The organism is Fructilactobacillus ixorae (assembly GCF_024029915.1).
GTDB lineage: Bacteria > Bacillota > Bacilli > Lactobacillales > Lactobacillaceae > Fructilactobacillus > Fructilactobacillus ixorae.
The window spans coordinates 288,357-403,699 of record NZ_CP097478.1 but is presented as its reverse complement, the minus strand read 5'-3'; the positions used below and the strand labels follow the sequence as shown (position 1 = coordinate 403,699).

The window sequence follows — 115,343 nt, the reverse complement described above, 5'->3', positions numbered from 1 at the left end:
GTCATTCTCCATCTCCGTTTTATTAATTTAGGTTTTTAATTCTGAAATTTCAGTTAAATAAGCAGCTTCCTTATCTTTAGATAACGATTGATCCTTCGGCTTCTTTTTCATTGATTTTCTCCCTAGTCTTTTTGCTAGTAATCCTTCGTCACCATAATGATTGAATTTATAAACCCAATTCCTTACTTGGCTAGGATTAAGTTTAAATTCTAAAGCGACGAGATTAATACTGGTTTCATAAGTTTGATAGTAGTTTACCACGTTTAATTTAAAGACTTGGAAATAAGTTTAATAGGTCTGCTTAACTTTCAAACCTAACGGACTTTCTGATTTATAAATGCTAATCCAACGAGAGAGATGATCGGCAGAATTAATTTCAAATTTTTGTGCGGTTTTCCTAACGGAAAACCGAAGGATTCAAATAAAATTCAACTGCTTCAATTTTTTCTTTTGTACTGTGCTTAACCATAAAAAATACCCCATAAAAATTAGATTTTTGTCTAACTTTTATGGGGCAGTACAGTTTTCAGCCCATCTTTTATATTGTTTAAATATAGGCTCTACAATTTTTGGTACTGACCACATTCACTAAGTGAATGTGGTCAGTACTTTTTTATAATTAGTGAAAATAAAAAAGAACATATCGGTCGACCCCCGATATGTTTCCAACCCCAAAAGGAGTTAATTGTTATGAATGAAATAACAATCAAAGAGATATTAGGCCTCACAGACCCTAATATCATTGTTGATGATACCACGAAATCCAGAACAATTGTTAAAGAAGATGGAGTCACTAAAAATTATTGGCGCTTTATTTTAACTTATAAATTAAGGTGCAAAAATTGTGGACATTACTTGAATAAGAATGGCTTTAAAACGGTTCAACACTTGGCACCCGCAGGGCTTTGGGGTTTAAATTTTCTTATCATCAAGAAGCAAAAATACATTTGTAAATACTGTCATCATAAGGAATTAGCTAAATTGAAAGACATTAATCCTAACGATCATATTCTCAGAAATTTAAAGATTAAAGAAGCACTACAATTAAGCTCTAATATCACTATCAAACAAATCACTGAAAATTTTGGTATCTCAACGAATACCGTGATGAGACAAGCCTAAGGCTTAGCTAAATATCATAAAACTGGTTATCGATATTTACCCGAACACATTGCCTTTGATGATTTTAAATCAGGGAAAATGTCGCCAAGTGGAATGAGCATCGCACTGATGAACTCAGACACCCACCAACTAATTGATATCATTCCAAGCAGAAATGGTAGATTATTGGAGGATTATTTTTTAAGATATTCAGCTTTAGCTAGAGCCGCGGTTAAAACGGTAACCGTAGATTTATTCTCTCCCTATCGAGGTATAATCGAACGAGTATTTCCTTAAGCTCAAATCATAGCGGACCGCTTCCATGTTGTTAACCAGGCCTACACAGCCTTAAATAAGGAACGAATTAAGGTCATGAAAGCATATGGCAGTAATACTCCTGAATAACACCAATTAAAAGGTTTATACAAGTTGCTTTTTAAAAAGGTTAAAAAATTATCAGGTTTTCAAACGAAGAAGAAACTATCAATATGCTTGTTTGACTGATACGGAGGTTGTCGAAAGATTACTATCTTTATCACCATCACTTCGTGATGCTTATGATTTCTATCAAGATATGACTCAGATCGTAACCAAAACGCATAATAAGCAGGAGTTAGCCAATCTGCTTAATTCAGCTAAGCATAAAGATAAATATCAAAATCTTCCTGAAGCAATGAAAAAATCCAGACGTACATTAAAACGCCATCAAGCAGAAATTGAAAATAGCTTTACTTATTCCTTCAGTAATGGGCCTTTAGAAGGGATTAATAATAAAATTAAAGTCATTAATAGAACTGATTATGGTCATCTTAGTTTCAAAAATTTTATAATTAGAATCTTAATCTCATTTTCGAACAACCATTTCTAAAAAAGTTATAAACAAAAGGCGACAGAATCAGTTAAGGATTCCATCGCATAGGGTCAGACTCATTTATTAAATTATTTACTCATCAGTACCATTTGAAAAAGAGCCAAAAAAGATAATATATAGAAGTATATTATCTCAATAATGATTTTATAATAATCCAATATTCTTATTATTACTATGATCAATTTTTCTTATAATCAATTTATCAATAAACTTCCTAGTTGTCCCAGTATTGTCATAAAAATCATGCAATTCTTTTTTATTAAAAGAATTTAAAATTGCATATAGCTTCCCTGGTATATACATAGGCAAAGCATCATCTAATGGCTCATATTTTTTATATCCACGTTTGTTCATTTTTCCCCAAAAATAACCTGCTTGTTTAGGAGTCATGAGCTTAAGATTAAATGCTCTCATTTCAAGGGCAGCAATAGATACATTGTAGTACTTTTTAAGATATAAATACTGATTAGGTTCAGTTGGATCAGTTATATTACTTTTAAATTTATCAATGAATGAATTTTTTTCTAGCAATAATGAAGACGCAAACGAATTAGCTTCATTTTCTAAATGAATTACTGATGAACTATTATAATAATCAAATTCTAAATTATGATGCAATAAAATATGACCAAATTCATGAGCTAAGTCAAATTGTCTTCTGGAAGCTGATTTATTGGTTCCCAATACAATGTACGGGCGACTATTATCTGTCCAAGTACTATACGCATCAACCTTATTATTTATGTCTATATTTCTTTCAATAATAAAAACTCCAGATTTTTCAATCATAGCCATTAACCTGTTGTTTCTATCACCAAGATTAAAGAATTTTCTGATATATATAGAAATATCATCAAAATCATAACCATTATCTTTCTTTTTAATTATTTGTTCGCTTAATCTACTTACTGTCTCTTCAGGAATAGATACATTTTTAAGCATTTCATCAATATAGTTATCAATTAAGCTTACATATGTCGTTTCTCTGTCAGTATTCCTTATTGACCTTTTCAAATCTGAACGATAAGCAATGTATTTTGAGTCAGAAACCTTTGGTATTGATAAATTGGATGTGAAAAAAGATAACGTAACTCCAAATTCTCTATTTAATTTAGACAGTATCTGAAATGATGGTGTACTTATACCAGTCTCAATTTTCCAAATATCTTGTTCAGAAATATCTAAAATATTCGCCAAATCAATTCTAGACATATTGAATGATTCTCTTATATCGCGGAGACGTAAACCATTAAATTTCATATTTAACACTCTCCCTTATAATTAATTATATATAAAAGAAAGTCTAATTGTCATTTTTTTTGTCTGTACTTTTACTTTTTTTATTTCTAACATAAAAAGTAGAATATTCTGCAAACTGATTATTTTTATCATTAGCCACTGCTTCTCTTTGTTCATCACTAAGTTGACTAGCGTCTTCAATGAATGGTGTTAAATCTTGTACCTCAATAGATTCTAGTGTATTTGGATTAGGCATTTGTAGACTTAACTTTCCAATTTCAGATTTGCTATCTAGTGTATATGTCAAAATATAAAATCTTTCAAACTCGTGTTCTTCAATTTTATTATCTATTGTTTCATTATCTTGATCAGTTGCGTTAAAGATATCTAATTGTTGCTGAAATTCATAAACATTATCAGATGGTAATGAATAATTAATTTTCGTTAATTTGGCAATAGATCCTTGTTTCATATGTTTTTTATCAATCCCACTACCATATTTATAAGGTCTAAATTGTCCCGGTTTTACAATTATTAATACTTTTTTATTATTACCTACTTCGGTATTAAATTGAATGTAATCCCAAAAATATCCAGCAGTACTAATATTTGTTTCGATTGAAGAATTTTCATCCCCTTTAATATGCCTATAAATTGAATCATCAATATGATTGGATCGAGTCCATGAATATCCAGAAGATACAATCATCTTTTTCTTTTTTTCTAACCGTTCTTCTGCATACTCTTTATTACCGTCAACAATTCCTTTGGCAAAAATACGTGCATCTTCATCTGATAATTTATAGTATTCATTTTCCATAATAAGATCTCCAAAAATAAAGATAGACTTACTGAGTAACTACATTATACATGAATGTTATAGACATTCAATTTAATTAAAAAATTGAAGCTCTTTGTTTGACCTTGATTGACCATCATTGTAAGATGAACTTACGAATTAAAAAATTCCACTTAAACTTAAATAAGAAAGAGAGGATTCAACTATGCCATTAGTTCCAACTGTCGTTGAAAACTCACCTCAAGGTGAACGCGCATATGACATCTACTCACGATTACTAAAAGATCGCATTATCATGCTTTCTGGAGAAATTGAAGACAACATGGCTAACGCCGTGATTGCTCAACTCCTCTTTTTGGATGCCCAAGATTCTGATAAGGATATTTACCTTTACATTAACTCCCCTGGTGGGGTGATTACCGCTGGGATGGCCATCTACGATACCATGAACTTCATCAAAGCTGACGTGCAAACGATCGTTATGGGGATGGCAGCTTCCATGGCTAGTGTCCTAGCCACGGCTGGGACCAAGGGGAAACGATTTGCTCTCCCCCACTCCCAAATCATGATTCACCAGCCATCTGGTGGTGCCCAAGGACAACAAACTGAAATTGAAATTGCTGCCAAGGAAATTTTGCGCGCGCGGAAAATGATTAACAAGCTCTTAGCAGAACACTCCGGTCAACCGCTAGAAAAAATCGATCGCGATACGGAACGGGATAACTACCTGACCGCTTCCGAAGCCGTTGACTACGGTTTAATTGATGGCATCATGAAAAACAGTGCTGACAAAAAATAACACAAACCAAAAACCACGAGCCTTTAGTGCTCGTGGTTTTTTTATGTTTCCGTGCGTAATTTTTCTGCCACCTCGTTTAACTTATGTAACCGGTGGTTAATCCCTGATTTGGAAATCGGACCATTCGCCACGAGGTTCCCGAGTTCCTTCAGACTGACCTCCTGGTGTTTTAAGCGGGTTTCTGCCACATCACGCAGCTTGGGCGGTAAGGATTCTAAACCTACCCGATCCTGAATCAAATGGATGTTTTCGATTTGCTGGGTCGAAGCATTGGCGACCTTATTCATATTGGCATTCTCACAGTTAACCAACCGATTGACCGAGTTCCGCATGTCGCGCACGATTCGGATGTCCTCAAACTTCAACATGGCATTCGTGGCTCCGATTAGCTGGAGGAAATCAGCAATCTTTTCGGCTTCCTTCAAATACACAATGTAGCCACTGCGTCGCTTCGTTTGCTTGGCCCCCAAGTGATACTGATTCATCATCTCGGTCAACATCTCACTGTGATCGGCATAGACCGAGTAAATTTCCAGGTGATAGCGCGACGTTTGTGGATTATTCACGGAACCGCCGGCTAAAAACGCGCCCCGGAGGTACGAACGTACCTGTAAATCATCCGCTAACAGTTCAACCGGTACCCGTTCTCGGATTTGGTAGTGATCAAGAATCCCCAGGTCGTCCAGTAACTGCTCCACCTGGTGGCGAACCCGGACGACGTAGAGGTTGTTTTTTTTGAGCTTCATTTTCTTGCGCACCACCACGTTCGCCCGAATGTGGTAAAACTGCATCAGTAAGCGGTAAATCCGTTGCGCAATCGCCGAGTTTTCCGATTGCACTTCCAGGGATAACTGCTTATTGGAGAGCTTCAGATTCCCGTTCATGCGAATCAGGGCCATCAGTTCTGCTTTGGCGTTGTTGCGATGAACTTCCAGGCGGGTTAACTCTTTTTTAACGTCACTTGCATACGACATTCGCTTTTCTCCTAGTGGTTAAATTTCGGTTGCCCGAGGAGCCGAATTAGTTCGTCAGAAACTAATTGCCCGTTGTGAAAGGCTCCGTGATGCTTTAGTTCCAAGAAATCAGACGAGATCACCCGACAGCCTAGCTCCTTAAGCCCCTGGTAGTCATGACGCACCGGTTGGGATTCATCCCCCCAGCGTTGGTGATCAATGTAGCTCGCGGGAACCGGTTGGTTATTGACTAACACGGTGTCGACAAACTGCTGGCCTAACTGGCGGTCTAACACCCGGACGTGGTCGGCATCCGTAAAGTGATCCGTTTCGCCCTTTTGGGTCATGATGTTACAAATATAAACGACCTCCGCAGGCGTCGCCATGACCGCCTTGCCGACGTTACTAACCATTAAATTGGGCAGGATACTGGTGTACAAACTCCCGGGCCCTAAGACAATTTGATCGGCCTTCATAATGGCATCAATCACCGCAGAAACAGCCTGTGGGGTGTGGTCATTGGTCGATGCTTCGACCCACACCCGTTTAATCAGCTTTTTGGCCGCCGTAATCTCGGCTTCCCCGGCTAACGTACTACCATCGCTAAACTCGGCGTGCAACACGAGTTCCTCATCACACACCGGATAGACATGGCCGTCAACCCGCATCATCTGGGTTAGCACTTGAACGGCCTCAAAGAAGCCTCCTTCCATTTCTGAAAGCGCGGTAATAATTAAGTTTCCAATCGCGTGCCCCGATAAAAACTTATCGGAGGATTTAAACCGGTACTGAAAGATCTCTAATTCCAGTTGCGGTAACGTCGATAGCGCCACCAACACGTTCCGGATGTCTCCCGGTGGTAACACGTTAATGTAATTCCGTAAAATCCCAGAGGACCCTCCATCATCGGCCACCGTTACCACGGCGGTAATGTCAACGTCCCGCTTCTTTAAGTTGCGCAAAATGACGGGCAAACCGGTTCCCCCACCGATTACAACCATTCGGGGTCGATCAATTCGTTTTGCCACCTTATCTACCATTACGATGCTCCTTTATGCCGTTGAATGTCTCGATGCGTTACGTTCACAACGTAGCCGAGCTTCCGTAACTGGTGAGCTAGGCGTTCGGTCATGGCCACCGAGCGGTGTTGTCCCCCGGTACATCCAATCGCGATTGTTTCACTTGCCTTTGAACTTTGTCTAATCTGGGGTAACTCAAACTCCAGCAACGACAAGACCTGGTTAAAGTATTCGTCGGCACTGGGTTGTTGCATCACGTAGTCATAAACCGCCCGATCCTGTCCCGTTTGCTCGCGTAATTCCGGCAGATAATAAGGATTCGTGAGGAAGCGGACGTCAAAGACCATGTCAGCATCCAGTGGTAAGCCGTGCTTAAATCCAAATGACATTAATTCAACGTGAAATTGTTCAAACTGGTGGTGTTCAAAACGCTGGATAATCTGCGCCCGTAAATCCTGGGGCTTGAGGTTCGTAGTATCAATCACCCAGTTTGCGTGCTTGCGCACCCCCGCTAACAGTTGCCGTTCCTTTTCAATCCCATCCACAACCCGGCCGTTTCGGGCTAGGGGATGGTCCCGGCGACTTTCTTCGTAACGGGACACTAATTTTTCGGTCGCTGCATCTAAAAAGAGCACCGTCTCGTGGTCATTTTGACTTTGCGCCATCTTTAATAACGTCTGGACCACTTCTTGACTGGTCTGAGCCGAACGGAGGTCCAACACCACAGCGACCTGATTAATTTCACTGGACGTCCGCAGTAATTCCGTAAATTTACTCATCAACACCGTTGGCAGGTTGTCCACGCAAAAATACCCCAAATCTTCAAAGGTTTGTAGTGCTTTGGTCTTCCCGGCCCCACTCATTCCAGTTATGACAACTAACTGATCATCTTTTCGCATCGTCCTGGCCTCCAAACTTTGCTTCAGTATAACATACCGGGTGTTTCATCCCTAATTAAAAAGAACCGTCACTGACGATTCTTAGTAAGTTATTTTGCTTGTGTCTGCGTCCGTTTCGTATCACGCGCTAAAATCGGTTTTAAGTATTGCCCCGTATAGCTGGCAACAACCTGCACCAGTTCCTCTGGCGTGCCCGTGGCCACAACTTGCCCGCCGGCGGCGCCCCCTTCTGGACCGAGGTCAATCACGTGGTCAGCCTGCTTAATCACATCCATGTTATGTTCAATGATCAACACCGTATTGCCTTCGTCAACCAGTGCCTGCAAGACTTGAAGGAGCCGCTTGACGTCGTCGGTATGCAAACCGGTCGTCGGTTCATCCAGGATGTAGAAGTTCTTTCCCGAGGAACGCTTGTGCAGTTCTGAGGCTAACTTCATCCGCTGGGCTTCTCCCCCGGAGAGGGTCGTTGCCGCTTGACCAAGTTTAACGTAGCCTAAGCCCACGTCCGCAATCGTTTGCAATTTCCGCGTAATCTTAGGAATTGCGGTAAAGAAATCTAGAGCTTCTTGCACCGTTAAATCAAGCACTTCAGCAATGTTTTTGCCTTTGTACTCAACTTGTAACGTTTCAGCGTTATACCGTTTCCCATGACAAACTTCACAGGGAACGTACACATCCGGTAGGAAATCCATACCAATCTTAAGGATTCCATCCCCCCGACAGGTTTCACACCGGCCCCCCTTGATGTTAAAGCTGAACCGGCCCTTCTGGTAGCCCCGGAGTTGGGCTTCATTCGTTTTGGCGAACAGGTCGCGAATGTCATCAAACACGCCCGTATAGGTCGCCGGGTTACTGCGCGGGGTTCGCCCAATCGGACTTTGATCGATACTAACTAACTTTTCAATCTGTTGGTAACCAGTAATTGCTTTGTACCGTCCCGGTTTGGCCGCATTGTGGTTTAATTTCTGTGCCAACGCCCGTTTTAAAATGTCGTTTACGAGTGTCGATTTTCCGGAACCAGACACCCCTGTCACCACGTTGAACTCCCCGAGTGGAAATTGGACCGTAATGTTTTTAAGGTTATTGGCCCGCGCGCCCTTAATCGTAACCGCTTTCCCGGCCCCCGACCGCCGACTAAGTGGCACCGGGATAAACTTCTGGCCGGATAAATACTGCCCGGTTAACGAGTGGGGATTCTGCGCAACTTCCGCCGGCGTCCCGGTCGCCATGATGCGACCCCCGGTTTCTCCGGCCCCGGGACCAACGTCAACTAAATAATCCGCAGCCAGCATCGTTTCGTGATCGTGTTCCACCACCACGAGAGTGTTGCCAAGGTCTCGCATCTGTTTTAGTGATTTAATTAACCGGTCGTTATCGCGCTGGTGCAACCCAATCGAAGGTTCATCCAGAACGTATAAAATTCCTGATAAATTCGAGCCAATCTGAGTGGCCAGCCGAATTCGTTGCGCTTCACCCCCCGACAGCGTCCGCGCGGCCCGGGAAAGCGTCAAATAACTCAAGCCCACGTTTAACAAGAATTCCAACCGGTCGCTAATTTCCTTAATCACCGGCTTCGCAATCGTGGTGGCTTGTTCTCCGAGGGTCACTTGCTGGAAGAAGTTAAATTCATCCGTCAGGTTTTGCTCACAAACTTCCGCAATGCTAAGTCCATCAACTTTTACTGCCAGCGCCTTCGGATTTAACCGTAGGCCGTGACAGGCCTGACAAGTCAGTTCCCGCATGTACTTGCGCATTTGATCGCGGGTAAAGTCACTACTAGTTTCGCGGTATCGGCGGGCAATGTTGGTCATGACCCCTTCAAACGGAACGTCGGCATCCCGAACACCCCCAAAATCATTTTCATAATGAAAGTGGAACTGTTTGCCGTTGGAACCATGCAATAACAACTCGCGTTGGGCAGCGGGTAACTTGGCAAACGGGGTATCCAGATCAATCTTAAAGGCGGCCGCCGCTTGTTCTAACAGCGTCGGGTAGTATTTCGAACTAATCGGATTCCACGGTTCAATCACCCCTTCGCGCAGGGTTTTCGTTGGTTCTGGAATCACCAGCTCCTCATCAACTTCGAGTTTGACCCCGAGACCATCACACTCTGGGCAAGCCCCTAACGGCGAATTAAAGGAAAAGAGTCGCGGTTCTAACTGCCCGACCGTAAAGCCACAGAGCGGACACGAATAGTGCTCGGAAAATAGCATTGGCTCCCGTTGGCCCAAAAAGTCGAGGGTTGCATACCCATCACTTAACCGCAGGGCCGTTTCTAATGAATCAGATAACCGGGCGTTGATCCCCGATTTTACCACAATCCGGTCAATCACAATGCTAATATCGTGACGCTGATTTTTGCTTAATTCCAATTCGTCATTCACATCGTGTAGTTCCCCGTCCACAATGATCCGGACAAACCCTTCCTTTTTAATGCGTTGCAACACCTTTTTGTGCTGGCCCCGTTTTGACCGTACAATCGGGGATAAAATCTGAAGCTTGGTGCGTTCCGGCAACTCCATAATGCGATCAATCATCTGATCGACCGACTGACTTTGAATCACCGTCCCATCGTTCGGACAAACCGGCGTGCCAACTCGTGCCCACAGAAGTCGTAAATAATCATTAATTTCGGTAACGGTTCCCACCGTCGAGCGGGGGTTTTTCGAAGTCGTCTTTTGGTCAATCGAAATTGCCGGACTCAAGCCGGTAATGGAATCCACGTCTGGTTTGTTCATCTGGCCTAAAAATTGACGTGCGTAGGAAGACAAACTTTCCACGTAGCGCCGTTGGCCTTCCGCATACAACGTATCAAAGGCTAACGAACTCTTCCCCGAACCAGAAAGTCCCGTCATCACGACGAGTTTTTCCTTAGGAATATCAACGTTAACGTCCTTGAGATTATGTTCCCGTGCGCCCCGAATTTTGATCACATCATTAGCCATGGCAGGCACCTCACTTCTTTTTTAATCCAGTTCTTTTTTCAGTTTTTTAATGGTATCTCGCAGGTTAGCGGCTTGTTCAAAGTCCAACTGGCGCGCCGCGGTTTCCATCTCATCACTTAGATTGTGCAAGACCGCCCGTTGTTCCTTGGTGGTCATTTGCTCAAAGTCGGATTCCACAAACGGCTTTTCCTTATTATAGTGATCAGCTTCCGTTTGCTTATAAGCAGAAATCACCGTTTCAATTGGCTTAATGATGGTGTGGGGCGTCTGGTGGTGCTCCTGATTGTACGCAATCTGCTTCGTCCGGCGCCGTTTGGTCTCATCCATCGCCGCCTGCATCGAGTCGGTGATGTGATCGGCGTACATAATTACGTGTCCGTCTTCGTTCCGGGCAGCCCGACCAATCGTTTGAATTAAAGACCGTTCGTTCCGCAAGAAGCCCTCTTTATCGGCATCCAGGATTGCAACCAGCGAAACCTCTGGAACGTCAATTCCCTCTCGTAACAGGTTAATCCCAATTAAAACGTCAAACTTTCCTAACCGTAAGTCCCGTAAAATTCGGGTCCGTTCGAGGGTTTTAATGTCACTATGCAGGTATTTAACCTTGACCCCCAAATCCTTCAAATAATCGGTCAGGTCTTCCGCCATTTTCTTGGTCAAGGTCGTCACAAAGGTTCGTTGGTTCTTTTTCACCCGGGCGTTAATCTCCCCAAGTAAATCATCCATTTGGTCCTTCGTCGGTCGCACTTCCACCGTCGGATCCAGCAAGCCGGTTGGTCGAATGATCTGTTCCACGACCTGGGTACTGTGTTCTAATTCATAGTCACCTGGAGTGGCTGACATGTAGATCACCTGGTGAATGTGCCGTTCAAACTCATCAAAGTTCAACGGTCGGTTGTCATAGGCACTCGGGAGCCGGAACCCGTAATCAATGAGTTGCTTTTTGCGGGCCCGGTCCCCCTTAAGCATCCCCCGGATTTGTGGCACCGTTTGGTGGGATTCATCAATAAACATCAAGAAATCCTTGGGAAAGAAATCCAAGAGCGTATACGGAGGCTCCCCGGGTTTCCGGCGATCCATGTAACGCGAGTAATTTTCAATCCCGGACGTATAGCCCATTTCGCGCATCATTTCTAAGTCATAGGTAGTCCGTTGTTTCAGCCGTTGGGCTTCCAGTAACTTCCCGCTTTGTTCAAGTTTCTTAACCTGGGTTTCCATGTCGTCTTTGATCTCTGGAAGGGCCACTTGCATAATTTCATCATTCGTTAAAAAGTGGGTCGCCGGGAACAGCGTCACGGTTTCTGGCTCCCCAATCACTGCTCCCGTCAGGGTATTAACTTCGGTAATCTTATCAATTTCGTCACCAAAGAATTCGATTCGGTAGGCATTCTGGGTTCCGGAGGCCGGGAAAACCTCTACCGTATCCCCATGCACCCGAAACCGGCCCCGGTCAAAATCAATGTCGTTGCGTTGAAACTGGATGTTAACCAACTTGCGCAACAAAACATCGCGCTCCATTTCGTCGCCAACCCGCAAGGAAACGGTGTGATTTTGGTATTCTTCTGGATTCCCTAGTCCAAAAATGGAAGAGACGGACGCCACCACAATCACGTCATTTCGTGACAACAGCGCACTCGTGGCCGCGTGGCGTAACTGATCAATCTCGTCATTAATGGAAGCATCCTTTTCAATGTACGTGTCACTCGACGGCACGTATGCTTCCGGTTGATAAAAATCATAGTAACTAACAAAGTATTCAACCGCGTTATGCGGGAAAAATTTTTTCAACTCGTTATAGAGCTGCCCCGCTAACGTTTTGTTGTGCGCCAACACGAGCGTGGGCTTGTTTTGATCCCGAATGATGTTCGCCATGGTGAACGTTTTCCCGGTTCCCGTGGCCCCTAATAGGGTTTGTTCCTTATCACCAGCCGCCACGCCGGCATCAATTTTTTTAATGGCCGTCGGTTGGTCTCCAGTTGGTTGGTAACTGGAGACCAAGTCAAATTGTTTCTGTGTTTTTGTAACCATGTTTGTCCTCTTTTACCTGGTTTTAATTCAGATGGAAAGCGTCCCCAGCGAGCGCAAATAGCAGGTGACAGCACGCTTCAGTCTGTTCCATCTTAGCACACGAACATACTTTCGCCAAATAAAAAAAGAAGCACCGCACAGTCCTTCTTTTCTTCGATTATTTACTTTTAACGGATTCCACGTAGTCAAAGACCGCTTGCCCAGCGACCCCGCCATCACCAACGGCGGTGGTAATCTGGCGCAGGTGCTTTTTCCGAACGTCTCCGACCGCGAAGATTCCAGGGACGGAAGTTTTCATCTGATCGTCGGTCACAATCCAACCCTGCTCATCCGTAATTCCAAGGTGGCTAAAGGCCCCGGTAATCGGTAAAATCCCGACATAGATAAAGATCCCAGCCGTTTGGAATTCACTGGTTGCCCCAGTTTGGTTATTCTTGAGAGCCACGCCGGAAACCTTTTGGTCGTTCCCCAGAATCTCAGTCACATTCGTATTCCAAATAAAGTCAATGTTATCGCGCGCAAAGGCCCGTTCTTGGAGGATTTTTTGGGCCCGGAGCGTGTCCCGGCGGTGAATTACCGTCACTTTTTGGGCTAGGTTAGCCAAGTACGTCGCTTCTTCAATGGCAGAATCACCACCACCGACAACAACAACGGCTTCGTTCTTAAAGAAGGCCCCGTCACAGACGGCACAGTAAGAAACCCCCCGACCGCCGTACTGCTCTTCACCGGGAACTCCTAGCTTCCGGTATTCGGAACCAGAGCCAATGATGACCGCCGGAGCTTCAAACTCATCATCGGCGGTTTTAACCAGTTTCCGGTCTCCATCCACCTGTACGTCTTGAACTTCACCATAGGCATACTCCACCCCAAATTGAGTGCTACTTTCGTACATTTTTTCCGACAGATCCGGACCTAGGATTGATTTAAACCCGGGGTAGTTTTCAATTTCGGCCGTATTATTCATCTGGCCACCGTAGACGCCTCGGTCAAGCATCAGAACTGATAGTTCCGCCCGAGAAGCGTAGAGGGCCGCTGTCATCCCGGCTGGACCGGCCCCAATTACAATTACATCATATTTTTTGGTCATTTTTCCCACCTCGTTTATGGTTCATCATTTGCTAAGCTTAGCATAACATACTTACTTAAAGTTAGTAATAATTTTGCTCATGGACCAATTAGCCGTTTTCAGCCTGTCCTTCGCGTGTCATGAGGTGGTGAATGGCGGTTTCCACCGTTTCTTCTTGGGCTAACACCGCATGAATTGCTTCGGTAATCGGCATCGAAATTCCAGTGGTTTGTGCTAACTCATAGGCCGACTGACTGGTGGCAATCCCTTCTATCACCATGCCCATGTTCGCAACCACGTCCGCGAGCGGCACTCCTTGGCCCAGTTGGTAGCCGGCCCGATAGTTCCGCGAATTCGTACTGGTGGCCGTAACAATCACGTCCCCCATCCCAGATAATCCCGCAAAGGTCAGGGGATTGGCTCCAAAACTAACTCCCAATCGGGAGATTTCAGCCACGCCCCGGGTCATTAACGCTGCCCGGGCGTTGTCACCATAACCAAGGCCAGCTAAGGCTCCAGAAGCGAGCGCAATGATGTTCTTCAAAGCACCCCCGAACTCAACCCCAATCACATCGGAATTAGTATAGACCCGGAAGTAGTCATTCATAAAAAGGTGTTGAAACCGTTGCGCCGCATCAAAATCATCGCTAGCAACCGTGACCAACGTCGGATCGTGCTTGACCACCCCTTCGGCATGGCTTGGACCCGAAATAACCGAGATGCTAGTGCGGTGCTCGGGACTAATCGTCTCCGCCAAAATTTGGGAGACCCGCAGATGCGTTGTGGTTTCTAGCCCCTTGCTCCCGTGAATCAGAGCTGGCTGCTGACCTAGCTTGGCTAAAAGCCGGTCAACTTCCGTAGCCACGGCTCGTGTAGCCTGGGCAGGGACGATGAACAGGAGCTCAGTGGCCCCCGTTAGAACGGTCTCTAAATCAGTCGAAGCGCGAAGGGTTTCTGGAAAGGTGTAATTTTGAATGTAGGCGCAATTCGTGTGCTTTTGATTTAACTCAGCAGCTTGGGTTGCACTGCGCGTCCATAGTTGCACTTCGTGGCCATTTTCATTCAAAATCGCCGCTAACATGCTTCCCCATGAACCGGCACCTAAGACGGCAATTTTTTCTGTCATTTAACTATCTCCTTTAGCGTTAACTACGTCGTACCATGGTAAGTGGGCATCATGGCGCCGCCGATAAATAATCGTGAGCACGGCCCCCACGCAGAGCAGGACTGACAGAACCTGGGAAATCCGCCAGGGACCTAACATCAGACTGTCCGTCCGCATCCCTTCGGTGAAAAATCGACCGTAGGAATACCACATTACGTAGGTTAGAAAAAGCTCGCCCCGCTTAAAGCAATGCGGAGCGTGGCGCATGGTCATTAGTAAGGCAAAGCCCACTAAATCCCACACGGATTCATACAAAAAAGTGGGTTGCCGGTACGCGCCCCCAATCAACATCTGTTGCATCATCCAGGGGGGCAGATGCAGTTGTGCCAGGAAGTGGTGCGTGGTTACCGCTCCATATGCTTCCTGATTCATAAAGTTCCCCCACCGCCCAATTCCTTGGGCCATGATCACCGTGGGGGCAGCAATATCAAAGACCTGCCAGAGGGATAACCGGTGGCGCCGGCAGAACCACCAAATAAAGAGGCCCGCTCCTAACAAGGCGCCGTAGATGGCAATCCCACCATCCCAAATTGCGATGATTTCGTCTGGATGCTTGGCGTAGTAGTCCCAGCGGAAAATGACGTAATACAGCCGGGCCGACATAATGGCTACTGGAATGGCTCCTAAGATGAGATTATAAACGATGTCTTCATTGAGCCTCTGGCGGCGAACCTCCCGCATCGCCAGTCCGACTGCAATTAACACCGCACTAGCGATGATGAGCCCATACCAGCGAACGGTAACCGGTCCGAACTGGAGGGCGACGGGGTTTAAAGCGCCAATTACAAACATGCTGCTTCGTCCTCCCTACTGACCTTCGTCGTGTTGTTGTGGTGACTGGGGCTGGCTGTGATCTTTAATCAAACCATTCAGTTCGTCATCAAACATTTTGGTGGCGTTATACCCCATGGAATTGGCCCGGAAGTTCATGGCGGCGGTTTCAATAATGATTGCCAAGTTCCGACCCGGCTTAACTGGAATGTCTAACTGTTTAACTTCCACATCAAAAATTTGTTGGTGGGCATTTCCCGTTCCTAAGCGATCATACTTCTTGCCCTTTTCCCACACATCAAGGTGAATGATGAGATCAATCCGGGTTTCCGACCGGACTGCTCCCGTTCCAAAGAGGGTCATCACATCAATGATTCCAATGCCCCGAATCTCTAGGAGATGACTTAGAATTTGGGGGGCTTGCCCGATTAATTCCTGTTCGTCTTGTTGGTGCACTTCGACCCGGTCATCGGCAATCAACCGGTGTCCGCGTTTGACCAGTTCGAGTGCCGTTTCGCTCTTCCCGATGCCTGAGTCTCCGGTGATTAACACTCCCACCCCGTAGACCTCCACCAGCACCCCGTGAATTGATTGCCGGGGCGCGAGTTTTTCTTCGAGATAGTCGGTCATGTTACTTAAGACCCGCGAGGTGTTGAGCTTGGACTCCAAAATCGGAATGTGGGTAGCCTTCGCTGCCTTCACCAGTTCAATTGGGGGTTCAATGTCAGTGGAAACGACGAAGGCCGGCGTATCCGGTTGGCACATCTTCGTCATGTACTCCTGCAATTCTGCCTCCTCGAGGTGCTTAGCAAAGGAGGTTTCCGTAATTCCCAGTAATTGAATTCGTTCCGACGGATAGTACGCAAAGTACCCGGTTAGTTCCAACCCCGGTCGTGAAATGTCACTCGTGGTAATCGGCCGATCTAAATCAGTTGCCCCCGAAAATACACTTAAATGCGTGTTATCAACTAGTTCTTTGACACTCACACTTCTCATGGAAATCCTCCTCGGCTACACGTTTGGCGTAATAAAGTAGTTACAAATTGACATTAACAACGAAATGACCACCACCATTCCAAATGACGAAAAGCTCATCATTGGTCCAACTAAAAAGGCGGTTAGTTCCAAGATTAACGCATTTAAAACCAGGTTAAATAACCCGAAGGTCAAAATGTTAATCGGTAAAAATAACAGCGACAATACCGGCTTAATTAAAACCTGTAACAACGTTAAAACCGCAGCGGCCCCGAGGGCAACTTCCCAGCTACTAATGTAAAAAGAAGCCGAAAAAATGGTTGAAAACGCCACTAATAAAATGAAGTTGATGAGCCAACGACTAAGGACTCTCATTAATTTCCTCCTGTTTCTGAACTGGGAAAGGTCACAATCCCAATTTCGTGGGGCGTGCCCGCGTAAATGGCCGAATCCGTGAGTTCTAACTGCCCATCCTGATGCTTTACCTTCAGATGGCAAAACGTGGGACTACTTTGCAGGGCTTGATACAGTTGCGTTTCGTTGCGAACCGGCTGTCCATTAACTTCCAAAATCAAATCCCCAGCTTGCAGCTGCATTTTGCTAGCGGGGGTGTTGGGTTTCACAGCTAGAATGCGAATCCCATCGACCGCTTGTTCAACTTGCTGGTTGGAAGCGCGCTTGTCGACCCGGTGGTAGTGATACAGCACTAATCCGTAAGCCAAGAGAATTACAACAATCGCTACGACTTCAAACCAGAGGTTCTTCCATAAGAAAGCATCGATGGTCAACCCTAAACTTAACCAGGCTAACCAGCCCGTGGCATTCGCCATTCGTTTTAAGATGGTCGCCGACATGTCACTGCTGAATTTAAACCGGTAGCCGATTAAAAAAGGCACCACTAGGATTGTTACCTTGCTCCCAAATAACCGAAAGACCGGCCAGAAGGGACTATTAGCAACAAATAATTGTCCGGGAACCAAAAAGACTAGGGGAAACACGGTAAACTTACTAAACAGATACGAGGCAACCCGATTTCCCCGGATGTTTTTCTTTAGAATCGGCGACGTCACCGAGTTCCGGTTAAACTTCAAGAAGAGATACTGGAGCACCAGCATCACCGTTAACAGCTCCAAGAAGTTCATTCCAACCGGCATGGTGTTCTGCAGGGTTAACCGAAAGTCCCCGTCTAACACGTGCAGATAAAAATTGTTCCCAAAGAGCAGGATCAATAACATCGAAACGCCCATTCCGGCAAAGGGAATCATGAAACCAGGAATAATCAGCATGAGCGCAATCAAAACTTCGTATACAAAGATCCAGGCGTAGGAAACTTCAATTCCAAAGGCAAATGAGAGTAAGGAACCCACGATTCCCAGCCCTAGGGTTGCCACCAAAAACGTCTGGAACTCACTGTGTTTGGGGTTAATGGCGGTGTCATACAAGCTGCGTTCCCGTTTGACCCGCACGTGGTGATCAATCAGCGTTCGCACAATTCCCAGCCAAAAGGCCGGCATGATGAAGAAAAATAAAATGTTAAATTCTAACTGTTGCATAATTGCCATCCTTATTCGTTATTCTGTTGCAACTTCCACTGCAAGTAATCACTAATAAATGGATTCAAATCACCATCCATTACGGCCTTCCCGTTTGCGGTTTCGTGGCCCGTCCGGTGATCCTTAACCATTGTATACGGATGAAAAACGTAAGAGCGAATTTGCGAGCCCCAGCCAATCTCTAACTGGGTGCCTGCCAGTTTAGCTTTTTCTTCCGCCTTCTTTTGTTCTTCGCGTTCGTACAACTTTGATTTTAACATATTCAACGCCGTAACTCGGTTCTGAAGTTGAGATCGTTGTGCCTGACTGGCCGTGACAATTCCAGTTGGCAAGTGGGTGATTCGAACCGCGGAGGACGTTTTATTAATGTGCTGTCCCCCGGCTCCACTGGAACGAAAGACATCAACCCGGAGGTCATCCGGATTAATGTTAACCTCCACGCTGTCATCGAGTTCCGGCATCACGTCCACCGAAGCAAACGACGTGTGGCGCCGTCCAGCCGAATCAAACGGTGATAACCGGACTAGCCGGTGAATCCCCTTTTCTGCTTGTAAGTAACCGTAGGCATTTTCTCCGCGCACGGTCAACGTCACACTACTGAGTCCAGCTACTTCACCCGGTTGATAATCATCCACCTCCACTTGAAAGTGGTTTTGTTCCGCCCAGCGGGTATACATCCGCAGGAGCATCTCCGCCCAGTCCTCGGCTTCGGTGCCCCCGGCTCCGGGATGAATTTCCACAAGCGCGTTGTTGTGATCGTATTTCCCGTTCAAAAGCAGGTTTAACTGGTAGTTTGCGAGGTCTTGTTCCGTCTGGGCCAGGTCCTGTTCAAAGGCTTGGTGTAACTCCGGATCATCTGCCTCCGTCAACAACTCGAGACTAACCGCTAGATTCTCCGCTGCTTCCTGTAAGTCGCAAAAGCGATCGTACTTTTGTTTCAAGTGGTTGGTCGTTTCAATCACCGCTTTAGCCGCCGATTGGTCATCCCAAAAACCCGGTTGAGCCATTTTTGCCTCGTTAATACTAATGTCTTCGTTCAACTGATCGAGGTCAAAGAGACCTCCCAAAGTTACTAATGGCGTCGTTGATGTTCGCCACTTTGGCTTTTGCTACACTTAATTCCATCTAAATCTACTCCTTGCTTGCATCGGCTTTGATTCGAAAAAACGAAGAACCGCAGTCCTTCGCTTTTAGTTATCTTTGAATGTTTTGTCGAATTTCTGCTTTCATAAAGAGTCGGGTAACGTCATAGTCAATGTCCGCAACCATTTCTTCAAACATCCGGAACCCTTCCCGTTGGTATTCAACGAGGGGGTTTAATTGACCGTAACCACGAAGCCCAATCGCTTCTCGTAGTTGGTCCATAGCATCAATGTGATTTGTCCAGTGGTCATCGACCACCCGTAAAATAACCACCTTTTCAAATTCCAGTAACTGACTCGGATCTGGAAATTGTTGAGCTTTTTCGTCGTAGGCATTGCGGGCCAACTGGGTCAAGTAATCCTTGATTTCCGTTGCGCTCTTCCCTTCTAAGTCGTCAATACTAATTTCATTGGGACTTACCAGACAACTAGCGGCAAAATCAACAATCGTATCCAAATGCCAATCCTTGGGGTCCCCTTGGGTATGCAGGGAAACAATCCGGTCAATCGTGCGTTCGACCATTGGCATAATCACCCACCGCAGGGACTGATCTTCTTCAATTACCCGGTTGCGTTCGCCGTAAATCACGTCTCGTTGTTCTGACATCACGTTGTCATACTTCAACACGTTTTTTCGCGAATCGTAGTTATTTCCTTCAACCCGCTTTTGGGCAGATTCGACCTGTTTGGTAATCATCCGACTTCTGATGACGGCATCGTCGTCTTCCACTTTGAGGGTGTTTAGGACGTTCTTGATTCGTTCCGAACCAAACCGCCGCATCAAATCATCTTCCAGTGACAGATAGAACTGGGAGTAACCTGGGTCTCCTTGCCGGCCGGCCCGGCCCCGCAGTTGATTATCAATGCGCCGCGATTCATGCCGTTCGGTCCCGATGACGGCAAGTCCACCAACGCCAACGACCCCAGGTCCAAGTTTAATATCGGTTCCCCGGCCGGCCATGTTAGTGGCAATCGTAACGGCGCCTTTTTGCCCGGCATTCGCCACAATGTCTGCTTCCTTAGCGTGGTTTTTGGCATTCAAGACCACGTGGGGAACGTGTTCTTGGTCTAAGCGGTTGGAGAGGTATTCAGAAGTTTCCACTGCCACGGTTCCCAATAGGATCGGTTGTCCCCGTTTGTGGAGCGCTTTAACCTTCGCAATCACCGCATCAAACTTAGATTGGAGGGTGGGATATAACACATCTGATTCGTCAACCCGGACCACCGGCTTGTTGGTCGGAATGCTAACCACGTTCATGTTATAAATTTCCCGGAATTCTTCTTGTTCGGTCTTGGCCGTTCCCGTCATCCCGGCTAACTTACTATACCGCCGGAAAAGGTTTTGGTAAGTGATGTTGGCCATCGTCTTACTTTCCTCTTGGATGGTCACGCCTTCCTTCGCTTCTAGGGCTTGGTGTAGTCCATCCGAGAACCGCCGACCTTCCATAATCCGCCCGGTAAAGGAGTCCACGATGAGCACTTCGTCGTCCTTCACCACGTAATCCTTATCCCGTTCCATGACGTAGTTAGCCCGTAAGGCCTGGTCAATGTGGTGGGTCAAGGCCGTGTTATCAGTGTCATAAATGTTCTTTAAGTTGAAGAATTGATCGGCCTTTTGGATCCCCAGTTCGGTTAACGAAACCGTCTTGGTTTCCAAATCAACCTTGAAATCATCCTTTGCCGTCAGAGTTTTGGCAAAGCGATCGGCCTGGCGATACAGTTCGTTGGCCCCCTGGGCTTGTCCAGAAATAATCAACGGCGTCCGCGCCTCATCAATTAGAATTGAATCTACTTCATCAACTAACGCAAAGTTTAAGGGGCGTTGCACCCGGTCTTCTTTGTAAACCACCATGTTATCGCGCAGATAGTCAAAGCCAATTTCACTGTTAGTGGAGTACGTAATGTCAGCGTTATAGGCAGCCCGTTTTTCCTCTGGATTCTTTTCAGCGGTATTCACCCCGACCGAGAGTCCTAACCAGTTATATAATTCTCCCATCTGTTCTGCATCCCGGGCCGACAGATACTCGTTAACCGTCACCACGTGGACCCCTTTGCCTGATAAAGCATTCAGGTAAACCGGCATCGTAGCCGTCAGGGTTTTTCCTTCCCCGGTTTTCATTTCAGCAATGTTTCCTTCATGGAGCACAATCCCCCCCATGATTTGTACCCGGAACGGGGTCATACCTAAGACCCGGCGGGCCCCCTCCCGGACGACTGCAAAGGCTTCGGGCAGTAAATCATCTAAACTAGCCCCTTGTTGGTAGCGTTCCTTGAATTCGGGGGTTTTGGCCTGTAAGTCGGCATCACTCAGGTTGCGATATTCTTCTGAATAAGCGCTCACTTGGTCGGCAAGCTGGCCCAGTTGTTTGATGCGCCGCTTATCGCTTTCGACCCATTTTTTTAATACGTTCGTTGCCATGCTTTAAATCTCCTCATTGTTTCCATTTGAATTTCTTGTCACCGGTTGTCTACATACTTTTAATTTTAACATTTTCCCACTTTAATTAAAATCAGTTTAATTATGCTTAGAAAAGAAAAGCTCCCAAAAATAAGTTTTTGAGAGCTCTTCGATTACCAAACATTAACTTTCCGTTGTAATCTGACCGTAGTGACCATCGTTACGCCGGTAAATGATGTTAATCGTTTCATTATTAATGTCTTTGTATACGTAAAAATCATGATTCAGTAAGTTCATTTGTAAAATCGCAGTTTCTGAATCCAGCTGCTTTAACGGGATTCGTTTTTTCCGAACCACATCAAGGGTGACCGCCGGCGTCTCCTCCGGCTTAAATAGCGGCGTGTGACCCACTTGTTCGGCATGGTGGTTAACGTTCGTACGGTAGCGCTTGATTTGTGCCATGATTTGCTCAACCGCATTTGCAACGCTCGTCTTGAGCTGGTTGCTAGTTGCCTCTCCGCGAAGTAATAAAAACGGAAAGATAATCGTAATTTCAGCCTTAATCAGTTGATCCGGATATCCAACTAAATTAACGTGTGCTACCGCATCGACACCCTCTGCTAGTTCCGCATTAAGCTGTTCGACCTGCTGCTCAATTGTTTGCCGTACCTCAGGGGTAACATCGACGTCATCGCCACGAACATTAAATGATAACATAATCCGGATCTCCTTTTTGCTTGCCACTATTTCACACTCAACCTTTATTATAGTTAATATTCACTCAAATAACAATTAATTACCGGGCCAATGTCACACTGCGAACTCCCTGCACCCCTGCTGCCAAAAGCAACCGCTGGGCTTGGTGTAGAGTTTGTCCCGTTGTATACACGTCATCGACCAAGCAAACTCGGGTCCCCGGGAGTTGTGCTGCGGTGCTCGGATTAAGCGCAAATGGTTGCCAGCCCACTAATCGTTGTTGGCGAGTTTGTTGATGTTGGCTCACCAATTTCGGCTTTGCCATGAGCGCGGAGACGAACGCAACGTCCGTTAACCATCCAGTTACCTGATTAAACTTCCGCACCGCTAGCTGCGTGGGAGCTAGTGGAATCGGAACGATTAATTCCTGTTCCCTTTGACATACCTGTACAACCGCGGCCTTCACCAAGGAACGCAGCGCATAATCGCCCTGAAATTTATACCGCTCCAGGTAGGTTTGCATTAAGCCGTGATACGGATACAACGCCTGGTTTACTAACGGCACTGCCATCCTTTGGTTCCACCACTGACATTCCGAGCACCGACTCGTCGTGGCTTGAAACCGACCACATTGCGGACACTGGGGCCCAGTTGGTCGTGCAAACAGGCGAACACACTTCGCACATAAATCCGGAACTTGATATGGTCTAAAACTAAGCAAAAACGCAATTGGTAACTGCTGCTGTAGTGGTTGCGCACACCACAAACACTGCTCACGCATGGGATTGCGCTCGCCGATTCATCTGGGCAATTTGGTGCCTAGCTTGAATGACATTGGTGGTGTAGGCCGCCACAATGCAATCCACGGTCCCCGTTGGACGAGTAGCTTTCCGCCCAACTCGGCCTGCCATTTGCACGAGTGAGGGCACCGAAAAGACTCGGTCATCGCCTCCTAAAATAATCACGTCAATCCCAGGAAAGGTCACGCCCCGTTCCAAAATGGTCGTAGTCACTAAAAACAAAACCTCCCGTTGCCGCATTTTATTCACCTTAGCAAGCCGCGCTTCATCGCCTGCGTACACGGTTTCCCACTGTCCTCGGTCTTGAAACCGCTTCGTGAGGTAGGCATCGATCACCGCCAGATCGCGAATCCGGGGCACAAACAGCAAAAAGGGTTGCTGGGCCTGCATCTTCTGTTGCACCAGCCGCTTTAAGACCCCCGGTAAGCAGCCCCGTTCCAGCTGGTGGCGCCAGCGGTAAGCCAATCGCCACCGCAGTTGGGGTAACGGGAAGCCGTGGAACCGACGCGGTAAGTAGGCAATGCGGCCCCGATACTCCCGTTGTAACCGGCGACTGGGCGTTGCCGTCATTAATAGTAACGCGCCCTGTGATTTCACCGCACGCTGGGTGGCCATCGCCAAGGTCGGATTACCGGCATAGGGAAACGCATCCACTTCGTCCAAGATTAACACATCGAACGCGGCCTGAAAGCGCAGTAACTGGTGGGTCGTACAGATGGTTAGTTGCTGATACGAGTATGGTGTTTGCTGTTGCCCATGCAAGAGCACCATGGAAATGGTGGGAAATGCCGCCTGGTAGCGCGGAAAGAGTTCTAAACAAACGTCAACCCGGGGCGATGCAATTGCAACCCGTAGTCCCTGCTCCAGTGCCCAGGCAAGCCCGACAAACGAAATCTCGGTTTTACCAGCCCCCGTCACCGCCCACAATAACTGGGATTGGTGGGTTTGAAAGCCCTGCTGAATCTGGGCTGCACAGCTTTGTTGGCCGGGGGTTAACTTGCCAGCCCAGGCTAACACCGGGGGCTTTTCAACTTGAAACGCATTTGGTTCCGCCCTAGTCGCTAGCGCCATGGAACTGTCGAGCCGACCGAGGTTAATACAGTTCCGACAGTAATAGTCCCCGGTCGGCAACCGACTGACTGACTTTTCACAATCATTGTGGCATCGGTTACAATGAATAACAGTGGATAATACCTGCAACGCGGGAGTTAGTTTAATCCTAGCCTCACTGGCCCATTCCCGCTGTTGCTCGGCAGTCACGGGTACTAATCGACCCGCCAAATCAAGCTCATTCATAACTTCACCTCTACCAGAGATACGGAAAGGAGCCTTCTTATGACACAACCATTTTTAACCATCACCCACGCAGGCACCCATACCCTAGAAATTAAAAAATCTAAGTTTATTGCTAACGTTGCCCGCGTTCAGAGCGAGGCAGCAGCCGCGCACTTTCTAACCCGCATCCAAACGGAGCACAAAAAAGCCACCCACAATTGCTTTGCTTACCTCCTTGGGGCAGACGACCACGTGCAACGGGAAAGTGATAACGGTGAACCCCGCGGAACGGCAGGAGTTCCCATTTTAGAGGTCCTTAAGCAGGAACACCTCCATGACGTTGCCGTCGTCGTGACCCGTTACTTTGGGGGCATTAAGCTTGGCGCTGGGGGGCTGATTCGGGCTTACAGTAACGCCACGTCCCAAGTCATTGCGGCCGTCGGAATCGTCGCCATCGTCCAGCACGAATGCTTGCAAATTAGCGTGAGTTACAAAAACTATGATCAATTAACCTATTTTTTAAATACCCATCACCTTGAAATTCAAAACGTGGATTTTCAAACGGAGGTGACCGTCACCACTTCGGTCGCCCAGGATCAATTGGAACCCCTCCAAACAGCTTTAACTAACTACCTGGCAGGCAATGTCACCATCCACAGCGCGGGACCGCAATTCGTCGAACAACCCGTGAAACGACCGCAAGCCTAATTGCGTTTCACGGGGGCTTTGGTATAATGGTAGTGAAACAAATCACAATTGAAGGGAGTTTTTTCATGTCATCTAAAGATGCACAACCAGCGGCCACCATTTTAGTGCAAATGGGGATTTATGCCGTGATTTTATTTGTTTCCTACTTAATTTCGGCCCTGTTTCCCGCAAATTTCCCGGTTCCAGCACCGGTCATCGGGTTAATCCTACTGTATCTCCTCCTTACTTTCCGCCTGATCAAACCTGTTCACGTGGAAAAGGTCGGTAACTTCTTGATTAGCATCTTGGCCTTTCTCTTTGTTCCCTCTGGGATTCAACTGGCAGCCGACCTGAACATCATGAGGCATTCGGGACTCCAAATGATCGTCATGATTATCATCTCAACGGTCGTCATGCTAGTTTCGGTGGCCCTCGTAGCCACAGCCCTCATCTGGCTGCGCCAGCGCCTCTTTCCCGGAAAGGAGTAGTTACATATGCAAGCTGAATTATTAAAATTCTTGGGGACGCCGATGTTTGGAATCGCTCTCTCGCTCGTCGTCTATCTAATCGGAACGGTGCTGTTTAAAAAGACCAAGGGCTTTTTCCTCTTCCAACCGCTCTTTGTCAGCATGGTGCTAGGCGTGTTCTTGCTCTGGTTACTGGCCAAGGTAACTAATCTCGACGTCGTCTGGGTTTACAAAAACCTTTACAAGCCAGGTGGTGACATCATCTTCTGGTTCTTGTATCCCGCTACGATTGCCTTTGCCATCCCCCTGTTCAAACGCAATGACATTGTGAAGAAGTACTGGATAGAAATCATCCTGGCCTTGGTGATTGGGCTGACCATTTCAGTCGTCATCATGTACTTTGTCTCAAAGCTCCTCGGGCTTAACAACGCTGGGATTGCTTCCATGCTCCCGCAGGCGGCTACCACGGCCGTGGCGATGCCAATTGCCGCTGGGATTCACGGCATTCCTGCCGTAACCGCGATGTCCTGCATTTTGAACGCCGTCATCATTTACGCCATTGGGGACTGGTTAATTAAAATTTTCCACCTCAAAAATCCAATCGGTGTGGGGCTAGGCCTGGGAACAGCCGGGCACACGTTAGGATCGGCGAAGGCTCTCCAACTGGGTGAAGTGCAGGGTTCCATGGCTGCCATTTCGGTAGTCATTATCTCAATCGTGGTGGACATTGTTGTGCCCCTCTTTGCTAACCTGGTTCACCTATAAATTAATCATATAAAAAACCGTTCGGCGAACCGAACGGTTTTTTTGTGGGGCTTTTTAATTACTTAAGTGATAGTTATAGGTTGAGACAATGATGTTTTGCCGCGAATTAAGCGCTGCTCGAAGCCGCAGTCCCGTTTGGTTATGCAGGACTTGTTGCCAATGGTGCCGAGGCACAAATTGCGGGACAAGCACCGTTGTAGAGTAGTTAATCTCATCATCCTTACGGGCAATTACGTCACAGAACCGGAGCACCGGATCGTTGAGGGAACGGTATGAAGTGTGAATGTTAACAAACCGAATGTCTGGATATTCATGCTTAAACTGGTCCTCAATTTTCTTTTCACTCTCCGGATCAGAATTAAAGGAGACGTGGACGGCAACCACCTGGTTCGCAATCGAAGTGGCATAGCTAATCGCCTGACGGGTAACTTGCGTCACGTTTCCTACCAACACAATCACCGTTGAGCCATCGTACTTGCGAATCTGGGCCGCAGCATCCTTGTTATCAATCCGCAACTGACGGGCCACTTGTTGATAGTGGTTGTGAATCCGATAAAACATGTACAAAATCAACGGCATGATGATCAGGTACGGCCAAACGTCCCTAAAGCGGAGGGCAAACAGGATGACTACCAGCATCAAGGACATCCCAGCTCCAATTAGGTTAATGAACATCTTACCCGGCCAGAAACCTTCTTTATGATGGAACCAGTGCACAATCATCCCTGACTGTGACAGGGTGAATGGAACAAACACCCCGACGGCATATAGTGGAATCAACAGATTGGTCTTCCCGTTGAAAATCAAAATCAACGTGATGGCTCCAATCGCCAATGAAATAATCCCGTTAGAATAACCGAGCCGATCCCCTTTATCCAGGTAGGCGTGCGGTAAATACTTATCCTTCGCCATGTTGTAGGCCAGGATTGGAAAGGCCGAGAATCCCGTGTTAGCAGCAACCGCTAGAATTAGAGCCGTCGCAAGTTGCAACATATAATAGAAGAACCCGTGGCCAAAGACACCGCTCCCGATTTGGGACAACACGGTATCCTTAACGTTGGGAATAATGCCCATGTAGTAACTTAAGCAGGTGATGGAACCAAAGAAAATCGCCAAAATAATGGCCATCAATGCCAACGTATTCGCCGCATTTTTCCGACTAGGCTGCTTAAAATTAGGAACGGCGTTACTGATGGCTTCCACTCCAGTCAAGGATGCTGATCCGGCTGAAAGGGCTTTAAAGAAGAGCAGCAATGTCATGCCCTTCACCGAAGCATTCAGCGGAGCAGCCGCGTGGTACGCAATTTTGCCGGTCAGAATGTTATAGCCACCGATGATGATCATCAAAATAATCATTAGGATAAAGAAGTACACCGGGATGACCAGAAACGCGGCTGAATCACGCATTCCCCGTAGGTTCAAAACCATGATAAATAGAACGATTAGCACCGCAATCGGCACCTGATAGTGATAGAGACTCGGGATGGCAGAGGTAATGGCTTCCGTTCCAGAGGTGGTCGAAACCGCCACGGTTAACATGTAGTCAACCAGCAGAGAGCCTCCGGCAACTAGACCAGCGCCTTCCCCCCAGTTAGTGCGTGCAACCACGTACGCCCCCCCACCAGAGGGATAAGCATAGATGATTTGACGATACGACAGGGTAATAGCTGCTAGTAACACTAACACTAGCAACGCAACCCACATTTGATACATGAGGGCGGCGGTCGATAACGTAATCAAGACTACCGTAATTTGTTCCGTCCCGTAGGCCACTGAGGATAAGGCATCTGACGACAAGAGCGCCAAGCCCTTAAATTTCGTCAGGGATTGCCCGGCTTCATCAGTACTTTTCAGTGGTCGGCCAATAATTAAACGCTTTAAATATCGCCACATGAAACTTTACTCCTATATCTTGAATTTGCTTCCTAGCATTTTAATACACCTGCTACTATACTCCGACTCCCAGCTCGCGACAACAGCAAAAGGGAAGTTTACTTACGTAAACTTCCCTTTTAATTTGGTAATTTAAATTACATCATTCCAGGCATTCCTTGCGGCATTCCTGGGTTGTCGTTACTGTCTTCTTTTTGTTCTTCAGCAACTACGGCTTCCGTCGTAAGTAACAATGAAGAAACTGAAGCAGCGTTTTGTAAGGCTGACCGGCTAACCTTGGTTGGGTCCACAACTCCGGCGGCAATCATGTCTTCATACTTGCCATCAGCAGCGTTGTAACCAACTCCTGGTTTTTCTTGTTTCAAGTGGTCAACGATTACAGCGCCATCCACTCCGGCGTTTTCAGCAATTTGCTTAACTGGAGCTTCCAGAGCCCGACGCACAATGTCAACTCCCGTTTGTTCGTCGCCATCGGCATCAACGGCAGCGACATCAGCTAGAATGTTGATGAAGGAAGTGCCTCCACCAGGAACGAACCCTTCTTCAACAGCAGCCCGGGTAGCATTCAAAGCGTCTTCAATCCGGTACTTGCGTTCTTTTAATTCCGTTTCGGTTGCAGCTCCAACTTTGATAACGGCTACTCCACCAGCTAACTTAGCTAACCGTTCTTGTAACTTATCCTTATCAAATTCAGAGTTAGTCGTTGAAATTTGACCCTTAATTTCAGCAACTCGCTTAGCAATGGCTTCTTTGTCACCCTTGCCTTCTACGATGGTTGTCTTATCCTTCGTAACGTTTACTTTATTAGCTTGACCAAGTTGATCAACGGTCGTATCTTTCAAGTCAAAGCCTAAGTCATCACTAATGACAGTTGCGCCCGTCAACGTGGCGATGTCTTGTAATTGGGCTTTCCGCCGGTCACCAAAGCCAGGGGCTTTCACGGCAACCACGTTAAACGTTCCTCGCATCTTGTTCAAGACCAAGGTTGGCAATACTTCACCACCAATGTCATCGGCGATGATTAACAGTGCTCGACCTTGTTCAACGACTGATTGTAAGAGGGGCATGATGTCTTGCATGTTGCTAATCTTTTTGTCAGTAATTAAGATGTATGGATTATCGAGATCGGCTTCCATCTTTTCTTGATCAGTAACCATGTATTGGGACATGTAACCACGATCAAATTCCATTCCTTCAACCACGTCCAAGCTGGTTTCCACTCCCTTGGAGTCTTCGATGGTAATTACCCCATCGTTACCAACCTTTTCCATGGCTTCCGCAATCAAACTTCCAACTTCTTTACTAGCGGAAGAAATGGAGGCAATTTGAGCAATGTCGTCTTTGTTTTCAACCTTGTGACTCATCTTCCGTAAACTGTCCACAGCGGCGTGAGTTGCTTTTTCAATTCCCCGCCGTACACCAACCGGGTTAGCACCGGCCGTGACGTTCTTCATGCCTTCTTTGACAATTGCTTGGGTCAAAACAGTTGCAGTAGTGGTTCCGTCCCCAGCAACATCGTTCGTCTTAGAAGCTACTTCAGAAACTAACTTAGCTCCCATGTTTTCAAAGTGGTCTGGTAAACTAATTGCCTTGGCAATCGTTACCCCATCGTTAGTAATGGTTGGATCGCCAGCCGTTTCTTCTAAAACCACGTTACGACCCTTGGGCCCCATTGTCGTTTTAACTGTATCAGCTAATTTATCAACACCTTTGAGCATTGCGCTCCGTGCGTCATCTGAAAATTTAAGCTCTTTAGCCATTTTAATCACCTCATGTTGATTTTATTTGTGTTCCGTTGTTACGCTTATTTTACGATTGCTAAGAGGTCATTTTCGTGCATGACCAAGTACTCTTGACCTGCATAGTTAACCTTGGTGCCGGCGTATTTATCAAACATCACGTTGTCGCCTTCCTGAACTACTGGAGCGACCCGTTCGCCACTGTCAAGCACCCGTCCGGCTCCAACAGCAATGACCTTGCCTTGGGTTGGTTTTTCCTTCGCGTTGTCTGCGAGGACAATCCCCCCCACTGTTTCTTCTGGTTGATCTTCTACTTCGATAATAACCCGATCTCCAATTGGTTGTAACATCTTAATCCCTCCAATAAAGTAACTTTTTAGCACTCAAACTCATCAAGTGCTAATTACATTATTAATATAATCCCCCTGCTATAAAAATGCAAGAATTTAGTTTCAAAAAAAGAGTTACTGCATCAGTAACTCCTATTCCTCGGTTGTGTCATCATAGTGATCAATAAAGTAAATGAGGGTTTGCAATTCGTTGGTCAAATCCACGTTGTGCACCCGAATGTCATCAGGAACATCCAAGCGCCGAGACGTAAAGTTTAAAATCCCCTTTACCCCGGCTTCCGAAACTTGATCAGCAACGTCTTGGGCCACCTTCGCCGGAACGGTTAGAATCGCCACACTGATTTGTTGATCCCGGAGCTGGTTAATCATTTGATCCATCGGGTAAATGGGTACACCCCCCTGAATCGTATTTACGTTCTTTGGATTCACATCGAACGCCGCGGAAATCCGAATGTTGCTATCCTGATGGAAATTAAAGTTCAACAGGGCGTGACCAAGATTCCCGACTCCCACTAGAGCTACGTTGGTCAGCCGGTCTTGGTGGAGGATGTTCTTGAAAAACTCTAATAGGTTGTCAACGTCATACCCGTAACCTCGTTTCCCAAGGGCCCCAAAGTAGGAAAAATCCCGACGAATGGTCGCTGAATCCACGTGAATGGCATCAGCTAGTTCAGTCGATGAGACCCGTGTTTTGCCCCCGTCATGTAAAATGTTTAAATAGCGATAATAGAGCGGCAGGCGCTTTGCAGTTGCACGGGGAATTTTCACTTCTGCCATTAGCTAGTTTCCTCCTTAAAATTAGTCGTACCTTCACTTTTACCATTCTACCACAAACTAAAAGTTTGTGAATTTTTTGGTTAGTACTAGCCAACTTCCGCGAACCACAAATCCGGGTTTTCCCCATTCCAGTCTACCCTACCGGTGCAAACTAGCCGGCCTAATCACGACTAAAAATATGATAAGATGACGACAGGAGGAATCACCATGATTATCTTACAGGCACAACACCTGACCAAACGATTTAATGGCGTGGCAATCTTTGAGGATCTTAATTTAACCCTTAATGACCACAGTCATCTCGGGTTAGTCGGCCAAAACGGCGCAGGAAAATCAACCCTGTTAAAAATGTTGGTTGAGCCCCAAACGATTAGCTCTGGGACCGTAACCACTAAGCAAAACTTATCGATTGGCTACCTACCCCAAAATACAGGGCTTCATTCCGACCGAACGATTCAAGCCGAGTTAGAGCTGCCGTTTCAAGGCTTACAGGAAATGGAAGCCAAGCTCCATCAACTCGAAGACCAGATGAGTCAGCCGGCCGTGAACCAGGATCCGGCCCAACTAGCCGCCGTTTCCAAAACTTACGACCAGTTGCAAGCCGACTTTACGCGAAACAACGGCTACGGCTACCACGCTGAGATTCGGACCATTATGAGTGCGTTTGGCTTTAGCCCCGCCGACCAAGCTCGCCCCATCAGTGAACTATCGGGTGGCCAGCAGACCCGCGTAGCATTAGCTAAACTGCTACTCGAAAAGCCCGACCTGCTCTTACTGGATGAACCGACCAATCACATTGATATGGAGACGACGGCCTGGTTAGAAAACTTTTTAAAGTCCTACGCCGGGGCGTTTCTAATTATTTCTCACGATCGTTATTTTCTCGATCAGACGGTAACGGGCATTTATGAATTAGACCACGGCCGGTTAACCGACTACGCCGGAAATTACAGTTTCTTTGTAACCGAAAAGGAACACCAGTTGGCTCTGGCTGCTAAGAAATACGAAAAACAGCAACACCAAATTAAAAAAGATGAGGAGTTTATCCAGAAAAACCTGGTGCGGGCCTCCACTACCAAACGGGCCCAGTCACGGCAAAAACAACTCGCCAAGCTCGACCGGGTGGAAAAACCCAGTCGGCAACGGGCCACCGCTCGCTTTCACTTTCAACCCGCTCGCAAAAGTGGGGAGGTCGTCTTAGACGTCGAAAACCTCGGGATTGGCTACCACCAAGAGCTGAGTTACCCAATTAACCTGCACTTAAAACGGCAACAACGTGTTGCCATCTTTGGTCCCAACGGGGTGGGAAAATCAACCTTACTAAAAACAATTGTGGGGGAGCTGCCCCCACTTCAGGGTACGATTCGCTTTGGAACCGGAGTCCAGATCGGCTATTACGACCAGCAACAGGCTCGCCTGCATCCCGAAAAGGACGTGCTCCACGAACTCTGGGATGATTACCCGACCACTCCCGAAGGTGACATCCGCTCCATCCTCGGGAGCTTTCTCTTCAGTGGTGCAGCAGTGGAAAAACGAGTTGCCAATCTTTCAGGGGGCGAACGGGCCCGCCTATTATTAACCAAATTATCTATGGAACAGGATAACTTTTTAGTCCTAGATGAACCAACTAACCATCTCGACGTCGATAGCATTAACGTCTTAGAAAAAGCCCTCCTGGACTTTCAGGGAACAATTCTGTTTGTTTCTCACGATCGGTATTTCATCAACAAGTTGGCTACCCACATCGTTGAACTGAGCGCCACGGGCTCAGCTACCTATATGGGTAACTACGATTATTACCGGGCTAAAAAAGCGGAGGAAGCAGAAATTGCGGCGCATGAACAGCCACAGCAACCCGTTTCCACTGTCCCTGTTTCCGACCAAAAGCAGCAATTTCAACGTCAAAAGGACATCCAACGACAGCAACGAAAGTTAGCCCGCACCATTCAGGATCTAGAAACCCAACTGGGTCACCTCGAAACGCAAATCCAAAGCGTCCAAACGGCCATGACCAAACCAGAAAATTATCAGGATGCTACAAAGAGCAGTGAACTGCAAACCCAGTTAAACGAACTGCAAGCTACCCAACAAACGGTTGAATCCCAGTGGGAAGCGGCAAGCTTAGACCTAGAAGCCTTAGATGAACCATAAAAAATCCCGTCCCAGCACGGTCATGTTGGGACGGGATTTTTAGTTACTACTAATTAAAAAAACTTGTTATCAGCGGCTAAATTGGCTTTCGATTAGTGCGGAGCAGCTGCTTCCCACTCAAATTCCAGCCCGGGCTCAGCATTCAAACTCATATCCGCGTGAGCACCATGGCGTTGCAACATGGCGCCGGCCGCTCCAATCATCGCGGCGTTATCGCCACACAGCTTGCGCGGAGCCATCACAAAGGGAACTCCCTTGGCAGTAACCGCTGCCTGGAGTGCCGCCCGCAACCCCTGGTTTGCAGCTACCCCACCGGCTAAGATAAATTCCTGGGCCGGATACTGTGCCAACGCTTCAGTGGTCTTTGTGACCAACACGTCGATTACCGCGGCTTGAAAACTAGCGGCCAAATCCTGTTTATTCAACGAGGTGCCAACCTGGTCCGCGTGGTGAACCGTATTAATAAACGCACTTTTTAACCCACTAAAACTAAAGTCAAGGTTATCTTCTTTGATCATGGCACGGGGAAACTGGAAGGTTTCGTGACCAGCGTGCGCCCACTGGTCCACGGTCGGCCCGGCGGGGTAATTAATCCCCAACACGCGCCCAATTTTATCATAAGTCTCTCCAGCGGCATCATCACGGGTTTCCCCAATGATTTTAAACTCACCCTCAGCCGGCATCCAAACCAATTCCGTATGCCCGCCAGACACAACCAGCGCTAGCGCGGGGAAGTGCACCGGCTGCACAAAGTTAGTCGCGTAAATGTGACCCGCAAGGTGATTCACCGGAATGAGGGGGAGTTGGTGCGCCCAGGCAACAGCCTTTGCTGCCGTAATGCCGACTAATAATGAACCAACCAGCCCGGGTCCGGATGTAATTGCTACTCCGGTTAGGTCCGTGTACGTGACGTGAGCTTCATCCAGGGCTTGTTGCAAACAAATCGTAATTTGTTCAATGTGATGCCGACTGGCCACTTCGGGAACGACCCCACCAAACCGTTGGTGACTCTTAATCTGGGTTGCCACCACGTTACTTAAAATCTCGTTACCATCCTTAATAACTGCCACACTAGTTTCGTCACAACTAGTTTCAAAGGCGAGGATTAAACTCGGTTGTGCTTCCATGTTTTCACCGCTTCTGTCGTTCTAATTTAACGTCCAAAATTGTTGGCCGCTAAGTAGTTTCGTTTATCTAAATGCAACCGGTAGTCAACGGCGGCTTCGCCATCGTCAAAGTAATCCGGTTTCTCATCCACCTTGACAAACCCCAGGTCCTGAACCAAGCTCTGGGATTTTTCGTTACTTTTTCGGCACGTAAAAATCACACAGTGCAGGCCCATTTCTCGCGCTCGTTCAATGATGGTCGTCGTCAAAAAGTAGCCTAATCCCCGCTTTTGAAACTGCGGTAAAATGGCCAGGTTTTCAATGTGACAGCAGGTTTGCTGGCGCGAAATCATAATGCAGATGAAGCCAACTAACTCATCGTCATGCCGCAAAATCAGATAAAACCGATTATCACGGTTCTTCAACCCCGCCTGAAACCGTTTGGGACTCCACTTCACCTGCTTCCCGTAAGCTTCCCGGTCAACCTTAATTAGGTCCGGCAAGTCGGTCATTGACCCCTTCCCGAGAAAATACTTCATCCCACAAATTTCCACAATCCGATTTTTAAAATCAAGGGCCTCGTCAATCCGATTCGCTTGTTTGTCATTAATGTTTTTACGATACCACTCTTTAAACTTGTTCAACATAGCCTGTCGATCCCTCTCCTGGGTGCTTGCGCTGCCATTCTGCCTCTGCCTGGGTCATCCGTAGGTAGTTCGGAACCACCTGGTCGACGGCTGAAACGGGCGTTTGTCGTTCCCCGAACATGGCCAATTGACTTGCCTGAGGCAAATTGTTAATGCCCGCTACCGTTCGTACTGGGACGTTCAGTTGCTCCTGAAACTGGGTCAAAAACTTTGGAACGTCTGAACCCACTAGGGTCAGCGGTTCAGTAAACTGCTGGAGTTGTTGTAGCCAATCAGCTAACGCTACGTGTTGCTCTGGCACAACCAGTTTTGGCCCCGTCGGACTCGTCCGGTAGACGGCCGTGAACAAAATCTCGTTCCGGGCATCAAACAGGGGTACGACCAGGTGCTGTTCCGCCGTGACGTTGAGCACCAAGGTTTGTAGGCTAGACACGGTCACCAATTCAATGCCGAGGGTGGTCGCAAGCACCTTCCCAATCGTCACGGCTACCCGTAACCCCGTATAGGATCCTGGTCCATTGGCAATCACAACCCGCTCTAAATTCGCCGGAGTTAACTTAGCTAGTTTAACCAAGCGCTCCACAATTTCCATTGCATAGGCCGCGTGTTTTCGTTGAGTTGTAATGGTCGTGGTCGCAAGCACCCGATCACCGTCAACGACCGCGACGGTTAACGGTTGATTCGAAGTGTCAATTGCTAAAGTCTTCATTCCTCCGCCTTCTTTGGTGTAATCTTTGTCCATTTAATCTGCGCGGTAGCACGAATCTGGTCGCCCACGGTAATCTGGTGGATGGTAACCGGAGTTCGGTCCGCCGTTAACAATTGGGCTTGACTCGTAACCTGATCGCCGTACCGGACCTCATCGACATACTTAATGCTAAATTCAGTTGGCAGGTAGTCCCGCAAAAATTCAAAGGGTAACGTGTTCGTCATCCAGCCCACGTAGTGCGTGTTACTAACGTGACCGTTAAAATCAATGTCACTAAATAACACCGGATACGTCATTTCCCACTCTGCCGGACCAATCAGTCCAGGAATTTTGGTCAGACGCGGTAACCGTTTCACGTGTTCACTACCAAACGGTTTCGTCATGGCTTCGTTAATTTTAACCATTTTTCGGGTCTTCAAATCCATCATCACCCACAGGCTATTAACATCCACCAGTAAATGGTCCGCGTGGTCATAAATGCGGTACACCCGTTTCGCAAAGTAATTCGTGTGGGCCGTCGCCTGGGTTTCAATGCGGACCCGTTCGTTCGCCTTCGGTAAGCGGTTAATGTGTAGATCTTGTTGCACGACAATCCACGTCACCCCCGTCTCCTGAACGTCATCAATTCCAACGGACAGGCCGACAGATTCATCCTCTGAAACCTGAATAAAGCTATCAATTAAAAATTGCAACGTCACTTTCCCGTGAATTCCCGTTTGAAAGTTCGCAATCTTGTAGTTCTCTGAAAAAATGGAAGCTGACATGACCTTTTCTCCTATTTATCAAGCTGATGAAAGCGATTATAGACATCCTGGCGGACCAAATGATTGGTTTTCGCCACCTGTTTAATCGCTTGGTTGGGTTTCATTCCCGTCTGCACCAGTTGTTGCACCTGGGCTTCGATTGAGAGTGTTGGGGCAACCACTGGGGAAGCTGAAGTCGGCTCCGGATTCCCGGCCACTAAGATCACGAATTCCCCCCGCACGGGTTCCTCCGTGGCCCACTTCACTAATTCACTCAGGGTTCCGCGGACGTATTCTTCATGCTTCTTAGTGAGTTCCCGCCCTAAGGCTGCTGACCGATTCCCCAGCACCTCGGCTAGGTTGGTTAACGTCTTCTTTAACCGGTGGGGAGCCTCGTAGAAAATTAACGTGGCGGTCTCATTCTGTAAACCTTGGAGTTCGCGTCGCTGTTCTGCTGGTTTCCGTTGCAAAAAACCGTAAAACAAAAACGGCTGCGGACTTAGCCCCGATGCAATCAAACTAGTTAAGCCAGCGGTCGACCCAGGTAAACTGACCACGGGGAGCTGGTGCTTAATGCAGGCTTGCACTAACTCATGACCAGGATCACTCACGGAGGGCATCCCGGCATCGCTCACCTGGGCAATTGTTGCCCCGGCCTCAAGGCGGTCAATTAGCTCCGGAATCCGCCGGGCGGTATTATGCTCGTGAAAACTAATTTGCTTGGTGTTGATTTCAAAGTGATTGAGCAACTTTTGCGTGTTCCGGGTGTCTTCGGCGGCAATCACATCAACCGTCCGTAACGTATTGAGAGCTCGCAACGTGATATCGTCCAAGTTGCCAATCGGCGTGGGCACTAGGTATAAAGTTCCTGTTGCCCGGGGAGCAAAGCTACTCTGCGCATAGATGGTCATGGTTAACGTTCTCCGTAAATAATGTCAGTACAAAAAATACAGCTTTCGTTTTCCGCCCGCCGCTTTCCATAGTACTGATTACAAATGTGATAGCCTTCGTTGTACAGTTTTTCGAGGTTCTTTTTGGACTGGGACAATTCCCGGACGCCGTGATGTTGTTTTTCAGCAGACCCCAATAAATCCCGCAGGTGTTCATTTTCAATTCGCAATTCCGAATTCTCTTCTAAAATTACGGCAACCTTGGTCCGTAACGTTGTAATTTTGGTTAGCATTTGTTCGAACTGGGCGGACAGATCATCCATGCCCTCGTCCACATTTTTTGCCAAGCACCATCATCCCTCTCGTTTGCTAATTTATGGTGGCTAAACACTGCAGGGTAATGACCTCTAAAATACTCTGAAAGCCAACGTTCACCTGCTGCTGTTGTGCGGTGGTCAATATGTCATTAATCATACTGACAATTTGCTCATCTGACAATTGATCCGCCGCGGATTTAAGTAAATCATAAGCATTTCCAAATGCTAACTTCGTAGCGGGCAACGCCCGAAATTTCACGTCAAAAAGATCCTGGAAGAGCAAACAAATCATCGTAATTGTCACGTTTTGACTAAAACGATCCTTTACAAGGGGTAAGACATTCGTTTGAATAAAGGGAAACGCCTGGGCGTCGCCCTGTTTAATCCACGTAAACCACGTTTCTAGCTGCTGTTTCATTTTACTTAGCCAGTGATCTGTTACCAACTGGTCGAGTTCATCGGTATCATTCGTGATTTTTAACGCGAGGGTCATGTCCGTCGCACTCACTTGCTGCGCCTGTAAATAGCGAATCAGTTCGGCTGCTTGGATGGGCGGAAATTCCACCAACTGGGTGCGGGACCGAATCGTAGGCAACATGTGATGATAATCTGTGGTTAGCAGAATGGCGGTCACCGTTGCCGTAGGTTCTTCGATGACCTTGAGCAAACTATTAGCTGCGGCCACCGTCATGGTATCCGCAGCATCGATAATAAAGACCTTCTGCTTGCCCTCGACCGCACTCTTGGAGAACTCCCCTTTTAACTGCCGCACTTGGTCGATTTTAATCGATTGACCATCGGGTTTTAGGGTTAAGACATCGGGATGTTCCCCGTTTGCAATCCGAACACATTCGTTACATTGCCCACAGGGTAAGCCCGCTGGGTCTGGATGCTCACAAAATAAACTCATTGCCACTAGTTGACTCACGACCAGCTTGCCTCGCCCCGTAGCCCCTGAAAACAAATACGCATGGCTTAACGCACCGGCCTGAACCACCGCACCAAAATGGCGCACCAGCTCTGGCTGTTTTTGTAGCGCGGTGGCAATAATCGTGGAGGCTGTCTTCGTTTTCATCCGTTAGAACCGGAAAAATGATTCAATCGGCAGTACCATGACCGTGGCCCCACCGACCTGAACTTCAACCGGATAGGCCGTATCGTTAATGCTCCCCACGAGGTTAATCGGTGGGGTCACATACTGGTCGCGAGCCTGGCAGGAGTGCTTAATAATGTCTAGGAGTTCGGGAACCCGTTCATCATCAATTCCAACCAGGTAGGTTACGTTTTTAGCCTTTAAAAAGCCCCCCTTGGTGGGTAACTGGGTCGCAATGATCTTGTGGTCATTAAGTTGTGCCTGTAACTGTGCGGCATCTTTTTCCTGAATAATTGCTAAAACTAATTTCACGATTCCGTCCCTCCTGCGCTCAAGTTCTGATGAAGGTGTTGCCCAATAATGGTTAACACCTGTTGCGTCACGGTCGCCACCGGTTGGGTAGCATCGATCCGGACAATGCGGTCTGGATGTTCCGTCGCTAACCGTTCGTAGGCATCGTGCACCCGCACGTAAAAATCACGGTGTTGCTGGTCAAGTCGGTTCGTGGCGGCTGCGGTCCGCTGCTGGATCCGTTGTAACCCTACGGAGACTGGGACAGCAAAGTAAATGGTCAGGTTGGGGAGCAGGCCCTCGGTCGCAAACTGATTCATCTGAAAGACGGCTGCTTCCCCCAGCTTCCGCCCGGCTCCCTGGTAGGCAATCGAACTGTCTACGTAGCGATCGCACAATACGATTTGGTGCTGGCGAAGCGCTGGTAGGACGGCTTGCACGAGGTGCTGGCGACGCGCCGCTGCAAACAACAGTGCTTCCGTGCGCGCATCCATGTCCTGGTTTGCTTCATTGACAATCACTGACCGTATCTGTTCGGCGATCGGATCGCCACCCGGTTCCCGGGTGACCACTAGTTGCGAACCCAGTTGGGGCTGCAACGCAGCAACAACCTGGTTGAGCACCGTCGTTTTCCCCGCTCCGTCATTGCCTTCAAACGTTATAAATTGACCACTCATCGGACACCATTCCCCTTATTTTCTCCCTCGATTGTACTGTAAATTGACTCACTTGTCTATTTGAGCACCGGCGCCGTTTACTTCGGCCCGCCTACTAAAAAAGACCGCTAACGCGGTCTTTTGGCTTATTCAGCACTTAAACTGACAATTGGATCAACCTTGGCGGCCTTTCGTGCCGGTAACAAGGCGGCCAGTAAACAAATAATGACAGAAATCGCTAAGCCAAAGATGGCGTTCCCCACAGAAATTTGCATAATGTGGTAGTGAATTCCGCTTTGCGATAATGAGTTTACGCCCCATTCCACGAGGTAGGCTAACACGATGGCAACCAGGGCCGAGAAAAAGCCGAGGAAGACAGCTTCAAAGATAAATAACTTCCGAATGTTCCCCTTGGAAAAGCCGAGGGCACGTAAAATTCCGATTTCCTTGGTCCGCTCGGAAACACTGATGTACAGCACCACGATAATCATGATGGCTGACACCAAGAGCGAGATGGCCGCGATGGAAGTCAAGACGGCTACGGCGAGGTTCACGTAGGTATTCAGAATGGAAACAATCGAACCGGCCCCCGTAATCTGGTAGGCCTGCTTGTGCTTGCTGTTTTCCAACGCCTTAATCTGCTTTTGAACCGGTTGGACGTTTTGGACTCCCCCTGTAATATCAACGGCCAGATAGTTAGGTCCAAACGGCACGTTAGCGGCTTGGTGCATGGCCTTTAGGGTGCCATAACTAACGGCATCCGGTAGGTTGTTGCTATCCGTCACTCCACTAATGGTAACTTCTTGTTGCAGCACTTGTGGTGCCTGCGTCTGATCGTTGGCAATGTTTAAGTACAAGGTCGCCTTCTGCCCCACCACTTGGTTAGGATGCTGCTTATTCAGTTGCTTAGCTTCCTTCTTACTAATCAGAATCTCATTCTGCTGGGGCGCGTGGCCGGCCTTAATGCTGGATTTTCGCAACGTGTTATCAAAGGTTTGCAGCAAGCTCAAGGTCACCGTTTGTTGACCACTCTTCAGCTGTCCCCCACCAGCGGCAAAGTAGCCGGGGGTCACGTGTTTTACCCCCGCAATGTTAGCCAAGCGTTTTTGATCGTGAGTCGTTAAGCGCATCTCCTTAGGAGTGGGGTTATCCGCATTGACGTTTTTAGCCACTTGAATGGTGTTGGGATTAATCTGTGAATAAATTTCGTGGTTAATGTAGCCCTTGGTTCCATTGCCTAACCCGAGCATCAAAATCACGCTAAAGATTCCGATGGCGGCTCCAAACATAATTAAGAGGTTGCGTTTTAAATTGTAGCGAAAATGGTGCCAGGCCATCGTGGCCATTGACCGGCTACTAGCCACTTTATCCCGAAATGGCTTGGGCGTGGTTTCCACTGGATAAGCCGGTTTTAACACCCGATCGTCATCGATTAACCCGTTCGCGAGGTGCACAATCCGCGTTCCGTAGTTAGCCACGACCTGCGAGTGGGTCACCGCGATGACCAGTTTGCCATCCTTAGCAATCTGATTTAGTAATTGCAAAATTTCATCGGTATTCTCGGCATCAAGCGCTCCAGTTGGTTCATCCGCAATGATGATGTCTGGATCAGATGCTAACGCCCGTGCGATCGAAACCCGTTGCTTCTGTCCCCCCGAAAGTTGGTTCGGGTACTTATTCTTGTGATCGGAAAGCCCAACTTGGTCTAACAAGTGGTCAGCCCGCTTTAGTTGCTCGTGGTGCGATAGGTTGGTCATTTCTAACGACACCAATACGTTATCCCGAATCGTCAGGTGACTAATTAGGTTAAAACTCTGAAAGACAAACCCAATCGTACTGCGGCGGTATTGATCCAGTTCCTTCGGGGTGTCCCGTTTCAACGATTTCCCGTTTAACAATACGTCTCCCGTGTAGTGGCTGTCCAGCCCCGCAATGATGTTCATCAGGGTGGTTTTCCCTCCACCAGATTCCCCGAGAATAGAAACAAACTCGCCGCGTTCAAAGGCCAAATTAATCCCGTTTAAAACGTGGAATTCCTGATGGTCAACTTGATACGACTTGTGGATATCTTGTAACTGTAAATAGGCCATTAAGTTCTCCTTTGGACTAATAATAATTATTAGTTAGTTTGGTTGATATTATACACTATATAGTATGAGTTGCAATCCCTAATCAGGCCTACCAATCAAAAAGCAGCGCTCAATCATCGTAAACGCTGCTTGTCATTATGAATCATACACACTCGATTGAATGTGATCATTTTTAATGTCCCGGAACCGGGCCTGCCGGTACATAAACTCAAACTTCTGCTTGGCGAGTTTGGTTTGCGCCTGGACCTGGGAATCAACGTCGGCTACCGCGGCTTCCGTCTGCTGCGCCTGATCCCAGTCTTCCTTTAATAGGTTCAAGGACTGCAGTAATGCTTCATCGTACCGCTTTTCAAAGTTTTTCTGCCACCAAAAATTAAACATCCTAACCTCACATTTCTGTTCGTCCTTCAACGGCCCGAAAGAGGGTCATTTCATCGGCATATTCAATGTCGCTTCCGACCGCTAAGCCCCGCGCGAGGCGTGTTACTTTCAACCCAGCGGGCTTAAGCAACCGGGCGAGGTACATGGCCGTTGCGTCTCCTTCTGGGGTTGCATTCGTCGCAATGATGACCTCTTTAATCTGTTCGTTTTGCTGTAACCGTTTAATCAGCGAGCTGATGTTGATATCATCGGGACCCTTGCCCTCCATTGGGGACAACACCCCATGGAGTACGTGGTACAAGCCGTGATAATCCTTCATTTTTTCCATCGTCGCGATGTCTTTTGGTTGTTCCACCACCAAGACCTGGGACTGGTCTCTCATTGGGTCGCTACAAATTTCACAGGGATCCGTTTCGGTAATATTGCCACAAATCGAGCAAACCGTAAGTTTGCCCTTAGTATCCAACAGTGCTTGGGCAAATTGTTGCACCTCATCCTTGGGCATATCAATGGTATAAAACGCTAACCGGGTGGCCGTTTTCTCCCCAATCCCAGGGAGGTGCATGTAACCATCAATCAGCTTTGCAACTGGTTCTGGGTATTGCATCTAAACCCCTTCTTTACAATTAAAGTCCTGGAATGTTCATTCCTTGGGTAAACTGCCCCATTTTACTCTTCGTTGTTTCATCAATTTGCCCGAGGGCATCGTTAACAGCGCTAATCACTAAGTCTGATAGCATGTCTGGATCATCCGGATCAATTGCTTCTGGTTTAATTTGAAGATCCTTCATTTGCCGCGCTCCCGTGAAGGTGGCCGTTACTAATCCGTCTGGGGCCGTTCCCGTAAATTCTTGCTTTTCAATCTCACTTTGTTGGGCACTCATCTTTCGTTGCATTTCCTGTGCTTGTTGCATCAATTTTCCCATGTTCATTCCGTTCATTGCCATTTTGCTAACTCCTTACTTTTTAATCATCTTGAACATCAACTAATTCATCACCAAACAGTTCCTTAGCCTTACGCACGTTACGCGGTTCCGCTTCCGTTGGTTGCGCCGGTTTAGTCGCTGGCGCCGCGGGTTCCGGTTTGCGGGAATGTTGTTGCAAGTATTCCTGCCGCAGGTTCGGCCATGATTCCTTTGGCACAAACAAAACCGTCGGCGTCTTTCCCAGTAATTGTTCAAGTCCCCGGTTTACGTCCGCCAGTAACTGGTCATCACTCCCCGCTTTTTGGTACAAGAACCCGTAGTCAAACGCGATTACAACCCCATTTTCACTAGCAGCGACAGGGCGCGCCACGTGCAAGACCGCCCGTTGGGTGACACTTAACAATTGTAACAAAGCATCCCACTGACTGCGATACTGTTCTAAGGCTGGTTTCGTGGCCGCATCAAGCACCGCAAAAATTCCCTGGACGTCAAGCTCGGGCGTTCCCTGCTGATTGGGCACCGTTCGTTTCGGTGCTGCCTGCGTTTGAGTAGCAGTTGTCGGTGCGGGACGGGCCACTGAACGTTGTTGTAACTCCTGGAGTTGCCGTTTCAACTCGGTGAGTTGCTGGTTTAACTGTTGGTACGCTGGATCGGTGGTGGCATCCGCCTGAGTGGTAGCTGGTTGCTCCGCCCCCGTTTCATCCGCTAACCGAACGGTTAAAATATCCAAGTACAGTTCGGGATGATAGGTAAACCGCACCTGTTGTTGCACCTCATTAATAATTTCGACGTACCGGTAAAGTCGGCGTTGTGGGACCGTGGTGGCAATCTTTGCAAAGTGATCGCCAAGCAACCCTAATTCATCCTCTGGGACGAGTGCTTGATCTTGTTGGTACAATAACAGGTTTTGACAATAATCAATCAAATCCTCCAGAAACTGACTGGAGTCCTTCCCGGCCGCAAGGAGTTCCGCCACCACTTTCAGCCCCGCCCCGACCTCACCGGCCAGGACTGCTTCAAAGTAACTTTGTAATTCATCTCGAGCCACGCTCCCCGTTACCTGGAGCGCACTCTCATACGTCAATTCGTCTGCATCGTATGAGAGCGCTTGGTCAAGGATACTTAGGGCATCCCGCATTCCCCCCTCGGCACTGCGCGCAATCATTTTCACCGCCCGGTCATCATATTTGACCTGCTTTTCCTGCAAAATCTTTTCCATTTGCATCCGAATGTCTGCGGCGTTAATCCGTTTAAAGTCGAACCGTTGTAACCGTGATAAGATGGTCGCCGGAATTTTATGAGGTTCCGTCGTCGCTAATATAAAGATTACGTGGCTGGGTGGTTCCTCTAAGGTTTTCAGCAGGGCATTAAAGGCTCCTGTTGACAGCATGTGAACTTCATCAATGATGTACACCTTATAGGTGGCCTCCGTGGGCGCATACTTGGCCTTATCCCGAATGTTACGGATTTCTTCAACCCCATTATTAGAGGCTGCATCAATCTCAATCACATCGTTTAGTGCGCCCTGATTAATGGCCACACAAGTCTCACATTCGTTACAAGGCTCGCCATCTTCTAAATGTTGACAGTTGACGGCCTTCGCTAAAATCTTAGCCGTTGACGTCTTCCCCGTTCCCCGGGGCCCACTAAATAGATAAGCATGGCTAATTTGATCGGTTAGCAAGGCGTTTTTTAACGTTTTTGTAATCACTGGTTGCCCGACGATTTCATCGAATCGTTGGGGCCGCCACACCCGATATAAAGCTTGATAGCTCATGCTCATCTTCCTTTCTTCGTCAGTCATTTCACCCTAATTATAGCGAGAACGAGTGGTGATTACCAACTTCCCAACTTCAAACTAACCACGGATTTATGCGCCCGTAAGATGGTAAAAAAAATCTCCTAGTCAACTTGACTAGGAGCTTATTTGCTAACAACAAGAAGCACAAGGCAAAAAATACTTAGTGCTGCTTCCTTCCGGACCTGACACGGTTCGTAAGTCCACCTTTGCTTCCAGGCCTTACGGCAGTTCCTATCATAGCGCAGCTGTCCTTAATTGTCCAGTGGTTACCGCAGTTTTTTCCGATGCTGTTTCCGTTTCGAACGAAAGAATTGTTGCATGATCTGGGCCGCTTCGCTGGCTCGACATCCCGTTTGTAACTCCACCTGATGATTCTGCCGTTCATCCGTTAGGACTTGGTATAAACTCTCGCCCGCACCCGCTTTCGGATTGGCAGCTCCATACACCACCCGGGGAATCCGGGCGTTCAGGATGGCTCCTGCACACATTAAACAGGGCTCAATCGTCACGTAGAGGGTACAGTCCGTTAGCCGCCAACTGTGCAGGGTTAAACAGGCTGCTTCAATCGCCATTAGCTCGGCATGTTGGGTCGTTAGTTGCGTGTGTTCGCGCAGGTTATGCCCCGTTCCAATCACCTGGTGATCGTGGACAATGACCGCACCGATTGGAATCTCACCAATCTGGGCGGCAAAGCGGGCTTCGACTAGCGCCCGTCCCATGTATTTTTCAGCCGCTGTTTTCATGATTGTTTAGTACTTTCTAATACATAGTAACCCTTGTCGCGTTTGACCACCCGCACGTTGCCAAAGGTCTGCTGCATCAGCCGTTCCGCTGAGGGCGCCCCCTGCTTTTTTTGCAACACCACGCTTAACCGGCCGGCGGGCACGAGGTGGGCGGCTGCTTCCGTAATCATCGCGGACACCACCGTTTTTCCCGCTCGAACCGGCGGATTGGTCACAATGGCGGCATACTGACTACGAGCTACCCCGGCGTATACGTCGGAAGTTGCCACCGTCACGTTAGTCAATCCATTGTCATCAGCATTGCGCGTCGCAAGCTCTAGCGCCCGCTGGTTCACGTCCACCAGCGCAAACTCCCGGTCGGGGTGTGCCTCGGCTAAAAATAATCCAATTGGTCCGTAACCGCACCCCAGATCTAAAACAGCTCCTGCTGGTAAGTCCTGGAAATTAACGTTTTGGATGAGGACCCGAGAACCGTAATCAACCGTCCGCTTGGAAAACACGCCGTTATCGGAATGGAAACGGAGCGTGGTGTTTTCAAGGGTAAATTCCCATTCCGTTTCAGCATGCTCCACTTCGGGATTCGGTGTATAATAATAATCACTCATAAGTAACACGTCCTTTAAATTTAATATTTTGTTTCACATACCACATATAGTGTGTTCCCCAACCAAGGGCCACTACATGTGGTATTTTTGTAGTTGAAAGAATCCAATTTAAGAGTAGAATCAAAGCATAGTTAAACGAAAGAAGGAGTCGAATCATGAAACAAATTACCGTCTACACCAAGGATAATTGCATCCAATGCAAAATGACCAAGCGGTTTTTGACCGAACACAACGTGGATTTCACGGAACAGAATACCAGTGAAAATCCCGACCTAATTCCCTACTTAAAAGCCCAGGGCTTTCAAGCGGTTCCAGTGGTTGAATCCGAAATAATTGATTCATTTGGTGGGTTTCGTCCCGATCAACTGCAAAAATTAGTTGACGCTCTTTTAACCGCCTAATCCATTACTTTCATTATACACATTAAGGGGAATCAGTATATGTCATTAAAAGACCACACGGATGCCAGTTATTTTCGGTTAAATAATGAAATTAACATTCCAACGAAGGACGGTAAAATCCGGCTGGATAAGGACCAAGAAGCACTAGAGGCCTTTTTAAAGGAAAATGTTGCTCCTAATACCGTCCACTTTGAGTCCCTCAGCGACCGGTTTGACTACCTCATTAACCACGATTACGTGGAGGCCGAATTTCTGCAGCTGTATCCAAGCGCGTTTATCGAAAAGCTGTATGCCTACTTAAACAGCCAGCATTTTCACTTCCATTCCTTTATGGCTGCTTACAAGTTTTATGCGCAGTACGCCCTTAAAACTAACGATGGCAATCAATACCTCGAAAGCTACATCGATCGAACGGCCATGAACGCCTTGTACCTCGCCCATGGCGATCAAGATCTGGCCATGAGCCTGGCTGATGAACTAATTCATCAACGCTTCCAACCGGCCACGCCGACCTTTTTAAACGCCGGTAAAAAACGCCGGGGCGAGTTCGTTTCCTGCTTCTTAATTCAGTCAACCGATGATATGAATAGCATTGGGAGGACGATTAATTCTGCCCTCCAACTTTCGAAAATTGGTGGTGGAGTTGGAATTAACCTTAATAACCTGCGGGCTGCGGGCGATCCCATCAAGCACATTGACGGGGCTGCCAGTGGCGTAATGCCGGTCATGAAGTTATTGGAAGATAGCTTTAGCTATTCTAACCAACTAGGGCAACGGCAGGGAGCCGGAGTGGTCTATCTGAGTGTTTTTCACCCCGATATTATTGATTTCTTAGCTGTGAAAAAGGAAAATGCCGACGAAAAAATTCGGGTCAACACCCTCTCGTTAGGGGTGACGGTTCCCGATAAATTCTATGAATTAGCAGCAGATGATGCTGACATGGCGCTCTTTAGTCCCTACGACGTGGAACAGGTCTACGGGGTTCCCTTCTCCTACGTTGACATTACGCAGGAATACGACAACTTAGTTAACAACGACCAGATTCACAAGCAATTCATCAAGGCCCGCGACCTTGAAACGGAGATTGGTAAGTTACAACAGGAATCTGGTTATCCTTACATCATTAACATTGATACGGCCAACCGGGACAATCCCATTGACGGCAAAATTGTGATGAGTAACCTGTGTTCAGAAATCATGCAGGTGCAAACCCCGTCCATCATTAATGATGAACAACAATACGAAAAACTGGGAACGGACGTGTCCTGTAACCTTGGTTCCACGAACGTCGTGAACTTGATGCAATCACCAGACTTTGGAAAATCAGTTGAATCCATGGTCCGGGCCCTCACCTTCGTGACTGACATCAGTCAAATTAACACGGTTCCATCGATTCGCCACGGCAATGACCTGAGTCATTCCATCGGCCTTGGAGCCATGGGGTTGCACTCGTACTTTGCTTTGCACCACATGTACTATGGTTCCCAGGAATCAATTGAATTCACGAGCATTTACTTTATGCTCCTTAACTACTGGAGCCTAGTTGCCTCAAACAAGTTAGCGAAGGAACGGAATCAAACTTTCCATAACTTTGAAAATAGCAAGTACGCCGACGGGAGTTACTTTGATCAGTACCTAGAGCATGACTGGGGTCCCACTTCCGACCGGGTCAAGGAGCTGTTTGCAGAGACCTTCATCCCGAGCCCTGCGGACTGGGCGAACCTTAAAGAAGCGGTCATGCAAACTGGCCTGTACCACCAAAATCGGTTAGCTGTGGCTCCCAACGGCTCCACCTCTTACATCGGTGATGCGACGGCTAGTCTAGCTCCGATTGTGAGTCGGATTGAAGAACGGCAGGAAGCCAAAATTGGGACCATTTTCTACCCCGCTCCCTACCTTTCCAACGACACCCTCAAGTACTACGAATCGGCCTATGACGTTGACATGCGTAAAGAAATTGATATCTATGCTGCTGCCCAACAGCACGTGGATCAAAGCTTGAGTATGACAATGTTCATGCGGTCGACGATTCCGGCCGGAATGTACGAATGGAAGGACGGACGTTCTGACAAAATGTCAACCCGGGACTTAACCATTCTCAGAAACTACGCTCACTACAAGGGCATCAAATCCATTTACTACGTACGGACGTTTACCGATAACAACGATACGGTGGGCGCCAACGAATGTGAAAGCTGCGTCATTTAGGAGGAGAACAGGTCATGGATCTTAACAAAGTATTAACCGGAAAATGGGATGGGAACTACGAAGCGATTAACTGGAACGAGGTCTCCGATGAGATTGATAAGGCCACGTGGCACAAACTCACGGAACAATTTTGGCTCGATACGCGGGTGCCAGTTTCTAATGATTTAAAGGACTGGCGCGAACTTGACGATGACCACAAATGGTTAGTGGGACACGTGTTTGGGGGCTTGACCCTGTTAGATACCCTCCAGTCCCAGGACGGGATGGCGGCCTTACGGTTAAACGCCAAAACGCAACACGAAATCGCCGTGTTAAACAACATCCAATTCATGGAATCGGTTCACGCCAAAAGTTACTCCACGATTTTTTCCACGTTGAATACACCAAAGGAAATCAGTGAAATTTTTGCGTGGAGTGATTCCGAAGAATTTCTGCAGAATAAAACCAAGCGCATTTACACCCTCTACCATGACGATGAGAGTCCCCTCAAAAAGAAAATTTCCAGTGTTTTCCTGGAAACCTTCCTCTTTTACTCCGGCTTCTTCACGCCCCTGTGGTACCTTGGCCACAACCAACTCACCAACGTTGCTGAAATCATTAAGTTGATCATTCGGGATGAATCGGTCCACGGAACCTACATTGGTTACAAGTTCCAAGCCGAATTTAACCAACTGAGTACGAATGAGCAGCAAGCCCTCAAGGACTGGATGTACAGCTTTTTATACGATCTCTATGAAAACGAAGAAAAGTACACGCACCTGCTCTATGATCAAGTAGGCTGGACTGATAAGGTCCTAACCTTTATTCGGTACAATGCTAACAAAGCCCTCATGAATCTCGGGCAAGATCCAATGTTCCCTGACACCGCGGAAGACGTCAACCCCGTGGTCATGAACGGCATCTCCACCTCCACCGTGAACCATGACTTCTTCTCAGAAGTCGGAAATGGCTACCGGCTCGGAAACGTGGAGGCAATGACCGACGCGGATTACAAGATTGATTCGTGGGAACACAATCACAATCAATAACATCAGATAGTAAAAGCTCTCATCCCCGATAACGGGAATGAGAGCTTTTTTGTTAATTAATTTTGGTACTTTTCATAGTTGGTTCTAATGAAGTCTGCCGACTTTTGGAGCTTGCCTAATTCTTCCGCGGTCAAGTGGAGCGGCACATCCGCAATCACTCCGTCCCGGCCCACAATTACCGGATGAGACAAATAGACATCGTACTGGTCCCGGTAGTTAGAAACCGGGAGCACCGCCTTAGCATCTGAATAAATTACGTTAATGAGTCGACTCGCTGCCGTGGCAATCCCAAAGTTCGTGTAGCCCTTGCCGTTGAAAATCGCATAACCACCATGCCGGGCTTCATGATCTAGGGCTGTCAAATCCAAGTTTCGGGTATGCGCCAGTTCGGTCAGCGGTTGGTCCAAAGCTCGTACCGTTGACCAAGCGGTAAATTGCGAGTTCCCATGTTCACCCAGGTTATACCCGGTGACTGCCCGCGCATCAAGGTCGAGTTTGTCCGCCACCGCCCGCTTCATCCGGGCTGAATCAAGCATCGTTCCAGTCCCCAGCACGTGTTTACGCGGTAAGCCCGTGATTTGTTGGTACATTTGGGTGATGGCATCCACCGGATTGGAAATCACCACCAAAATTCCGTTGAACCCGGAATCCCGAATCCGAGGTGCCACGGCCTTAACCTGTTGGCTATTAAAGTCTAATTCAGAAAAGCGATCTTCCTTAGCGCCATCGTTCAGGCTAATCTTCCCTAATGCCGAAACCACGATGTCTGCATCGCCGAGCGCGGCGTAGTCATTAACCGTGATTGCCGTGTGAAACGGCAAATTCGGTAGCGCTTCGCGCAGGTCAATTGCGTCAGCCGTGACCTTCGCCTCATTTTGATCAATCAGCACCAATTCATCAGCGAATCCGTTGGCAACGATCATATGCGCCAGGGTCGCCCCCACGTGACCGCTCCCAATAATTACAATTTTACGTGTCATCACAATCCCTCCCGTCATTGGTGCATATTTTAGCACAACGGTCTGTTTTTGCCATTACTTTTTTAACAAGGTAGTAATTTGTGCAATATCGGCGGGTGTGGTACGACAGCACCCGCCAATAATGGTGGCTCCCGCCGCTAACCAGCTCGGGACCACCTCCGCAAACGTTAAAGCGTGCGGAACCGGGGTCCACGTTTTGGTACGGGGGTCGTAGTGATCTCCCGGATTGGGATAAACCACGATTGGTTTCTCGGACTGAGTACGGATGGTTTGAATGGCCGGTAAAATCTGGGCAAAATCCGTACAGTTTACCCCAATTCCACTCACCACGTCCTGAGCATCTAACCACTGGACTACGGTGGTTAACGGGATTCCATCGCTTAGCGTTTGTGGATCTCGGATGCTCAAACTAATCCAGGTCGGAACCAAGTTGGGCTGCTGCGCTAACAACTGGGTCAGCACCTGAATTTCAAAGAAATTAGGCATTGTATCGACCGACAGTATGTCAACCCCTGCCGCCAGTAAAGTTTGCACTTTTTCCGTATGAAACGCTGCGTACTCGGCCGCACTCAGGTGATAATCCCCCGTGTATTCGGCACCATTAGCTAAGTAGGCGCCGTAGGGACCGACACAGCCGGCCACAAACCCCTGGGGATTCACATCCGCACGGGCCCGTTGGGCGAGCTGCACTCCCCGCCGGATGAGCTGGAGTGCCTGGGAATGTGAAATGCCCACCCGGGCAAACGCCGCCACATTGGCTTGATAGGTATCAGTAATTGCGATATCTGCTCCCGCTTGAAAATACCGAGCATGCACCTGATAAATGGCTTCCGGATCCGTCAGTAAGGCGTTGGCTGACCACAGGGCATCATTAGTCTTAACCCCATACTGCTCTAATTCTGTGCCCATTGCCCCATCGAGCACCAGGGGCGTGTGAAAACTCGCTGTAATTGGATTAGGGTTTGGCATGTTGGTTCCTCCTCTGTTGAATTGCGGTCGTCAGGGCGTGCCCTCCATAACAAAGGACAACAAACGGCACCGTGATTTCTAAGGCCACCCGTTGGTTTGGATCAAACCAAATCAGGCAACTGGACCCAAAACACAAACCAAAGGCTAACCAGGAAAGCCACGGATACCATGGAGTTTTAAAGGCCAACTAGTCGGCACGCTTACCGCTTTTAAGTAACTGCTGCCGAAAGCGGATTTGTGATAACGCAATTGCCATCCACACACAGACGACGGCCAGTCCCGAAATCGAAACTAACACTAAATAAACCGAACTAGCGGCATAGACCGCTGATAATAACGCGAGGACCCCGCCAACCATGCTTGCTAGGAGAGCATACATCGGAATTGCGCGCTTCGTAGTCCGTTGGAAAACGGCCGGAATAACGCCCTGATTTGCCAGTGACCACAACATCCGCGTGGCGGCGTAGAGTCCCGAATTGGCGGCGGAAATAATGGCCGTCAGCACCACAAAGTTCATGACATCCCCAGCGCCGGGGATCCCAATGGCCGTAAAGATGGTGACAAAAGGGCTCGTGCGCACGCCCGCGTCCTGATACGGTACCAAGGCACTCATGACTACAATGCTTCCCACGAAAAAGAGCACTAAGCGCCCAAGCGTGGTGCGAATCGCCCGGGGAATTGCTTGGGCGGGATGCTGTGCTTCGCCGGCCGTGATTCCAATTAATTCGGTCCCGGAAAAGGCAAAGTTAACGGTCAGCATGGTTGTAAACACGCCCCCAAACCCATTCGGAAACCACCCATTCCGGGTTAAATTAGCCAATCCCACGAACTGACAGTGGCCATGATACGGAAGCAATCCCAAGATAACCCCGGTTCCAAGGACAATAAAGGCTACAATCGCCATCACCTTAATGCTGGCTAACCAGACCTCCGCCGTGGCAAACCAGCGCACGGAGCAGGCATTCATTACAAAAATTAGCACCATTAACAACCCGCTCCACACAAAGACGGGAATCCCCGGCAACCAGTGCCACATGATTAACCCCACCGCGGTGAATTCCGATCCGAGCGCAATCGTCCAGGTTAACCAGTATAACAAGGCTACCACGAACCCCGTACTCCGCCCTAAATAGCGTTGGGCATAGACGTGAAACGAACCGGTTTCTGGCATGGCTACGGCCAGTTCCCCCAAACAGAGCATGACTAGGTACACAATCACCGCGCCCAATAAGTACGCCAAAATCGTCCCCAGTGGTCCTGCTGTGTGAATGGTATATCCGGAACTAAGAAACAGTCCCGTTCCAATAACGCCCCCTAGTGAAATCATCAAAATTTGTCCCGCAGAGATGTTTCGGGCTAAATGCTGCTTATCCAAGTGACCCCTTCTTTCTAACTGTAACCAAAAAACACCCGTCCTTAAAAAGGACGGGTGTTCCCGTGGTGCCACCTTTGTTCACTCACTTCTCACAAACTGAGTCTCCGTCAGTTACCCGCAGTTCATCCCCGGGGATAACCGAGTGCTGGTATCGGTCACTACCCCGCATCCGGCTCACCATTCACCGGACAACCACACTGCACAGTCCATCTTCAGTTGGCTGATTTTATCCTTTCACACCACCCAAGGACTCGCTGGGAAACGCACCACCCTACTCAACTGCATTCGGCTTAATTATTATTATAAGTTAGTTTAAACGCTGAATCACGAACTGTCAACCATAATTTTTATCATTAATTCAGAATTAAATGCGTAAGTAGCGTTATTTTTTAAAAAAATTCGTAATTTCTGCATGCGGCTGCTTAGCCGTGTTCTGCGGGTTGTGCTTCCGTTGCCAGTGGATAAGCACCAGGCAACTGGTAACTTGTAGTTTGAAAACGAGCCCGCTTTTCTTAATAATCAGCCCTAACTTACTAATTATGACAAAAGGATGATTATGACGATAACCTATGACTTAGCCATCGTGGGAACGGGATCAGTCGGGGCCTGCAGTTATGATCTGACTCCCGATGAGAACTTCATCATTGACTACCTACCGGGCACCGACAACATCCAACTGGTGACCGGTTTAAGTGGGCATGGCTTTAAATTTGCTAGCGTCCTCGGGCAGATTGTCGCCGACCGCGCGGCTCACCAGCCGGAAAACTTCGACTTAACTTCCTTGCGATTGCAACGCTTTCACCATTAAAAAAAGCATGATGCTAGGCTTAGCCCTTGAGCTATACACCCCATCATGCTTTTTGATTAACTTTGTTTTGGTCGGGCATTTACGACTGCTAAGAGTTGCAGCATGGTAAAGACCAAGGAATTATTCTTCCGGTAAACAAAGTATTTCGATTCCCACTTATCCACGTACTTTTGCTTGTAAGAGCGCAAGCCTTGAAAACTGTAGAAGGAATCACCGTATTCATAGATTAAATGTGCAATTTTTTCATTAATAAAACTAAACCGAGAATTACCAACGTTCGCTAACGGTGCCATTCCAAGGTTAAACCATTGATAGCCTTCCTCCTTGGAATACTGGAAGAGGTTAATGAAAATCCCATCCATCACCCCGGACGGAGCGTCATTACTCGACCGCATCAGATCAATCGAGGTCATCTTATAGTCTCCGGTCGGCATGATGTTCGCAAAGGCCACAATTTTTTGATTATGATCACGAAAGACTGCAATGGGCGCCTGGTTCAGGTAGTACCTATCAAAGAAGCCGAGTGAAAAACCTTTTTCTTCCCGACCGTTCAGCCACTCATCGGAGATTGCCTTTAATTGATCTAAGAGTTGGTCACTAAACGGCGGTTGCAAAATTTCAAACCGGTAGCCATCGCGCTCAAACTTATGCATCAACGCCCGTTCGCCACGATGCCGTTTCCCGGCCAGTGTGAAGTTCAGCAGGTCGACCTGCCCTTCTTCCCCAGCCTTGATGAAGTCAAACCCTTTATCATGTAGCAACATCGTTAGGGATTCGCCAACTTCATAGAAAACCAGGGTTAAATCAGCATTATCAGCGTCTAACATGAACTGATCAATCGCCGCATCTAACTTCGCCTGATTCCCAAACGGAGCCCCCATGATGATCAATTTATTGGCCTTTTGCTTGTACATAAACACCATTTGGTCTTCGCCCTGTTCCGTATAAAAATAAATCTTTTTATCCCGTAAAAAGGCTAAGTGACTAACTTCATTGCCACCATACTGGTTAATTAAGTGCTTAATCCGTTGCCCATCAAAGGGTTGTTCCAACCAGGCCAGGTTTGCGTAGGTTAAAAAGCGATACAAGCCATACAGGATACAGATTGCAATCACGAACCCAATCAGACCAACCACCCACATTTGTTGGGAGGGCAGCAGGTAAGCATTGGTCATCTGGAAGCGGTGATGATGATTGCCGACGATGTAGCCGACCAGACAGTACACAACAAATGCGCCCACAAACAAGCCCGCATCCGTAATCAGTGCTCCCCACGAATAGGTTAAGCGCTTCCGGTACAAACCCTTGCGTGCCAACCAGAGACACAGCAGAATGAAGCAGAGAAACAGCGCCAGGGGGATCGGAAAGTCTTCCTTCCACAGGGTGTTTCCGATTGCAAACACCAGTAAAATAACCGTTGGCCAGAAGGCCTTTTTCACCCGCGAACCCACGCCACGGGCGAGTCCAATCAGGAGACACCCAACAATCACGTTGGAGAGTTGACCCAAAAAGTAGAGCGTAAACGGCGCTAACGATAGGTACAACGGATTCACGAGCACCACGTTTGGCACCGTGGCCAACAAGATCATCATGATCCCAGAGAAATACATGAAGAAGGTCACGACTAACTGGGAGGAACGCTGCACGATGTTGGCCGGAATATCATCCAAAAAGCGATTAAGCCGGTGCAGAAGTTCCTGGGCAAAAAGAAGCACCCCGATACCAAACGGAATAAAGTAGTAAAAGACCCGGTACAGTAGGACCCAGACGGTCGCTAGAGTCGGTGAAACTCCCAACATTCCTAGCCCACCAATCATAGTTACATCAAAGGTTCCTAACCCGCCGGGTAACATCGAAATGACCCCAATCACATTGGCTGCGATGAACAGCGGAAACACACTCGCAAAGTCAATGTGCAAGTGTAGAAACATCCCGATAATGATGAATAAGGCGGCACAACTCCCCCATTCGAGGCAGGAGCCGACGATTAACTTAATTTCGCGTTTAATCGTTAAATCAGCAAAGAATTCCGAATTGTTGAGCCGGGTAATCATAAAGACCACCGGGAAGTAAATTCCACATCCCAGTAGGAACGGCCAGTAGCCGTGATCCTGCTTTCCGATTCCAAAGCCAAAGACTAAAACTAACGCCACCAAACAATACGTTGACAGCCCTGCCAGTAAAAAGAGCGCAATCTTGGAAATGGCATACAACACTTGTTTTTTCGTGGCGTGTTCACTGTAAAAACTCGCCCGTAAGCTTGCTCCTAAAAACCCCCCAAAGCCGGCAATGTTCGTAAAGGTGTTGGTAATCCAGCCACTTTTAATGATGTAACTGGTTTTAAACTTCCCCGGTAAAAATTCTACCATGGTAAAGTCATACGTTAACATCGGCGTCACAGCTAGCAGGCCTAACGCGGTTAAAATCAAGAGTTGGGTCGGTGATTGGGAGGCTAAACTCGCCCGCATCTGCTTTCCATTAATTTCTTGCAGAATACTGTGGCCTTCGTAGATTACAAATGCAATCATGACCAACAGAAACACAATCTTAATGATCGTTGCATACCGGTTAAACCAAGCTGATCCTCGTTTAATAAAATTTTTCACAGGTTTCCTCCAAAACATGCTGGTCGCCTGAGGTTGCACTCAGTCAAAACATTCCTAGTAAAAAAGGATGTGTGAAAAACACACATCCTTGCCTACGAAGACTGAGCCTACTTAAGGGTAACCGTAGCACCTTGAGCTTCAAGTTTTTCTTTAATATCGTTAGCTTCGTCTTCTGAAAGACCTTCTTTAACGATTGATGGAGCGTCATCAACCATGGCCTTTGATTCTTTCAAACCAAGTCCAGTGATGGTCTTAAGTTCCTTGATAACTTTAATCTTACCAGCACCACCAGAAGTTAATTCAACATCAAAGGTTGACTTAGCAGCACCGTCACCACCAGCAGCACCACCGGCAGCGGCAACTGGAGCAGCAGCGGAAACATCAAATTCTTCTTCGATTGCTTTTACCAAATCGTTTAAGTCAGAAATGGAAGCATCTTTTAATTGTGAAATAATTGCATCTTTATCAAAAGCCATTTTTTATTCCTCCTAATAGGACAATAGTAGTTTATTATGCAGCGTCATCGTCGTCTGCTTTACTGTCAGCAACTGCTTTAACAGCGTAAGCAACGTTCCGGATTGGGGCTTGTAACATACTTGCAAGGGTTGCAAGCAATTCTTCGCGACTTGGTAACGTAGCAAATTCGTTAATCTTATCAAGGGAAGCAACTTCACCTTCGATGATTCCACCCTTAATTTCAAGGGCGTCATGTTCTTCAGCAAAATTCTTCAAAATCTTAGCCGGGGCAATTGGATCCTCGTGTGAGAAAGCAACGGCACTTGGTCCGTTAAAGATTTCCTTTAAATCAGCGTGACCACTTTCATCAGCAGCCCGTTCCAAAATCTTGTTCTTGATTACCATTAATTTAACGCCGTTGTCACGTAACTCTTTTCGTAATTCTGTATCTTGAGCAACCGTTAACCCACGTGAGTTAACCACGATTGCAGAAACAGCTTCCTTAAAGTCGTCAGCAACTTCGGTAACCTTCTTTGCTTTTGCGTCAATAACTTCTTTCTTTGGCATAATTTCACCTCCCGTTTTTGATTGGGACCTAATAAAAAATCCCTATGCTCGCCAAAACATAAGGAAAAGTCGTTAAACTTATACTCCTCGGCAGGCGGTAATTAAGACCTTGTGGTCACCTGAGTCTTAGGCGATTCATATTCAATTAACAATTTACCATAACCAGTACGGTTCGTCAATCTGGGATTTTTTAGTTACCTAGTGCCCCTAGAATGATTCAGGAGCAACCTTCACTCCTGGGCCAAACGTCGATGACACAGAAATGTTTTGAATGTAAGTTCCCTTCACTGAGGAAGGTCGGTTCTTAACCAAGACATCTTGCACCGTCTTAAAGTTTTCAACTAACTTTTCTGGAGCAAATGATGCTTTTCCGATCGCAACGGCAATGTTTCCGTCCCGGTCCGTCCGGTAAGTTACCTTCCCGGCTTTAGCATCACTAACGGCCTTAGTTACGTCCATGGTTACCGTCCCCGTTTTCGGGTTTGGCATTAAACCTTTGGGTCCTAAGACCCGTCCTAACCGACCAACTTGAGCCATCATGTCAGGAGTTGAAACGGCAACATCAAAGTCTAACCATCCGTCCATGATTCTTTGGGCTAAGTCATCGTCACCAACCACGTCCGCGCCGGCTGCTTCAGCTTCTTTAGCCTTGTCACCCTTTGCAAACACAATCACTTTTTGGTCCTTACCAGTTCCGTTAGGTAGCACAACGGCTCCCCGTAATTGTTGGTCAGCTTGTTTAGTATCAACGTTTAATTTGATTACTGCTTCGATTGAATCATCAAAGTTGGCAGTATCTAATTTTTGTACGAGTTGCACTGCTTCAGCGACGGAGTAAGCCTTACTCTTATCGATTTGTTCTGCAGCTGCTCTGTATTTTTTTCCTCTTGTTCGAGCCATGTCATTTCCTCCTTGCAAATGTGGTGATGACGGAAAGAATCTCCTCCCACGCTCACACGTTATCTTTTGATAACGTAGCGACTAACAACGTAATAGTGGTACTTAGCCTTCAACGGTGAAGCCCATACTACGTGCAGTACCTTCAATCATACGCATTGCTGCATCAACATCAGCAGCGTTTAGATCTTGCATTTTGGTTTCGGCAATTTCCTTCACTTGATCCTTGGTTACGCTAGCAACCTTCTTCGTGTTAGGTTCACCAGAACCGGATTCCACGCCAGCAGCTTTCTTTAAGAGCACTGCGGCAGGTGGTGTCTTAGTAACGAATTCAAATGAATGATCTTCGTACACCGTAATTACAACTGGAATCAACATTCCTGCTTGATCAGCAGTCCGAGCGTTGAAATCCTTTGTAAATTCCATGATGTTTACCCCAGCTTGACCCAATGCAGGTCCAACTGGAGGAGCAGGTGTTGCTTTACCCGCTGCAATTTGTAACTTGACGATATCAGCTACTTTTTTAGCCACGAGACATACCTCCTTAAGTCCGTGTGTGGTCACTGAAGAATGGAATTCTTCTCCCACGTTGATTATGCATAAATACACTAGATTAGTTTAACATACCCTCGATTGATTAACAAGGTGGTTATTCCAGCGTCAGGGGTTTAACCTGGTGAAAGTCTAATTCGGTACTAGTTTCTCGTCCGAACATGTCAATGTTAACTTTCAACTTGCCCTTTTCGTTATCAATACTCGTGATCTTGCCAGATAAGCCCTTAAAGGCCCCTTCGACAATCGTCACCGTATCCCCAACCTGGCTATCGAGTGGTTGCACCGTTGCTTGCATCCCGAGGCTCGCCATTACCCGATCCACTTCTTCTGGTAAGAGTGGATTGGGCTTGGAACCCTGCCCGTGTGACCCAATAAATCCAGTTACCCCAGGGGTATTTCTAACCACGTACCAAGCCCGATCGGTCATTACCATTTGGACCAAAACGTATCCGGGGAACGTTTTATCCATTACGACCTTTTCTTTCCCATTTTTCACTTCGTGGGTCTCCGTTTCGGGAACCACCACGTCAAAAATGTAATCCTGCATGCCCATGGAATCGCGCCGTGACTCCAAGTTTTCCTTCACTTTATTTTCGTATCCGGAGTATGTGTGCAATACATACCACTGTTTTTCGACCGATTCTACCATCGTAATCTCTCCTTTAATTCATTCCTACTACAGTCTGACTAATGCGCGCGTCCCGCGGTGCAAGACAGCAAAATAAAAAAACCTCGTACCCACGAAGTTTTTCATCTTAAACTATACCAAATATTTACCAGTCAAGCCAGCTTAACCAGCATTCAGTAAAATGGTTTCTAACGCCCAGTCAATTAAACCGAGAAAAACGGTAAAGAACAGGGTCGTCCCAATTACCGTGGTAGTATCCACCCGGGTTTGGTGGGCATTGGGCCACGTAATCAGTTTTAATTCAACAAAAACACTCTTTAAAAAGTTCCATAATCGCTTCATGTAATCTTCTCCTAGCGGGTTACTTGGTGCAAGGTTTGCTTTCCACAATGCCGACAATATTTCTTTAAGCTTAAACGGTGTGACAACTTTCCCCCCGCCACCTGGTAGTTGCGGGCGCCACACACAGAGCATGCTAACGCAACTCGAGTTTGGGTCATTACCGACTCCTCCCATCAAGTCCCTACTGTAGCACCAAAATGCGGTTTCGTCAATTTTTCAGTTGGTGGTACTTCCGTTTACACCGGACGAGGGCATTATGAACCTGTTGTTCATCAACACTAAAGCGCCGAGCAATCTGGGTAACCGTTTGTTGACGGAGTGAAGCACTTAAGACTTGCCGTTCAAATGCCGAACAAGTTGCACCCATCTGCTGCAACCGTTCCGTCAGTTCACAACACTTTAGGGGATTCGGCACCGCTTCGTCTTGAATGGTCTCGGCATAGTAATCGGGACACGCGCTAAACGAGGCTTGCAAGCGCTCTGGAATTCGTTTTTGCGCATTCTTTTTGCGTAACAAATCAAACAAATGATTGCGCAAGTTGGTTTTATAAAAGGAGCCAAAGGTCACTCGTTTGGTGAGGTCATACCGGTGCAGGGTCCTAATGAACACCAACGCGGCTTCTTGACTCCAATCATTTAAATCCATATCCCGGAGGTAAAAATCATGCCACAACTTTAGGTAAACCGGGGCAAACTGGTGAAATAACCGGACAAAGTGTTCCTCATTCGTTTTAGCTGCTTGTAACGTTGCACTATCAAACTGATAACTTAACTTAGATCCCATTCTCATCGCACTCCTTGTTTTGGGTTGCTCTTAAATTACAAAAGCAAACTCCACCCGACAAGCGAACGATTGTTCCAAGCCACGGCCATCCGCCTAGACCAATCTCTGGGTAGTGAAAAGCCACTCATTTTTTAGTGAAAAATAAATCAGGATTAGTGAAAAACCACTAATCCTGATTTAAGCGTCGATATAAATCCCGTAATTTTTGGGCCTCAGTTTCATTAAAGTTGATCCGATTCCCCAGGGCCTGATCGTGATAAGTTTTGGTTTCCTGTTTGATTTCAACTTTTGACCGGCGAACCTCACGGAGTAGTTCTCGGGCCGAAATTCGTAACGCACCGGCACTAAAAATCGTCCACTGCTCCGCATGATCACTAGTCGCCACTTCAACCTGGGTAAACAACGATTGTTCCCGCGTTGCCAGGGCTTCAATGTACGAATCCGCCGTCTCGTTTTTACTGGTCCAAACGACCTGAACGTTGCGGACCTGGACCGTCCGGGCGTTCCCCGGCACGTACATGGCATCAAACACCACGATCACTTCTTTACCACTGTACTTTTGGTACTCAGAAAGATCCCATAGCAGTTGATCCCGCGCTTCGGCCAACTGATCCTTGCGTTGGAGCTGATTTAATTCGGGCCAGTCGCCAATCACGTTGTAACCATCCACAATCAGCAGTTCTTTTTTCATCTTTTTCTCCCCGGCCAGCGCCATTATTGAAGCGGATGGCGCGAGTTAAATCCTTGATACATTAACAACCCTGCCGCTACAGAGGCATTTAAGCTTTGAATTTCTCCAATCATCGGGATGGTTAGTAACTCATCCATATTCTGCTTTAACAACGGCGCAATCCCCTTGCCTTCACTTCCGATGACAAGGGTCACGGGTCCCCGGGCATCCCAACGCCGGTAATCGGTGCCGTGCATCTCAGTGCCAAACACCCACATCCCGCGGTCCTTTAATTCCCGAACCGTGTTAACCAGGTTCGTGACCCGGGCGACGGGCACCCGCTCCATTGCCCCGGCCGCAGTTTTCGCCACCGTAGCCGTTAAACCGACCGAGCGTCGTTTGGGGATGATGACCCCGTGGACGCCGGCAGCATCCGCGGTTCGTAAAATCGACCCCAAGTTATGCGGATCAGCTACGTTATCGAGCATCACTAAAAACGGTGGTTCCTCATGTTGGTCGGCATTGGCAAACAAATCATCAATACTAGCGTACTGAAAGGCCGCACACGCCACCACGACCCCCTGGTGATTCTGATGCTCTGCCATTAAATCCAACTTGGCCTTTGGGGCATTTGCCAGTACCAACTGGCGCCCCTTCGCTAGCCGCACGATGGTTTGGATCGTCTGATCGTTACGGTTAATTCCCGTCTGTAAAAAAACCTTGTTAATCGTTTGGGCTGGATTCCGCAGGGCCGCCACGGCTGGATGGCGTCCAATAATAAAATCACTTGTTTGCTTACTTGGCATATCGTACTCTCCCCGCCTCAACTTGTGTAATACACCACTGGGTTAGCTCAGTAATTCGCGCTGTTTGTTCGGTTAAAGCCAAAAACCCAAAGAGGGCTTCAAACCCCGTGGACACCCGGTAGGTAATCACGCTGGTGTTTTTAGCATGGGTATAACTCTTGGCGTTTCTACCACGCTTATAAAAATCCCATTCTTCACTAGTTAAGCAGTCTTCAGCTTCCATTAACGCAATTAACCCCGCTTGCGCCTTGGCAGAAACGTACCGAGTTGCCCGGTGTTGTAACCGGTTAGGCTTAGTTAGTCCCGCTTCAATCAAGTGCCGTCGAATGCCAACTTCGTAGATGGCATCTCCCATGTAGGCTAATGTAATTCCGTTTAACTGGCGCACGTCCACGTTGTGTTCCGCATCCTTCATTAATTCTAACTTTCCCTTCTAAACCGCGTTCCCTGGGGAGTATCTTCTAACACAATCCCCTGTTCGCGGAGCTGGTCTCTAATGGCATCACTGCGGGCAAAATCCTTATCAGCTCGGGCTTGTTCCCGTTCCGCAATCAGCGCTTCCACGTCCGCATCGGCCAGTTCTTCAGTGGCGAGCTTAATCCCAAAAATGGCAGCTAACCCCGCTAGCCGTTGCTGCATTAGGGTTAACGTGGCTTGAAAGACGACCGGTCGTTGGGCATACACGTTGCTCAACTTCGCAAGCTCATACACACTGGCAATCCCATTTTGAACGTTGAAATCTGAGTTCATCGCATCTTGAAAGTCCGCTTGCACCTGCCGGACCTCTTGTTCCAGCTTAAAATCACTCCCGGGTTCTGCATCTTGTAACCGATAACTTAGGTTTTGGTAAGCGGTTTGGAGCTTTTTCAGATTGGTCTGAGCTTCAGCAAGCCCCGCTTCACTAAACCGGATGGGCCGCCGGTACTGCGTGGTTGCCATTAATAACCGGAGGACTTGTGGATCAACGGTTTTCAATAACTCATGCACGGTCACAAAGTTTCCCTGCGACTTACTCATTTTTTCATCCGCTGCTCCCACGGTCACAAAGCCGTTATGCAACCAATACCTAACAAAGGTTTGACCCGTTTTGGCCTCACTTTGGGCCCGTTCGTTTTCGTGGTGAGGAAATTCGAGGTCGATGCCTCCGCCATGAATGTCAATCGTGTTGCCGAGATACTTGGTGGCCATCACGGAACACTCAATGTGCCAACCAGGCCGGCCTGCTCCCCACGGTGAGTCCCACGCAATTTCTCCGGGCTTAGCCGCTTTCCAGAGGGCAAAGTCAATCGGGTCCTCCTTTTTGGCCAGTTCGGCACTCGCCACGTGTTCACTTGCGCCGTGTTCTAGGGTATCAAGATCCTCATGTCCGAGTTCCCCGTAACTAGCAAACCGACGAGCTCGGTAGTAAACGTCCCCCTCGACTTGATAGGCATCCCCCTTTTCAATTAAATCCTGGACAAATGCAATGATCTCCGCGATATTATCCGTCGCGCGGGGGTGCACCGTTGCTGGTTGCACGTTTAAAGCCTGCGTGTCTTCGTAGTACGCTTGAATGTAGCGATCGGCTAGTTCCAAAACCGTTACGTGCTCGGCCTGAGCCGCTTTAATCAGCTTGTCATCCACGTCCGTAAAGTTGGACACATAGGTCACCTCGTACCCTAGGTATTCTAAATAACGCCGAATGGTATCAAATGCGACCACACTCCGCGCATTTCCAATGTGGATATAGTTGTAAACGGTCGGTCCACAGACATACATCTTCACTTTTCCCGGTTCTAAGGGGGTAAAAGTTTCGAGCTGGTTATGCAGTGAATTGTAGACTTGTAATTTCATCGTGGAGACCCCTTTTCGTTTGTTTAGTCTCAATCATACCATAATCATCCGTTCTGCTGACACAACAAAAGGCCTAGCGTGAACTAGACCAATTGGAGAAAAAATATTTTAGTTTGCATCGAGTTGGGTCAGGGTTTGGTCCACATGTTGCAGGGCTTTGGTGCGGCCAATCAATTCGATTGATTCGGGTAGTTCTGGTCCTTCCATCTCGTGGGTAACGGCAATGCGAATCGGCATCCAGAGTTTCCGCCCCTTAATCCCCGTTTCCTTTTGCACTTCCTTGATGGTCCGCAAAATAGCAACCTTGTCAAAGAGGGGTAGGTCCCGTAACTTCGCCGCAAATTCGCGTAGAACCACCGGAGCAGTGTCATTGTTTAACTCGGCAAGCGCTTCGCCGTCGACCTGGTCTGGTTCCGTAAAGAAAACCGCGGCCATCTCATTAATCTGGGCCATGTAGCTCATTTGCCGCCGATACACGTCAATCAACTTCCGCGCCCATTCAATCGTTTTGGCGTCCGGATTATCTGGCAGGTTCCCGGCCTTAATCAGTTGTTGGAGGGCCAAATCAACCACAACGTCTTCGTCACTGTCCTTCACGTAGCGGTTATTAATCCATTCCAACTTTTTGTTATCAAAGGTGGCGGGTGACTTACTCAACCGCTTTTCATCGTACATCTTGATGAACTGCTTTTCAGAATAAATCTCGTCTTCTCCGACCGGCGACCAACCAAGGAGCACGATAAAGTTGAACAGGGCCTCCGGAAGGTACCCCAGGTTCCGGTACTGTTCAATGAACTGCAGCACCGTTTCGTCCCGCTTACTGAGTTTTTTGCCCGTGTCGGCACTAATAATCAAGCTCATGTGACCGAACTTGGGTGCCTCCCAACCGAAGGCTTCGTAAATCATTAGTTGTTTGGGGGTGTTAGCAACGTGGTCATCACCACGGAAAATGTGACTAATGGCCATGTTGTGATCATCAGCCACAACCGCAAAGTTATAGGTCGGCATTCCGTCCCGTTTTACGATAACAAAGTCGCCCCCGATGGTATCTGAGTCAAAGGAAACGTGCCCCTTCACCATGTCATCCCATTCGTAGGTTTGGTGTTTCGGAACCCGGAACCGAATCACCGGTTTTAAGCCCTTGGCTTCGGCTGCGTCCATCGCTGCTTGCCGTTCTTTTGGCGTCATCCCCGCGTATTCATATTCATAGTGAGGCATTACCCCCCGTGCCCGCTGTTCTTCCCGTTCTGCTTCGAGTTCTTCCTCTGTTTTGTAGGAATAGTAGGCTTTGCCTTCATCCAACAATTGCTGAATTAACGGATCGTAGGTTGCCTTTCGTTCTGATTGGCGGTAGGGACCATAGTCGCCCCCTAAATCTGGACCTTCATCCCAGTCAATTCCGAGCCACTTTAAGTTCTCTAACTGGCTTTTCTCGCCGTCTTGCACGTTTCGTTTCGTATCGGTATCTTCAATTCGAATGATGAATTTACCTTTATAATGCCGAGCAAATAAATAGTTGAAAATTGCAGTTCGTGCGTTTCCAATGTGTAAGTGCCCCGTTGGGCTTGGTGCGTAGCGAACCCGAATCTTATCGTTAGCCAATGTTATTCTCTCTTTTCTATATATAGTTTTATCCATAGTTTACAATTTATGGCGTCAAAAATAAACCCACGCTCACCCCGGTTACTTGGGAAGCGCGAGCTGTAACGCCTCTTTGAGGGTGGTAACGCCGACCACTTCAATTCCGATCGGCACGGTGAGTCCTTCCAAGCTATGCTTCGGCACCAAAATCCGAACAAAACCCAGTTTGGCGGCTTCTCGAATCCGTTGTTCGATCCGGTCAACCCGGCGAACTTCTCCGGTCAACCCCAGTTCACCGACGTAACACTCACGTGGGTTCGTACTGATATTTTCATAACTGGAAGCAATGCTGACGGCCATGGCTAGGTCAAGCGCGGGTTCATTTAACTTCACGCCACCCGCGGCCTTAACGTAGGCATCCTGATTTTGGAGTAGTAACCCGGCCCGTTTTTCTAACACGGCCATGATCAACGACACCCGGTTGCGATCCACGCCCGTCGCCGTCCGTTGGGCATTTCCAAAGACCGACGGCGTGATGAGGGCCTGGAGTTCAACCAAAATGGGCCGGGTTCCTTCCATAGCCACCACAATGGCCGAACCGGTCGCATTTTGCAAGCGTTCCTCCAGAAAAATTTCTGAGGGATTTTGAACCTCCTGCAGTCCCTGATCGGCCATTTCAAAAATCCCGAGTTCGTTAGTCGATCCAAACCGGTTCTTAACCGCCCGTAACAGACGGTAGGAATGGTGCTTATCGCCCTCAAAATACAGCACCGTGTCCACCATGTGTTCCAAGGTTTTCGGCCCCGCAAGCGCGCCCCCCTTGGTGACGTGCCCCACGATAAAGACGGTGATGTTATTGGTCTTCGCAATCCCCATCAAGTCAGTGGTGACCCCCCGAACCTGTGAGACCGACCCAATCGCCGAGTCAACGTCGCCCTCCTGCATGGTTTGGACCGAATCCACGATGACAACGTCTGGCTTTAAATCAGCAATGGCATCCCGGACCGCCGTCATGTCGGTTTCTGGAAAGACATACACCCGCTCGTTCGTGGTGATATGCAAGCGATCGGACCGCATTTTCACCTGGTCCGCACTTTCTTCCCCAGTCACGTACAACACCCGTTTTCCCAGCATTGCTAACTGGCCAGACACTTGCAGGAGTAAGGTCGACTTTCCAATGCCGGGATCGCCCCCAATTAAGACAAGGGAGCCGGGCACGATTCCACCCCCAAGGACCCGGTTTAGTTCTGCGGATTGAATCTGATAGCGAGGCGCATCCTGGGCATCCACCTCGGTGATCAGTTGTGGAGTCACCCGGTTGCCGTGCAGAGAAACCCGCGTCTTTGCTCCACTAGTCGAGTCGGATTTGGACTTTGTTTCTTCTGTAAACGTATTCCACTCCCCACAGTTAGGACAACGACCTAAGTAACTAGGAGAAATGTAACCACAGTTTGCACACACAAATTGAGTGATGGTTTTACTCATAACTTGTTTCCTTTCTAATACCCCGACGAACCAAAGCCCCCGGTTCTCGTGGCCGTTGGTGTGGCCTCCTGGTCAGCCAGTAAGTAGGGCATGAAAATTCCCTGGGCAATCCGATCGCCCTTGTGAATCGTTCGGTCGCAAATCCCCCAGTTGATTAGTTGCACGAAGATTTCACCTTCGTTGTTAGCATTATTATAGTAGTCCGCATCAATCACTCCAATTCCGTTTGGAAGAATCAGGTTCCGTTTCAACGGATTACTGGACCGGTTGGCAATGATTAGCACTTCGTTTGGTTGCATATACGCCTTTATTCCAGTCGGAACCAGGTAAGGCTGTAGGTCCGTGCTTGCTGCCGCACGCTCCGCCGTGGTTAGCTGTCGTCCCTTTCGAATCAGCTTGAGCGCCCGCAATAACCCCAATTTCCACACGGACGGTAACACGACCGTTTGGGAACTAGCCAGGTCATACCCGGCCGCTTGCTTGGTAGCGCGTTGCGGTAATTTTAAGCCGGCTTGGGCTGCGCTGGTGATAACTTCAAACCCTCGTTTCATTGACAAAACTCCTCACCTTTTCATAATTGGATACTACCATTCTAACAGTCTTTAGCGCATTTCAACATTACTTGACAAATGTAAAAAAGCAATGGAAAATTAAAGACTGAATTGTAAATTATATGGTTGATTAAGGGGACAGTCAATGGATAGCGAAGCAATTAAACACCAAAAAGCACAAGTTGGCCAAGAAGCGGTCCAATACATTGAAGATGGAATGGTCATCGGCATCGGAAGCGGCTCCACCATGTGGTACATGGTCGAAGCCCTTGGTAAACGAGTTCAAACCGGGTTAAACATTATTGGCGTACCAACTTCCTACGCCACCCGTAAACACGCGGCACAACTAGGAATTCCGTTAAAAACCGTTGATGAAGTTGATCACATCGACCTCACGATTGACGGCGCAGATCAAATTGACGCCCAGTACCAAGGGATTAAGGGTGGGGGCGCTTCCCATTTAATGGAAAAGATTGTTGCCACCAACTCAACCAAAAACATGTGGATCGTTGACGAAAGCAAAATGGTCCCGGCCTTTAACTATCCGGTGCCCGTCGAGGTCATTCCCTACGGCAGTAAGCAACTCGAACGACGCTTAGCACAGATGGAGCTTCAGCCCCGCCTCCGCAAAAATCCGGCGGGTGAATTTGTAACCACTGATTCTAACAACTATATTATTGATTTATATCTAGATCCCCTCACCGACCCCATTCGGTTAGCTAACCAACTAAATCCCCTGGTTGGGATCATTGAACACGGCCTCTTCTTGGACATGGTCAACACCATTATTGTGCAACACGAACAAGGTCCGGAGGTCATTAACGTCCGCTAATGCTTGCAAATGAGTTATACTAATCGCAATTAAATAATGGAGGTTACACAATGGACAAAGCAATTGAACCACAAAACATTGAACGATATCAAAACAACTTAAACCACCACCCCGCTGCAGAGGTCTTACGCCGGGCTGTAACCCACAACGGCATCCTTGCATCCGCCGCCGATTACGAAGCAAACGACCAGTTGGATCCAATCTTTTCTGTGGATGTTTCTAATCAAACCGTTTCAGACCAAAAACGCAGTGGCCGCTGCTGGCTGTTCGCCGCTCTCAACACGCTCCGATCGAAGGTCGAAGGCAACTTTAACGTTCCGAAGGACTTTGAACTTTCCCAGGTTTATCTCTTCTTTTGGGATAAGTTTGAAAAAGCTAATTACTTCCTAAATAACGTTTTACAGACAGCGAACCAACCATTGACGGATCGGAAGGTCAACTTTCTACTCCAAACACCCCAACAAGACGGGGGGCAGTGGGATATGATTGCCGCGCTGATTGCCAAGTATGGGGTGGTTCCCAAGGCCGCGATGGCCGAAACCGCTAGCAGTGATAATTCCAGTGAACTTAACGCTGCTTTAAACACCCAACTTCGTCACGATGCCATCGCCTTGCGCAAGTTGGTTCAGGCTGGGCAAAGTGCCGAAATTATTAACGCAAAAAAAGATGACATGTTAAACGAAGTTTACCGGATGTTGGTGTACGCCTTTGGTAAGCCAGTAACTGACTTTACCTTTGAGTATCGCGATGCTGATAATCACTATCACATTGAACAACACCTCACTCCCCTGACCTTCTTCCAAAAATACGTAAACATCAACCTCGATGACTACGTCTCCATCATCAACTCCCCCACGGACGATAAACCATTTCACGAAACTTACACGGTGGAAATGCTGGGGAACGTGGTTGGTGGACAACCAATCAAACACTATAACCTCCCAATCGAACGCTTAAAGGAACTCACGATTAAACAACTCCAAGCCGGCGAAACGGTTTGGTTTGGAAGTGATGTCGGTCAAGCAAGTGACCGGAAAAACGGTTTGATGGATCCGAACCTGTACCACGTGGCTGAACTGATGCAAACTGACATGAGCATGAGTAAGGCCGAACGACTAGATTACGGAGAAAGCGTCATGGATCACGCCATGGTGCTCACCGGAGTTGACCTTGTGGACGGTCAACCAACCAAGTGGAAGGTCGAAAATAGTTGGGGCCCCAAGGTCGGAACCAAGGGATACTTCGTCATGAGTGACGCCTGGTTCAGTGAATTTGTTTACCAAGTTGTCATCAACAAGCAATACCTGACTGATCAAGAACGGCAAGAACAAGCCCAAGCACCAACGGTCCTTGCTCCATGGGATCCAATGGGAACTCTAGCCTAGGTCGTTATTTTAAAAAAGCACGGCCCTGCAAATTGCAGGGCCGTGTTTTTTTATGCCAAAATTTGTTTCTGCTGCATGTGCAGGTGCTCATCAAAGGTGTAAATAATCGGTTCAGCATTCGGCACTTCTACCCCATCAATTGCATCATCGGACAGTTGCTCGAGATATTTGATGAGGGCCCGCAGTGAACTACCGTGTGCGACTACCAATTGATTTTGGTGCTGTAACAGCCGCGGTGCTAACTGATCCTGCCAGTATGGTAACAAACGCTCGTAAGCCATTTGGAGACTCTCGGCCCGTGGTTCGCGGATCCCAATGCGGGCGTAACGCCGCTTGGGCATGACTTGGTCTAACCGTGGGGGCACAGCAGTAAAACTCCGGCGCCACTGCATAAATTGGTCCTCCCCGACTTTTGCTCGGACCACTGGCTTCTTCCGGCCCCGTAACGCTCCGTAGTGGCGTTCGTTTAGCCGCCACGTTTTATACTGGGGAATCCACAGTTGATCTAATTCGTCTAACACGATATTAGCCGATTGAATGGCCCGTTTTAAATAGGAAGTGTGCACCGCACTAAACGCAAGGTGTAACCGGTTGAGTTTTGCTCCCGCTGCAACCGCTTCCCGTTGCCCCTGCTCCGTTAACGCCACGTCATTCCACCCCGTAAAAACGTGTTGTTGATTAGCAATACTCTCGCCATGGCGAATCAAGACTAACTTGGTCATCTGCAGTCCCCTCCCCGGTAAAAACTGATTTCTTTCCATCTTAACATACCCCTCATAAACCTCTATTAACGATTTAATTGTAAAAAATTCCTTAAATTATTTAATTATCCGTCGGCCCTTCCGTGAATAGTTTATAATGTTAATCAGACTGATATAAAAACGAGGGTTAACATGAAAAACAACGGAAAGCAACAACCAACCGGAAGAACTGGTCGCAACCACTTTATGAACCAATCCGAATCACCAAAACCACCAAAATCGAGGTCACAACCAGATCCAAACGCAGTAGAATGGCATCCGCGCGCGTGGAAATGGATGGCGGGATTACTCGGAGCCGCACTTCTCCTTTTAGGGTTCGCCTTTCTTCAATACCAACGGGTGTCATCAACGTTAGACTCTACGTATTCGAGCGCCAAAAACTCCCGCGACGTCTCGAAAATCATTAAACAGCGAAAACCCTTTACGGTGTTACTAATGGGAACGGATACTGGAGAGTTAGGCCGGACGGATAAGGGGCGGACGGATTCCATGATTCTCGCCACGGTTAATCCCAACACCAAGAAAACTACCTTTACGAGTATCCCTAGAGACACCAAGGTCGTGGTCCCCGGGGACTCCCAGCCGTATGAAAAGATTAACGCGGCTTATACCATCGGGGGAGCGGATTCCGCTACAGAAGTCGTCCACAAACTGTTCAACGTTCCCGTGGACTTCTACGCCGTTGTCAACATGAAAGGGATCAAGCAAATGGTTAACGCGGTGGGCGGGGTTGACATCACTCCGAACCTCACCTTTGACTACGAAGGAATTAGCGTAAAAAAAGGCAAGACCGAGCACATGAACGGCCAGACCGCCTTACAATACACCCGGATGCGCTATCAAGATCCTCTCGGTGATTACGGGCGCCAAATTCGACAACGTCAAGTTCTCAACGCCGTCCTCCAAAAGGGACTCTCGATTGGAAACGTTTCGCGGTACGGTGAAATTTTGAACAGTTTGAAGGGAAACCTCCAAACCGATTTAACCTTCAATGACATGATTACGATTGCCGGTAGCTATCGAGATGCGGCTAAGAATTTGAAGCAAACGGCTTTGCAATGTGATAACGCGATGGTTGATGGGATTAGTTACCAAGTTGCTCCCGATCGAGAATTACTGAAGGTTTCTAATCAAATTCGAGAATCCCTTGACTTACCACCTGAAGATGAATTAACGCCAACGCAACAAAAAATTAATTCTAACGAAGAAGTCGGTCAAGACGGATCTTTCTTTACTAACCACGATTCCGTGAATGATAACAACGAACTTCCGACTAACTAAGTCAAGCAGGGTAACCAATTCACGGTTATCCTGTTTTTTTACTTCATTTTTCCAACTAAAAAGACGCTGGTGATCTAACATTCACCAGCGTCTTTTTTAAGTGCGGCCAAGAAGATTCGAACTTCCACCGGGAAAACTCCCGACAAGATCCTTAATCTTGCGCGTCTGCCAATTCCGCCATGGCCGCGAATTAACAATAATAATCATAGCAAGAATTGAGCAGAGATGCAAGTCCTTTTTACGAATCAGCCTGCTTAACTAGGCGTAACGGATGCCGGCACTGACTACAAACATAGCGCTTTACGTTTAAACGGCGTTGGCGATAATATTTTTGCCCACAGTGCGTACACTGATACAGATACCGCGCGTTTTGTGATAACCGGGGGGCATAGCGACTCCCACCCACGCGTTGCAATAACTGTTTAAAGGCGGTCGTATTGTGCTTCCCAGAGGCCCCCTGTTGGTGCAAGTGGTAGTGGACCAACTCGTGTTTAATCACTCCCACCAAAACCTCCTGATCCTGGGCCATCTTTGGATTAATGTCAATATTATGAGAACGTAAATGATACCGGCCCCCGGTCGTTTGTAAGCGACGATTAAAGTAGGCTTGATGGCGAAACGGCTGGTGAAAAAAGCGTTGTGAAAGCTCTTCTACCAAGTGTTGGAGCTGTTGGTCTGTCATAAATCACCTCTCCTTTTGTGGATCAAGCATCGATAACTGAATTCGCCCCCGCTGTTCATCCACGCCAATGACCCACACGGTCACAATGTCACCAATTGCAACTACGCTAGCTGGATCTGCCACAAAGCCGGCTTTCAGGTGCGAAATATGCACTAACCCATCTTGTTTCACCCCAATGTCAACAAACGCCCCAAAGTCGGTCACGTTGCGAACGGTGCCCTGCAGTTGCATTCCAACCCGTAAATCAGTCAACTTGACGACGGTGTCTCTAAGTAACGGCGCCGGCATCTGATCCCGTAAATCCCGACCGGGATGCTGCAAGCCAGCTAAAACTGTCCTAATCTGGGGCTCTGTTTGGTTAAGCTGGTGGGCTAATTTGGAAACATTGCCCTGGGCGAGGCAAGTTTGACTGGCTTGCGTAGTTAAATCTGCCTTAGCAATCCCGAGGGCGTTCAAAATGGCGCTGGCTAGCGGATAACTTTCGGGATGTAAATCAGTATTATCAAATGGGTTGTGACCTCCTATAATACGTAAAAATCCCACGGCTTGTTCAAAAGCTTTCGGACCTAACCGCTGCACCCGTTGTAACTGGGTGCGCTCCGTAAACTTTCCATGCTGGTTGCGGTAACTCACGATCTGGTACGCCACCGCAGGCGTTAACCCGGAGATGCTGGCTAATAACTGGGGACTAGCCGTATTCACATTGACCCCGACTTGATTAACCACGGTTTCCACAACGCGCTGCAGCTGTTCATCCAGCTGGGTTTCGGCCAGGTCGTGCTGATACTGGCCGACTCCAACCGCCTTTGGATCAATTTTAATTAATTCGGCCAGGGGATCTTGGAGCCGACGACCAATGCTAATGGCCGACCGCTCCTCCACGGGGAGCTCTGGAAATTCGGCCCGGGCCACCGCACTCGCAGAATAAACAGAAGCCCCGGCTTCATTCACAATCACGTAGTGAACGGACGTGGGTAACTGGGCGACAACTTCCGCAACAAATTGCTCAGCTTCCCGCGCGGCCGTTCCGTTTCCAATCGCAATTACTGCGACGTGATACTTCGTAAGTAAATGTTGGAGCGTTACGGCTGCTTGTTGGCGTTGGTCCGCGGTCGCTGGTGGCGTCGCTAATAGAATTGCTTTGGCTAGCAAGCGCCCCTGGGGATCCAGAATTGCTAACTTACAGCCCGTCCGGTAGGCTGGATCAAATCCCATCACCACCTTCCCTTTAAGGGGGGGTTGCATCAATAAGTGGTACAAATTATTGCCAAACACTTGAATCGCATGGGTTTGCGCCCGTTTGGTCAATCGTTGGCGGAGTTCACGCTCGAGCGCCGGACGCAGATAGCGCCGATAAGCCACTGTCAGCGCTTGTTCAACGACGGGAACACTCGGGCCTGTCTGCTGACCAATAACATGAAACCGCAAGTAGTTTTGAATCGAGTGCTCTACAACCGTAATTTTGACCCGTAACAAAGCTTCCCGTTCGCCCCGGTTAATCGCGAGTACCCGGTACGCTGGCACTTTCGCCAAGTCCTCCGTAAAATCATAGTAGTTAGCATACACCTGCCGATCATCCTGCGGCACTCCCGTCGCTTTCTTGGTCGTCGTCAGCTGGCCCTGCTGCCACGTAAAAGTTCTGATCCACTCCCGAAAGGAAGGCCGTTCAGAAACGCTTTGACTAATGATGGCTTGCGCTCCGGCCAGGGCCGCGTCCGAGTCTAAAACCCCCTTCGTCGGATCGACAAAGGGACGGGCGAGTGTGGCAACTGGTTGGGCAGTAAACTGGAGCAACTGAGCAGCTAACGGTGCCAGGCCCTGTTCCTTGGCAACTTCCGCCTTCGTCCGGCGTTTCGGCTTATACGGTAAGTACAAATCCTCCAACTGTTGTAAGGTGGTTGCCTGGTCTAACTGCTGGCGTAACCGCTTTGTCAGGTGTCCCTGCGCGGTCAATTTAGTTACCACTGCCTGTCTACGCTTCGCTAATTTCTCCTGGCGTTGATACCGATCCTGAAGGCGCCAGATTTGCACCTCATTCAGGTTGCCAGTTTGTTCCTTGCGATAACGGGCAATAAAGGGCACGGTATTCCCCTGCTCCAACAACCGTAACGTTCGTTGCGCCGCGAGCAATGACAGGTCGGGGAAGGTCGCCACTACTTGTTTAACTAACTTTTGATCCATCATCATTCCCCTTTTGGGCGCAAATGAAAAACTTCGCTATTCCTAACGAAGTTTTTGTAAGACGGCCAATTTTTACTTTTTCCAAAACTGATCATACACGGTGATGGGAGTGTGGCGCTTGTGCGCTGTCTTAGCATACCAGCCTTCAATCACAGCAGCAGCAGGTTCACTAACATCTTGGCCTTCCAAGAAGGCGTCAATCTCTGGATAGGTGACCCCGAGGGCTTGTTCATCTGGCAACGCTGGCCGGTCATCCTCTAGATCAGCCGTCGGCGTCTTCTCCAGAAGTTTATCAGGAGCCCCTAGATAAGCTAGTAACGCTTTCCCCTGCCGTTTATCCAGGCGCCAGAGGGGCGTAATGTCTGCGGCCCCATCGCCAAACTTAGTGTAAAAGCCAGTTACGGCTTCGGCCGCATGGTCGGTTCCAACCACCACTCCCTGGTGGGCGCCCGCGATTGCAAACTGGGCAATCATCCGTTCGCGCGCCTTCACGTTGCCCTTGTTAAAGTCGGTTAACGTTTCCGCATTGACCTGCACAGCACTGACCATCGCATCCGTTGCCGCCTGAATGTTAACCCGTTCGGTTCGATCGGGGGCAATAAAGGCAATGGCCTCCATGGCATCGGCTTCATCTGCTTGTTCTCCGTACGGCAGCCGCATCGCGATAAATTGATAGCTAGAATCTCCCGTTTCCTGCCGTAGTTCTTGGACTGCTTGTTGACTCAGCTTTCCGGCTAAAGTGGAATCTTGTCCCCCCGAAATCCCTAATACCAACGTGTGTAAACCGTCGTGCTGACGGAGATAGTCTTTCATAAAATCCACGCTCCGGCGAACTTCCGTGGCCGGGTCAATCGTTGGTTGAACCCGCAAGGCCGCAATAATTTCGGCCTGCTTGTGGCGCTGTTCTGCATTCATTATTCGGTTCTCCCCTCTGCTTTTGTTTGTAGTCGTGCTGCTTGTCCCTGTTGAATTTGCTTGATTAAGTTCATCTTATTTTCCCAAGCCGCCGTTGACAGATCAACCGGATACTCCTGCGGATTTAACATCCGCTTATATTCCGGCCAAAGTGATTCTTTGACCTGGTTAGCGTGGTTTTTAATCTCGGCTAAGCTCGGTTGCTGATAGACCAACTTTCCATCCCGGAAAATATCCTGCAGGAGTGGTTCGGCAACAAAGTCCGTAATTGTTTTATTGATATACGTATATTGGGGATGAAACATGTAGAGTTCCGTTTCACGCCGAGGATCCTCTGTTGCCAAGGCCACGTAGTCCCCCTCAGATTTACCGTCTTGTTGTTCAGTAATCCGCCAAACCTGCTTTTTACCGGGCGTCGAAACTTTCTCCGCGTTATTAGAGAGTTTGATGGTATCAATCATTTTCCCCTGCTCATTTTCCACGGACACTAGTTTATAAACTGCTCCTAAGGCCGGCTGATCAAAGGCTGTGATCACTTTGGTTCCAATCCCCCAGATGTCAATCTTGGCATGTTGCATCTTCAAGCTACTGATTGTGTGCTCATCCAGGTCGTTGGAAGCATAAATTTTAGCGGTTGGAAAGCCCGCTTGGTCAAGCATTTCCCGTACTTTTTTAGAGATGTAGGCCATGTCTCCCGAATCAATTCGGACTCCCTGAAAATTGATGCGATCCCCCATTTCCTTGGCAACCTGCACCGCCGCTGGAACCCCACTTTTAAGGGTATCAAACGTATCAACTAAAAAGACACAGTCATGGTGAGTTTCCGCATAGGCTTTAAAGGCATCGTAATCATTCCCAAACGATTCTACCAGCGAGTGAGCATGGGTACCAGAAATTGGCAAGCCAAACTGGCGGCCGGCCAGCACGTTTGACGTCGCATCAAAACCTCCAATGTAGGCAGCTCGGGTTCCCCAAATGGCGGCAGAAACCTCTTGCGCCCGGCGACTACCAAACTCCAGCAACGGATCACTCCCGGCAACACTCCGAATCCGAGCTGCCTTGGTGGCAATCAACGTTTGGTAGTTAACGATGTTTAACAGTGCTGTTTCAATCAATTGACACTCCGGTAGCGTCCCCTCGACTTGAACAATTGGCTCGTTGTTAAACACCACATCGCCCTCTTGCGCTGACCGCAACGTACCGTGAAATTGAAACTGCTTTAAATAATCCAAAAAGGCCTCTGAATAATCACCCCGAGCGCGTAAATAATCAATGTCAGCGTCCGTAAAGTGAATATTTTGCAAATAATCAATTAAATGGGCGAGGCCGGCAAAGACTGCATACCCGTTGGCAAACGGCATTTTGCGGAAATAAACCTCAAACACCGCGTGCCGATTGGCCATTCCTTTTTCAAAGTAAGTTGCCATCATGTTAATTTCGTAATCATCAGTATGCAGCGTTAAGTTGTCGGAAGCATCAACCATTGTCATGTCCGTTCCTCCCCAAAATTGTGAATAATCTCAATATCGCTATTTTACCATTTTTTTCGCGCACCAGAAAAAATCGAAACACTCACAATTAACTTCTTTTTTACTGTTTCAGATAAAATTCAAACCGTTCGGCCGCATACTGCGTTTCCACAAATTCAAACGGCTGTTGGTTTTCAAAGTAGGACAGCTGCTTTAACTTTAAAATCGGGGACCCCGGTTGAATCTGCAGTAGCTCAGCGGTCTGCGGTTGCGCTAAAATCGCTGAGATGTATTGCTGGGCGTTAACCGGGACTAAGCCCCACCGCACTGAAATAGCCTGGTAAAGCGATTCAGTGACTTCCGCTTGACTCATATCCCGCACCCAGTGTGCAGCCACCGTCGTGGTTTCCAAACAAATTGGTTCCTCGTCGCCATAACGGAGCCGTTCCATGCGCAGGACCCGTTCCGTAGGGGTTAATGCCAATTGTTCTGCTTCCTTAAAGGTGGGTTCAACAATCCGATAGGAGAGCGTTTCACTGTGCGGTTGCTTGCCCTGGGAGCGCATCGTTTCCGTAAAACTGGAAATCCCTGACATGTGCTCTTGAATTTTTTGGTTCGTCACAAAGGTTCCAGAGCCCGCCTTCCGTTTTAACAAGCCTTCTTCAATCAAACTCCCAACGGCTTGCCGTAGGGTCATCCGACTGACCTGATAGTGCTCAGCCAGTTTCCGTTCCGAGGGGAGTCTGGTCCCTACCGGCCACGTCCCATTTTCAATCTGTGCTTTAAGGTCATCATGAATTTGCATGTACACTGGAAGTCCCATAATTCCTCCTGGTTCTAAAAAAAATACGACTGACAACAAGTCAGTCGTATCAATTAGTTGGGCTAGCTGGGTTCGAACCAGCGCATGCCAGGATCAAAACCTGGTGCCTTACCACTTGGCTATAGCCCAATGATAAAATGGAGGGGAGTGGATTCGAACCACCGAACCCGAAGGAGCGGATTTACAGTCCGCCGCGTTTAGCCAGACTTCGCTACCCCTCCGACATGTCTAGGTGACTCACATCACCCAATCAACATATATTATATTAACGAAAATCATGGTCAGCGTCAAGCACAAAAACAAAAAAAGTCCTAAAAAATTTAGGACTTTTTGGTCATTATTATCGCACTCCATCCATGAGTTTTTCAACGGGCTTTACGAAGAACAGCAGAATAATACTTGCAAGGACTGCTACTGCTCCCACAACCGCAAAGTATCCCATTTCGTTTCCTGGAGTATAGAAACGCGCAATTTGCGAGTTCACGGCCTGCCCCGCGGCATCAGCTAGGAACCACAAACTAAGCATTTGGGAGGCAAAGGCCTTCGGTGCTAACCGGGTTGTCACTGATAACCCAATCGGAGAAATTAACATTTCCCCAATTTCGATGATGGCCCAACTGCCGACCAACCAGAGAGGATTGATCTTGGCATGGGTGCCAAACAAAAGCAACGGAATTACCATGAAAAGGAAGGAAGCTCCGGCAAAGAAGAGACCGTACGCAAACTTCTTCGGTGTACTAGGTTGCCGGGTCCCTAGTTTGGTCCATAACCAGACAAACAAGGGCGTGTACAGCATGATGAAGAGTGGGTTTAACGATTGATACCAACTTGGGTCAATTTTCAACCATCCGAGGTTATTGTTCGTTTGCTGTAAGGCAAAACTAGCTAAGATACTTGAGCCGGACTCTTCAATGGCCCAAAAGATTAACGCCCCGATAAAGAGCGGGATGTAGGCCCACACCCGTGAGCGTTCAACCTTGGTGATTTTGGTGCTGCGTAACATCACTACGAAGTATACGACCGGCGTCACCAGCGCAATGATACTAAGAACACTCACAAAACTATCTAGAGTTAGGGCGTGCAAACCGTGCATTACGATTAAAACAATCACAAATGCCCCAAAGCCCAATCCGACCCACGTTAAAATCCGGTTTAATTCCGTCCGTTGAATCGGATCAGTTGGCAACAAGCCATCGTTGCCAAGGTACTTCTTTCCCCCGTAGTAGTAAAAGACTAACCCAATTAACATTCCTACCGCGGCAAACGAAAAGCCTAAGTGGTAGCTAAACGAATTGGCTCCCCAACCACACACAAACGGAGCAATAAAGGCTCCGAAGTTAATGGCAAAGGTGAAAATTGTAAAGGCACTTTCGCGCCGTGAATCAGTTTCTGAATAGAGATTCCCCACCATATCAGAAATGTTTGGTTTTAAAAATCCAGTTCCCGTGGTAATGAGGGCAATTGAAGCAAACAGCCCAACGATTCCAATTGGGAGCGCCAGAGCAAGGTGCCCAAGCATAATGAGCACTCCACCCCAGAAAACCGTTTTCCGACTGCCTAGCAGTCGGTCACTAATGTAACCACCCGAGACGGAAGCTAGATACACCAGCGCCCCGTAGATCGACATGATGGATAAACCCGTGGTTTGCGATAGGCCTAACCCACCGTGGGTCGCAGCAGAAACCATGTAGTACAAGAGGATGGCTCGCATCCCGTAGTAACTAAATCTTTCCCAAAATTCAGTTCCCGCTAGATACTGCAATCCCTTTGGTTGACCAAAGAATGCATGGTCAACGTCGTGTTGCTTTTCCAAATTGATAACCTCCTCATTAGTAACTTATTGTAAGTGCTAATTAAGAGAAAATTATACGCTAACCCAATTTAATTTTCAACGAGCAATTTACAACATGTCTAAGTAACGATTCCGCTCCCACTGCGATACATTTTGACTGTAAGCTGACCATTCCATGTTCTTAGCATCTAAGAAGTTTTGATAGATGTGGGGACCCATCGCGTCTTTCATCAGATCATCGGCAGCGTAACTTTGCAAGGCATCGTGCAAGGTCGAAGGAAGCTTCTGAATGTGATCCAGCTTCAGTTCTTCCCCATCCATACTGTAGATGTTGCGATCAATCGGATCGTCCGGCGTAATCTTATTTTTAATTCCGTCTAAGCCGGCAGCTAGAATGGCCGCAATTGCTAGGTACGGGTTAGCTGACGGATCAACACTTCGTAACTCCAACCGCGTCCCTTTGCCCCGGGCAATGGGAACCCGAACCATTGGAGACCGGTTTGCTCCAGACCAGGCAATGTACACGGGGGCTTCAAACCCCGGAACAAGCCGTTTGTAAGAGTTAACCGTTGGATCACAAACGGCTGTGAGGGCCTTCGCGTGCTTCAATAGTCCCCCTAAGAAGTAGTAAGCCGTTTGAGATAGTTGTTCTGGACCGTTTTCGTCGAAGAAGGCGTTCTTTCCGTCTTGATCAAAGAGCGACATGTTCATGTGCATCCCCGATCCATTAACCCCGTTCAACGGTTTTGGCATGAAAGTAGCATATAAGCCGTACCGTCGTGCCACTGTTTTGACCACCATTTTGAAGGTTTGAATGTGATCAGCCGCCCGAATTGCGTCATCGTATTCAAAGTCAATTTCATGTTGACCAGGAGCAACTTCGTGGTGGGAAGCTTCGACGTTAAAGCCCATTTTTTCTAACTCAAGCACCATGTCCCGTCGCACGTTAGCTGCTAAGTCCATGGGAGCAAGGTCAAAGTAACTCCCGTGGTCATTCAGTTTTTTCGTTGGTTGGCCGTTTTCGTCCATTTCAAACAAGAAGAATTCTGGTTCCGGTCCAATGTTAAAGTCGCTAAATCCGAGTTCTTTCATTTCGTCTAAGACCCGCATTAAATTGTTCCGGGGATCACCAGCAAACTGTTCACCATCGGCGGTGTGCACACTACAAGTTAGGCGTGCGACTTTACCGTGCTCATCACCCCAAGGAAAGACCATCCACGTAGATAAATCAGGCTGAAGGTACATATCACTCTCTTCAATTCGCACGAATCCATCGATTGAAGAGCCGTCAAACATTAACTTACCGGCGAGGAGTTGGTCTAACTGACTAATCGGCACTTCAACATTCTTGACCGTTCCTAATAAATCGGTAAACATCAACCGTAAAAAGCGGACGTCCTCATCCTTAACCATTTTGCGAATGTCATCAGGGGTGTATTCTGTTGTCTTATCCATACCTTACTCCTTCTTATAATTGTCCTGGTCTAAATTGTGAATCGCTGTTTGAATCTAAGCCACCAGCTTTTAAAATGTCTTTGCGTAAATACTGTCGAACCTTTTGGTCGCTAACACTTTGCTGCTTGGCCACCCGCTTTTTCAATGACCGTTGCCGTTGCTTCTCGTAGACTCGTTTCACCTGTTCTAGGTTCATACCCTCATCTAGGTAATCTTTAACCTCTAGAATGCGATCAATATCATTTAACGAGTATAGCCGGCGATTACTTTCCGTCCGCAGCGAGTTAACTAAGCCACTGTCATCATAATAGCGAATCTGACGAGCCGTGAGCGAAGTCAGCTTCATAACCGTTCCCATCGGTAGGACCGCTAAAGATCGTCTTAATTCCTTTTCACTCATATCCAACAGCTCCTCATTGTCTGTTATCTTAAGCGTTAATTCCAACCTGGTCAACGACTGATGTTACATTTCGTAACACAAAGTAAAAAAGCAGCCTAACAATAACTGTTAGACTGCTTTTTAGCAAAATGCCGACTAGAGGATTCGAACCTCCGACCTCCGGTTTACGATGCCGATGCTCTACCAACTGAGCTAAGTCGGCGCAATTAAAATTGCTCATTTAATTATAATAGCACTAACCAATCGGCTAGTCCTAATAACTCCGACAGGCGGGCTCGAACCGTCGACAACCTGATTAACAGTCAGGTGCTCTACCAACTGAGCTATGTCGGAATAATTGGCGTGGCAACGTCCTATCCTCGCAGGGGGCGATCCCCCAACTACTTTTGGCGTGCTAAAGCTTAACTACTGTGTTCGGCATGGGAACAGGTGTATCCTTTAGGCTATCGCCACCACACGACTGAGTGAACTTCGTTCCCTCAAAACTAGCTAATATTATTTCCTGCTGAGTCACCATTGTTCTTCCTTGGTTAAGTCCTCGACTGATTAGTATTAGTCCGCTTCACGTATCACTACGCTTCCACTTCTAACCTATCGACCTGATCATCTTTCAGGAGTCTTACTTCCATATAGGAATGGGAAATCTCATCTTGAGGCGAGTTTCACACTTAGATGCTTTCAGCGTTTATCTCATCCATACATAGCTACTCAGCAATGCGCCGGGCGGCGCAACTGATACACCAGCGGTATGTCCATCCCGGTCCTCTCGTACTAGGGACAGCTCCTCGCAAATTTCCTGCGCCCGCGACGGATAGGGACCGAACTGTCTCACGACGTTCTGAACCCAGCTCGCGTACCGCTTTAATGGGCGAACAGCCCAACCCTTGGGACCAACTACAGCCCCAGGATGCGATGAGCCGACATCGAGGTGCCAAACCTCCCCGTCGATGTGAACTCTTGGGGGAGATAAGCCTGTTATCCCCAGGGTAGCTTTTATCCGTTGAGCGATGGCCCTTCCATACGGTACCACCGGATCACTAAGTCCGACTTTCGTCCCTGCTCGACTAGTCAGTCTCGCAGTCAAGCTTGCTTCTGCCTTTACACTTACAGAATGATTTCCAACCATTCTAAGCAAACCTTTGAGCGCCTCCGTTACTATTTAGGAGGCGACCGCCCCAGTCAAACTGCCAACCAGACACTGTCTCCGAGCACGCTAAGTGCTCAGGGTTAGAGTGTTCACATAGCCAGGGTAGTATCCCACGGGTGCCTCCACCGAGACTAGCGTCCCGGTTTCAATGGCTCCTACCTATCCTGTACAAGCTATGTAAACACCCAATATCAAGCTACAGTAAAGCTCCATGGGGTCTTTCCGTCCTGTCGCGGGTAACCTGCTTCTTCACAGGTATCTTAATTTCACCGAGTCTCTCGTTGAGACAGTACTCAAATCGTTACGCCTTTCGTGCGGGTCGGAACTTACCCGACAAGGAATTTCGCTACCTTAGGACCGTTATAGTTACGGCCGCCGTTTACTGGGGCTTCATTTCGAGGCGTCGCCGAAGCTAACCTTTCCACTTAACCTTCCAGCACCGGGCAGGCGTCAGCCCATATACTTCATCTTACGATTTTGCATAAACCTGTGTTTTTGATAAACAGTCGTTTGAGTCTCTTCACTGCGGCTGACCTGACGGTCAGCACCCCTTCTTCCGAAGTTACGGGGTCATTTTGCCGAGTTCCTTAACGAGAGTTCTCTCGCTCACCTGAGGATACTCTCCTCGACTACCTGTGTCGGTTTGCGGTACGGGTAGTTAATTACTAACTAGAAGCTTTTCTCGGCAGCGTGACATCGGTTCCTTCTCTACTTTAATTTCGATCCTCATCATCGCTTGTCAACCCGGTCAGAAGCATTTCACTCCTCACCTGACTTACGATTTGAACATACCTTTCCAATCGTATGCTAAACCTAGCCTTCTGCGTCCCTCCATCGTTCCAACATAATTAACTAGTACAGGAATCTCAACCTGTTATCCATCGCCTACGCTTCTCAGCCTCGGCTTAGGTCCCGACTAACCCTGGGAGGACGAGCCTTCCCCAGGAAACCTTAGTCATTCGGTGGATCAGATTCTCACTGATCTTTCGCTACTCATACCGGCATTCTCACTTCTAAGCGCTCCAACAGTCCTTCCGGTCTGCCTTCATCGCCCTTAGAACGCTCTCCTATCACGCAACGTAGTTGCGTCCGCAGTCTCGGTAAGATGCTTAGCCCCGGTAAATTTTCGGCGCAGAATCACTCGACTAGTGAGCTATTACGCACTCTTTAAATGGTGGCTGCTTCTGAGCCAACATCCTAGTTGTCTAAGCAACTCCACTTCCTTTTCCACTTAGCATCTATTTAGGGACCTTAACTGGCGGTCTGGGCTGTTCCCCTTTCGACGATGGATCTTATCACTCATCGTCTGACTCCCGGACATAAATCAATGGTATTCGGAGTTTATCTGAACTCAGTAATCCAAGACGGACCCCTCGCTCAAACAGTGGCTCTACCTCCATGATTCTAATTCCGAGGCTAGCCCTAAAGCTATTTCGGAGAGAACCAGCTATCTCCAAGTTCGTTTGGAATTTCACCGCTATCCACACCTCATCCCAGCACTTTTCAACGTACACGGGTTCGGACCTCCGGTGCGTATTACCGCACTTTCATCCTGGACATGGATAGATCACCTGGTTTCGGGTCTACGGCAACATACTAATTCGCCCGCTTAAGACTCGCTTTCGCTACGGCTCCGCTTCTTCGGCTTAACCTTGCATGCAACTGTAACTCGCCGGTTCATTCTACAAGAGGCACGCTATCACCCATAAACGGGCTCTAACTGCTTGTAGGCACATGGTTGCAGGAACTATTTCACTCCCCTTCCGGGGTGCTTTTCACCTTTCCCTCACGGTACTGGTTCACTATCGGTCACTAGGGAGTATTTAGCCTTGGGAGATGGTCCTCCCGGATTCCGACGCCGTTTCACGTGTGGCGCCGTACTCAGGATCCTGAACTGAGGGAATTCAATTTCGCTTACGAGACTATCACTCTCTTTGGTGCAGCTTCCCAACTGCTTCAGCTATCAAATTCTTTTGTAACTCAAATGTTCAGTCCTACAACCCCGAACCACGAAGGTTCGGTTTGGGCTATTCCCAGTTCGCTCGCCGCTACTATGGGAATCGAAATTTCTTTATCTTCCTGTGGGTACTTAGATGTTTCAGTTCCCCACGTCTACCTCTCCGCAGCTATGAATTCACTACGCAGTGATTAGTCATGACACTAATCGAGTTTCCTCATTCGGAAATCTCCGGATCACAGCTTACTTACAGCTCCCCGAAGCATATCGGTGTTAGTTCCGTCCTTCATCGGCTCCTAGTACCAAGGCATTCACCATGCGCCCTTCTTAACTTAACCTATAATCCTACGGATTATAAATCATTGAGTTTAGCGATCAAACACATTAAAAAACTCAAATTACACAATGGTTGTTCTCGGTTGAAATTATATTAACAATATAATTCTTACAGAAAATAATATTATCTAGTTTTCAAAGAACGAAAGTTGAGAGTAATCCTCTCAAAACTAAACAAGACTTTGATCGGTGTAAGGTTCCGTATTATTCCTTAGAAAGGAGGTGATCCAGCCGCAGGTTCTCCTACGGCTACCTTGTTACGACTTCACCCTAATCATCTGTCCCACCTTAGGCGGCGGACTCCTAACGGTTATCCAACCGACTTTGGGTGTTACAAACTCTCATGGTGTGACGGGCGGTGTGTACAAGACCCGGGAACGTATTCACCGTGGCATGCTGATCCACGATTACTAGCGATTCCAACTTCATGCAGGCGAGTTGCAGCCTGCAATCCGAACTGAGAACGGCTTTAAGAGATTAGCTTGACCTCGCGGTTTCGCAACTCGTTGTACCGTCCATTGTAGCACGTGTGTAGCCCAGGTCATAAGGGGCATGATGATTTGACGTCATCCCCACCTTCCTCCGGTTTATCACCGGCAGTCTCTCTAGAGTGCCCAACTGAATGCTGGCAACTAAAGACAAGGGTTGCGCTCGTTGCGGGACTTAACCCAACATCTCACGACACGAGCTGACGACAACCATGCACCACCTGTCATTCTGCCCCCGAAGGGGACACCTAATCTCTTAGGCTAACAGAAGATGTCAAGACCTGGTAAGGTTCTTCGCGTAGCATCGAATTAAACCACATGCTCCACCGCTTGTGCGGGTCCCCGTCAATTCCTTTGAGTTTCAACCTTGCGGTCGTACTCCCCAGGCGGAATGCTTAATGCGTTAGCTCCGGCACTGAGAGGCGGAAACCTCCCAACACCTAGCATTCATCGTTTACGGCATGGACTACCAGGGTATCTAATCCTGTTTGCTACCCATGCTTTCGAGCCTCAGCGTCAGATGCAGACTAGACAGCCGCCTTCGCCACTGGTGTTCCTTCATATATCTACGCATTTCACCGCTACACATGAAGTTCCACTGTCCTCTTCTGCACTCAAGTTTCCCAGTTTCCGATGCACTTCTTCGGTTAAGCCGAAGGCTTTCACATCAGACTTAAAAAACCGCCTGCGCTCGCTTTACGCCCAATAAATCCGGACAACGTTTGCCACCTACGTATTACCGCGGCTGCTGGCACGTAGTTAGCCGTGACTTTCTGGTTAGATACCGTCACGCCGTGAGCAGTTGCTCTCACAGTCGTTCTTCTCTAACAACAGAGTTTTACGAGCCGAAACCCTTCTTCACTCACGCGGCGTTGCTCCATCAGACTTGCGTCCATTGTGGAAGATTCCCTACTGCTGCCTCCCGTAGGAGTATGGGCCGTGTCTCAGTCCCATTGTGGCAGATTACCCTCTCAGGTCTGCTACGTATCATCGCCTTGGTGAGCTATTATCTCACCAACTAGCTAATACGCCGCGGGTCCATCCAAAAGCACTAGCACCAAGGCCAGCTTTCAAACTAAAACCATGTGGTTTTAGTTGTTATACGGTATTAGCATCTGTTTCCAGGTGTTATCCCCTACTTCTGGGCAGGTTACCCACGTGTTACTCACCAGTTCGCCACTCGGTCCGATCTAAAATCCAACCCGTGCAAGCACGGTTTGTCAATTAGGAGACCGCGTTCGACTTGCATGTATTAGGCACGCCGCCAACGTTCGTCCTGAGCCAGGATCAAACTCTCATTTTAAATGAGAACTTTACTAGCTCTCCTTGATTTGTTGCTTTAAGCGAATTGACTTCGCAATTGTTTAATTTTTAAACTCACGTTTAAAAATTCCTTACACTTTTGTAATCAAAATCTTGTTCAGTTTTCAAAGAACTACTTTCGCACTGCTCTTCAGCGCATTTACTATAATAATGCCTTTCTCCGAAATTGTCAACGGATTAAATCACTTTTTTTAAATTTACTGGAGTCCCGCCGATGAAACCATTCAACTAGCTACTAATTGGTTTTTAAAGAACCAGCGGTAAGCGCCGTACAAACCGTTGCACAGTTTAATCACCTCGAGGGCCAGCATTGAAGCTGACGCCGGACTCAGCACTTGAAACTGCCGATACCAGATCACTAAACTAACCACGTCCCAAGTAATCCACACAATCCATTGGGACCGGTAGCCCCCGAGCATTAATAACATTCCGATGATACTTAGGGGAAGGAGCGTGGCATCCAAGTAAACTTGGGTCCCATGAAAATGCTGGCTAAACCGTAAAACAATCAGATACAAAAGGACTAAGCTCATCATGACAGCGGCCAATTGCCACTTTTTTAATTTCCGCGGTTGGAGGACCGTTTGCTGGGACTGGTCCTGCAACTCCCGGTCCCACCAAAAAATCCCGGCGGTCTGCGTCACCAAATAGTATAGATTCGTGGCAATGTCTCCAATTAATCGATTTTGCCAATCGATGATTAAAAACAATAATGACTCAAAAATCCCCCAACCGTAATTCGTAATTTTACCCTCATCACAAAGCATCAGGTTTATAACGCTAAAGATGCTGGCCGTTACTGAAAGCCATCCAAGCAAACTGGTGAATTCCCGACTAATCGCAAATACCGTGATGATGACAACTAGATTAATAGTTAATAACGTCTTGGTCGCTGGTTGTAACGCCCGTAAATCCGTCACGTTTGCTCGCCAGCCAAAGGTTTTTTGCACTGCCTGCCACATCCCTAATTCCTCCCGATTCTTGCCAAAATAAAAAAGCCCTCTAAGTGTACCTTAAAGTGGCTTTCTTGCCTAATGATGTCCCTTATTCTGGATCTTCTTCTGGGCGCATCGTTGGGAATAACAACACATCACGAATCGAAGGTGCATCAGTCAATAACATGACGAGCCGATCAATTCCGATTCCAAGTCCTCCCGTTGGAGGCATCCCGTATTCAAGCGCTTTGACGTAGTCTTCATCAATCCCCTGGGCTTCGTCATTCCCATTTTCACGTTCCTTGACCTGAGCTTCAAATCGTTGCCGCTGGTCAATCGGATCGTTTAGTTCAGAAAAGGCATTAGCATACTCATTCCCTAAAATGTATAACTCAAAGCGGTCCGTAAATCGGGGGTCGTCAGCATTTTTCTTCGCTAGGGGGGAAATCTCAATCGGGTGCCCATACACAAAGGTTGGATCCGTAATCGTTGGTTCCACGAAGGTTTCGAAGAAGGCGTTAATGATGTGGCCAACCTTCCAGTAGGATTCGTACTTCACGTGGTGTTCATCCGCCAGCTGTTTCGCTGCTTCGTCCGTCATTTCAGGCCAAAAATCGACGCCAGTGGCTTCTTTAATCGCATCCACCATGTGAATCCGCTTAAACGGTTTATTAAGATCCACCGCTTGCCCTTGGTATTCAATCTGCCCGTTATCACTTACCACCTGAGCGGCATGCCGGAAGATGCCTTCCGTTTCATCCATCACGTCGTGGAAGTCAAAATAAGCCGCATAACTTTCCAGTTCCGTGAATTCCGGATTGTGTTCCTTGTCCATTCCTTCGTTTCGAAAGACCCGACCAATTTCATACACCCGGCCCATGCCACCGACAATCAACCGCTTCAGGTGCAGTTCCAGCGCAATGCGCAGGTATAAATCAATGTCTAACGCGTTGTGATGGGTAATAAACGGACGCGCCGACGCCCCACCAGCAGATTGGTGTAAGACCGGAGTTTCTACTTCCGTAAAGTCAAGGTCATTATCCAGGTAATTCCGAATCGCTTTAATAATCTGGGCCCGCTTTTGGAACCGATCAAAACTATCGCGGTTTGAAATTAAATCCAAGTAACGTTGCCGGTACTTTTGTTCCTTATTTTGTAACCCATGGTACTTATCGGGGAGCGGTCGGAGCGCTTTGGATAAAAAGGTAACACTGGTTGGTTTCACGGTTAACTGACCCATGTCAGTCTTGATTAGTTCGCCACTAAAGCCTAAAAAATCCCCAATGTCAGCGCGTTTAAATAGCTGATACTGCTCGTCACCCACGACGTCTTTGCGGACGTACACCTGGATGCGGCCCGTGCGGTCTAAAATATCCGCAAACCCGACTTTTCCGCTACCTCGCTTTGCCACCATGCGGCCAGCAATCGTCACTTGCACGGCTTGGGCTTCTAATTCAGCCTTCGAATCTTGATTGTACTGATCGGTCAGGGGCTGTGCTAACGCAGTTACTTTAAACCCATGTCCGAACGGATCAATCCCGGCCTCGCGCAGTTCGTTCATTTTTTCGCGACGAACCCGCATTTGGTCGTTCATTTTTCGTTCTTGTTTTCTTTTTTGCTTTGGATCTTGAGCCACACTAATTCCTCCAAACTAAATCATTAGCCTCATTTTACCATATAAATAATTGGCCTTATATAGCGGCTTGGTGTTTTTTCTGGCGGGCTTCCGTTTTAGCAACAAAGTCATCCATGATGCGAATCATTTCCGCTTCATTTTCCGCACTCGTCAGCGCCACTTTCGTCCGCGCCGAATGTGAGAGTCCCTTCAGATAATACGGAGCGTGCCCCCGGAATTGGTGAGAGCCCACGTATTCGCCCTTTAAATCCACTAGGCGGCGTAGGTGTTCTTTGGCTACCTGCATCTGATCTGCCACACTCGGTTGTGGTAAGATTTCACCGGTTTCCAAGTAGTGATTCATCTGGGTTAAAATCCACGGATTCCCTTCGACGGCCCGGGCCATCATCACTGCAGTGGCCCCCACTTCATCCAGCATTTGTTTGGCCATTTCTGGCGTCGTCACGTCCCCGTTTCCAATGAACGGAATTGTCAGTGCATCGGAAACCTCTTTCAGAATTTCCCAGTTGGCGTGCCCACGATACATCTGTTCGCGGGTGCGACCGTGCATTGCAACGGCCGCTGCCCCGGCTTTTTCAGCAGCCAACGCGTTTTGGACGGCATAGATGTGGTCATCATCCCAACCAGTCCGCATCTTAACGGTGACCGGCTTTTCCACGGCCGCCGTAACGGCAGATACCATTTCATAAACTTTATCAGGATTCAACAACCACCGGGCGCCAGCTTCACACTTGACCACCTTATTAACGGGGCAGCCCATGTTGATATCAATGATATCAGCCGCCGTTTTTTGATCAATGAACTGGGCCGCCGCCACTAACGTTTCCTGCGTGCCCCCAAAAATCTGAATGCTCATCGGATGTTCTTCGGCTTCAACGTTCGTCATATCTAACGTCTTTTGGTTGTTAAACATGATGCCCTTATCAGAAATCATTTCACAAACCACTAGCCCCGCACCGAATTTTTTACAAATCACCCGAAAGGCGGAGTTAGTTACTCCCGCCATTGGAGCCACTACCAGCGGATTATCAATGGAAACGTTTCCAATTTTCCAACTCCGGTCCTTACTCATCGTTTTCATTCTCCTTTGCTTGATCGTTTAGAATTTGCACGAGGTCTGCTTCTGAAAAGTCATACTTTTGACCACAGAAATTGCAAACTACTTCTGCACCATGGTCTTCATCAATTAACTGTTGCAAATCTTTGCGCCCAATGCCCGCCAGGCTGTGCGCAAACTTTTCCTTGGAACAATCACAGTAAAATGAAACCGGCAGGTGGGCTAAAATCTTGACGTGTTCGGCCCCAAAAATGGTGTTAATCAGCTGAGCCGGATCCGGATTTTCCTGCAGGCTAGTTGCAATGCTCGGCAAGGTTTGTAACCGTTTTTCTAACTCCGTGATGGCCGTTTCGTCAGCACCAGGGAGCGTTTGAATCAAGTAACCGCCAGCAACAGCAACGTGATCGTCAGTCGTAAAGGCCACGGAAACTCCTAAGGCTGACGGAATTTGTTCCGATTTTGCTAGGTAGTAGGTAAAGTCATCTCCAATTTTGCCACTCACTAACGGAACACTACTAGCATAGGGTTGGGCTCCACCCTGATTTTTCAAAACCTCTAAAAAACCAGCGGTGCCCACGGCCGTAGCCACGTCCTCTTCCTGCTTATCGGTCTGGGGCAAGTCGACGTCTGGATGCTGCACGTACCCCTTCACGTGACCCGCTGCATCGGCGTCAACAATCATGCCTCCCAATGGTCCTTGTCCATTTAAACGAACCGTCAGGCCTTCTTTTCCCTTTAAAGTTGCGTTTGCTAATAACAAACTCGCAACTAGGGTCCGTCCGAGGGCCGCGGCAGCTGTCCGGTGCAGGGCGTGATTCTGCTGAGCGGTTTGGACCACGCCGGTCGCATTGACCGCTAACACCCGAAAGTTATTGTCGGTGGTCAGTGCTTTAACTAATTGATCATTTGCTGTTGTCATTGTGACTCCCTTCCAGTTCAATCGCTTCATTCGAAAAGAGCGTAAGCATTTCTGCTCACGTTCTCTTGGCTGTTATTCATCGTCATCAGCATCGTCGCCAGCTGTGACGTCCTTGTGATCTTTAATTTCAGTTTCCAGCTGTTCAGCAGTTTCGTTTTCCTGCTTTGTCGCCTTTTGTTCGGCTTCAGCAAAGCTTTCGTGCTCGTTCTCATCGGAATCTGACTCAGCTTCAGCGGGCATCTTCCCCGTTTTGTAAAGACTCAAAATCTGCTTTTCGTCTAACGTTTCATATTGCAACAGCGCATCCGCAATTGCTTTGTGCTGCTCTCTGTGTTCCGCAATAATCTGCTTAGCCATCCGGTGTCCTTCATCGGTAAAGTGCTTAACTTCTTCATCGATGGCGTTCGCTGTTGCTTGTGAGTACTTCGGAGTGGCATATGGATCCGCGTTTGGATCTTCTAAGGCAACCGTTCCCAATTGATCGGTCATTCCGTATTGGGTTACCATGGCTCGGGCAATTTGCGTGGCTTGCTGGAAGTCGTTGGAAGCTCCAGAGGATTGCGAATCAAAAATAATTTCTTCGGCACTCCGGCCCCCCATCATTCCGGCAATTTGTTCCATGGCGTCTTTCTTCGAGAGCAGTTGTTGATCTTCCTTCGGTAACATGATGGCGTATCCGCCTGCACGTCCCCGGGGAACAATCGTAACCTTGTGCACTACCCGCGCGTCATTTAGAACTAGCCCCACGATGGTATGTCCGGCTTCGTGGTTCGCAACCACTTCGCGTTCGTGCTGACTAATTACCCGATTCCGCTTAGCTGGACCAGCAATTACCCGGTCCTCCGCCTCATCTAAATCGGCTGCCGTAATTACCTTACTATCCCGACGGGCTGCCAATAACGCCGCTTCGTTTAAGAGGTTGGCTAAGTCAGCCCCCACAAAGCCAGGGGTTTGCTTGGCAATTTCCTTTAAATCGACGTCTGGACCCATTGGTTTGTCCTTGGAATGGACTTTCAAAATGGCTTCTCGACCCCGGACGTCTGGTTGGCCAACCAAAATCTTCCGGTCAAACCGACCCGGACGTGTTAACGCCGGATCCAGCACGTCAGCCCGGTTGGTAGCGGCCATCACGATGACTCCTTCGTTTCCAGAGAAGCCATCCATTTCAACCAGCAATTGGTTCAAAGTTTGTTCTCGTTCGTCGTGGCCACCGCCCATCCCAGCGCCCCGACGCCGGCCAACGGCATCAATTTCATCAATAAAGATAATTGCCGGTGCCGACTTCTTCGCTTCTGAGAAGAGGTCTCGTACCCGGCTGGCTCCAACTCCGACAAACATTTCCACGAAGTCAGATCCAGACAGAGAATAGAACGGTACGCCGGCTTCTCCTGCAACTGCTTTGGCTAGTAAGGTTTTCCCCGTTCCGGGAGGTCCCTCAAGTAAGACCCCTTTGGGAATGGTCGCCCCAAGGCTCGTAAATTTCTTCGGATCCTTTAAAAACTCAACGACTTCGACCAGTTCTTGCTTTTCTTCGTCTTCACCGGCCACGTCTTTAAAGCGAACTTTACTTTCAACTGGTTTGGCTTTGCTCTTTCCAACCTTCATGACTCCACCCGGGCCTCCAGCTCCACCACCAGCTTGCTTCATCATCATGTAAAACAAGTAGATGAAGATCAGGAGCGGTAGCACGGAAACTAAAAGGTTAATCCAAAAGCCGTTGGATTGGGTTGGCTTCGCATTGACCTTAACATTGTGTTGTTGGGCCGCTTCATTAACCTGTTTAACCGTGGTGTCACTCTTCACCAACGTGGTTGTGAAGCTCTTTACCTTCGTATTAGCGCTACCGGATTTTTCGAGTCCCTTTTTCGTTAGGGTAAAGGATGGCAAGTTGGTTTGTTGCTGTTCCTTGACCTTCTGTGGGGTCCGGTATTGTCCGGTAATCTTATAAACTCCCTCGGCCGATTCAATGCTAAAGTCCTTGACGCGGTTAGCATTTAAATCTTTCATAAACTGGCTCGATTGAATTTTTTGGGATTTGGTTCCATTACTGTTGCTGCCACCGGTAGCAAACAGGACAATTCCCATCGCTAACACAAAAGCAATGATATAAAATAGACTACTTTTAAAAAGTCCATTTTTATTATTTTTCATTTGTGTCCTCCAATTTGATTAAATTAACATACAAGATTTTATCACTTTTAATCCGTTGAAACGACTGATTAACCTTGATAGATTTCGGGCTTTAAAATTCCTACGTATGGAAGATTCCGATACTTCCCCTGGTAGTCTAATCCATAGCCCACCAAAAATTCATTGGGAACGTTAAAACCAACGTAATCAGCCTGCATTTCGGCCATCTGCCGAGCCTCTGGTTTATCCATCAACATGCAGACCCGTACGGAGGACGCCCCCCGATCCTGAAACAGATCCTTCAAGTAGGCCAACGTGCGTCCGGTATCAACGATATCATCTACGAGCAACAGCTCGCGGCCACTGACGTCTTGATCGACATCCTTAACCAATTCAATTGATCCGGTCGATTGGGTCCCACCGTGATAACTAGAAACGTCAATAAAATCGATATCCATATAAATATCCATTTGCTTAATCAAATCAGCCATAAAGGGAACGGCCCCCTTCAGCACACAGACTACCAGCGGATTTTTCCCGCGATAAACCTGGGTTAATTGCTTGCCTAGTCGCTCACAGGCGGCTTGGATGGTGGCTTCGCTATACAGTACTGTTTGGATATCGTCGTTCATCGTTCTTCCTTTCGTTTTTGACCGCTAACATATATGGTTGCCGCCCTGCTTGCGCTGATTGCACGCTTTCTTTTAACCCCAGTAAGGCTAACGCCTCGCCCGTCGCCGTCTGCAACGTGTAATAATGAGCCCGCTCCTCGCTTGGAACCTTGTGGTTAATTAAGATGCGGCGCACCCGTTGGTGCTGGTTTTCCTGCAACCGCAGTCGGTCCGTTGCCTGCCACGGTCGGACCTCTAACGGAAACGCTGTGGTCGGTAACCATAAGCGGTGCAAGCGGGTGACTGGTCCGACGGGATAATCCGGCGTGAACACCCCAAACATAAGGTGGTGCGGTAACCGATACCAGTGATTTAATACTACCATAAACAGCCGCGGGCGCTGTGAACTTTCTTTGGGATTCGGCGCTTTTTTTTGCCAGCGAATCCGTTGATACCGTTTCACGAACTGCCAGCCCTGACCGACATTAATTTCTCCCTGGGGCCGTTGGTGATTTTGCATAAGGTGCACAATCTGCGTCAGTTGTCCGGTGGTTAGGGGTTCAGGAACTGCTCCTCGCTCTGCTAGGACCCGAATCAGGGGTTCTAAAACCGCCTGGTCAGCTGGACTGAGTTGGTACTCAATCCAGGTTGGTCCCGTAGTTAAGCGACGTTCGTCAATTAAGCGGGTAGCTAGGGTGTGGTACTGGGCGACGAAGTGCTGCAGGTTTTTTGCAAAGTTCGCGAGATGCGGGACTGCTTGGTCATTTTCGCGTTCCAGCTGGGGGATCACCGCATGGCGAATCCGGTTTCTTGTGACATCATCGCGTTGGTTCGTCTGATCTTCACACCACTGTAACTGATGCTGGTCCGCATAAGCTCGTAACGTCGCTTTAGAAACCGACAAGAGCGGGCGGAGTAGCTGCCCACCCGCAAAGGGCCGGGTCGGTTGAATTCCGGTGGCGGCGCCCACGTCTTCAGAGCGCGCTAGGCGCATTAAAACCGTTTCCGCCTGGTCATTTTGGTGATGCGCCGTTATAAGGGCCGCTGCGTGGTACTGTTGCATTAGTTCCGCAAAAAAGCGGTAGCGAAATGTACGGGCCTGGGCTTCCATCCCATGGGTCAGCTGCGGATGTTCCCAGCGCCGGATGACCAAGCGCAACTGGTGCTGGTCACAATACCGCTGTAAAAACTGGGCTTCTGCCTGACTAGCTGCTCGCAGTTGGTGGTTAACGTGGGCGACCACAAGGGTGCGTGGTGCAACCACCTGTTGCAAAAGATCCAGGAGCACCATTGAATCAACGCCGGTTGATACCGCCACGATGATTGGTGCTGATGCTGGAAGCTGCGCTCGTTGTAAGGCTTGTGCTACCGTTTGGCGAAGTTGCACCAGTTGTCCCCCCTTAAATTAAAAAAGCCGAGCCCCAGAGCTCTGCTTTGCCTTGTTAACTGCGCCGCCCACCACGACCACCGCGCTTTCCTTCGGTATTTTTGCGAATTGATGACAACCGACTTTCACTTTCCTTTAAAAAACTCGATAATAGGTCATCAAACTTGTCACTCCGGGCGCTGGGATGCGGATTCGACCGGTGCTTAGACTGCGCCCGGGGATGCGGAGTGGCTGCCTGGTGGGCCGCTGCCGCTTGCTCCTGTGGCTGCGCTGCTTGCCCCGTAGCCTTGCGGATGGATAACCCAATCTTGCCATCCGAACCAATCTTTGTCACTTTTACCTGCACCTGATCACCAACGGCTAGCACGTCATGAATGTCCTTCACATAGCCATCCGCTACTTCACTAATATGGACCAGGCCCGTTTGGTGATTACCTAAATCAACAAAAGCCCCAAATCCAGTAATTCCGGAAACTTTGCCCGTGAGAATCTCTCCAACTTCAAACGCCAAAAACTCGTTCCTCCTCGGTTAAATTAGTCCCATTATAGCATATAATTCCCCAGACGAAAAAAGCGGCAACTCCAATGAGTTCCCACCATTCGTTATTTCTTTACAAAGTGATAGTTCGTTTCCCCCGGTTTCGCATAGTCGTACTTAGAATGTGCGAGTGCCTTCACGTAATCTGGATTATTCAACAGTTTTTCCCGGTGCTTTAGCTGCTTTTGCTCCTGCTCCCGTTTTTGTAACCGAGCTTGTTCTTGCTGCGTATCCGCATGCATGGAGCGCACTTGTGCATTGGTTGTCACCAATTGGAGCCCTAAACATACCAGTATGACTCCAAACACCCCCAGTAACACGGCCGCTCTGCGTTGCCGCCGTTTTGACAGCAAGCGATTACGGCGGGGCTTTCGGGGTTGTGATCCGATTGCAGCATGCAACTGTGCGACATTACTTCTTTCGTTCTCCACCAACTATCACCTCTGCGTTCAATCGTTATCCTTGTTAGTCATGATACAACAAGAAATTGTACTTTACAATAACTCATCGGCTTCTTTTTGGTAATCCCGTTGGTATTCTTCGCTGACCACTTCGTACATCGAACTAGCATCCGCCTTCTTGGTGGTTTGCAAAACCTGCCGCACCCGAACGGTCAACGTCTTGTTCCCAAACTTGATCGTCAGCTCATCGCCAACACCAACCTGACTCGAAGACTTGGCGGGTTTAGCATTAATAAGGACCCGCCCCTGGTCGGTAATCTGTTTGGCAACCGAACGTCGTTTAATAATCCGGGCTAATTTTAAAAATTTATCAATTCGCATTCATTTCATCCTTTCGAGTTGCTACTTCTGGTTGATCCTGAGACACTAAGGCCTGCACAAACTGGTTAAGTTGCGCCAGCCACTCTTCTTCCGGCATCGTTGGTTGAATGACGAGGTTAACTTGAAACCGACCGTTAACCTGTTTAATTGTCGACCGAAACTTGGTGGTAGCCAGCGCCCGTAAAATTGTCTGGCTCTGCGATGCGTCTGAAACCTGACGGCTAAAGGTCACGGTCAGGGTCTGCCCCGTCCGCTTAATTTGTTCAATAAACGCTTCATCCGCCAGGGACTTGATCAAATCAATCGTAAGTAAGCGAGCCACGGCCACCGGATACTCACCGAACCGGTCAATTAAATCACTTTGTAATTCGGTAAACTGATCGTGATTTTCTAACTGACGCATCCGCTTGTAGATTTCAATTTTTTGTTGTTGATCTGGAATATACGTATCAGGAAGATAAGCTTCAACGCCCAAATCAACACTCGCATCGGGATGAGTTGGTTGGGTTGCCTGCCCCTGTTTGCGGGCCACCGCATCATTTAACATCTTGGTATACATATCATAACCAACCGAATCAATGAACCCGTGCTGGGCCCGGCCTAACACGTTTCCAGCGCCGCGGATGGACAGATCCCGCATGGCAACCTTAAAGCCGGACCCTAACTCCGTAAAGTCCTTAATGGCCTCCAGCCGGTTTTCGCCCGCTTCGGTCAACACCTTGTCAGGTTGATACATGAAGTACGCCTGGCCGACTCGATTGCTACGCCCAATCCGACCCCGAATTTGGTACAACTGGGCAAGCCCCATTCGATCGGCATCTTCAACGAATAACGTGTTGACGTTAGGCATATCGATCCCCGTTTCAATAATGGTGGTCGTTACCAATACGTCATACTGTCCGTTCATAAAGTCGTACAAAATCTGTTCCATCTGCCGTTCGGTCATTTGTCCGTGAATGTAACCAATTCGCGCATCCGGCAGTAATGTTTGTAACTTGTCCACCTTTTGCTCGATGTCTTTCACTCGATTGTGCATGTAAAAAACCTGACCATCGCGTTGGAGTTCGCGCCGAATTCCATCGACGATTGCGGCGTCATTTTGTTCCATCACGTAGGTTTGAATTGGGTACCGGTTCGCAGGTGGTGTCTCAATCACGGATAAATCCCGAACCCCCATCATCGACATGTTTAAAGTCCGTGGAATGGGGGTGGCCGTGAGCGTTAGGACGTCAACATTTTGCTTTAATTCTTTTAGTTTTTCCTTATGCTTGACCCCAAACCGTTGCTCTTCATCCACAATTAACAGTCCTAAATCATGGTACTGCACATCATTGGATAATAAGCGGTGGGTCCCCACTAGGATATCCAGGCGACCAGCCTTTAAATCCGCCAGGGTTTGTTTGGTTTGCTGCGCGCTGTTAAACCGTGATAAAACGCCAATCTCAACCGGAAAATCCTCAAAGCGACTAGTCAAAGTTTCATAATGTTGCTGCGCTAACACGGTCGTTGGCACCAAGAAGGCCACCTGCTTCCCCGCTTCCACGGCTTTAAACGCCGCTCGCATGGCCACTTCCGTTTTCCCGTAGCCCACGTCGCCGACTAACAACCGGTCCATCGGGTGGGGTTGTTCCATGTCATGTTTAATTTCAGCGGTACTCCGAATTTGATCGGGAGTTGGTTGATAGGGAAACGCCGCTTCAAATTCGGCCTGGTAGGCATCATCAGCAGGAAAGGCAAAGCCCGGCGTCTGGGCCCGTTGGGCGTATAAGTCAACGAGTTCATCCGCCATATCATCAACTTTTTCCGCCACCCGACTTTTGGTTTTAGCCCATTCGTTCCCCCCGAGTTGATTCAACCGGGGAGCTTGACCTTCTGCCGCCACGTACTTTTGAATTAAATTCAGTTGGGTCACGGGAATAAAAATTTGGGCGTTTTTTTGGTAGGTGATGGTGAGGTAATCCTGGTGTTTCCCATCCACTTCCATGGTTTGCAGGCCATCGTAGCGCCCAATTCCGTGGTTAACATGTACGACATAGTCCCCGGGCTTTAAGTCCGTGTAACTTTTAATCCGTTCCGCATTCGTAAAGCGCTGGTGCCGGATTCTTTGGGGTTTAGCGCGTTCTGTAACCCGCTGAAACAGTTCACGTTCCGTCAACACCGCAAAGTTCGCGGCTGGCAGTTCAAACCCCTCCTGCAGCGTTCCCGTTACAATTTGGATGCGACTTGGCACCAACGTGGAAAGGGTGGTGGCCACTGCTTTGACCCCAAAATCCTGCAACGTTTGTTGCACCTTTGCTAGACGGTCCTGACTGCCCACCATAATTACAACGGTCGTCTGTTCGGACTGGTAGCGCTCCATTTCGGTTTTAAGCATGGGCATCTGTCCAAAAAACCGTTGCATGGGTCGGACCTTAATCTCACTGATGTCATCCAAGCGCATCCGTCCTAGGCCCTTTTGAAATAGGGACAAGAGTAACCATGGCTGGTGGCTTGCTTTTAAAACCGTGGTGAGGTTTAAACTCACCTTTTGGTCTGCTAATCCCGGATGCTGGGCAGAAACCGAGGTCTGCCAGTTTACTTCATCGCGTTCGAGTTGCTGATTAGCCTCCCGAATTCGTTGGTAATCATCGAATGCAACCACGCCCGTAGCTGGTAAGTACGCCAAAATTGACGTTTCTTTTCGAAACAATAACGAGGCATAGGCCTGCCAAGCGGGATCCGTGACCTTGGTCGTCACTTCCTGAGCTAGTTCGGCTAATTCGGTCCGCGCCTGCTCATTAGTAAGCGTGGTTAACTGCTTGTGAATCGCCTGGCGAGCGTGTTCTCGGTCGGCAGCCGTTGGCAAGAAATCCGTCGCTGGAAGAATCGTAACTGTCGTTAAATTTTCAATACTCCGTTGGGTCGCCACGGCAAAACTACGCAGAGAATCAACCTCCGTATCAAAAAAATCTAAGCGAACCGGATCAGAGGCGTTTAACGGATAGATATCGACAATGGAACCACGAATCGCAAATTCCCCAGGCACTGCGACTAGATTCTTGCGGACGTATCCCATTTCCACCAACTGAGTCTGAAGGGCCGCCCGTTCCCAGTCAGCTCCGAGGTTTACGGTCAGGGCCGCTGCCTGAAAAGCAGTGGGTTCTGGTAAATAACGTTTCAAACCCGCCGTGGTCGCAACCACGACCGCCGGCTTGCCAGCCACCAAGGCCTCCATTGCCTGAACCCGTTCCGCCCGAAATTCTGGAGAACTGGTGGCTACTTCAGCGGCCACTAACTCTTCGGCTGGAAAGAGAAGTACGGGCACATCAGTCAAACCAGTACTAAAAGTTTTAACGGCCTGCTCAGCGTGTTCTAACGTATCGGTTACGTACAAGAGCGGTTGCTGGCGTTGTTGGACCATGGTCTGTAACAGTAATTTCTGTGCACTACCACTGGTCCCAGTTACCAATTGGCGGGATGCTGGCTGGAGTTGATCCATGATTGTTTGGTACTGGGGGAGCGCTTCAAAAACTTCGGTTAATTTCACGATAATCCTTTCTGGTCGTTAGCGACTAGTTAAATTCATTTTCTAACTTAGGAAAATCAGTGCCGGCCACCCATTCATCAAGCGCCTGGGTCGTGTGGTCAAGCGCTTCTGCGAGGGGGCCTTGTTGTTCTAAACTAAACCGGCTTAACACGTACTTCACCACGCTTTCGCGCTGAGGATGATCCGTTCCGACCTTAATCCGGTTAAATTGATCCGTCCCTAAGTGGGCAATCAGACTCTTAATCCCATTGTGGCCACCTGCCGAACCATGTGTTCGCAATCGAATCCGCCCGACGTGCAGGTCCATATCATCATACACAACAACCAAATCAGCAAGGCTGAGCTTATAAAAAGCCAGCAGTGGTTGGACCGCTCGACCGGATTCGTTCATGTAGGTAACGGGTTTTACCAGTAACACCTTTTCGCCGTCAATTACTCCAGAGCCGACTAACGCCCCCAATTTTTGCTGGGTGATTGCAATTTGGTGATCGCTTGCAAACTGATCGACCGCCATAAACCCGGTATTATGTCGTGTCCCGGCGTACTTTGCTCCCACGTTTCCTAATCCAACAATCATTTTCATTGGTACCATCCTTCTTTCCGTTAAGTTAATGCAAAAAAGAGACTGGTTGCCCACCCTCTGGTTTTCATATGTAGTCTATCGACTAATCAACCCCCACGCTCAAGGCAAGCGCCTGATCAACCCGAGCCATGATGCCATCCGGGAGGTGAGTAACTTGATCTCTTAGTCGTTGCTTATCAATCGTTCTGATTTGTTCCAGTAAAATAACCGAATCCCGTTCAATTCCGGTTTGACGTGCCGCAATGGCAATGTGAGTTGGCATCCGTGGTTTACTAATTTTAGCCGTAATCGCCGCCACAATTACCGTGGGACTGTAATGGTTTCCAATGTCGTTTTGAATGATCAAAACGGGGCGTAACCCCCCTTGTTCCGAACCAACTACTGGCGATAAATCGGCAAAAAAAACGTCGCCACGCTTGATCGGTGTTTCACTCATTAAATCTAACCTTTCATTCTAAAAGTTCGTGGTTACAGCTTTTCATCGTAATATTTTAGGAGGTTAAAAATCGCTTCGTACTGACAAGCAGAATATTCATCCACAATTTGTTGGTTTAAGCCCGCCATTAATTGGTAGCCGTAAGCCAGCTGATTTTGAACGGCACTCCCAGCAAAGTGCTCCCCACTAGGTTGCACCTTAGTGGCTGAAAAAGCAGATGCCAGTGGCTGGCGAATGCGGGTTGCCTGTTGAAGTTGATATTGTAACATCTCAAATCACCTCAAGCCCTTTGTTTGGGCATCCCCTGCGTAATAACGCCGGGGGACGCGGGTTGAAAATCCACACGCTAATTCATAGTGAATCGTGTGACAATACTCGGCCATTGCCTGGAGGGAAATGGTTTGGCCCTGGTCTGTTCCAATGATGGTCACTTTAGTGCCGACCGGAAGGTGCTTTGGTAATTTTACCATCAACTGGTCCATGCACACGCGTCCGACGATTGGACACCGTTGGCCGTTGATTAGAACAAAAAAGCCCTGCAAATCACGCCGCAGTCCATCGGCATACCCCATCGGCACCGTTCCAATCCACTGGGGCGTGTCCACTTGATAGGTCGCTCCATAGCCAATGGAACGGCCGGGTTGCACCTGTTTTACATAGACCAACTCCGAGGTTAAACTGAGCGCTGGAACCAGCGGAAACGGTGGCGTCAGGGCCGTTCCCGCGGGATTTAACCCGTACATCGCCACCCCGTACCGAACTAAATTGGCCTCTGGAATGGAATGCCATAAATCGGTGGCAGAGTTAGCTACGGAAACATAGCGCGGTCGGTGCGGAAATTGAGCCAATAATTCCCGAAAATTAGCCACTTGAAAGTCGAAATACTCTTGCTCAGGACTATCGGCCGTTGCAAAGTGGGTATACACCCCCTGCCACTCAAAAACAGGCGGTAACGTGGCGTAATCCCGGACAAAATTAACCACCTCGGCCGGCGTCTGCAGCCCAATCCGCCCCATTCCACTGTCTAAAGCGAGGAAAAACTTGATTGGTGCGGTAAGCCCCAGCGCCTGTTGCACCCGTTGCGCGTCGTGTAGCCACGCCACGTCCGCCACCGTCACCGTAATTTGGTACTTTGTAATCAACGCGAGTTGCGCTACATCGGTCAATCCGAGCACTAAAATTGGTTCCGTGACGAACCCTGCCTCACGTAACTGAATGGCTTCATCTAGAATGGCCACACAAAAACCAGTGGCCCCAGCTTGTTGCGCAAGCCGGGCCGAAACCACCGCACCATGTCCGTAGCCATCCGCCTTCACGACGGCAAACAGTTCCGTTCCGCGTGGTAAGCGGTCCACGGCCTGCTGGACGTTGTGGCGAATCGCAGTTTCATTGATGAGAATTTGTCCGTTTCGATTTTTTCCAATTACCATCATGTTCTCCCCGTGCGTGAATTGTTCTCATTATATCATTTTAGCCCAATTCGCAAAGTCCGACCGGTTCGAAGCTTTCACACCACTTTTTGACTCTAATAAACAGCCAGTAAAAAAGTCTTTTAGTCATCTGACTAAAAGACTTGGGGAGTTACTTAGTGTTTATCTTTAATGACAAAGTTGTTCTTGCGGGAACCTTTCCGATCGCCACCCCGGTCGCGATGATCATTGCGCCGATTTCCACGGTAGTTACTACCACCATTGCGGCGATTTCCACGGTAGTTGCCACGCCGCCCGTTGCCATGACCACCCCGATTTTTCAGGGGCCGTTCCGGGGTAATGTGGACCTGAACCTGATCTCTCGATAGTTCGTTTAAGAACGCCGCCACGAGATCAACACTGTCGTACTGCGTCAATAAATCGTTGGCTACGTCTGCAAACCGACTGGTATCCGTCTTCTTCACCAGGTTAGCCACATCTGCCTCAGCAAATTGTAATTGTCCGGCCAAGGCTTCGTCGGCCGTAGGTGGCTTCAGTGGTAACATCCGCACCTTCGTTAGTTTTTCGATGCCCCGCAGATAGCTCATTTCACTCGGTGTCACGAACGTAACTGACACGCCATGGTGGCCGGCTCGTCCTGTCCGGCCGATTCGGTGGACATAGCTTTCTGGATCCTGGGGCACGTCAAAGTTATACACGTGGGTAACTCCAGATACATCAATTCCCCGGGCTGCCACATCGGTCGCAACGAGGTAATTAATCTGGTCTCGTTTAAACTCGTTCATAATCTGTGTCCGCCGGTTCTGGGTTAAATCGCCATGTAAGCCAGCTGCTTGATACCCACGGGCTACTAACCCCTTTGCAACTTCATCAACCCGGCGCTTAGTCCGACAAAAAATGATGGTAACCTTGGGCTGGTTAACGTCAAATAACCGCGTCATGGTATCAAACTTCTCGTTATCCCGAACCTTCACGTAGTATTGATCAACTAAATCAGTCGTTAACTCTTTTGCCTTCACCTTCACCTGTTTGGGGTCGGTCATAAACTGAACGCCCACCCGTTTAATGGGATCGGGCATCGTTGCAGAGAACAGCATCGTTTGCCGATCAGATGGCGTTTGCTTGATGATTTTTTCGATGTCTTCCAAAAAGCCCATGTTCAGCATTTCGTCAGCTTCATCTAAGACCAAAAAGCGGACGTGGTCTAGTTTTAACGTCCGGCGTTGAATGTGATCCAACAACCGTCCCGGGGTTCCCACAATAATTTGGGGTTTTTTCTTCAAATCATAGATTTGTTTGCGAATGTCCGAACCCCCGTAAACAACCTGAGCCCGGGCCCCCTCAGCTTTCCCTAGCTTCTGGATTTCGCGTTGCGTTTGAATCGCCAATTCCCGCGTCGGTGAAATTACTAAGGCCTGCACGTTCGGGTCGTTGACGTCAATTCCCTGTAAAATGGGGAGGGCAAAAGCGGCGGTTTTTCCCGTCCCCGTTTGGGCTTGCCCCAAGACATCGTCACCGTTTAAAGTTAACGGAATGGTTTGGGCCTGGATGGCAGTTGGTTCTGTATAACCATTGGCTGCCACTGCTGCTAACAGACTATCAGATAGTCCTAAATCTTGAAAATTCAAATGTGTTCCTCCTAATTGAAACATCATCATAAACTCAATCCCGGGCTTGAAAAAAATCCGTTTTTCGTACTGCGCTCGTAATCTGGTTTATGAATTACTAATTTGGTGCGTGCGCTAATGTCGTACTTTGTGAAAAAAACAACTTCTCCATCGTACAACAAAAGTCAGAATTAATCAATCGTGGTGGTCAATGCGTGCAACACTTTTTCTAAGTGCATGCCGTGACTTCCCTTTAGTAACACTTCGTCACCAGGGTCAATGTGCTGCTGTAACGTCGTAATTAACTCCGGCAGTTGCGTGGCTGTATAGTGAAAGAGCGTTGCTTCTGGTTGATACCGGTCCATTAACGCGGTAAAGAGGTGCGCCATGTTCGTACCCACCAAAAAGACCATTGCCAGCTGCTCAGGATCAAAATCAGCCGCTAATTCAGCGTGCATCGCAGGAGCATCCTGACCTAATTCCAGCATGTCTCCTAACACCACGATCCGCTTTCCAGTTGTCTTAGTCGTTTCAAACGCCTTTAACACCGCGGTGACCGCCGTCGGGTTCGAGTTGTACACATCACTAAGGATGCGCTCTCCTTGGGTTCCCTCGTACCATTCGGCCCGATTGGAAGTTAACGCTGGATTAGCTAATCCTTCCCGCATTTTGGCCGGGGTAATCTTTAACAGTTCTCCGACGCTTAACGCTGCAAGAGCATTGTTGACGTTGTAACTCCCAATCAACGGGAGCATAAACTCAAAATCTTGCCAACGATTCGTTTCAAAGCGAGTTGATTCGTCGCCTTCCGTAATCGTGGTGGGATAAATGTCGTTAGTGCCCTGGCGCCCAAAGGTAACCCGTTGGGGATTGGTGGCTAACGGTTGGTTCGCTAAGAGGGGTTCGTCGCCATCGTAAACAAAGAACCCGTCATCTTGAAGCCCGTCGGTAATTTCCAACTTTGCTTCGGCAATTTTTGCCCGCGTGCCAAAAAACTCAATGTGCGCTTCCCCAATCATGGTAATCACCGCAATGTCTGGGGTGACCAGTTCACTCAGCCGGTGTAATTGGCCGGGGCGATCCATTCCCATCTCAATCACTAACACCTCGGTGTTCGAGTTCATCGCTAGAATGGTAAATGGAACCCCAATTTCATTATTAAAATTATCCTGAGTCTTTGTCACGTTAAAACTCGTTTTAACAATCGAGGCAATCAAATCTTTGGTAGTGGTCTTCCCGTTACTGCCCGTGACCGCAACGACCTTCGGGTTAATCTTTGCCAAGTAATACTGCGCTAACTGCTGTAACGCCGTCAACGGATCGGCAACTAGGATGACTGGAAAATCAGCGGGGGCGCTTTGCGCCCGCGTCGTTGACCACAAAGTGGCCACCGCTCCGTGGTCAATTGCGCTTGGCAAGTAATCATGTCCGTCGCGATCGCCCTGGAGGGGAACAAAGAGCGCCCCGGCACTTAGCTTTCGACTATCAAAAGCTACTGAGGTAACTTCAAGGGGCGCTGCCGTGGCCGGTTGGAGCGTTCCATCCACCGCCCGGGCGATTTCATCCAGTTTCATTCTCATAAATTAATACTCCTATTTGGTGCAAGTGTTCTGCACAAAATGCAATCTATCTAATTATACCATTAATCTAGCACCGCCGGATTGGCTAAACAAAATCATTCAGATCGGTCGCTTCATGCACCTGATTCACACCAATGGTCCACTTGTTGCTAATCGTATTGTAGGTCAGCGTTCCGACTTGCTGCGTTTCGGCTTGGAGTTGCTCGGCACTCCCCCACACAACCTTATCTTGTTCCGTTTTCTTACTTAACAAAGGAATTTCAAAACGTCGATGCTGTTCCTTCGTCAGCTCAAAGGCTAGGATGACTCCTCGCCGGCTTAATTGGACCAGTTGAGTTAGAATCGGTTGTTCCAAATCTTTAATGGGCAGCGGACGGGAAAACAGCCGTTTCGCATTCCGAAATTCCCGCAGATGACGCTTGATGCTCAACGCTAAAATGTGATCCTGCTCAATTAAGTTTAAAAAGTAGACTCGTTTAAACCCATTATTGCCCCCTACGTATACAATTTCATTGTGCAACTTGCCCAAAAAGGGCGTACGCCGGTACGTCGGAATTCCCATGTGACCAAGGTACAGCAGGTCCGCAATCTCACCATCCGTCAGGGAGTCAATGCCATCTTCCGTTTGGTAGTCCAGCCACTGGTGACGATTCCCCCCGGGCTGGTCACCCAGAATATACTCTCGAACCTGACTTCGACCCATGACTAACGGAAATTTAGCATGCGAATTATATCGATTGGAGCGTTCAAAATCATCATTTAACAGCAGGATACTGTGCGGAATTTCTCTAATCCCGTTAATGAAATCCGCAGCGTTAATTCCCCACGCAATGCCAAATTGCTCTGTAAGACTCACACGCAGATAAATGAGATTGTGTAACATGGTTTCACCCCTTTAATTAGATTCAATCGTTACCAATTATACGCCCTCGCAGTAATTAAAAAACAATAAATTAATAAGTTTCCCCAATAAATTAAGCCTTAATCAAATCAATGCCGTTTTGCCCCTGAATTTGCTATGATAGATGATACTAAGTTATTTTTTAGATTGGAGTGAATTACTTTGCAACCAACGAACGTCTTATTCGTCTGTTTGGGTAACATTTGCCGTTCTCCAATGGCAGAAGCCATGTTTACCCAGCTGGTTGCCGACCACGACCTCAGTGATGATTACGTTATTACCTCGGCCGCCACGAGCACCGAGGAAGTTGGTAATCCACCTCATCCGGATGCCCTAGCCGTGCTACAACATCATCACTTAGATGCTAGTGACCACCGGGCGCACCAGATTACTCAGGCAGATTGTCACAACGCTGATTACATTATTACCATGGATACCGCTAACCTGGCTGCCGTACAGCGTTTACTGCCCGCTAGGGAACGTAGTAAGGTTCACCTGTGTCTGGACATCGTGCCCGGAAAACAAGGGGTTAGCATTGCCGATCCCTGGTATACACACAAGTTTGAAACCACCTACGAAATGCTAAACACCGCCCTGCCATTGTGGTTAACAACCATGCAACAAGCACGACAGGAGGCGTCTGTATGAGTGAAGCTGAATCAGAATCGGCCGAACAACCCGCCTTTACGGTCCCCAAGCAAATTTGGCACCGAAACCTAATCGCCCTGTGGGTCGGTTTATTTCTGACCAGTATGGGGTTTAGCGAATTAATGCCCTTTCTTTCTTTATACATTGAAACTTTGGGAAACTACACGCACAGTGAACTAAGCATTTACAGTGGTTTGGCCTTTTCGGCCTCCTTTATCATGGCAGCCATCGTCTCCCCGCTCTGGGGCAGTCTCGCCGATCGCTATGGGCGGCGCGTAATGTTACTAAGAGCTTCGTTAGGGATGGCGATCTGCGTCTTATTAATGGGACTGGCCACCAACGTGTGGATGATCATCGGCCTCCGTTTCATTCAGGGGATTTTTTCCGGTTACATGCCGAATTCAAACGCCCTGTTGGCCATTCAGGTGCCCAAAAAAGAAAGTGGAAAGGCCCTCGGGATTTTAGCCACGGGAGGGGTATCTGGTGCCCTCTTTGGCCCCTTTCTAGGGGGAATCTTAGCCTCCATCTTTAGCTACCGGGTCACCTTCTTCATCACCGGAACCCTGATGTTAGTGGTCTTCTTTGTTACCCTCTTTTTTGTTAAGGAAAAGTTTCAACCGGTTGCCAAGGAAGATAACTTACACACCAAGGAAGTGATTCACGTTCTGCCCTATCCCAAGTTAATTTTAGGGATGTTCATTACCACCATGATCATTCAAGCCTCCAATAATTCGATCTCGCCGATTCTCTCTCTCTACGTTAAGCAAATCATGCATGGGAGCCCGGCGGTCACCTTCTTTAGTGGGATTGTCGCCGCGGTGCCTGGGATTTCAACGCTCGTCGCGGCGCCCCGTTTGGGTGGCATCGGTGATCGAATTGGGTCGGAAAAAATCATGATCTTCGGCTTTATCCTGGCGATTTTACTCTACATTCCGATGGCCTTTGTAACCAACGTTTGGGAACTAATGGCTCTGCGCTTTTTGCTCGGGGTTTCAAATGCTTGTATGCTCCCCGCCGTGCAGGCCATCATCGCTAAAAACACCCCGGCCCAAGTAACCGGACGCATCTTCAGCTGGAACCAATCATTTCAAGCCGTCGGTAACTTTACCGGCCCCATGATTGGCTCGCTCGTTTCGTCCCTATTTGGTTACTCCGGTGTGTTTCTATCCACGGCCCTCTTGGTCTTTATCAATTTGTGCCTCGTCTTAAACGAAACCAAAACGTTACGGCAAACTAACCAAGCTTAACCAATAAAAAAGCTCCTTCCGTTTGGAAGAAGCTTTTTTAACATAATAATTAGTTGGCAAAGCCATACTTTTTGTTGAAACGGTCCACCGCCCCATCGGCTTGAGCAGTCTTTTGCTTCCCAGTGTAGAAGGGATGCGAATCAGATGAAATTTCAACCCGGATCAATGGGTACGTCTTTCCATCTTCCATTTCGATCGTTTGGTCTGAAGTAGCCGTTGAACCCGTGATGAACTTAAAGCCCGTCCCGGAATCTTGGAAAACTACTTCATGAAAATCTGGATGAATTCCTTTTTTCATAATAATTTCGCTCCTTTGCCCTGAATTTATAAAACCCAGAGATTGATTTTGCATAATTCAACTGTTGTAGTGTATCACTAATCTAGCTGACGTGCAACCTACGCTAGTCCGAACTCGGTAGTAACTCCACGTCGGCATGTAAGTCGGTTAACTTCCGGGCAATGTTATCGTAACCCCGTAAAATGTTATCTGTTTCTTCAATGACAGTCTCTCCATCAGCCATTAATCCAGCAATCATGAGCGCGGCCCCCGCCCGAATCTCGCCGGCCGCTACTACGGACCCATGTAAGTGCGGCGTGGGTTCGACAATGATTTGACGCTTAGCGTTCACCCGAATCTGTGCCCCCATTTTTTGTAACTGCCCCACGTGTTTTTGCCGTTGCGGATAAATCGTATCGGTAATTACACTCTCACTCTGTGCGGTTAACAACAGTGGAGTAATTGGTTGCTGCCAATCGGTCGCAAACGCTGGAAACGGCGCCGTTTGAATCTGCACGCCCCGTAACTGCTGGGGCTGGTTGACGTAGATGTCATGGTCATTGATGGTCAAATCAACTCCCATCTCCTGGAGCTTTTGGGTAAACGGCTCCAAGTGCTGTGGAATCACATTTTTAATCAGAATGCCTTCCCCCACGGCGGCGGCCAACGACAGGTAAGTCCCAGCCTCAATCCGGTCTGGAATCACCATGTGGGTTTGCTTGGCTTCTAAATGATCTACCCCTTCAATCCGAATCACGTCCGTTCCAGCGCCCGTAATGTGAGCACCCATTTCGTTTAAAAAGGCCACGACGTCCACGATTTCTGGTTCACGCGCCACATTATGAATCGTGGTAACTCCCTGAGCCCGGGTGGCGGCCAAAATGGCATTAATCGTGGCGCCGACGGAAACCATCTCAAAGAAAATTGGCGCTCCAATTAACCCGTTTTCAGTGGCATCAATGTAAACGGTGTCCCCACTCTCCGTGACGTGCGCCCCGAGGGCTTCAAAGGCCCGAATGTGTTGGTCAATTGGTCGGGGTCCAATGTTATCACCCCCGGGGAAACTAATCACCGCGCGGTGAAACTTCCCTAACAGAGCTCCCATGAAGTAGTAGGAGGCTCGCAGTTTTTTAATGGCCTTGCTTGGTAGTTGACCAGTTTGAATTTTAGTTGGATCAATTTGTAATACGCCATCCGCAAAGTAGGATGATACATTCATTGATTGGAGAATTAACATCAAATTATGAACATCTAAAATGTCGGGAACCATATCAAATTTTACTGGGCTGTCAGCTAGAACGGCGGCGGGAATTAACGCGACCACACTGTTCTTTGCACCACCAATGGTCACTTCTCCGTGAAGCGAGCGGCCCCCGTGGATTTTCATAATACTCATTTTATCTAATCCTCGCTATCTTACTTAATTATCACGACTTCAATCATAAGTAAAAAACAGCCAGATTACAATACATTACCTAGATTGAGCTTGAAAATCTATGCGGTGGGTTCAGCTTGCTGATGGCGAGCGGCAGCAGCAATGAAGGCTTTAAATAGGCCCTCTGGACGGTTCGGCCGCGACAGGAATTCTGGATGATACTGCGCCGCCACAAAAAATTGTTTGTTCGGAACTTCCACCACTTCTACCAACCGGTTGTCAGGGGAGGTCCCGGCAATGACCAAGCCGGCGTCCTCTAACTCCTGGCGGAATTTGTTATTAAATTCATACCGGTGGCGGTGCCGTTCGGAAATCTCCGGTTGATTGTCGTAAGCCGCAGCGGTTTGGGTTCCTGGTTTTAACTTAGCTGGGTAGGCTCCGAGTCGTTGGGTGCCCCCCATGCCGGACACGTCGTTTTGATCGGCCATGAGATCAATTACATTGTGCTTCGTATCATGGTCAAATTCCGTTGAGTTCGCATCTTGATAACCCAATACGTCACGCGCGTATTCAATCGTCGTAACCTGCATCCCTAGGCAAACCCCCAGGAACGGAATGTCATTTTCACGCACGTAGCGAATCGCAGTAATCATTCCTTCGATGCCCCGACTACCAAAACCGCCGGGCACAATCACTCCGTCAAAGCCAGCTAATACGTCGGCTACGTTCTCATCCGTGATTTTTTCGGCGTCAATGTTCGTAATCTTAACATCGACGTCGGCCGCATATCCGGCGTGCCGAAGCGCTTCATCTACTGAAATGTAAGCATCCTTCAGCTTCACGTATTTTCCGACTAACGCAATGTTCACCGTTTTACTGAGGTGGCGAATGTGGTGCTCGAGCTTTTTCCAGTCGTCCATGTCAGCTTCGGGTGCCTTAATTTTAAAGTGGTCTAGGATTTGGTCATCCATCCCCTGACTTTGGAAGCTTAGTGGCAATTGATAAAGGTTGGGCGCATTAATTGATTCGATAATGCTCTTTTCGTTAACGTCACAGAACATGGCAATCTTTTTCTTCATGCTTTCTGGGATTTCCTTTTCCGAACGTAACACTAGCATATCGGGTTGAATCCCCACGCTTCGTAATTCTTTCACGCTGTGTTGGGTTGGTTTAGACTTCATTTCCCCCGCAGCTTCTAGGTACGGAACCAAGGTGGTGTGAATGTAGTAGCTACTATCAAAGCCCACTTCGTTGCGCATTTCCCGAATGGCTTCTAGGAACGGCAATGATTCAATGTCACCAACCGTTCCCCCAATTTCGGTGATCACGATGTCAGCATCCGTTGTCGTGGCGGCCCGCACGATCTTTTCTTTAATCATCCCAGTAATGTGGGGAATCACCTGTACGGTGGCCCCTAGATAATCACCGTGCCGTTCTTTATCGAGAACTTCTTGGTAAATTTTCCCCGTCGTGACGTTGGAATACTTGTTCAAGTTGTTATCAATAAACCGTTCGTAGTGGCCCAAATCAAGGTCCGTTTCGGTCCCATCTTCCGTCACAAACACCTCGCCGTGTTGGTACGGATTCATCGTTCCTGGGTCCACGTTAATGTAGGGATCAAACTTTTGCACCGTCACACTCAAGCCTCGATTTTTCAATAACCGTCCGAGTGAAGCAGACACAATTCCCTTTCCTAGTGAGGATACCACGCCACCAGTTACAAAAATGTACTTTGTCATGTTTTTCGACTCCCATCTAAATTAACTCGTTCCAACCATAAAAAAAAGCTCCCCATTCTCAAACAGAAAGGGGAGCTTTGGATTCGTATACTTTACAATTTGTAAAGTGCCCAAGAACGATACTAATAAAAATCAAGCACTCCGTCAAGTTTAATCTTCTAAATCATCATCGTGGTCGTCTTGGTCATCATCGTCATCAACCTCAACATCATCGATTTCATCATGGAAGTCTTCGTCTTCCGGATCATCATGATCGTAATCAATGTCTGCGTCGTTATCCGTGGTATCGTCATCGTAGTCAACCACGTCATCTTCATCTTCGGGGTCATCATTTTCGTAGTCAATCACGTCGTCTTCGTCAGAAGCATCTGCCAAAAAGGCGTTAATTTTGTGCCGTTTTTTGGTTTTCGGTTGATCGTCACCCTCACTCGCCGTTGCTTCATCAACGGATTCAAAAGGATACCAGGTCCGCAAGCCCCACACGTTGTTACCGAGGGAGATGAAACTTCCATCTACGTTCAGATCGGAATAAAATTGGACTAACTTGTCCTTAATTTCTTTGTCACTAAAACCTGTGTATGCTTGAATGGCATTCACTAGATCTGGAAACTGCATCGTTTTCCCGTGATCAGCCAAAATCGCATGAGCAACTTCAATCATTGATAATTCATTTTTGTTTGCTTCATCAAGCTTTTTAAGTTCCAAATTAGACACACGCCTTTCTAGTTTACCGTTATACTTCATGATACTAATTTATGGGTAAAAATGCAATCGAATCTGGTGGTTCCCCACTTCCGTACCATCCGTAAAGATTTGGTAATCGGCCGCGATGCTCCCGGTTCGTTGTTCTAGGTCGATTGCTAGCCGTAGCGACGTTGTTTCAGCCGCTAACTCTAATTTGCCGTATGGCGTTACGTCCACATTATTCGTCCGTTGCCCCGGCTTGAGGTGAAGCGTCAGATGACTCTCGCCCCGGCGACTAATCCGTAAGGACTCGTCACCGTCAATTTTATAGGTCACTGGCACCGCCGGGCGTTCATTTTGTTCGTTAAAGCGAAGGTAAATGGTCTCTCCCAGCTGCACAAGTTGCCCCGTGCCCGTGAAGTTATATTCCTCTTGTTCCCCCGCTTGATGGAGGATGGTGTGCCCCTCGATATGAACCGGGTGACCTGGTTGTGATTGTACCATTAATAATCTTCCTTTCTAATCGATTGCTTAATGCGTATTCGTCATTCTTGCTTCGTCCCACTAGAGTGTCTGACGAATTGGGTTTAGTACGGTATAATGGTAAAGAAACGGAGGTGGAGCGATGAACGCCCAAACAGAAAAACTAAAGCAGGAAAAGGTGATTCGGGATCCGGTGCATAGTCACATTTACATCCAGGATCAGATTATCATGGATTTGATTAACACCGCCGAATTTCAGCGGCTCCGTCGCATTCATCAACTGGGGACCACGTCGCTGACCTTCCCTGGCGCAGAGCATACCCGCTTCGCCCATTCCCTTGGCGTCTATGAAATTGTCCGACGCATCTGTAACCATTTTCAACGAAATTATCCCACACAGACCCCAAATGATGGCCTGTGGGACGATCACGAACGACTCGTCGCCGAATGTGCCGGCTTGTTACACGACATCGGTCATGGGACCTACTCGCATACCTTTGAACACATCTTTAAAACTAACCACGAAGCCATTACGCAAGCCATTATCACCTCTGAGCAGACGGAGGTCAATCAAGTCCTCCGCAAACTGGGGCCGAACTTTCCCAACCAGGTGGCCAGTGTAATTAATAAGACCTATCCCAACCAACAGGTGGTCCAGATGATCTCCAGTCAGTGTGATGCAGACCGGATGGACTACCTGTTGCGGGATTCGTACTTTACGGGGGCCCAGTACGGGAACTTTGACCTCGACCGCATCTTACAAGTTATGCGCCCCTATCACAATGGGATTTGTTTTAAAAAAAGTGGGCTCCACGCCATCGAATACTACATTGTTTCCCGGTACCAAATGTACCTGCAGGTCTACTTTCACAAGACCTCCCGCTCCATGGAAGTGATTCTCGCTCACCTGTTAAAACGCGCCCAGTTAATTGCGCAGGATCCGGGCGCTCCCGCTGATTTTCAGCCCGGACTGTTACGACCGTTTTTAACTGGGGACTTTGCCATTCAACGCGATTTAACCCAGTATCTACGCCTTGACGACGGCGTGTTAACCACCTATTTTGCTAACTGGCGGGACTTTCCCGATCGGATTCTTGCCGATCTAGCGACCCGCTTTTTAGACCGGAAACCGTTTAAATCCGCTAAGTTTACGCAACAGATGGAACCCCTGCTTCCCTACTTGCAACAGCTGGTTGCGGATGTGGGCTTTGACCCGGTCTATTACACGGCAACTGATAATAGTTATAACCAACCTTACGACGTCTATGATCCTTCTGACCCCCATCCCAACGCGCAAATTGAACTCATGGAACGGGACGGCAGTTTAATCGAACTTTCTAAGGCCAGTTTGCTGGTTCAAACCATTACCGGGCGCGACATGGGTGACAGCCGGTTCTTCTTTCCCAAGGAAATGTTTCAACCGGAAGCCGCGGGCTTATTTGCAGAAACGGCAACCCAGTTTCAAAGTTACATTCGCAATGATCAGATTATCAATCCAAAGGAGTCGACTAATGACTGAAATTAAACTGATTGCCATCGATATTGATGGCACCCTCTTAAACGAACAAAATGAACTAGCCCCGGCCACGATTAAGGCGATTAAGGCCGCGCATGCCCAAGGCGTTAAGATTGTCCTCTGTTCCGGACGCCCGTTAGCTGGAATTCGTCCCTACCTCAAACCCCTTGGGTTAAGTGGGGAACACGAATACGCCATCGCCTTTAACGGAGCCATTGCTGAGGATCTCACTGGCCAG

General features: G+C 48.2%; 107 protein-coding genes, 5 tRNA genes, 3 rRNA genes, 1 other RNA gene, 2 pseudogenes and 1 other annotated feature (1 of these 119 only partly in view). Of the genes and pseudogenes, 19 read left to right on the top strand and 99 right to left on the bottom strand.

The genetic code is table 11. The features are described 5' to 3' along the window. Positions 1-27: 27 nt before the first annotated feature. Positions 28-261 carry a helix-turn-helix domain-containing protein gene (locus M8332_RS01930; protein WP_252780501.1) on the bottom strand — a complete coding sequence of 78 codons (234 nt, stop codon included), beginning with the start codon at positions 259-261 and terminating at the stop codon, positions 28-30. Positions 262-690: 429 nt separating this feature from the next. Here M8332_RS01930 and M8332_RS01925 point away from each other — a divergent pair, with 429 nt between their 5' ends. The 3 genes and pseudogenes from M8332_RS01925 to M8332_RS01920 all read left to right on the top strand — a co-directional run bounded on the left by M8332_RS01925 (position 691) and on the right by M8332_RS01920 (position 1,969). Continuing rightward, the gene (locus tag M8332_RS01925) at positions 691-1,122 is read left to right on the top strand and encodes a hypothetical protein (protein WP_252780500.1); all 432 of its coding nucleotides are present in this window, start codon (positions 691-693) and stop codon (positions 1,120-1,122) included. A 48-nt stretch (positions 1,123-1,170) separates the two neighbouring features. Beyond that, positions 1,171-1,506 (top strand): annotated as a pseudogene (locus M8332_RS07210) (ISL3 family transposase). A gap of 91 nt (positions 1,507-1,597) precedes the next feature. Further along, positions 1,598-1,969 carry a transposase gene (locus tag M8332_RS01920; protein ID WP_252780499.1) on the top strand — a complete coding sequence of 124 codons (372 nt, stop codon included), beginning with the start codon at positions 1,598-1,600 and terminating at the stop codon, positions 1,967-1,969. Between the two features lie 147 nt (positions 1,970-2,116). On the opposite strand, the gene M8332_RS01915 is transcribed toward M8332_RS01920, so the two are convergent. Both M8332_RS01915 and M8332_RS01910 read right to left on the bottom strand, forming a co-directional pair. Further along, the gene (locus M8332_RS01915) at positions 2,117-3,232 is read right to left on the bottom strand and encodes a spr1629 family repressor/antitoxin (protein WP_252780498.1); all 1,116 of its coding nucleotides are present in this window, start codon (positions 3,230-3,232) and stop codon (positions 2,117-2,119) included. A 43-nt stretch (positions 3,233-3,275) separates the two neighbouring features. Continuing rightward, complete coding sequence (locus tag M8332_RS01910) at positions 3,276-4,031, bottom strand: spr1630 family ClpXP-sensitive toxin (RefSeq protein WP_252780497.1); 756 nt, start codon at positions 4,029-4,031, stop codon at positions 3,276-3,278. 184 nt (positions 4,032-4,215) lie between these two features. Here M8332_RS01910 and clpP point away from each other — a divergent pair, with 184 nt between their 5' ends. Then, positions 4,216-4,809 carry an ATP-dependent Clp endopeptidase proteolytic subunit ClpP gene (clpP, locus tag M8332_RS01905; protein WP_252780496.1) on the top strand — a complete coding sequence of 198 codons (594 nt, stop codon included), beginning with the start codon at positions 4,216-4,218 and terminating at the stop codon, positions 4,807-4,809. Between the two features lie 41 nt (positions 4,810-4,850). Here clpP and whiA read toward each other — a convergent pair whose 3' ends face one another. The 16 genes from whiA to M8332_RS01825 form a co-directional block, all read right to left on the bottom strand. Then, positions 4,851-5,783, bottom strand: coding sequence for a DNA-binding protein WhiA (gene whiA / locus M8332_RS01900; protein WP_252780495.1), 933 nt, complete (start codon positions 5,781-5,783; stop codon positions 4,851-4,853). An 11-nt stretch (positions 5,784-5,794) separates the two neighbouring features. Further along, a complete protein-coding gene (locus M8332_RS01895; protein WP_252780493.1) occupies positions 5,795-6,802 on the bottom strand; it encodes a gluconeogenesis factor YvcK family protein in 1,008 nt (335 codons plus the stop codon). After that, on the bottom strand, positions 6,802-7,680 hold the full coding sequence (gene rapZ, locus M8332_RS01890; RefSeq protein WP_252780492.1) for an RNase adapter RapZ: 879 nt from the start codon (positions 7,678-7,680) through the stop codon (positions 6,802-6,804). Before rapZ ends, M8332_RS01895 begins: the two co-directional genes overlap by 1 nt. Positions 7,681-7,769: 89 nt before the next feature. Further along, a complete protein-coding gene (uvrA, locus tag M8332_RS01885; protein WP_252780491.1) occupies positions 7,770-10,625 on the bottom strand; it encodes an excinuclease ABC subunit UvrA in 2,856 nt (951 codons plus the stop codon). Positions 10,626-10,646: 21 nt separating this feature from the next. Then, the gene (uvrB, locus tag M8332_RS01880; RefSeq protein ID WP_252780490.1) at positions 10,647-12,653 is read right to left on the bottom strand and encodes an excinuclease ABC subunit UvrB; all 2,007 of its coding nucleotides are present in this window, start codon (positions 12,651-12,653) and stop codon (positions 10,647-10,649) included. A gap of 157 nt (positions 12,654-12,810) precedes the next feature. Further along, complete coding sequence (gene trxB, locus M8332_RS01875) at positions 12,811-13,740, bottom strand: thioredoxin-disulfide reductase (RefSeq protein ID WP_252780489.1); 930 nt, start codon at positions 13,738-13,740, stop codon at positions 12,811-12,813. An 88-nt stretch (positions 13,741-13,828) separates the two neighbouring features. Continuing rightward, positions 13,829-14,845 (bottom strand): NAD(P)H-dependent glycerol-3-phosphate dehydrogenase, encoded by a 1,017-nt coding sequence (locus M8332_RS01870; RefSeq protein WP_252780488.1) that lies wholly within the window; start codon positions 14,843-14,845, stop codon positions 13,829-13,831. Next, a complete protein-coding gene (lgt, locus tag M8332_RS01865) occupies positions 14,846-15,676 on the bottom strand; it encodes a prolipoprotein diacylglyceryl transferase (RefSeq protein WP_252780487.1) in 831 nt (276 codons plus the stop codon). 15 nt (positions 15,677-15,691) lie between these two features. After that, positions 15,692-16,651 carry an HPr(Ser) kinase/phosphatase gene (gene hprK, locus M8332_RS01860; protein WP_252780486.1) on the bottom strand — a complete coding sequence of 320 codons (960 nt, stop codon included), beginning with the start codon at positions 16,649-16,651 and terminating at the stop codon, positions 15,692-15,694. 15 nt (positions 16,652-16,666) lie between these two features. Continuing rightward, on the bottom strand, positions 16,667-17,005 hold the full coding sequence (locus M8332_RS01855) for a phage holin family protein (RefSeq protein WP_252780485.1): 339 nt from the start codon (positions 17,003-17,005) through the stop codon (positions 16,667-16,669). After that, positions 17,005-18,183: a PDZ domain-containing protein gene (locus tag M8332_RS01850; protein ID WP_252780484.1), complete on the bottom strand. Its 1,179-nt coding sequence runs from the start codon at positions 18,181-18,183 to the stop codon at positions 17,005-17,007. Before M8332_RS01850 ends, M8332_RS01855 begins: the two co-directional genes overlap by 1 nt. A gap of 11 nt (positions 18,184-18,194) precedes the next feature. Beyond that, a protein-coding gene (gene prfB, locus M8332_RS01845; protein ID WP_252780483.1) for a peptide chain release factor 2 occupies positions 18,195-19,308 on the bottom strand; the annotation gives its coding sequence in 2 pieces (ribosomal slippage) (positions 18,195-19,235 and positions 19,237-19,308; 1,113 coding nt in all). 69 nt (positions 19,309-19,377) lie between these two features. Beyond that, positions 19,378-21,744 carry a preprotein translocase subunit SecA gene (gene secA, locus M8332_RS01840; RefSeq protein ID WP_252780481.1) on the bottom strand — a complete coding sequence of 789 codons (2,367 nt, stop codon included), beginning with the start codon at positions 21,742-21,744 and terminating at the stop codon, positions 19,378-19,380. A gap of 162 nt (positions 21,745-21,906) precedes the next feature. Then, entirely contained in the window at positions 21,907-22,440 is a 534-nt protein-coding gene (locus tag M8332_RS01835) for a ribosome hibernation promotion factor (RefSeq protein WP_252780480.1), read from the bottom strand. 79 nt (positions 22,441-22,519) lie between these two features. Next, a complete protein-coding gene (locus M8332_RS01830) occupies positions 22,520-23,200 on the bottom strand; it encodes a ComF family protein (RefSeq protein ID WP_252780479.1) in 681 nt (226 codons plus the stop codon). Further along, positions 23,193-24,515 (bottom strand): helicase-related protein, encoded by a 1,323-nt coding sequence (locus M8332_RS01825; RefSeq protein WP_252780478.1) that lies wholly within the window; start codon positions 24,513-24,515, stop codon positions 23,193-23,195. The genes M8332_RS01830 and M8332_RS01825 overlap by 8 nt, the downstream gene beginning before the upstream one ends. 39 nt (positions 24,516-24,554) lie before the next feature. On the opposite strand from M8332_RS01825, the gene M8332_RS01820 reads away from it, so the two are divergent. The 3 genes from M8332_RS01820 (at position 24,555) to lrgB (ending at position 26,413) form a co-directional block, all read left to right on the top strand. Then, positions 24,555-25,202 (top strand): YigZ family protein, encoded by a 648-nt coding sequence (locus tag M8332_RS01820; protein WP_252780477.1) that lies wholly within the window; start codon positions 24,555-24,557, stop codon positions 25,200-25,202. A gap of 65 nt (positions 25,203-25,267) precedes the next feature. Then, complete coding sequence (locus tag M8332_RS01815; protein ID WP_252780476.1) at positions 25,268-25,669, top strand: CidA/LrgA family protein; 402 nt, start codon at positions 25,268-25,270, stop codon at positions 25,667-25,669. Between the two features lie 6 nt (positions 25,670-25,675). Beyond that, positions 25,676-26,413 carry an antiholin-like protein LrgB gene (lrgB, locus tag M8332_RS01810; protein WP_252780475.1) on the top strand — a complete coding sequence of 246 codons (738 nt, stop codon included), beginning with the start codon at positions 25,676-25,678 and terminating at the stop codon, positions 26,411-26,413. A gap of 54 nt (positions 26,414-26,467) precedes the next feature. Here the strand turns inward: lrgB and M8332_RS01805 are convergent, their stop codons facing one another. The 4 genes from M8332_RS01805 to M8332_RS01790 all read right to left on the bottom strand — a co-directional run bounded on the left by M8332_RS01805 (position 26,468) and on the right by M8332_RS01790 (position 31,172). After that, the gene (locus tag M8332_RS01805; RefSeq protein ID WP_252780474.1) at positions 26,468-28,306 is read right to left on the bottom strand and encodes an APC family permease; all 1,839 of its coding nucleotides are present in this window, start codon (positions 28,304-28,306) and stop codon (positions 26,468-26,470) included. 137 nt (positions 28,307-28,443) lie between these two features. Continuing rightward, positions 28,444-30,066 (bottom strand): chaperonin GroEL, encoded by a 1,623-nt coding sequence (groL, locus tag M8332_RS01800; RefSeq protein ID WP_252780473.1) that lies wholly within the window; start codon positions 30,064-30,066, stop codon positions 28,444-28,446. A 44-nt stretch (positions 30,067-30,110) separates the two neighbouring features. Further along, positions 30,111-30,395 (bottom strand): co-chaperone GroES, encoded by a 285-nt coding sequence (gene groES / locus M8332_RS01795; protein ID WP_252780472.1) that lies wholly within the window; start codon positions 30,393-30,395, stop codon positions 30,111-30,113. A 132-nt stretch (positions 30,396-30,527) separates the two neighbouring features. After that, a complete protein-coding gene (locus M8332_RS01790; protein ID WP_252780471.1) occupies positions 30,528-31,172 on the bottom strand; it encodes a redox-sensing transcriptional repressor Rex in 645 nt (214 codons plus the stop codon). Positions 31,173-31,379: 207 nt separating this feature from the next. On the opposite strand from M8332_RS01790, the gene M8332_RS01785 reads away from it, so the two are divergent. Beyond that, positions 31,380-33,323, top strand: a complete 1,944-nt coding sequence (locus M8332_RS01785; protein WP_252780470.1) for an ABC-F family ATP-binding cassette domain-containing protein — start codon at positions 31,380-31,382, stop codon at positions 33,321-33,323. A 92-nt stretch (positions 33,324-33,415) separates the two neighbouring features. Here M8332_RS01785 and tsaD read toward each other — a convergent pair whose 3' ends face one another. The 17 genes from tsaD to M8332_RS01700 all read right to left on the bottom strand — a co-directional run bounded on the left by tsaD (position 33,416) and on the right by M8332_RS01700 (position 46,321). Further along, on the bottom strand, positions 33,416-34,450 hold the full coding sequence (tsaD, locus tag M8332_RS01780) for a tRNA (adenosine(37)-N6)-threonylcarbamoyltransferase complex transferase subunit TsaD (protein ID WP_252780469.1): 1,035 nt from the start codon (positions 34,448-34,450) through the stop codon (positions 33,416-33,418). 26 nt (positions 34,451-34,476) lie between these two features. Continuing rightward, a complete protein-coding gene (locus tag M8332_RS01775; RefSeq protein WP_252780468.1) occupies positions 34,477-35,076 on the bottom strand; it encodes a GNAT family N-acetyltransferase in 600 nt (199 codons plus the stop codon). Beyond that, positions 35,060-35,785, bottom strand: coding sequence for a tRNA (adenosine(37)-N6)-threonylcarbamoyltransferase complex dimerization subunit type 1 TsaB (tsaB, locus tag M8332_RS01770; RefSeq protein WP_252780467.1), 726 nt, complete (start codon positions 35,783-35,785; stop codon positions 35,060-35,062). Before tsaB ends, M8332_RS01775 begins: the two co-directional genes overlap by 17 nt. Continuing rightward, a complete protein-coding gene (locus M8332_RS01765) occupies positions 35,782-36,549 on the bottom strand; it encodes an acyl-[acyl-carrier-protein] thioesterase (protein ID WP_252780466.1) in 768 nt (255 codons plus the stop codon). Before M8332_RS01765 ends, tsaB begins: the two co-directional genes overlap by 4 nt. 11 nt (positions 36,550-36,560) lie before the next feature. Further along, the gene (rsmI, locus tag M8332_RS01760; protein ID WP_252780465.1) at positions 36,561-37,439 is read right to left on the bottom strand and encodes a 16S rRNA (cytidine(1402)-2'-O)-methyltransferase; all 879 of its coding nucleotides are present in this window, start codon (positions 37,437-37,439) and stop codon (positions 36,561-36,563) included. Positions 37,440-37,441: 2 nt separating this feature from the next. Then, entirely contained in the window at positions 37,442-37,765 is a 324-nt protein-coding gene (locus M8332_RS01755) for a DNA replication initiation control protein YabA (RefSeq protein WP_289847025.1), read from the bottom strand. Positions 37,766-37,787: 22 nt separating this feature from the next. After that, the gene (holB, locus tag M8332_RS01750) at positions 37,788-38,810 is read right to left on the bottom strand and encodes a DNA polymerase III subunit delta' (protein ID WP_252780464.1); all 1,023 of its coding nucleotides are present in this window, start codon (positions 38,808-38,810) and stop codon (positions 37,788-37,790) included. Between the two features lie 3 nt (positions 38,811-38,813). Next, on the bottom strand, positions 38,814-39,140 hold the full coding sequence (locus M8332_RS01745; RefSeq protein WP_252780463.1) for a cyclic-di-AMP receptor: 327 nt from the start codon (positions 39,138-39,140) through the stop codon (positions 38,814-38,816). Beyond that, positions 39,137-39,796 carry a dTMP kinase gene (gene tmk, locus M8332_RS01740; RefSeq protein WP_252780462.1) on the bottom strand — a complete coding sequence of 220 codons (660 nt, stop codon included), beginning with the start codon at positions 39,794-39,796 and terminating at the stop codon, positions 39,137-39,139. The genes M8332_RS01745 and tmk overlap by 4 nt, the downstream gene beginning before the upstream one ends. Before the next feature lie 125 nt (positions 39,797-39,921). After that, positions 39,922-41,865 carry an ABC transporter ATP-binding protein/permease gene (locus M8332_RS01735; RefSeq protein WP_252780461.1) on the bottom strand — a complete coding sequence of 648 codons (1,944 nt, stop codon included), beginning with the start codon at positions 41,863-41,865 and terminating at the stop codon, positions 39,922-39,924. Between the two features lie 135 nt (positions 41,866-42,000). Continuing rightward, positions 42,001-42,246, bottom strand: a complete 246-nt coding sequence (locus tag M8332_RS01730; protein WP_252780459.1) for a YaaL family protein — start codon at positions 42,244-42,246, stop codon at positions 42,001-42,003. Positions 42,247-42,253: 7 nt separating this feature from the next. Further along, a complete protein-coding gene (gene recR, locus M8332_RS01725; RefSeq protein WP_252780458.1) occupies positions 42,254-42,853 on the bottom strand; it encodes a recombination mediator RecR in 600 nt (199 codons plus the stop codon). A gap of 19 nt (positions 42,854-42,872) precedes the next feature. Next, positions 42,873-43,187, bottom strand: a complete 315-nt coding sequence (locus M8332_RS01720) for a YbaB/EbfC family nucleoid-associated protein (RefSeq protein ID WP_252780776.1) — start codon at positions 43,185-43,187, stop codon at positions 42,873-42,875. Between the two features lie 25 nt (positions 43,188-43,212). Further along, complete coding sequence (gene dnaX / locus M8332_RS01715) at positions 43,213-44,949, bottom strand: DNA polymerase III subunit gamma/tau (RefSeq protein ID WP_252780457.1); 1,737 nt, start codon at positions 44,947-44,949, stop codon at positions 43,213-43,215. Between the two features lie 148 nt (positions 44,950-45,097). Further along, an RNA gene (ffs, locus tag M8332_RS01710) (signal recognition particle sRNA small type) lies at positions 45,098-45,196 on the bottom strand. Positions 45,197-45,239: 43 nt separating this feature from the next. Next, positions 45,240-45,716, bottom strand: a complete 477-nt coding sequence (tadA, locus tag M8332_RS01705) for a tRNA adenosine(34) deaminase TadA (protein WP_252780456.1) — start codon at positions 45,714-45,716, stop codon at positions 45,240-45,242. Beyond that, positions 45,713-46,321, bottom strand: a complete 609-nt coding sequence (locus M8332_RS01700) for a class I SAM-dependent methyltransferase (RefSeq protein ID WP_252780455.1) — start codon at positions 46,319-46,321, stop codon at positions 45,713-45,715. The genes tadA and M8332_RS01700 overlap by 4 nt, the downstream gene beginning before the upstream one ends. 155 nt (positions 46,322-46,476) lie before the next feature. On the opposite strand from M8332_RS01700, the gene nrdH reads away from it, so the two are divergent. The 3 genes from nrdH to nrdF are packed head-to-tail and all read left to right on the top strand — an operon-like array spanning position 46,477 to position 49,958. Next, entirely contained in the window at positions 46,477-46,722 is a 246-nt protein-coding gene (gene nrdH / locus M8332_RS01695; RefSeq protein ID WP_252749829.1) for a glutaredoxin-like protein NrdH, read from the top strand. A gap of 39 nt (positions 46,723-46,761) precedes the next feature. Next, a complete protein-coding gene (nrdE, locus tag M8332_RS01690) occupies positions 46,762-48,930 on the top strand; it encodes a class 1b ribonucleoside-diphosphate reductase subunit alpha (protein ID WP_252780454.1) in 2,169 nt (722 codons plus the stop codon). A gap of 14 nt (positions 48,931-48,944) precedes the next feature. Then, positions 48,945-49,958: a class 1b ribonucleoside-diphosphate reductase subunit beta gene (gene nrdF / locus M8332_RS01685; protein ID WP_252780453.1), complete on the top strand. Its 1,014-nt coding sequence runs from the start codon at positions 48,945-48,947 to the stop codon at positions 49,956-49,958. 56 nt (positions 49,959-50,014) lie between these two features. Here nrdF and M8332_RS01680 read toward each other — a convergent pair whose 3' ends face one another. The 3 genes and pseudogenes from M8332_RS01680 to M8332_RS01670 form a co-directional block, all read right to left on the bottom strand. Then, positions 50,015-50,938, bottom strand: coding sequence for an L-lactate dehydrogenase (locus M8332_RS01680; protein ID WP_252780452.1), 924 nt, complete (start codon positions 50,936-50,938; stop codon positions 50,015-50,017). Positions 50,939-50,992: 54 nt separating this feature from the next. Beyond that, positions 50,993-51,907, bottom strand: a complete 915-nt coding sequence (gene mmuM / locus M8332_RS01675) for a homocysteine S-methyltransferase (RefSeq protein ID WP_252780451.1) — start codon at positions 51,905-51,907, stop codon at positions 50,993-50,995. Beyond that, positions 51,894-53,234 (bottom strand): annotated as a pseudogene (locus M8332_RS01670) (amino acid permease). Before M8332_RS01670 ends, mmuM begins: the two are co-directional and overlap by 14 nt. Positions 53,235-53,838: 604 nt before the next feature. Here M8332_RS01670 and M8332_RS01665 point away from each other — a divergent pair. Next, a complete protein-coding gene (locus M8332_RS01665; protein WP_252780450.1) occupies positions 53,839-54,090 on the top strand; it encodes an FAD-dependent oxidoreductase in 252 nt (83 codons plus the stop codon). Positions 54,091-54,146: 56 nt separating this feature from the next. Here the strand turns inward: M8332_RS01665 and mprF are convergent, their stop codons facing one another. From mprF to M8332_RS01585, 16 genes are all read right to left on the bottom strand, one after another. After that, complete coding sequence (gene mprF, locus M8332_RS01660; RefSeq protein WP_252780449.1) at positions 54,147-56,696, bottom strand: bifunctional lysylphosphatidylglycerol flippase/synthetase MprF; 2,550 nt, start codon at positions 56,694-56,696, stop codon at positions 54,147-54,149. 107 nt (positions 56,697-56,803) lie between these two features. Next, positions 56,804-57,172 carry a 50S ribosomal protein L7/L12 gene (rplL, locus tag M8332_RS01655; RefSeq protein ID WP_252780448.1) on the bottom strand — a complete coding sequence of 123 codons (369 nt, stop codon included), beginning with the start codon at positions 57,170-57,172 and terminating at the stop codon, positions 56,804-56,806. A gap of 34 nt (positions 57,173-57,206) precedes the next feature. After that, on the bottom strand, positions 57,207-57,719 hold the full coding sequence (gene rplJ / locus M8332_RS01650) for a 50S ribosomal protein L10 (RefSeq protein WP_252749820.1): 513 nt from the start codon (positions 57,717-57,719) through the stop codon (positions 57,207-57,209). A 24-nt stretch (positions 57,720-57,743) separates the two neighbouring features. After that, positions 57,744-57,868, bottom strand: a sequence feature (ribosomal protein L10 leader region). 58 nt (positions 57,869-57,926) lie between these two features. Continuing rightward, complete coding sequence (gene rplA, locus M8332_RS01645; protein WP_252780447.1) at positions 57,927-58,619, bottom strand: 50S ribosomal protein L1; 693 nt, start codon at positions 58,617-58,619, stop codon at positions 57,927-57,929. Positions 58,620-58,721: 102 nt separating this feature from the next. Beyond that, complete coding sequence (gene rplK / locus M8332_RS01640) at positions 58,722-59,147, bottom strand: 50S ribosomal protein L11 (RefSeq protein WP_252749818.1); 426 nt, start codon at positions 59,145-59,147, stop codon at positions 58,722-58,724. Positions 59,148-59,265: 118 nt separating this feature from the next. Further along, positions 59,266-59,820, bottom strand: a complete 555-nt coding sequence (nusG, locus tag M8332_RS01635; protein ID WP_252749817.1) for a transcription termination/antitermination protein NusG — start codon at positions 59,818-59,820, stop codon at positions 59,266-59,268. A gap of 141 nt (positions 59,821-59,961) precedes the next feature. After that, positions 59,962-60,141, bottom strand: a complete 180-nt coding sequence (gene secE / locus M8332_RS01630; RefSeq protein ID WP_252780445.1) for a preprotein translocase subunit SecE — start codon at positions 60,139-60,141, stop codon at positions 59,962-59,964. A gap of 11 nt (positions 60,142-60,152) precedes the next feature. After that, positions 60,153-60,299: a 50S ribosomal protein L33 gene (rpmG, locus tag M8332_RS01625; RefSeq protein WP_252780444.1), complete on the bottom strand. Its 147-nt coding sequence runs from the start codon at positions 60,297-60,299 to the stop codon at positions 60,153-60,155. Between the two features lie 50 nt (positions 60,300-60,349). Continuing rightward, positions 60,350-60,925: a sigma-70 family RNA polymerase sigma factor gene (locus tag M8332_RS01620; protein ID WP_252780442.1), complete on the bottom strand. Its 576-nt coding sequence runs from the start codon at positions 60,923-60,925 to the stop codon at positions 60,350-60,352. A gap of 166 nt (positions 60,926-61,091) precedes the next feature. Then, positions 61,092-61,616 carry a YacP-like NYN domain-containing protein gene (locus tag M8332_RS01615; RefSeq protein ID WP_252780441.1) on the bottom strand — a complete coding sequence of 175 codons (525 nt, stop codon included), beginning with the start codon at positions 61,614-61,616 and terminating at the stop codon, positions 61,092-61,094. 23 nt (positions 61,617-61,639) lie between these two features. After that, entirely contained in the window at positions 61,640-62,401 is a 762-nt protein-coding gene (gene rlmB, locus M8332_RS01610) for a 23S rRNA (guanosine(2251)-2'-O)-methyltransferase RlmB (protein ID WP_252780440.1), read from the bottom strand. After that, the gene (locus M8332_RS01605) at positions 62,391-62,816 is read right to left on the bottom strand and encodes a Mini-ribonuclease 3 (RefSeq protein ID WP_252780439.1); all 426 of its coding nucleotides are present in this window, start codon (positions 62,814-62,816) and stop codon (positions 62,391-62,393) included. Before M8332_RS01605 ends, rlmB begins: the two co-directional genes overlap by 11 nt. Positions 62,817-62,821: 5 nt before the next feature. Next, on the bottom strand, positions 62,822-64,234 hold the full coding sequence (gene cysS, locus M8332_RS01600) for a cysteine--tRNA ligase (RefSeq protein WP_252780438.1): 1,413 nt from the start codon (positions 64,232-64,234) through the stop codon (positions 62,822-62,824). A 108-nt stretch (positions 64,235-64,342) separates the two neighbouring features. Next, on the bottom strand, positions 64,343-65,836 hold the full coding sequence (gltX, locus tag M8332_RS01595) for a glutamate--tRNA ligase (protein WP_252780437.1): 1,494 nt from the start codon (positions 65,834-65,836) through the stop codon (positions 64,343-64,345). A gap of 81 nt (positions 65,837-65,917) precedes the next feature. Beyond that, positions 65,918-67,300 carry a DNA repair protein RadA gene (gene radA / locus M8332_RS01590; protein ID WP_252780436.1) on the bottom strand — a complete coding sequence of 461 codons (1,383 nt, stop codon included), beginning with the start codon at positions 67,298-67,300 and terminating at the stop codon, positions 65,918-65,920. A 14-nt stretch (positions 67,301-67,314) separates the two neighbouring features. Next, positions 67,315-67,851 carry a dCTP deaminase/dUTPase family protein gene (locus M8332_RS01585; RefSeq protein WP_252780435.1) on the bottom strand — a complete coding sequence of 179 codons (537 nt, stop codon included), beginning with the start codon at positions 67,849-67,851 and terminating at the stop codon, positions 67,315-67,317. A gap of 145 nt (positions 67,852-67,996) precedes the next feature. On the opposite strand from M8332_RS01585, the gene rpiA reads away from it, so the two are divergent. Beyond that, complete coding sequence (gene rpiA, locus M8332_RS01580) at positions 67,997-68,683, top strand: ribose-5-phosphate isomerase RpiA (RefSeq protein WP_252780434.1); 687 nt, start codon at positions 67,997-67,999, stop codon at positions 68,681-68,683. Positions 68,684-68,733: 50 nt separating this feature from the next. Continuing rightward, positions 68,734-70,068 (top strand): C1 family peptidase, encoded by a 1,335-nt coding sequence (locus tag M8332_RS01575; protein WP_252780433.1) that lies wholly within the window; start codon positions 68,734-68,736, stop codon positions 70,066-70,068. Between the two features lie 50 nt (positions 70,069-70,118). Here the strand turns inward: M8332_RS01575 and M8332_RS01570 are convergent, their stop codons facing one another. Continuing rightward, complete coding sequence (locus tag M8332_RS01570) at positions 70,119-70,790, bottom strand: 2,3-bisphosphoglycerate-dependent phosphoglycerate mutase (RefSeq protein ID WP_252780775.1); 672 nt, start codon at positions 70,788-70,790, stop codon at positions 70,119-70,121. Positions 70,791-70,961: 171 nt separating this feature from the next. Here M8332_RS01570 and M8332_RS01565 point away from each other — a divergent pair, with 171 nt between their 5' ends. Beyond that, complete coding sequence (locus M8332_RS01565) at positions 70,962-72,110, top strand: LCP family protein (protein ID WP_252780432.1); 1,149 nt, start codon at positions 70,962-70,964, stop codon at positions 72,108-72,110. Between the two features lie 101 nt (positions 72,111-72,211). Here the strand turns inward: M8332_RS01565 and M8332_RS01560 are convergent. The 34 genes from M8332_RS01560 to M8332_RS01395 all read right to left on the bottom strand — a co-directional run bounded on the left by M8332_RS01560 (position 72,212) and on the right by M8332_RS01395 (position 107,118). After that, positions 72,212-72,297: transfer RNA gene (locus tag M8332_RS01560), tRNA-Leu, on the bottom strand. A gap of 51 nt (positions 72,298-72,348) precedes the next feature. Then, a complete protein-coding gene (locus M8332_RS01555; RefSeq protein ID WP_252780431.1) occupies positions 72,349-72,792 on the bottom strand; it encodes a SprT family protein in 444 nt (147 codons plus the stop codon). Positions 72,793-72,795: 3 nt separating this feature from the next. Further along, positions 72,796-74,973, bottom strand: a complete 2,178-nt coding sequence (locus M8332_RS01550) for a helix-hairpin-helix domain-containing protein (protein WP_435370800.1) — start codon at positions 74,971-74,973, stop codon at positions 72,796-72,798. A 72-nt stretch (positions 74,974-75,045) separates the two neighbouring features. Then, positions 75,046-75,888, bottom strand: a complete 843-nt coding sequence (gene nadE / locus M8332_RS01545) for an NAD(+) synthase (RefSeq protein ID WP_252780428.1) — start codon at positions 75,886-75,888, stop codon at positions 75,046-75,048. Then, entirely contained in the window at positions 75,888-77,378 is a 1,491-nt protein-coding gene (locus tag M8332_RS01540) for a nicotinate phosphoribosyltransferase (protein ID WP_252780426.1), read from the bottom strand. Before M8332_RS01540 ends, nadE begins: the two co-directional genes overlap by 1 nt. Before the next feature lie 100 nt (positions 77,379-77,478). After that, on the bottom strand, positions 77,479-78,180 hold the full coding sequence (locus M8332_RS01535; protein ID WP_252780424.1) for a GntR family transcriptional regulator: 702 nt from the start codon (positions 78,178-78,180) through the stop codon (positions 77,479-77,481). A 57-nt stretch (positions 78,181-78,237) separates the two neighbouring features. Then, positions 78,238-78,309, bottom strand: a tRNA-Gln gene (locus tag M8332_RS01530). A gap of 9 nt (positions 78,310-78,318) precedes the next feature. After that, a tRNA-Tyr gene (locus tag M8332_RS01525) sits at positions 78,319-78,401 on the bottom strand. 119 nt (positions 78,402-78,520) lie between these two features. Then, on the bottom strand, positions 78,521-79,993 hold the full coding sequence (locus tag M8332_RS01520; protein ID WP_435370796.1) for a peptide MFS transporter: 1,473 nt from the start codon (positions 79,991-79,993) through the stop codon (positions 78,521-78,523). Positions 79,994-80,080: 87 nt separating this feature from the next. After that, positions 80,081-81,427, bottom strand: a complete 1,347-nt coding sequence (gene glnA, locus M8332_RS01515; RefSeq protein ID WP_252749797.1) for a type I glutamate--ammonia ligase — start codon at positions 81,425-81,427, stop codon at positions 80,081-80,083. 13 nt (positions 81,428-81,440) lie between these two features. After that, positions 81,441-81,827, bottom strand: a complete 387-nt coding sequence (locus tag M8332_RS01510; protein ID WP_252780422.1) for a MerR family transcriptional regulator — start codon at positions 81,825-81,827, stop codon at positions 81,441-81,443. 129 nt (positions 81,828-81,956) lie between these two features. Further along, positions 81,957-82,029 (bottom strand) — tRNA-Thr (locus M8332_RS01505). 58 nt (positions 82,030-82,087) lie between these two features. Then, positions 82,088-82,160: transfer RNA gene (locus tag M8332_RS01500), tRNA-Asn, on the bottom strand. Positions 82,161-82,167: 7 nt separating this feature from the next. Next, positions 82,168-82,284: ribosomal RNA gene (gene rrf / locus M8332_RS01495) — 5S ribosomal RNA — on the bottom strand. A 69-nt stretch (positions 82,285-82,353) separates the two neighbouring features. Next, a 23S ribosomal RNA gene (locus M8332_RS01490) occupies positions 82,354-85,269 on the bottom strand. 213 nt (positions 85,270-85,482) lie between these two features. Next, positions 85,483-87,058: ribosomal RNA gene (locus tag M8332_RS01485) — 16S ribosomal RNA — on the bottom strand. The 16S, 23S and 5S rRNA genes sit together here with 2 tRNA genes alongside, the layout of an rRNA operon. Before the next feature lie 244 nt (positions 87,059-87,302). After that, positions 87,303-88,040, bottom strand: a complete 738-nt coding sequence (pnuC, locus tag M8332_RS01480) for a nicotinamide riboside transporter PnuC (RefSeq protein WP_252780421.1) — start codon at positions 88,038-88,040, stop codon at positions 87,303-87,305. A gap of 82 nt (positions 88,041-88,122) precedes the next feature. Then, complete coding sequence (gene lysS, locus M8332_RS01475) at positions 88,123-89,607, bottom strand: lysine--tRNA ligase (RefSeq protein WP_252780773.1); 1,485 nt, start codon at positions 89,605-89,607, stop codon at positions 88,123-88,125. 97 nt (positions 89,608-89,704) lie between these two features. Next, positions 89,705-90,721: a tRNA dihydrouridine synthase DusB gene (dusB, locus tag M8332_RS01470; protein ID WP_252780772.1), complete on the bottom strand. Its 1,017-nt coding sequence runs from the start codon at positions 90,719-90,721 to the stop codon at positions 89,705-89,707. Then, positions 90,714-91,625, bottom strand: coding sequence for an Hsp33 family molecular chaperone HslO (gene hslO / locus M8332_RS01465; protein WP_252780420.1), 912 nt, complete (start codon positions 91,623-91,625; stop codon positions 90,714-90,716). The genes dusB and hslO overlap by 8 nt, the downstream gene beginning before the upstream one ends. A 72-nt stretch (positions 91,626-91,697) precedes the next feature. Further along, on the bottom strand, positions 91,698-93,776 hold the full coding sequence (gene ftsH / locus M8332_RS01460; protein WP_252780419.1) for an ATP-dependent zinc metalloprotease FtsH: 2,079 nt from the start codon (positions 93,774-93,776) through the stop codon (positions 91,698-91,700). Between the two features lie 68 nt (positions 93,777-93,844). After that, positions 93,845-94,387, bottom strand: coding sequence for a hypoxanthine phosphoribosyltransferase (gene hpt / locus M8332_RS01455; protein WP_252780418.1), 543 nt, complete (start codon positions 94,385-94,387; stop codon positions 93,845-93,847). After that, on the bottom strand, positions 94,356-95,753 hold the full coding sequence (gene tilS / locus M8332_RS01450) for a tRNA lysidine(34) synthetase TilS (RefSeq protein ID WP_252780417.1): 1,398 nt from the start codon (positions 95,751-95,753) through the stop codon (positions 94,356-94,358). The genes hpt and tilS overlap by 32 nt, the downstream gene beginning before the upstream one ends. Positions 95,754-95,808: 55 nt before the next feature. Next, positions 95,809-96,264 carry a S1 domain-containing RNA-binding protein gene (locus M8332_RS01445; RefSeq protein WP_252780416.1) on the bottom strand — a complete coding sequence of 152 codons (456 nt, stop codon included), beginning with the start codon at positions 96,262-96,264 and terminating at the stop codon, positions 95,809-95,811. A gap of 92 nt (positions 96,265-96,356) precedes the next feature. Continuing rightward, positions 96,357-96,722, bottom strand: coding sequence for an FtsB family cell division protein (locus M8332_RS01440; protein WP_252780415.1), 366 nt, complete (start codon positions 96,720-96,722; stop codon positions 96,357-96,359). Between the two features lie 63 nt (positions 96,723-96,785). Further along, positions 96,786-97,073: an RNA-binding S4 domain-containing protein gene (locus M8332_RS01435; RefSeq protein ID WP_252780414.1), complete on the bottom strand. Its 288-nt coding sequence runs from the start codon at positions 97,071-97,073 to the stop codon at positions 96,786-96,788. Further along, positions 97,063-100,599: a transcription-repair coupling factor gene (gene mfd / locus M8332_RS01430; RefSeq protein ID WP_493559040.1), complete on the bottom strand. Its 3,537-nt coding sequence runs from the start codon at positions 100,597-100,599 to the stop codon at positions 97,063-97,065. The genes M8332_RS01435 and mfd overlap by 11 nt, the downstream gene beginning before the upstream one ends. A 25-nt stretch (positions 100,600-100,624) precedes the next feature. After that, complete coding sequence (gene pth, locus M8332_RS01425; RefSeq protein ID WP_252780413.1) at positions 100,625-101,182, bottom strand: aminoacyl-tRNA hydrolase; 558 nt, start codon at positions 101,180-101,182, stop codon at positions 100,625-100,627. An 82-nt stretch (positions 101,183-101,264) separates the two neighbouring features. Beyond that, the gene (locus tag M8332_RS01420) at positions 101,265-101,618 is read right to left on the bottom strand and encodes a type II toxin-antitoxin system PemK/MazF family toxin (protein WP_252780412.1); all 354 of its coding nucleotides are present in this window, start codon (positions 101,616-101,618) and stop codon (positions 101,265-101,267) included. 32 nt (positions 101,619-101,650) lie between these two features. Then, entirely contained in the window at positions 101,651-101,887 is a 237-nt protein-coding gene (locus M8332_RS01415; protein ID WP_252780410.1) for a hypothetical protein, read from the bottom strand. Positions 101,888-101,893: 6 nt separating this feature from the next. Further along, entirely contained in the window at positions 101,894-103,048 is a 1,155-nt protein-coding gene (alr, locus tag M8332_RS01410; RefSeq protein ID WP_252780770.1) for an alanine racemase, read from the bottom strand. Positions 103,049-103,203: 155 nt separating this feature from the next. Beyond that, a complete protein-coding gene (cshA, locus tag M8332_RS01405; RefSeq protein ID WP_252780409.1) occupies positions 103,204-104,676 on the bottom strand; it encodes a degradosome RNA helicase CshA in 1,473 nt (490 codons plus the stop codon). A gap of 170 nt (positions 104,677-104,846) precedes the next feature. Next, complete coding sequence (locus tag M8332_RS01400; RefSeq protein ID WP_252780408.1) at positions 104,847-106,235, bottom strand: UDP-N-acetylmuramoyl-tripeptide--D-alanyl-D-alanine ligase; 1,389 nt, start codon at positions 106,233-106,235, stop codon at positions 104,847-104,849. Positions 106,236-106,320: 85 nt separating this feature from the next. After that, a complete protein-coding gene (locus M8332_RS01395) occupies positions 106,321-107,118 on the bottom strand; it encodes a hypothetical protein (RefSeq protein ID WP_252780407.1) in 798 nt (265 codons plus the stop codon). Positions 107,119-107,298: 180 nt separating this feature from the next. Between M8332_RS01395 and M8332_RS01390 the strand changes: the two genes are divergently transcribed. After that, on the top strand, positions 107,299-107,784 hold the full coding sequence (locus M8332_RS01390; RefSeq protein ID WP_289847024.1) for a low molecular weight protein-tyrosine-phosphatase: 486 nt from the start codon (positions 107,299-107,301) through the stop codon (positions 107,782-107,784). After that, positions 107,781-109,031 carry a multidrug efflux MFS transporter gene (locus M8332_RS01385; protein ID WP_252780405.1) on the top strand — a complete coding sequence of 417 codons (1,251 nt, stop codon included), beginning with the start codon at positions 107,781-107,783 and terminating at the stop codon, positions 109,029-109,031. The genes M8332_RS01390 and M8332_RS01385 overlap by 4 nt, the downstream gene beginning before the upstream one ends. A gap of 49 nt (positions 109,032-109,080) precedes the next feature. On the opposite strand, the gene M8332_RS01380 is transcribed toward M8332_RS01385, so the two are convergent. The 5 genes from M8332_RS01380 to M8332_RS01360 all read right to left on the bottom strand — a co-directional run bounded on the left by M8332_RS01380 (position 109,081) and on the right by M8332_RS01360 (position 113,610). Continuing rightward, entirely contained in the window at positions 109,081-109,329 is a 249-nt protein-coding gene (locus M8332_RS01380; RefSeq protein WP_252749777.1) for a type B 50S ribosomal protein L31, read from the bottom strand. Between the two features lie 103 nt (positions 109,330-109,432). Next, positions 109,433-110,704 (bottom strand): UDP-N-acetylglucosamine 1-carboxyvinyltransferase, encoded by a 1,272-nt coding sequence (murA, locus tag M8332_RS01375; protein WP_252780404.1) that lies wholly within the window; start codon positions 110,702-110,704, stop codon positions 109,433-109,435. Between the two features lie 98 nt (positions 110,705-110,802). After that, complete coding sequence (gene pyrG, locus M8332_RS01370; protein WP_252780403.1) at positions 110,803-112,422, bottom strand: CTP synthase; 1,620 nt, start codon at positions 112,420-112,422, stop codon at positions 110,803-110,805. A gap of 150 nt (positions 112,423-112,572) precedes the next feature. Further along, positions 112,573-113,127 (bottom strand): DNA-directed RNA polymerase subunit delta, encoded by a 555-nt coding sequence (rpoE, locus tag M8332_RS01365; protein WP_252780402.1) that lies wholly within the window; start codon positions 113,125-113,127, stop codon positions 112,573-112,575. A 48-nt stretch (positions 113,128-113,175) separates the two neighbouring features. Next, positions 113,176-113,610: a YwiB family protein gene (locus tag M8332_RS01360; RefSeq protein ID WP_252780401.1), complete on the bottom strand. Its 435-nt coding sequence runs from the start codon at positions 113,608-113,610 to the stop codon at positions 113,176-113,178. Positions 113,611-113,731: 121 nt separating this feature from the next. On the opposite strand from M8332_RS01360, the gene M8332_RS01355 reads away from it, so the two are divergent. Both M8332_RS01355 and yidA read left to right on the top strand, forming a co-directional pair. Next, positions 113,732-115,108, top strand: coding sequence for an HD domain-containing protein (locus M8332_RS01355; protein ID WP_252780399.1), 1,377 nt, complete (start codon positions 113,732-113,734; stop codon positions 115,106-115,108). After that, positions 115,101-115,343, top strand: the 5' end (the start) of a protein-coding gene (gene yidA / locus M8332_RS01350; RefSeq protein WP_252780398.1) for a sugar-phosphatase. Its footprint extends 576 nt past the window's final position; 243 of the gene's 819 nt are visible here — the first part of the coding sequence; the start codon lies at positions 115,101-115,103; its stop codon lies beyond the right edge, outside the window. The genes M8332_RS01355 and yidA overlap by 8 nt, the downstream gene beginning before the upstream one ends.

What these genes read in the sequence shown, in the direction of transcription:
- M8332_RS01925 (WP_252780500.1), top strand. Translation starts at nt 691, where the DNA reads ATGAATGAAATAACAATCAAAGAGATATTAGGCCTCACAGACCCTAAT.
- M8332_RS01915 (WP_252780498.1), bottom strand. Translation starts at nt 3,232, where the DNA reads ATGAAATTTAATGGTTTACGTCTCCGCGATATAAGAGAATCATTCAAT.
- M8332_RS01910 (WP_252780497.1), bottom strand. Translation starts at nt 4,031, where the DNA reads ATGGAAAATGAATACTATAAATTATCAGATGAAGATGCACGTATTTTT.
- clpP (WP_252780496.1), top strand. Translation starts at nt 4,216, where the DNA reads ATGCCATTAGTTCCAACTGTCGTTGAAAACTCACCTCAAGGTGAACGC.
- whiA (WP_252780495.1), bottom strand. Translation starts at nt 5,783, where the DNA reads ATGTCGTATGCAAGTGACGTTAAAAAAGAGTTAACCCGCCTGGAAGTT.
- M8332_RS01895 (WP_252780493.1), bottom strand. Translation starts at nt 6,802, where the DNA reads ATGGTAGATAAGGTGGCAAAACGAATTGATCGACCCCGAATGGTTGTA.
- rapZ (WP_252780492.1), bottom strand. Translation starts at nt 7,680, where the DNA reads ATGCGAAAAGATGATCAGTTAGTTGTCATAACTGGAATGAGTGGGGCC.
- uvrA (WP_252780491.1), bottom strand. Translation starts at nt 10,625, where the DNA reads ATGGCTAATGATGTGATCAAAATTCGGGGCGCACGGGAACATAATCTC.
- uvrB (WP_252780490.1), bottom strand. Translation starts at nt 12,653, where the DNA reads ATGGTTACAAAAACACAGAAACAATTTGACTTGGTCTCCAGTTACCAA.
- trxB (WP_252780489.1), bottom strand. Translation starts at nt 13,740, where the DNA reads ATGACCAAAAAATATGATGTAATTGTAATTGGGGCCGGTCCAGCCGGG.
- M8332_RS01870 (WP_252780488.1), bottom strand. Translation starts at nt 14,845, where the DNA reads ATGACAGAAAAAATTGCCGTCTTAGGTGCCGGTTCATGGGGAAGCATG.
- lgt (WP_252780487.1), bottom strand. Translation starts at nt 15,676, where the DNA reads ATGTTTGTAATTGGCGCTTTAAACCCCGTCGCCCTCCAGTTCGGACCG.
- hprK (WP_252780486.1), bottom strand. Translation starts at nt 16,651, where the DNA reads ATGAGAAGTGTGAGTGTCAAAGAACTAGTTGATAACACGCATTTAAGT.
- M8332_RS01855 (WP_252780485.1), bottom strand. Translation starts at nt 17,005, where the DNA reads ATGAGAGTCCTTAGTCGTTGGCTCATCAACTTCATTTTATTAGTGGCG.
- M8332_RS01850 (WP_252780484.1), bottom strand. Translation starts at nt 18,183, where the DNA reads ATGCAACAGTTAGAATTTAACATTTTATTTTTCTTCATCATGCCGGCC.
- secA (WP_252780481.1), bottom strand. Translation starts at nt 21,744, where the DNA reads ATGGCAACGAACGTATTAAAAAAATGGGTCGAAAGCGATAAGCGGCGC.
- M8332_RS01835 (WP_252780480.1), bottom strand. Translation starts at nt 22,440, where the DNA reads ATGTTATCATTTAATGTTCGTGGCGATGACGTCGATGTTACCCCTGAG.
- M8332_RS01830 (WP_252780479.1), bottom strand. Translation starts at nt 23,200, where the DNA reads ATGCGTGAGCAGTGTTTGTGGTGTGCGCAACCACTACAGCAGCAGTTA.
- M8332_RS01825 (WP_252780478.1), bottom strand. Translation starts at nt 24,515, where the DNA reads ATGAATGAGCTTGATTTGGCGGGTCGATTAGTACCCGTGACTGCCGAG.
- M8332_RS01820 (WP_252780477.1), top strand. Translation starts at nt 24,555, where the DNA reads ATGACACAACCATTTTTAACCATCACCCACGCAGGCACCCATACCCTA.
- M8332_RS01815 (WP_252780476.1), top strand. Translation starts at nt 25,268, where the DNA reads ATGTCATCTAAAGATGCACAACCAGCGGCCACCATTTTAGTGCAAATG.
- lrgB (WP_252780475.1), top strand. Translation starts at nt 25,676, where the DNA reads ATGCAAGCTGAATTATTAAAATTCTTGGGGACGCCGATGTTTGGAATC.
- M8332_RS01805 (WP_252780474.1), bottom strand. Translation starts at nt 28,306, where the DNA reads ATGTGGCGATATTTAAAGCGTTTAATTATTGGCCGACCACTGAAAAGT.
- groL (WP_252780473.1), bottom strand. Translation starts at nt 30,066, where the DNA reads ATGGCTAAAGAGCTTAAATTTTCAGATGACGCACGGAGCGCAATGCTC.
- groES (WP_252780472.1), bottom strand. Translation starts at nt 30,395, where the DNA reads ATGTTACAACCAATTGGAGATCGGGTTATTATCGAAGTAGAAGATCAA.
- M8332_RS01790 (WP_252780471.1), bottom strand. Translation starts at nt 31,172, where the DNA reads ATGGCAGAAGTGAAAATTCCCCGTGCAACTGCAAAGCGCCTGCCGCTC.
- M8332_RS01785 (WP_252780470.1), top strand. Translation starts at nt 31,380, where the DNA reads ATGATTATCTTACAGGCACAACACCTGACCAAACGATTTAATGGCGTG.
- tsaD (WP_252780469.1), bottom strand. Translation starts at nt 34,450, where the DNA reads ATGGAAGCACAACCGAGTTTAATCCTCGCCTTTGAAACTAGTTGTGAC.
- M8332_RS01775 (WP_252780468.1), bottom strand. Translation starts at nt 35,076, where the DNA reads ATGTTGAACAAGTTTAAAGAGTGGTATCGTAAAAACATTAATGACAAA.
- tsaB (WP_252780467.1), bottom strand. Translation starts at nt 35,785, where the DNA reads ATGAAGACTTTAGCAATTGACACTTCGAATCAACCGTTAACCGTCGCG.
- M8332_RS01765 (WP_252780466.1), bottom strand. Translation starts at nt 36,549, where the DNA reads ATGTCAGCTTCCATTTTTTCAGAGAACTACAAGATTGCGAACTTTCAA.
- rsmI (WP_252780465.1), bottom strand. Translation starts at nt 37,439, where the DNA reads ATGACCATCTATGCGCAGAGTAGCTTTGCTCCCCGGGCAACAGGAACT.
- holB (WP_252780464.1), bottom strand. Translation starts at nt 38,810, where the DNA reads ATGAAAACGAAGACAGCCTCCACGATTATTGCCACCGCGCTACAAAAA.
- tmk (WP_252780462.1), bottom strand. Translation starts at nt 39,796, where the DNA reads ATGAGTGGTCAATTTATAACGTTTGAAGGCAATGACGGAGCGGGGAAA.
- M8332_RS01735 (WP_252780461.1), bottom strand. Translation starts at nt 41,865, where the DNA reads ATGGCCTATTTACAGTTACAAGATATCCACAAGTCGTATCAAGTTGAC.
- M8332_RS01730 (WP_252780459.1), bottom strand. Translation starts at nt 42,246, where the DNA reads ATGTTTAATTTTTGGTGGCAGAAAAACTTTGAAAAGCGGTACGATGAA.
- recR (WP_252780458.1), bottom strand. Translation starts at nt 42,853, where the DNA reads ATGCAATACCCAGAACCAGTTGCAAAGCTGATTGATGGTTACATGCAC.
- M8332_RS01720 (WP_252780776.1), bottom strand. Translation starts at nt 43,187, where the DNA reads ATGAACGGAATGAACATGGGAAAATTGATGCAACAAGCACAGGAAATG.
- dnaX (WP_252780457.1), bottom strand. Translation starts at nt 44,949, where the DNA reads ATGAGCTATCAAGCTTTATATCGGGTGTGGCGGCCCCAACGATTCGAT.
- tadA (WP_252780456.1), bottom strand. Translation starts at nt 45,716, where the DNA reads ATGAAAACAGCGGCTGAAAAATACATGGGACGGGCGCTAGTCGAAGCC.
- M8332_RS01700 (WP_252780455.1), bottom strand. Translation starts at nt 46,321, where the DNA reads ATGAGTGATTATTATTATACACCGAATCCCGAAGTGGAGCATGCTGAA.
- nrdH (WP_252749829.1), top strand. Translation starts at nt 46,477, where the DNA reads ATGAAACAAATTACCGTCTACACCAAGGATAATTGCATCCAATGCAAA.
- nrdE (WP_252780454.1), top strand. Translation starts at nt 46,762, where the DNA reads ATGTCATTAAAAGACCACACGGATGCCAGTTATTTTCGGTTAAATAAT.
- nrdF (WP_252780453.1), top strand. Translation starts at nt 48,945, where the DNA reads ATGGATCTTAACAAAGTATTAACCGGAAAATGGGATGGGAACTACGAA.
- M8332_RS01680 (WP_252780452.1), bottom strand. Translation starts at nt 50,938, where the DNA reads ATGACACGTAAAATTGTAATTATTGGGAGCGGTCACGTGGGGGCGACC.
- mmuM (WP_252780451.1), bottom strand. Translation starts at nt 51,907, where the DNA reads ATGCCAAACCCTAATCCAATTACAGCGAGTTTTCACACGCCCCTGGTG.
- M8332_RS01665 (WP_252780450.1), top strand. Translation starts at nt 53,839, where the DNA reads ATGACGATAACCTATGACTTAGCCATCGTGGGAACGGGATCAGTCGGG.
- rplL (WP_252780448.1), bottom strand. Translation starts at nt 57,172, where the DNA reads ATGGCTTTTGATAAAGATGCAATTATTTCACAATTAAAAGATGCTTCC.
- rplJ (WP_252749820.1), bottom strand. Translation starts at nt 57,719, where the DNA reads ATGCCAAAGAAAGAAGTTATTGACGCAAAAGCAAAGAAGGTTACCGAA.
- rplA (WP_252780447.1), bottom strand. Translation starts at nt 58,619, where the DNA reads ATGGCTCGAACAAGAGGAAAAAAATACAGAGCAGCTGCAGAACAAATC.
- nusG (WP_252749817.1), bottom strand. Translation starts at nt 59,820, where the DNA reads ATGGTAGAATCGGTCGAAAAACAGTGGTATGTATTGCACACATACTCC.
- secE (WP_252780445.1), bottom strand. Translation starts at nt 60,141, where the DNA reads ATGAAGCGATTATGGAACTTTTTAAAGAGTGTTTTTGTTGAATTAAAA.
- rpmG (WP_252780444.1), bottom strand. Translation starts at nt 60,299, where the DNA reads ATGACCCAAACTCGAGTTGCGTTAGCATGCTCTGTGTGTGGCGCCCGC.
- M8332_RS01620 (WP_252780442.1), bottom strand. Translation starts at nt 60,925, where the DNA reads ATGGGATCTAAGTTAAGTTATCAGTTTGATAGTGCAACGTTACAAGCA.
- M8332_RS01615 (WP_252780441.1), bottom strand. Translation starts at nt 61,616, where the DNA reads ATGAAAAAAGAACTGCTGATTGTGGATGGTTACAACGTGATTGGCGAC.
- rlmB (WP_252780440.1), bottom strand. Translation starts at nt 62,401, where the DNA reads ATGCCAAGTAAGCAAACAAGTGATTTTATTATTGGACGCCATCCAGCC.
- M8332_RS01605 (WP_252780439.1), bottom strand. Translation starts at nt 62,816, where the DNA reads ATGAAGGATGCGGAACACAACGTGGACGTGCGCCAGTTAAACGGAATT.
- cysS (WP_252780438.1), bottom strand. Translation starts at nt 64,234, where the DNA reads ATGAAATTACAAGTCTACAATTCACTGCATAACCAGCTCGAAACTTTT.
- radA (WP_252780436.1), bottom strand. Translation starts at nt 67,300, where the DNA reads ATGAGTAAAACCATCACTCAATTTGTGTGTGCAAACTGTGGTTACATT.
- M8332_RS01585 (WP_252780435.1), bottom strand. Translation starts at nt 67,851, where the DNA reads ATGAAACGAGGGTTTGAAGTTATCACCAGCGCAGCCCAAGCCGGCTTA.
- rpiA (WP_252780434.1), top strand. Translation starts at nt 67,997, where the DNA reads ATGGATAGCGAAGCAATTAAACACCAAAAAGCACAAGTTGGCCAAGAA.
- M8332_RS01575 (WP_252780433.1), top strand. Translation starts at nt 68,734, where the DNA reads ATGGACAAAGCAATTGAACCACAAAACATTGAACGATATCAAAACAAC.
- M8332_RS01570 (WP_252780775.1), bottom strand. Translation starts at nt 70,790, where the DNA reads ATGACCAAGTTAGTCTTGATTCGCCATGGCGAGAGTATTGCTAATCAA.
- M8332_RS01565 (WP_252780432.1), top strand. Translation starts at nt 70,962, where the DNA reads ATGAAAAACAACGGAAAGCAACAACCAACCGGAAGAACTGGTCGCAAC.
- M8332_RS01555 (WP_252780431.1), bottom strand. Translation starts at nt 72,792, where the DNA reads ATGACAGACCAACAGCTCCAACACTTGGTAGAAGAGCTTTCACAACGC.
- M8332_RS01550 (WP_435370800.1), bottom strand. Translation starts at nt 74,973, where the DNA reads ATGGATCAAAAGTTAGTTAAACAAGTAGTGGCGACCTTCCCCGACCTG.
- nadE (WP_252780428.1), bottom strand. Translation starts at nt 75,888, where the DNA reads ATGAATGCAGAACAGCGCCACAAGCAGGCCGAAATTATTGCGGCCTTG.
- M8332_RS01540 (WP_252780426.1), bottom strand. Translation starts at nt 77,378, where the DNA reads ATGACAATGGTTGATGCTTCCGACAACTTAACGCTGCATACTGATGAT.
- M8332_RS01535 (WP_252780424.1), bottom strand. Translation starts at nt 78,180, where the DNA reads ATGGGACTTCCAGTGTACATGCAAATTCATGATGACCTTAAAGCACAG.
- glnA (WP_252749797.1), bottom strand. Translation starts at nt 81,427, where the DNA reads ATGGATAAGACAACAGAATACACCCCTGATGACATTCGCAAAATGGTT.
- M8332_RS01510 (WP_252780422.1), bottom strand. Translation starts at nt 81,827, where the DNA reads ATGAGTGAAAAGGAATTAAGACGATCTTTAGCGGTCCTACCGATGGGA.
- pnuC (WP_252780421.1), bottom strand. Translation starts at nt 88,040, where the DNA reads ATGTGGCAGGCAGTGCAAAAAACCTTTGGCTGGCGAGCAAACGTGACG.
- lysS (WP_252780773.1), bottom strand. Translation starts at nt 89,607, where the DNA reads ATGAACGACCAAATGCGGGTTCGTCGCGAAAAAATGAACGAACTGCGC.
- dusB (WP_252780772.1), bottom strand. Translation starts at nt 90,721, where the DNA reads ATGAGTAAGGACCGGAGTTGGAAAATTGGAAACGTTTCCATTGATAAT.
- hslO (WP_252780420.1), bottom strand. Translation starts at nt 91,625, where the DNA reads ATGACAACAGCAAATGATCAATTAGTTAAAGCACTGACCACCGACAAT.
- ftsH (WP_252780419.1), bottom strand. Translation starts at nt 93,776, where the DNA reads ATGAAAAATAATAAAAATGGACTTTTTAAAAGTAGTCTATTTTATATC.
- hpt (WP_252780418.1), bottom strand. Translation starts at nt 94,387, where the DNA reads ATGAACGACGATATCCAAACAGTACTGTATAGCGAAGCCACCATCCAA.
- M8332_RS01435 (WP_252780414.1), bottom strand. Translation starts at nt 97,073, where the DNA reads ATGCGAATTGATAAATTTTTAAAATTAGCCCGGATTATTAAACGACGT.
- pth (WP_252780413.1), bottom strand. Translation starts at nt 101,182, where the DNA reads ATGAAAATGATTGTTGGATTAGGAAACGTGGGAGCAAAGTACGCCGGG.
- M8332_RS01420 (WP_252780412.1), bottom strand. Translation starts at nt 101,618, where the DNA reads ATGAGTGAAACACCGATCAAGCGTGGCGACGTTTTTTTTGCCGATTTA.
- M8332_RS01415 (WP_252780410.1), bottom strand. Translation starts at nt 101,887, where the DNA reads ATGTTACAATATCAACTTCAACAGGCAACCCGCATTCGCCAGCCACTG.
- alr (WP_252780770.1), bottom strand. Translation starts at nt 103,048, where the DNA reads ATGGTAATTGGAAAAAATCGAAACGGACAAATTCTCATCAATGAAACT.
- M8332_RS01400 (WP_252780408.1), bottom strand. Translation starts at nt 106,235, where the DNA reads ATGAGAATGAAACTGGATGAAATCGCCCGGGCGGTGGATGGAACGCTC.
- M8332_RS01395 (WP_252780407.1), bottom strand. Translation starts at nt 107,118, where the DNA reads ATGTTACACAATCTCATTTATCTGCGTGTGAGTCTTACAGAGCAATTT.
- M8332_RS01385 (WP_252780405.1), top strand. Translation starts at nt 107,781, where the DNA reads ATGAGTGAAGCTGAATCAGAATCGGCCGAACAACCCGCCTTTACGGTC.
- M8332_RS01380 (WP_252749777.1), bottom strand. Translation starts at nt 109,329, where the DNA reads ATGAAAAAAGGAATTCATCCAGATTTTCATGAAGTAGTTTTCCAAGAT.
- murA (WP_252780404.1), bottom strand. Translation starts at nt 110,704, where the DNA reads ATGAGTATTATGAAAATCCACGGGGGCCGCTCGCTTCACGGAGAAGTG.
- pyrG (WP_252780403.1), bottom strand. Translation starts at nt 112,422, where the DNA reads ATGACAAAGTACATTTTTGTAACTGGTGGCGTGGTATCCTCACTAGGA.
- M8332_RS01360 (WP_252780401.1), bottom strand. Translation starts at nt 113,610, where the DNA reads ATGGTACAATCACAACCAGGTCACCCGGTTCATATCGAGGGGCACACC.
- M8332_RS01355 (WP_252780399.1), top strand. Translation starts at nt 113,732, where the DNA reads ATGAACGCCCAAACAGAAAAACTAAAGCAGGAAAAGGTGATTCGGGAT.